A 111469-nucleotide genomic window follows, 5' to 3' on the forward strand; every position below is an offset into this window, starting at 1 on the left:
CGCCCCCAGCAGCCGCCGGGCGTCCTCCGGGCCCACGGCGGCGGCCGAGACCGCGGCCAGGTCGGCGGGTGCGGGCAGCCGGAACCGCACCGCCCACTCGCCCTCCTCGACCCGCAGCCCGCCCTCCGGCACCTGCGGCCGGGCGGCGCCCAGCGCGCCCGCGTCGAGCTCGAACTCCATCGCCGCGCCGCAGTCCGCGTCCGCGCAGTCGGCCCGGACCTCCATCCGGTCGCCGAACAGCGCCCGGCGCAGCGCGAACAGATCGGCCGCCCGCTCCCCGAGCGGCACTGACAGCAGCTCGTCGGTGCCGGCCCCGGGGCGGGCCGCGCGGTGCAGCAGCAGGGCCCGGCCGCTGCCCTGCCGGGCCAGCCCGGCCTCCCAGGTGGCCAGCAGTTCAGCGGGCCCGGTGACCGCCATTCCTCACCTCGTCCGGTGCACGAAGGATGCCGCTGGGTACGGATGCGGGGACCGGCGCGGGGACCGGTTCACGCCGGATGCGTGAACGACGGTTCCTCCGGCTCCGGCACCTCGTAGTCCCGCTCCCAGCCCTCGCACTCCAGCTTCAGGCTCTGGATGGCGACGGCGTTGGCGTTGGCGTCCATCTCGCCCAGGACCTGGTACTCGCTCGGCCAGGACCGGTAGATCTTGTGCGAGACGGCGACCTGCCCGGCCTCGTTGAGGACCTGGATGACGAGGTCCTTGCGGAAGTCGGCCAGCGAGACCTCGGAGCCGAGACCGGCGCCGACCTGCCAGACCTTGTTCGCCCAGCGGTCGAACTCCGGGTCGTGGGTGACCCCGCGCTCCAGGGTGATGCCCTCGAACTCCGAGCGGCCCGGGGACTTGCGCGGCGAGCTGGGGTCCCCGCCGTTGCGGTGCTTGACAACCTCGGTGGTGCGCTTCAGCGGGCTGATCTTGCTGACCCCCGCGACCGTACGGCCGTCCCACAGGACCAGGAACTTGAAGTTCTTGTACGGGTCGAAGCGATGGGCGTTGATCTGGAACTCAGCCATCGGATTCCCTCACCTCTCCTTTCCTGCACGTCATGCCGCTGGTCACCGGAGGTCGAACTGACCGGCCATCTGCTGGATCTTGACGATCACGAACTCCGCCGGCTTGACGGGCGCGATGCCGACCACGACATTCACGATCCCGTTCTCGATGTCCGCCGCGGTCGTGGTGTCCTTGTCGCACTTGACGAAGTACGCCTGGCGCGGAGTGCCGCCCTTGAACGCGCCCTTCTCGAAGAGCGAGTGCAGATAGGCCGAGGCATTGAGGCGGATCTGCTGCCAGAGCTGTTCGTTGTTGGGCTCGAAGACCACCCACTGCAGGCCGCGCAGCAAACTCTCCTCGATGTGCAGAGCCAGGCGCCGGACCGGCACGTACTTCCACTCGCTGTCGAGCGCGTCCGCGCCCTCGAGCGTACGGGCGCCCCAGACCAGGGGGCCGAGCACCGGGAAGGTCCGCAGGCAGTTGATGCCCAGCGGGTTCAGCAGGCCGTTCTCCCGGTCCGTCAGCCGGACGGTGAGCGAGTGCACGCCCGCCAGCCGCGCCTCGGTCCCCGCCGGCGCCTTCCACACGCCCCGCTCGCCGTCCGTACGGGCGATCACCCCTGCCAGGGCGCCGGACGGCGGGAAGGAGCGCAGCCGGCCGGAGAGCGGGTCGGTGAGCTGGAGGTGCGGGAAGTAGAGACCGGAGTGGTTGCTGCGGACCGGATCGAAGGCGGCGATGCCGGCACGGGCGGCGTCCACGCTGCCCCAGGCGGCGGGGGCGTCGACGAGGAGGAAGATCCGGCGCTCCTGGCACAGGCGCCCGGCCGCGGACAGCACCGTGACCGCGTCCTCGACCTTCTCGTACCCGGCCAGCTCGGGCAGGGCGAGGAGGTTGACGTCGTCGACGTCGCGCAGGGCCTGCAGGCCGCTCTTGCGGGACTCGCTGCCGATGAGGTCGCGGGGGCCGGGCGCCTCGCCGTCCTCGCCGCCGCACAGCGGGAAGACGGGCGGGTTGACGGAGGCCTCCAGCCCCAGGTCGTTGGCGCACTCACCGAGGAAGCGGACCGTGTCACCGGGGTCCAGGGAACCGGCCACGACCTGGATGCGGCGGCCGAACGCGGTGACCTCGGCCCCCGCGAAGGCGTGCTTCCCGGGGGCGTCCGGCAGGGAGCGGAGCTTGTGCTCCAGGAGGAGGGCGAGTTCGGTGACGTTGCACGGCGGCTCGCCGTCGCAGTCCGGGTCGTAGAGCGTGAACTCGCGCTCCACCTCGCCGATCTTGACCGTCAGATCGACGTTCAGATCGGGCAGTTCGTGGTGGAAGGCCTTGGAGACGGTGCCGGACGGGTCCGGGCGGCCCTCGCCGACGACCTCGACGCGGATCAGCGCGGAGCCGGCGTTGATCACCGTCTCGGCGTACCGGCCGTGGCAGGAGTCCATGGACAGACCGGAGAAGGACTCGCGGGCGGTGCCGTGCGCGTCGAGGACGTGGAGGTTGAAGGTCTCCTCGGGACACGGACTGTCGTGGTCGACCGCGACCCGCAGACCGTCGCCCCAGACGCCGGGCTCCTTGGCGTGCACCTCCAGCACCGGGCACTGGCTGTGGCCCTCGGTGGACTCCAGGGTGACGTGGGCGGCCTTGCCGCTGCCGGCCCTGGCTACCCGAACGATCACGGCGACCGTGCCGCCGTTGCCGAAGAACTGGTGGACGGCGTACGCGACCGGGCTCTGCGAGGTCAGACCGCCGAAGCGGCGCTCGAAGTCGGCGAAGCTGGTGATCCGTACCGGCTGGTTGAGCGGGCCGCGCCGGGTGTGACCGACGAACGCGGTCACCGATGTCGTAACGGTGGTGATGCTGCGGATGCTGCTGGGAAGCTCTTCGACATAGACGCCGGGATAGGTCGTATGTGTCGGCATTCCCCCTCCAATCCCTTCAGGCACCGAGTGTGAGGACACCAAGAAATCGAGAGAGAAGGGGGAGGGAAGGCGGGAGCGGAAGAGCCCACGGCCACGGCGCAGCGCTCCGCCCGCGGTCGTGCATTCCCCCCACTACCCATCAAGTTCCCCCGTCTGCACCCGGTGCGGAACGATCTGCCGACCGACCAGCACGGGACCAAGCCCGAAACGCACGACAGCGCATGACCGTGCACGACTTCGGCTTGTGACTCCTGATGCGTAAGTGCTCAACTGCTCAACGCATCCTCCGCTGCGGGGAGTTGAGGGGTCAAGAGGGCTTTCCGGACACCGTTTGAGGGGGTGTTGTGCGGGTGCTTTTCCGGGTCCCCGCAAACGGAATCCCGGACCGGCCCCGGAGCACCCCGGTCCGGCGGAGCCACCGGCCGAATCGCCGCCGGAATCGCCAGGGAAGGGGCGCACCGGGGGAAACGGGTCAGTTCCCGGACGGCGTCCGGGTGTCGCCGGGCGTTCGGCCAAACGATCTGTGACCGTTATCTCTGTGACCGTAATCACCGCCGGAGTGTGATCTGTGATTTAGGGAGCCAGGTGCAGCGGCGATAACCTGCGGGACGGACATGCCGCGTATTCGGACACCGTGTACGCCTCCCCTGTGACAGCGCCGTCACGTTGCCCTTCGCGGCACGCCCATCGCAGACAACGAACCGCGATCACTACGGCGATTCTGAGAAGACAAGGGACGGACGCGCGTGGACCTGTTCGAGTACCAGGCGAGGGACCTCTTCGCCAAGCACGGTGTACCGGTGCTGGCCGGTGAAGTCATCGACACGCCTGAGGCGGCCCGCGAGGCGACCGAGCGGCTGGGCGGCAAGTCCGTCGTCAAGGCCCAGGTGAAGGTCGGCGGCCGCGGCAAGGCCGGCGGCGTCAAGCTGGCCGCCACCCCGGACGAGGCCGTCGCCCGCGCGACGGACATCCTCGGCATGGACATCAAGGGCCACACGGTCCACAAGGTGATGATCGCCGAGACCGCTCCGGAGATCGCCGAGGAGTACTACGTCTCGTACCTCCTCGACCGCACCAACCGCACCTTCCTGGCCATGGCCTCGGTCGCCGGCGGCATGGACATCGAGGAGGTCGCCGCGACGACCCCCGAGAAGCTCGCCAAGGTGCCGGTCGACGCCAACGAGGGCGTCTCGATCGAGAAGGCCCGCGAGATCGTCGCCCAGGCGCAGTTCCCGGCCGAGGTCGCCGAGAAGGTGGCCGAGGTCCTGGTCACCCTGTGGAAGACCTTCATCGCCGAGGACGCGCTCCTGGTCGAGGTCAACCCGCTCGCCAAGGTCGCCAGCGGTGACGTCCTCGCCCTCGACGGCAAGGTCTCCCTGGACGCCAACGCCGAGTTCCGCCAGGCCGAGCACGCGGCCCTCGAGGACAAGGACGCAGCCAACCCGCTCGAGGCTGCGGCCAAGGCCAAGGGCCTCAACTACGTCAAGCTCGACGGCCAGGTCGGCATCATCGGCAACGGCGCGGGTCTCGTCATGAGCACCCTGGACGTCGTCGCCTACGCCGGTGAGAACCACGGCGGCGTCAAGCCCGCCAACTTCCTCGACATCGGCGGCGGCGCCTCCGCCGAGGTCATGGCGAACGGCCTGGAGATCATCCTCGGCGACCCGGACGTCAAGTCCGTGTTCGTCAACGTCTTCGGCGGCATCACCGCCTGCGACGAGGTCGCCAAGGGCATCGTCCAGGCCCTGGAGCTGCTCAAGTCCAAGGGCGAGGACGTCACCAAGCCGCTGGTCGTGCGCCTCGACGGCAACAACGCGGAGCTGGGTCGCAAGATCCTCTCGGACGCGAACCACCCGCTGGTGCAGCGCGTGGACACGATGGATGGCGCGGCCGACAAGGCCGCCGAGCTGGCCGCGGCCAAGTAAGGGACGAGGGACTCCAACACCATGGCTATCTTCCTCACCAAGGACAGCAAGGTCATCGTCCAGGGGATGACCGGCGCCACCGGCATGAAGCACACCAAGCTGATGCTCGGTGACGGCACCAACATCGTCGGCGGTGTGAACCCCCGCAAGGCCGGCACGTCCGTCGACTTCGACGGCACCGAGGTCCCGGTCTTCGGCACGGTCGCCGAGGCGATGGAGAAGACGGGCGCCAACGTCTCCGTCCTCTTCGTGCCGCCGGCCTTCGCCAAGGCCGCCGTCGTCGAGGCCATCGACGCCGAGATCCCGCTCGCCGTCGTCATCACCGAGGGCATCGCCGTCCACGACTCCGCCGCCTTCTGGGCGTACGCGAAGTCCAAGGGCAACAAGACCCGCATCATCGGCCCGAACTGCCCCGGCCTGATCACCCCGGGTCAGTCCAACGCCGGCATCATCCCGGGCGACATCACCAAGCCCGGCCGCATCGGCCTGGTCTCGAAGTCCGGCACGCTGACCTACCAGATGATGTACGAGCTTCGTGACATCGGCTTCTCCTCGGCCGTCGGCATCGGTGGCGACCCGGTCATCGGCACCACGCACATCGACGCCCTCGAGGCGTTCCAGGCCGACCCCGACACCGACCTGATCGTGATGATCGGCGAGATCGGCGGCGACGCCGAGGAGCGCGCGGCCGACTACATCAAGGCCAACGTCACCAAGCCGGTCGTCGGCTACGTCGCGGGCTTCACCGCGCCCGAGGGCAAGACCATGGGCCACGCCGGCGCCATCGTCTCCGGCTCCTCCGGCACCGCCCAGGCGAAGAAGGAGGCCCTCGAGGCCGCCGGCGTCAAGGTCGGCAAGACCCCGTCGGAGACCGCGCGGCTGGCCCGCCAGGTCCTCGGCGGCTGACGGCCCGTCCGATCACCCGGCCGATCACCCCGTCGACAGTCAGCCGCTCGCCCGGCTGATCGCGTCGCCCGGCAACGGCCTGCCGTGGGCCCGTACCCCTGTGGGTGCGGGCCCACGGCCGTTCGCGGACACGTGCCGCACACGGCGGATGGCGCCGGACAGGCCCTAACGAAGACCGGGCGTCAGGCGGGCCTCGGCGGGAACGTGGAGGCGGCCACCGCGGCCCTTCCGTACGGACGGCGGCCTGCGTACGCCCTCGCGCTCGGCCTGCACGGCGGGCGTGGCGGACCGCGTGACCGTGGCCGTCGCCGGTCGGGTGGCCGTGGCCGACTGCGCGGCGGGCCGTCGCGGCGGCGGGGCGGAGCGGTCCGGGGCGGTGAGCACCGTCAGTACGGTCGCGGCCGTGATCAGCCCCGTCAGACCGAGCGCCGCGCCGGTGGTCCACCGGACGGTGCGCGCGCTCCCGGTCCGTACGGCGCGCGGGGCGGGCACCGTGACCTCGTGCGCGGCCGCCAGCCGGCTGAGCCGCGCCTGCAGCATCTGGCCCTGCCGGACCGGCGATTGACCGGCCAGCCCCAGCTCCGGCAGCTCCCCGGCGAGCCGCTCCCGCGCATGCATCAGCCGCCCGGCCGCCGCGGCCGTGCTCGCCTCCACCTCGGCCGCCGTCTCGTACAGACCGAGCCCCACCCCGTCGTGCAGCAGCAGCGTGCGCCGGTACGAGGCGGGCAACTCCACGAACGCGCACAGCAGCGCACGGTCCTCGGGCGTCCCGCCCTTCACGGTGACCCGGCGCCGGGGCCGGAACCGGTGCCACGGCGACAGCGCGTACTCGTACGCCGTCGCCCGCACCCACCCCGCCGGGTCCGCGTCCACCGCCACCTCCGGCCACCGCTGCCACGCCCGCTGGAACGCCCGCCGGACGGCCCGCCGCGCGAGCCGGGGCCGTCCGGTGAGCAGATACGCCTGGCGGATCAGGAGGGCGGAGTGCCGCCTGCACAGGTCGTCGAAGGCGGCGGACGGCGTGAGTTCGGCGGAGGGGGAGGACGGGGCGGGCGCGGGGTCGGGGGTCGGCTTCCGCTTGCGCTGGGTCATATCTGCAGTGTGGGAAAAGCGCATAAGCTGACGCAGCGCGACACGTCGGGCATTCCGTCACTACTGGGATGAAACGAGTGGAGTTGGCAGCATGACCATGTGAGCCAGGCGACCCAGCAGACCCCACCACACCCCTCCAGCCCCTCCTCCGCTCCCGCCATGGGCGCGGCCTTCGTGGGCGGAGCGCTCGCCGCAGCCCTCGGCCTCGGCGCACTCACGGTCGCCGTACTGCTCCTCTGGATCGCCTCCCCGTCCCCCGACGGCGCCCTCTCCCCGGCCCTGCACCTGTCCGCCGGCCTCTGGCTCCTCGCCCACGGCGGCGACCTCGTACGGGACACCACCCTCACCGGCACCCCGGCACCGCTCGCCGTGACCCCGCTGCTGCTCGCCGCCCTCCCCGTCTGGCTGCTGCACCGGGCCGCCCGGCACACCCTGGCGACGGCGGCCGGACCACGCGGCCCCTTCGGCGCACTGCTGGCCGGCTATCTGACGGTGGCGGGCGCGGCGGTGCTCTACGCCTCGGCCGGGTCGCTCGGCCCCGCCCCGCTCAGCGCCCTGCTCTGCGTCCCGGCCGCCGCGGTCACCGTCCTCGCCGTCACCGCCTGGCGCACCCTCGGCCGCGCCGCCACCGATCTGCTGCCCACCGCCGCCCGCCGACTGTCCGCCGGCCTGCCGGCCGCCGTACGGCACGCCACCGGCCGGCTCGCCCCCGCCGCCTGCCGGGCCGCCACCGCCGCCGTCCTCACCCTGCTCGCCGCGGGCGCCCTGCTCACCGCCCTCTCCCTCGCCCTGCACGCGGGCGACGCCTACCAGGACCTGTGCCGGCTCGCCCGCGACTGGGCCGGCCGCGGTACGGTGCTGCTGCTCTGCGTGCTGCTGCTGCCGAACGCCGCCGTCTGGGCCGTGGCGTACGGACTGGGCCCGGGCTTCATGGCCGGCCGAGGCGGCGCCATCGCCCCGCTGAGCACCTCCGGCCACCCGGCACTGCCCCACTTCCCGCTGCTCAGCGGCCTCCCCACACCGGGCACCGGCACCCTGCCGACCTGGACCCTGGCGGCAATCCCCCTGGCCGCAGGCGCGCTGCTCGCCCACCACGCGACCCGCCCCACAACCCCCCGCCGTGGCGCGCCCCGTTCGGCTTGGACGATCGCTTCGGACGCTTCGGACGCTTCGGACGCTTCGGACGCGGCACCCGGGGCGCCCGCTTCGGGCGCCTTGGGCGCCGCAGGCGCCGCGGAGAATGCCGCAGATGCCGCGGGCGCACCGACCGCCCCGGCCGTGCCGACCTCGCCGACCGCCCCGACCGCGCCGGACGACCCACCCGGCGCGCCCGGCCCCCTCCGGACCTGGCGCTCGGCCGCCTCCGTGGCCGCCCTGGGCGCCGTCCTCTGCGGCGCGGCGACGGCGGCGCTCGCGGGCCTGTCGGGCGGCGCGCTGGGCAGCGGCGTGCTGGCCGAATTCGGCCCCTGCTGGTGGCTTACGGGCCTGGCCGCGGCGGGCTGGACGCTGGTGACCGGCGTCCCGGGGACCCTGGCGCTGAGGGCGTGGCGACTGCGGGGGCAGGGGCGGGCGGGCTCGGGGGCCGGCGACGCGGATGAGCGTCAGGGTGCGGCGGCGGCTGCCGAGCCGCAGGCCGTGTCGCCGGCCGAGCCGCGCGCCGTATCGCCTGGGGCGGCGGGGGCGGACGGCGCGCCTGCGGCATCCGCCTCGCCTTCCGCGGCGACCGCTGGTCCGGCTGGTGACGTGCCCGGCTCGGAGCCTGTCGTGGCGGCTCGGGAGCGGGAGGCGTCGGGTCCGGCTCGGGAGCTGTCGTGCGGACCGTCCGTGGCTTCCGTGGCCTCCGTGGCGACCGAGGATCAGCCTCGTGCCATTGCCTCGTGACGCCGATGCCTCGTGACGCCGATGTCCGGTGATGCCAGGCGATGTCTGCCTCGCGTGGCTCTGCCTTGCCCGCCTCCTCATCTACCCCGGCAACGATGACGGAGAGTGATTCGTTCCCGAGGGCGGTCACCTTCTGTAGTGCGTAGGTGGCGCGCGCCCCTGCTGCGTTGCGCGCGCCCCTGCCGTCCCTGCTTCGCCGTACCTACTTCTGCGTGCCCAGCAGCGGTCGCAGTTCCTTGGGCAGCAGGCGCTCGCACGACTTGCCCGCCTGCTGGGTCAGGGCGTCGTCGACGCAGGTGAAGTAGTCGCGGTAGACGACCTGGACGGTGAAGGTGGCGGCCACCATCATCAGCGCCAGCGAGCCGGTGATGAGACCGGCGATGGCCGCGGTGGTCTGCGGCCGGGTCGAGACCGGGCCGGCCGGTGCGCCGAGCGGACCGCCGGGGGCCGGTGCGGGGCGGCCCTCCATCGCTGCGGTGGTCGCCGCCGCGGCCTGCTTCGCGGCGCCCGGCTTGGCGCGCAGCGAGCTGACGCCCCAGTAGACCGCCAGCGCGCCCAGCAGCAGGGAGATCTCCGGCAGGCTGAACAGTACGAAGAAGAACGACCACATACCGGAGAGCAGGGCGTAGCGCGCGCGGCGCTGGGCCGGGTCGGTGGGGTCCCAGCGCAGTCCGCCCGGTCCGCCGCCGGGCCCGCCCTGGCCGCCTTGCTGGCCGCGGCCGCCCGGCCGGGAGCCGAAGCCGCCGCTCTGCCGCCCCGGCTGGCGGCTGCTCCACTGGCTGCCCCAGGGCGGCGTCGGCTCGTCCTGCGGCGACTGCTCCTGGCCGCCGTTGCCGCCCTGGCCGTTCGGGTGGCGCGGGCGCCACTCCTGGTCGGGAGCGTCGGCCGGCGGGGGCGCGAAGGGGTTGTCCTTTTCGGGGGTGTGCGCACGACGCCGCTTGCCATCGGAGGGAGCGGAGGGGGAGGAGGGGGCAGAGGCGTCGGACCCACCGGAGGAGCCGGAGGCGCCGGGCGAGCCGGATGTCCCGGATGTGCCAGATGTGTTTGACGAGCCGGATGTGCCGGAAGGGTCAGAGCTGCCGGACGGATCGGAAGCCCCGGCCGCCGCCGCGGGATCCGTGGCACCTGGAGAACCCGCCGAATCGGCGCCCCCCGTCGCCCCCTGGCCCCCCGGCGAAGAGGACGACGGCGTGCGCTCGCGCAGCAGGAACGCCCCCGGGGCGGTGGCGGGCAGCGGGAGCAGGAGGGCCGTGCTGCGGCGTCGGTCCGTCATCTGGAGTGCGTCTTCCCCTTGTCTCGTCCGTACGCGGGCCGGCCGGCCGTGGCGCCCGGTTACCACGACTGCATGCAGTCTCAGGCCTGACGCTACCTCCCGTGCTCGCCCCCGTCCCGCGGGGGCCGCTCGGAGTGCCGGTATCGTTGCTGACGGTCGGCGCCTTCGTAGGGTTCCCCGGATCTGCGGTACCCGCGGCCTTGTACGACCACACAAATGCACGTGGGAGCACGCAGAGCGCGTGGGACCGACGCGCGCGAGTTCCGGAACAAGATCGAGAAAGAGCCCCGCCGTGGCTTCCTCCCCAGCCCCCACTCCGCCCGCCCGCCCGGCCGCCCCCGGCCGCCCGGCGCGCCTCGTCGTGCTCGTCTCCGGTTCCGGTACGAACCTGCAGGCGCTGCTGGACGCCATCGCCGAGCAGGGCCCGGACGCGTACGGCGCCGAGGTCGTGGCGGTCGGTGCCGACCGGGGCGCGATCGCGGGGCTGGAGCGCGCCGAACGGGCCGGTCTGCCGACCTACGTCTGCCGGGTCAAGGACTACGGCAGCCGGGAGGAGTGGGACGCGGCGCTCACCGAGGCGACCGCCGCCCATGAGCCCGATCTCGTCGTCTCGGCCGGTTTCATGAAGATCCTCGGGAAGGAATTCCTCGCCCGTTTCGGCGGCCGGATCCTCAATACCCACCCGGCGCTGCTGCCGAGTTTTCCCGGTGCCCACGGCGTACGCGATGCGCTCGCGTACGGCGCGAAGGTCACCGGATGCACCGTCCACTTCGTCGACGACGGCGTCGACACCGGCCCGATCATCGCCCAGGGTGTGGTCGAGGTCCGGGACGAGGACGACGAATCCGCGCTGCATGAGCGCATCAAGGAAGTCGAGCGATCGCTGCTCGTCGAGGTCGTGGGGCGTCTGGCCCGGCACGGCTACCGCATTGAGGGACGAAAGGTACGTATCTCGTGACCGCCACCGAAGGCACGAAGCGGCCCATCCGCCGCGCGCTGGTCAGCGTCTATGACAAGTCCGGTCTGGAGGAGCTGGCGCAGGGGCTGCACGCGGCGGGCGTCCAGCTCGTCTCGACCGGCTCGACGGCCGGGAAGATCGCCGCTGCCGGGGTGCCGGTCACCAAGGTCGAGGAGCTGACGGGCTTCCCGGAGTGCCTCGACGGCCGGGTCAAGACCCTGCACCCCAAGGTGCACGCCGGCATCCTCGCCGACCTGCGGCTGGCCGACCACCAGAAGCAGCTGGCCGACCTGGGCGTGGAGCCGTTCGACCTCGTCGTCGTGAACCTGTACCCGTTCCGGGAGACGGTCGCCTCCGGTGCCACCCCCGACGAGTGCGTGGAGCAGATCGACATCGGCGGCCCCTCGATGGTCCGTGCCGCCGCCAAGAACCACCCGTCGGTGGCCGTTGTCGTCAACCCGCAGCGGTACGAGGACGTGCTCGCGGCCGTCGCCGCCGGCGGCTTCGACCTGACCGCCCGCAAGCGGCTGGCCGCCGAGGCGTTCCAGCACACCGCGGCGTACGACGTGGCCGTGGCGTCGTGGTTCGCGGAGGACTACGCCGCCGCCGACGACTCGGACTTCCCCGAGTTCCTCGGCGCCACCTACGAGCGCAAGAACGTCCTGCGCTACGGCGAGAACCCGCACCAGGCCGCCGCGCTCTACGTCGACGGCACGGGCGGCCTCGCCGACGCCGAGCAGCTGCACGGCAAGGAGATGTCGTACAACAACTTCACGGACACCGAGGCCGCCCGCCGGGCCGCCTACGACCAGTCCGAGCCGTGTGTGGCGATCATCAAGCACGCCAACCCCTGCGGTATCGCGGTCGGCGCGGACGTCGCCGTGGCGCACCGCAAGGCGCATGAGTGCGACCCGGTGTCCGCGTACGGCGGGGTGATCGCGGTCAACCGTCCGGTGAGCAAGGCGATGGCCGAGCAGGTCGCGGAGATCTTCACCGAGGTCATCGTGGCCCCGGGGTACGAGGACGGTGCGCTCGAGGCGCTGTCCCGCAAGAAGAACATCCGTGTGCTGCGGTGCCCTGACGCCCCGTCGAACCCGGTCGAGGTCAAGGCCATCGACGGCGGTGCGCTGCTCCAGGTCACCGACCGGCTGCAGGCCGAGGGCGACGACCCGGCCACCTGGACGCTGGCCGCGGGCGAGGCGCTGTCCGCCGAGGAGCTGGCCGAGCTGGCCTTCGCCTGGCGGGCGAGCCGTGCGGTGAAGTCCAATGCGATCCTGCTCGCCAAGGACGGTGCCACGGTCGGCGTGGGCATGGGCCAGGTCAACCGCGTGGACTCGGCGAAGCTGGCCGTGCAGCGCGCGGGCGAGGAGCGGGCGCGCGGTGCGTACGCCGCCTCGGACGCGTTCTTCCCGTTCCCCGACGGTTTCGAGGTGCTGGCCGAGGCCGGCGTCAAGGCCGTGGCGCAGCCCGGCGGTTCGATCCGCGACGAGGCCGTCGTGGAGGCCGCGAAGAAGGCGGGCGTGACGATGTACTTCACCGGGACGCGGCACTTCTTCCACTGAGCGGCCGTCAACGGCCGGTAGCGAAAGGGCCGCACCCCGCGTGTGTGGGGTGCGGCCCTTCCGGCGTCGGCACGGCGTCAGTAACGCGGCCGGTTGAACCAGGCCTGGCCTTCGTCCTTCGAGACGAAGACGATGATCAGGATCCCGAGGACGGTGTGCACCAGGCCGAGCGGGAAGACGACGAAGCTGGCCAGCGTGTTGGCGACGCCGAAGATGATGGTCGTGGTGCGGACGCCGGTGCCGCCCTTGCCGAACTGCGAGGCCGCCGTGATGGCGAGCACCGTGAAGACCACGATCAGCACGATCAGGGTGATCAGCAGCCCCTTGCCGACGCTGAACGCGGCCAGGTCGTCATCAGTGGCGTAGGTGGCGTGCTTCGAAGCCTTGCTGACGGCGCTCAGGCCGGCCACGGCGCCTATGAGGCCGAGGAGGTTCATGCCGGCGAGGACGAACAGCATCACGCGGGCGGCCTTCACCCCGCCGGGCATGCCGTTCAGCACCGGCGCGCCCGGCATTCCCATGCCCGGCATTCCGGCGCCCGGGTAGGGAGGCCCGTACGGCGAGGGCTGCGGCGGCTGCTGCTGCGGGTACCCGTATCCGGGCTGCTGGCCCGGCGGCGGACCGTAGGGGTTCTGGTTCGGATAGCTCACGAGCGGTGTCCTTCAGACGTCTGGAACGGTAGAGCGCCGCGAAGGCCCCGGTCGCGGCGATGCGAGGGGGCCTTCAGGGCGTTGGACTCGGGGTCCCTGCGGTGCGGGGTCCGCCTCACTGGGCGCGGACGACCACCGTACTGACGATCTTGTCGGCGAAGGTCTGGTTCTTCTCGTCCCACAGCGGCCACCAGAAGCCGAGGCCGCACATCGGGGCGTCCAGGATGTGGCAGAAGCGGCGGCCGAGCGCCAGGCCGAAGCCGGGGACCTGGCCGTTCATCTCGCGGACGGTCCGGATGCCCACGATCTTCTTGCCCGGGGTCTGGCCCGTGTTGCCTTCCTTGACGAGGAAGATGATCTGGAGGGTGAGGGCGATCAGGTAGCCGATCCCGACCAGGATGAAGTAGCTGGCCGGCGGGCCCGCCGCGTCCGCCTGGCACGTGTAGTCGTTGTAGGCGCACGACGGGGTGTCGGACGAGGCCCAGATGACACCGGCGATGATGGCCAGGACGACCGGAGCGGCCGCGACCATCAGGCCGTCGAGCAGCGAGGCACCCACGCGCGCCCCCCAGCTCGCGAAGGGCATCGGCATACCCGGCATACCGACCTGCCCGGGGTAGCCGTAGCCCGGCGCGGCCTGCTGCGGGTAGCCGTACTGGGCGGGCTGCTGCGGCGCGCCGTACGGCTGCTGCTGCGGGTAGCCGTAGCCCGGCTGGCCGCCCTGCGGGGGCATGCCCGGCTGCGGGGCGCCGTACGGGCCCTGCGGCGGCTGCTGGCCGTAGGGGTTGTTCGGGTCGCCGAAGCTCATTTGCTGTTTTCCTCCGTGTGGGTCAGTGGGGGACGACGCGGCGTGACTCGGAGGAAATACAGGTTTTTTCTGGCCCGCCCCCGACGATGCCTGCGGCACTGAACGACAATCCTTCTAGTTGCGGCTTGGCTCTGTCCAGTCAAGGCGTTAAGGCGTTGTCCAAGTGCAATGATCAATTCCGGCCACCGGTGTTCTGCGTGCCCTGATTGGAACGCGGCCGCCCTCATCCGGGAGGATGGGGGTATGACTGCCCAGATTCTCGATGGCAAGGCCACCGCCGCAGCGATCAAGTCCGAGCTCTCCGCCCGCGTTGAGGCGCTGAAGGCCAAGGGTGTCCAGCCCGGCCTGGGCACTCTCCTGGTCGGCGACGACCCCGGCAGCCGCTGGTACGTCAACGGCAAGCACCGCGACTGCGCCCAGGTCGGCATCGCCTCCATCCAGCGCGAACTGCCTGCGACCGCCACCCAGGAGGAGATCGAGGCGGTCGTCCGGGAGCTCAACGAGGACCCGGCCTGCACCGGCTACATCGTCCAACTCCCGCTCCCCAAGGGCATCGACACCAACCGCGTCCTGGAGCTGATGGACCCGGCCAAGGACGCCGACGGTCTGCACCCGGTGAGCCTGGGCAAGCTGGTGCTGGGTGTCGAGGGCCCGCTGCCGTGCACCCCGTACGGCATCGTCCAGCTGCTGCGCCGGCACGGTGTGGAGATCAAGGGCGCGGATGTGGTCGTGGTCGGCCGCGGTATCACCATCGGCCGCCCGATGCCGCTCGTCCTTACCCGCAAGTCCGAAAATGCCACGGTGACGCAGTGCCACACCGGCACCCGTGACCTGTCCGCGCACCTCAAGCAGGCCGACATCATCGTCGCCGCGGCCGGTGTGCCGCACATCATCAAGCCCGAGGACGTCAAGCCGGGCGCGGCCGTCCTGGACGTCGGCGTCAGCCGTGACGAGGCGGGAAAGATCGTCGGCGATGTGCACCCGGGTGTCGCCGAGGTGGCCGGCTGGGTCGCCCCCAACCCGGGCGGCGTCGGCCCGATGACCCGCGCCCAGCTGCTGGTCAACGTCGTCGAGGCCGCCGAGCGCGCGGCCGGCTGACCCGTACCGACCCGAAGGGAGTGCCCCGCATGGCTGCCGAAGCGCACTCGGAACAGGCGTCCGAGCCCCAGCGCACCTCGCGCCGCTTCCCGCGGTTCACGCGGGACACCGCCCGCCCGGAAGGCGGCGGCCGCGCCGCGCCGGGCGGCCGTCCCGCGCCCGCCCGGCAGTGGCCGCTCCTGGCGGTGATGGGCGGCGTCGCGGCCGGGCTGCTGCTCGTGGCGGTCGACGCGTTCCGCGTCGGCACGCTGCTGATCGGCCTGTCCCTGCTGGCGGGGGCGGCGCTGCGCTGGGCGCTCCCGTCGGTGGGGATGCTGGCCGTACGCTCCCGCTTCACCGATCTGCTCACCTACGGGGTGCTCGGCTTCGTGATCGTGATGCTGTCGATGATGGTGCAGCCCAAGCCGTGGATCCACATCCCGTTCCTGGACGACATCGTGCACTTCACCGTGCGCTAGGACCTGCCCGGGGGTGTCCGCGCCGGGTCGCGCGCCCGGCGTCCGGCTTCCGGGGGTCCGCCGTGAGTACCGTGACGTCATGGCCAAGATCCAGGTAGCCAACCCCGTCGTCGAGCTCGACGGCGACGAGATGACCCGCATCCTGTGGTCCTTCATCAAGGACAAGCTGATCCTCCCCTACCTCGATGTCGACCTGAAGTACTTCGACCTCGGCATCGAGCACCGTGACGCGACCCACGACCAGGTGACCACCGATGCCGCCCGCGCCGTCCAGCGGTACGGCGTCGGCGTGAAATGCGCCACCATCACCCCGGACGAGGCGCGGGTCGAGGAGTTCAACCTCAAGGCGATGTACCCCTCGCCGAACGCCACCCTCCGCAACGCGCTCGGCGGCGTGATCTTCCGCGAGCCGGTCATCATGGCGAATGTGCCGCGGCTGGTCCCGGGCTGGACCCGGCCGATCGTCGTCGGCCGGCACGTCTTCGGCGACCAGTACCGCGCCACCGATCTGCGGGTCCCGGGTCCCGGCACGCTCACCCTGACCTTCACCCCGAAGGACGGTTCCGAGCCGCTCGAGGTGGAGGTCCACGAGTTCCCGGGTTCCGGCGTGGCGCTGGCGATGTACAACCACGACGCGTCCGTCCGCGACTTCGCCCGCGCCGCGTTCCGCTACGGCCTCGCCCGCGGCTACCCCGTCTACCTCTCCACGAAGAACACCGTCCTGAAGAAGTACGACGGCCGCTTCAAGGAGCTCTTCCAGGAGGTCTTCGACGCCGAGTTCGCCGAGGACTTCCGGGCCGGGGGGCTTTCGTACGAGCACCGGCTGATCGGCGACATGGTCGCGATGGCCCTCAGGTCGCCCGGCGGCTATGTCTGGGCGTGCAAGAACTACGACGGCGACGTCCAGTCCGATGTCGTCGCGCAGGGCTTCGGTTCGCTCGGCCTGATGACCTCCGTCCTGATGTCCCCCGACGGCCGCACCACCGTGGCCGAGGCCGCCCATGGCACGGTCACCCGCCACTACCGCCGCCATCAGCAGGGCAAGGCCACCTCGACCAACCCGATCGCCTCCGTCTTCGCCTGGACCCGCGGCCTCGCGCACCGGGGCCGGCTGGACGGCACCCCGGAGGTCACCCGTTTCGCGGAGGCGCTGGAGCGGGTATGCGGGGAGACGGTGGAGGGCGGGCAGATGACCAGGGATCTGGCGCTGCTGATCTCGCCGGACGCGCCGTGGCTGACCACGGAGCAGTTCCTGGATGCCCTCGACGTCAACCTGCGGGCGAAGATGGCCGGTTGAGCACCCCCGGCATCGGGTTTTTCCGGGCATAAGGGCGGCGGCCCGCCCCCGGTGCGGGGAAGGGTCCGCCGCCTGGTCCGCAGGGCTAACGCGCCCAGAACGCTGCCAGCGCCGCGGCCGTCTCCTGCGGCCGGTGGACGTTCGGGGAGTGCCCGCCGCCGTCGATCACCACCCGCTCCGCGCCCAGGCGCCGGGCCATCTCGTCCAGCCACGGCACCGGCCAGGTGCGGTCCGCCGACCCGGACACCACCAGCTTGCGCAGCGGGGCCGCCGCCAGTTCGGTGACGCGGTCCGGTTCGGCGATCAACTGGCGTCCGGTGGCGATGAGTTGCTCCGGTGTGGTGCCCATCCAGCGCCGGTGATGGAAGGCGTCGACCTCGGAGGCGGCCGCCGCCGTTCCCCCGTCCGCGTCCATGGCCTGCATCACCTGCCAGATGTCATCCATGTCCATCCCGCCCAGCGCGTCGATCAGCATGCTCGTACGGACCTGCTGCGCCGTCTCGATCGCGGCCGGGCCGCAGTTCATGAGGGTCAGCGAGGCCCAGGGGAGCGGCGAGGGGGCGGCGTCGAGCACCGCGGCGCGGGCGATCAGACCGCCGAGGGAGTGCCCCAGGAGATGCAGCGGTCCGCCGCCGTCCCGGGTGAGGGCGTCGCTCTGGGCGACGACGTCCAGTGCCAACTCCCGTTGCGCGTACGCCGATTCCTCGCGCGGGCCGGCCGACTCGTACTGTCCGCGCCCGTCGACCGCCACGGCACGGAACCCGGCCTGCGCCAGCGGGGCGAGCAGCGGCAGGAAGTCCTCCTTGCTGCCGGAGAACCCGGGGAGCAGAAGCGCGGTGCCACGACGGGCCGCGAGGGGCGGCGCCGCGTCCAGGACGGCGAAGGATCCGCGGTCGGTGCGCAGCTGGTAGGCGTTGACGCCGGTCGGTACGTCGATGGTCAGCACTCGGCTCATGACGCGGAACCCTATGGGGCGGGTGCTTTTCGGCGGTAACTCCGTTACCCCGCAGGGGTGGTGGGGTCGGCGGAGTGCTGACCATCGGCGGGGATCCCGGCCTCAGCGGGGGTTCCAGCCGCCCATCCGGCCGATCAGCCGCCACACCGTGCGCTCGGCCCGGCGCTCCGCCTGGCGCCGGTCCTCCCAGGACAGCGCCGGGCGCCCGTACAGCTGGGTCGACAGGGTGTTGACCTGCTCCTCGATCATCCGCAGATGGCGGCCCAGGCGCAGGATGCCCTGGTTGCTGTCGCGCCACCACACCAGCGAGAAGGCGACGATCACCAGGGCGATGTAGAGGTTCGGGCGGTTGAAGGTCAGTCCGCCGTTCCCGGCCACCACGGCCGATATCACGCCGGCGAAACCGGCTATCTGTGTACGGGCCCCGATGCGCTGGGTGATCTCGGAGCGTAAGGCGTCGTACTCGCGCATCAGGAGGCCGATGATCGCGGTCTGCTGTTCGGCGGTCCCAGCGGCCGTGGGCGGGGGAGGGGGTGAGGGAGGGGCGGCGACCGGGGGATCTCCGGCAACCGGTGGATTTCCCGCCGCCGGTCCCGTCACCGGTGGATTTCCCGACATGGTCATCCTTGCCTCCTCGCGTCGGCGGAGCCGTCCGCAGCCGTATGGAGCAGTTCGGAACAGTTCGGAGCAGTTCGGACGGAGTGATTTCCCGCCAGGGGGAGGGCCAACCCCGGCCGCCCGGGGGCACGACCGGCGCACGCGGGTGTCGTCGGCGGGCTGCCGTGCCTCTGTGCGCCCTGGCCGGGATTCGGCGTCATCAGGTATGGCCGAAATCAGGGGGGCATGACGGCGGCGTTCCCGGGCAGGCGACCTACACCCCCCCACGGGTTCGGCACAGCCCGGCGGTCGCCCGTGTCCCCCCTCTCAGAGCGGGCGGCCGCCGCCCTGTACCGGGTTCGCGACACCCGGTGAGGTGTCCCACACCGGCCCGCGGCTTGTGCCGCCCGGGGGTCCGATAGCCTGACGGCCGGGTCTCTCGATACCAAGAGACCTCGATGAGACCTCGATAACCGGGCAGGGACACCCACCGCCACCCATGGTGGTCCGGGGGCTTGCCCCCAGAAAACGTCGCGCAGGAGATCGCCATGACCCGCACTCCCGTCAATGTCACCGTGACCGGCGCCGCCGGCCAGATCGGTTACGCCCTCCTCTTCCGTATCGCTTCCGGTCACCTCCTCGGCGCGGATGTCCCGGTCAAGCTGCGCCTTCTGGAGATCCCGCAGGGCCTCAAGGCCGCCGAGGGCACCGCCATGGAGCTGGACGACTGCGCCTTCCCGCTGCTCCGGGGCATCGACATCTCCGACGACCCGAACGTGGCCTTCGACGGCGCGAACGTCGCCCTGCTCGTCGGCGCCCGCCCCCGTACCAAGGGCATGGAGCGCGGCGACCTGCTGGAGGCGAACGGCGGCATCTTCAAGCCGCAGGGCGCCGCCATCAACGCGCACGCCGCGGACGACATCAAGGTCCTGGTCGTCGGCAACCCCGCCAACACCAACGCGCTGATCGCCCAGGCCGCCGCGCCGGACGTACCGGCCGAGCGGTTCACCGCGATGACCCGTCTGGACCACAACCGCGCCATCTCGCAGCTCGCGCAGAAGACCGGCACCCCGGTCTCCGAGATCCGCAAGCTGACGATCTGGGGCAACCACTCCGCGACCCAGTACCCGGACATCTTCCACGCCGAGGTCGCGGGCAAGAACGCCGCCGAGGTCGTGAACGACCAGACCTGGCTGGCCGACACCTTCATCCCGACCGTCGCCAAGCGCGGCGCGGCGATCATCGAGGCCCGTGGCGCGTCGTCCGCCGCCTCCGCCGCGAACGCCGCCATCGACCACGTCCACACCTGGGTCAACGGCACCGCCGACGGCGACTGGACCTCCATGGGTATCCCCTCGGACGGCTCCTACGGCGTCCCGGAGGGCCTGATCTCCTCCTTCCCCGTCACCACCAAGGACGGCAAGTACGAGATCGTCCAGGGCCTGGAGATCAACGACTTCTCCCGTGAGCGCATCGACGCCTCCGTCAAGGAGCTGGCGGAGGAGCGCGAGGCGGTCCGCGGCCTCGGCCTCATCTGACCCCGGCGCACCCGCCGCTCCCGGCAGCGGTACCACGAGCCCGCACGGCCCCAACGGCCGTGCGGGCTCTGCCGTTTCACCGCTCCGCCGCACTCTGGGTAATGGCGCTGACACGGCGCGGCCCGCTCCCTTATGCTGCGCTTCCCCCCCCACACGCCGCGGCCCGTCCGTGGTGGCCCGCTGGTGCTTCAGGGAAGGCAGATGACCCGTATCGATGTGCCTCGACAGCCCGGCGACCCGGAGGGCACCGCGCGATTAACCAAGCAGCCGGCGGGCTCCGATCCGCCCGCACAGCCCCCGCCCCCGCCGCCCGAGCCGCACTCCGTGACCCCGCCGGGCGCCAGCGAGGCCACCCGGCTGCTGTGCGCCGGCACGTACATGGACGAGAGCTACCGCGATGCGGTCATCGACGAGCTGTACGTCCACGAGGAGCGGTTCGCCGCGCCCTCCCTCGGCATCGACGCGGCCCGGGTGCTCGCCCACGCGCTGCGTGCCCGCCGCCTCCAACTGGGCTGGGCGGCGGCGATCCTGCTGGTGTGGATCGTGGCCGTCCCGCTGTCGTCCGGGCTGGCGGTGCTCTACCTCTATCCCATCGCCGTGATGGCGCTCGCCCGCTTCATGAGCGGTCTGACCTTCCTCCCGCCGTGGCTGTCCGTCATCGGCCCGTTCGTGCTGCGCTGGTACGGGCGGATCTCCCTGCTGGTGTTCTTGGTGGTGCTGCTGGTGGCGGCGTTCGGCGGCGGTGACGGCCTCGCCGGGTTCGGGCGTTCGCTGCTGCCGGATCTGCTGAGCCCGGACTCCGGACCGGACTACTCGACGTACTCGGCCATGGACGCCACCAGCGCCTACGACGCCTCCGCCGGCAGCGGGTTCGCCGACGCCCTGGCCGTCTGGTCCACGCTGCTGCTGTTGCCGGCGGTGGCCGTCCTGGTCGCTCTGCAGCGCGGCCAGTTCGCCCGCGCGCTGGCCGACGAGCTGTCCAGGGAGCGCTTCCCCGACGTGATGTCCGACCCCGCCGAGCGCGCCGAGGGCCTCCGCTTCCGGAGGCTGCGGGACCGGGTGCGGACCGAGCAGCACGGGCCGCTGATGATGTACCGGGCCGCCAACCCGTTCTGCGGCGCGGGTGTCCCGTACCGGACCTGGTCCCTGTCGGTGGAGCTCAGCCCCCGGCCGGACCGCACGACCGAGCCGCTGGACAACGCCGCCTTCCTGGAGCGCATCGTCCCCCTGGTGGCCGCGCTGCGGGTGCCGTCACCGCACGGTTCGCCGGAGCGGGCGGCCGCGGTGCGGGACCGGCTGCGTGCGCTCGAGATCGACGAGTGCGTCTTCCTGCCCGCCGAGGGGCTGCCGTCCCGGGCGGCGGCGCCGTACGCACCCGCGGAGTTCGAGGAACACCGTGCCGAGGCGGTCGAGGAAGGCGGCGAGACCCGCCGGCACTTCCTGCGGATCCGGGTCGGCGGCTGGAACGAGGGCGTGGTCACCACGGTCTTCGTACGGGTGCACACGCAGGGCGGCATGCTGATGCTGGAGGTCGCCCCGCATGTGCTGTGGCCGCTGCGGCAGCTCTTCCAGGACGCCGACCGGATCGCCCACCAGTACCGGCACCACCACCGCTTCGGCCGGGCCGTCTGGGCCCTGGCCGCCACGCCGCGCTCGGCCGGACAGGCCCTGCTGACCCTGCTGCGCGGCTTGCTGTCGCTGTGGCGGCTGGGCACCGGAGGGTACGGGGCCGCGCTGCCCGAGGGCCCCGCCGTCTCCGTACGCGAACTGGGCTCCTACAACGAGTCCTCGCTCTTCCAGGACATGGACGTCGCCCGCTATCTGAAGACCATTCAGCAGCGGGTGGCGGCGGGCGTGACCACGGCGCTGCGCGAGGCCGGCTACCGGACCGAGGAGTTCGAGCAGCGGGTCGTCCATGTCGCGGAGGGCGGTACGTACATCGAGTCCGCACAGGGCGCGATCGGCATCGGCGACCACAACACGATCACCCACAACGCCACCACTCCGCGTGGCGCCGCGTCGAAGGGAAGCAAGAAGAGTGGCAACGGCTGACGAACGCGACAACGGCATCCACATCGGCAGCGTCCGGGGCGCCTTCGCCATCGGCAACCACAACACGGTGACCCACAACGAGGGCGCCGCACCGGCCGTGGACCCGGCGCAGGAGGAGCTGCTGCGCGCCGTCCGGGAGCTGCGCGACGATCTGTCCCGGGCGGTGCCCAGCCCCCAGATCGCCGCCCTGAGCAGCGAACTCGCCGGCACGGAGGCGGAGATCACCGATTCCGGCGCGGCCGGTCCCGGCCGGCTGTCGCGGCTGCGGACAGCCCTCACCGACGCCGGCGCCGTCGTCGGCCTGCTGGCATCCGGGACGGCGGTCGGCCAGGCCGTCGCGGCCCTGGCGGGAGGGTGACGGCGCGGGGCGGGGGCGCGGCCCGCTGGAACCGCGAGACCCAGCGCTGGGAGGACGGCACCCCGCCGCCCGCCGCCTATACGGGGCCGATGCCGCCCCGGCCGCACTTCCGGCCGTCGGCGGGCACCGCGCCGGGCGCCCCGGTTCCCGCGCAGGACACGGGCCCGGACCCCGCCCCGTGCCCCGGCCGGGAACCCGTTCCGCCGGCCGGCCCGGACGAGGGCGTCCTCCTCGTCCCCGGGCCGCCCGACGCCGTACCCGGCCCGGCCCGCCGCACCATGGCGCTCGCCGCCGGGACGGCGGTGGCCGTGATCGCGGCCGGTCTCGGCGGCGGCTATCTGCTGTGGCGCGGCGATGACGCCGACCCGGCCGCGGCCCCCGCCAGGAGCTCCGCGAAGCCCACCCCGTCCACCCCGTCCACCGGCCCCTCGGCAGCCACCGCCCCGCCGGTGTCCTCCGGTCCCCCCGAGGGCTTCCGCACCGTCCACGACGAAGAGGGCTTCACCCTCGCGGTGCCCAGCGGCTGGCAGCGCGAGAAGCGCAAGAACGGCGTCTTCTACCTCTCGCCGGACGGGCACGGGCTGGTGCAGGTCTTCCAGAACACCGACGCGCCCGGCACACCGCGCGAGGCGCTGGAGAACACCTCCGACGAGCTGTCCCACTCAGCCCGCAACCCCGGCTACGAGCAGATCGGCCTCGGACCGCTGCCCGGCCCGGCCCCGGACTCGGCCTCGGACGCCTACCAGCTGGTCTACGCCTATGACAGCGAGGACGTGGGCGACCGCGTCAAGGTGGTCGACTGCGCCTTCACGGCCTCCGACGGCCGCCAGTTCGCCGTGCTCGTCCGGGGCACCGAGGCCGAGTGGCCCCAGCAGGAGCAGATCCAGCGGATCGCCCTGCGGTCCTTCGCCCCCGGGACCGCGGGATGACCCGGGACCGCGGGATGACGCGGGACCGCGCGGTGAGAGGCTGTGCGGGACGGCGCCCGGCACACGGTGCGGCGCGCCGTCCGGCACGTCATCCGGAACCCAACCCGGCCCCTACAGCAGCGCGTTCTGCAGCGGAGTGATACGGCATGACCCACGGCACGGGCGCACTCGAGCAGTTGCTGGACCGGGGGCGCGGTCCGATGGGCCCGTCGATCGAGCTGGACTTCGGCGTCCCGGCCGGGCCCCTGGCCGAGCTCGGCCGGACCCTCTCCCGTATCAACGGCTTCTTCCTCTTCGACGCCGGCGTCCAGGTCTTCCGGGCGGGCGACGACGGCCTCGGCCCCGACCTGCTGGCCTGGAACGACGGCGAGACCTGGAAGGACACCTACGACGGCCTGGCCGACGACGTGTTCTGCTTCGGCCAGGACATCTTCGGTACCCAGTTCGCCGTCGTCGGCGGCGAGGAGGTCGTCCGCTTCAACCCGGAGACGGCTGAAACCACCGCGATCGGCCCCGGCCTCGACGCCTGGGCGCAGTGGCTGCTCGACGACCCGGACGTGAACGGCGCAGCGTCCTTCGCCCATGCCTTCCAGAAGCAGCACGGCGCCCTGGACCCGAACGAGCGGCTGGTCCCGCGGCAGTTCTTCGTCACCGGCGGCGGCTACGGCTTCGACAACTTCGCCGTCCACGACGCCGCCACCGCGATGCGCATCCGCGGCCCCCTGGCCCAGCAGATCCACGACCTGCCGGACGGCACCCGGCTCCGCATCGACGTCCGCTGACCCGCGGCCCGGTCCGTCGCGCTACCCGGGCAGCTCCGTCCGCTCCCACCACTCGTACACCGGCAGCGTGCCCTCGGCGGTCGTCTTCGTCCGCCCGGTGGCCCGGAAGTGCTCGTACCCGGCCAGATACGGGATCTTCAGCTCGGTCGTCCCCGGGGGATCGATCGCCACGATCAGCCCCGGGAATTCATCGGGGCCGCCCTCCAGCACCGCCTTCTCCGGCGTCCCGCCCCCGCCATCCGCGCCACCCGTGTCATGAGCCTTGTCCTTAGCCATGTCCGAATTGTCTTGCGGGGGTGGCGGCGCGGGGCGGCGGCTCGCCGACGGACGGTGACGAGGTACCCGCCTCGCCGCCGCCCGTGTCACATCCGCCGGCGCCCGCCCGTCGTACGGAGTGACAGCACCACCCGAGCGAGACAACCCGAGCGAGCACACACTCGTACGAGGAGGCACCTCCATGGCACGAATCTCTCTCACTCCGCCCCGCACCCTCACGCTGCGGCTGGCCGAGTGGTACTCCCGGCGCGCATACGGCAAGGTCATGGAGCCCGCGCTGGTCTACGCGCACCACCCCAAGCTCCTTCGCGCCTACTTCGCCTTCGAGGCGAAGGCGGGCCGGTGGAAGGCGCTGGACCCCACCCTCAAGCACCTGGCGGTGATGATCTCGTCGGCGCGGATCGGCTGCTCGTGGTGCCTGGACTTCGGCCACTGGGAGGCGGACCGGCTCGGGCTGCCGCTGGAGAAGATCAGCAAGGTGCCGGAGTGGCGGGCGCACGAGGAGTCGTTCACCGAGACGGAACGGCTGGTCATGGAGTACGCGGAGGCCGTGACCGACACCCCGCCGACGGTCACCGACGAACTGGCGGAACGCCTGCGCAGCCAGCTGGGCGACAAGGCCTTCGTGGAGCTGACCACCATGGTGGCGCTGGAGAACTTCCGCTCCCGGGTGAACGGCGCGATGGGCCTGCGCAGCCAGGGCTTCTCCGACAGCTGCGCGGTCCCGCCGCGGGGCGGGACGGGTGCGTAGTCCCGCCACCCGGCCCCTTACGCGGCGCCCCCGCCGATCCGCCCGTGCAGGACCAGTGCCCAGACCAGGCACCCCAGCGCGGCGGTACCGGAGACCGCGCGCACCACGTTCCACCGCACCCACCGGGCCTCGAACCGCTCGCGGACGGCGGCCGGACCGCCGTCCGCGTCGGTCTCTCCCGCCGCCTCGAGCCGGTCGTTCAGCGGCACGTTCACCGCGAAGGTCGTGCCGATCAGGACCAGGTACAGCGCCAGCGCCGCCACCACCCACGGCAGTACGGCATGTCCGTCCGCCCGCAGATGCATTCCGGCGGCCACCGCGGTGAACACCAGCGCCCCGAAGAACCCCAGCGCGAACCACCCGTTGAGGATGGCCACATTGATCCGCCGCATCGCGGTCACGAACGTCCGGTCGTCCGACTGCCGCAGGCCGGGCATGACGGCACAGGCAAAGGCGTAGAAGAGGCCGGCGCTGAGGCCTGTGGTGACGGTGGCGGCGATCAGGGCGGCGGTGCGGATGGTGTCGTACATGGCGGTCCCCCCTTGGGTGTTGTGGCGTCAGTTAACTGCCAAGGGGGAGCCGGGGGGTCAGTCCTTGGGGAAATCGTCGGTGGTGAAGGTGAGGCCGACGACCGTGCCAGTGAGGTCGATGGGCTTGCCGTACGCCAGGCGGAGGTCGCTCTTGTACTCGCCGCCCTGAGGGTCGGTGAAGATTCGGCAGCGGCCGATGTACGGGTCGGCGATGACGTAGACAGGGACCTCGGCGAGGGCGTAGGCCGTCTTCTTCGGGCCGTAGTCGTTCACCGCGGTGCCTTTGGAGATGACTTCGGCGACGAATTCGACGTCCTCGTAGCGGTAGCGGCCCTTGGCGTCCCTGGTCCAGCCTTCGGCCAATGCCACCACGTCGCAGGCGAATCCGTTCAGTTGGCCAGGGAAGTCGATGCGCACGTCGGACAGCACGCGCTTCCTCGGATATCGCGTGCGCAGCTGCTCGTAGATGTCAGCGATGGTCTCCCAGTGCGCGGCCCGCTGCGGTGACATGAAGACGGTCCCCTCGACAATCTCGACCTTGTAGCCCTCGGGGACAGGCATCCGCTCCAGCCGCTCGAACAGCGCGTCCAGTGTGTCCGGACTTGGCTCAAGGGGCTGCTCAGTGGGCTCGTCCATCTCGGTCCCGTCGGTCTCGACCGTCATGGTCCGTTCTTCGGTGATGGTCATCGTGCCACTCCCTCCCCGCTGCCCCGCGTATACGGGCAGCCGCACGGTCTAGCGATCGTACGTACGAAGAGTTACCCGTGCAGGACTGCCTACGCTGCCTACGCCGCCTCCGACTCCTGCGTCCCCCGCAGCAGCTCCTCCAGTACCGAGATGTCCACCGTCTTGCCCGGAGGGGGCGTCTTCGACGGGACCGGCTTGTCGTAGTTGCTCAGCAGGACCGTGCCGGTCTCGTGGTCGGCCTCGGCGGTGAGTTTGCGGGGGTAGTGCTTGCCGTCGATGGTCACGTAGAGGGTCTGGGTGACACCGTCGATCTTCTTGACGACCGGCAGCACGCGGGTGCCTTCCTGGACGGTCGGCTTGCCCTTGGCCAGACGGGGCGTGGGGTGGCCGGAGGGGGGCGGACTCGTGGGGCCGGTGGCGGACTGCTGGAAGGCGTTGAGGTCGCAGGCGGCGGAGAGGTTCTGGAGGATGGGGTCGCCGGTGGTGCCGTGCAGATAGCGGCCCGCGTACTTGCGGGCGGCGTCGCTGCCGCCCTTGCCGGGCAGCTGGGCCTTCCAGAAGGCGGCGTCCGGTTTCATCCACACCTTGTTGCCGCGTTTGACGAGGTCGATGCGCCCGTAGGAGCCCTTGCTGATCGTGCCGGTGCAGTTACCGGCCTCGTCGAGGGAGATGTCGAGCTTGCCCGGGTCGGCGGTGGACAGCGTCCGCACCCGCAGGGACTTTGCGGCGGCGAGCTCGTGGAGTGCGGTGTCGGAGATCTGCTGGGCCGACTTTCCGGCGAGATCACCCTCGCCGTCGTCCCGGGTCGCCGCGGCGGCGGCACCCGTCCAGGCGGGCCCGGCGAGCAGGGCTGCACCGCAGGTCAGAGCGGTGATCGCGGTCGCTGGGCGGCGTCTGCTGGCCATCGCGGCACCTCCGGTCCCGAGGGACATAGGGCTGGGCATACGGCTGGGCATACGGCTATCCAGCGTACGTTCTGCATTTTTTCGGCGCACATCGGACGTATGTGGGGTGAAGGGGGGTGAATGGTCACTCGCGGCGTGACTCGGCTCACTTTCCGTTGAGGTTTGGGCATAGGTCGGGGGCTTCCGGAAAGGGGTCCCCGTTGCTGAGTGCGCGAGTGGTTGCACCAGTGGGAACAAATTCGTAAGCGGAAGGCAGAACACACGTGTCGGCAATCGAGACCATTCACGTAGACGGGGTGTGGCTCCCCGCCGCATCCGGCGCCACGCGGGAGGTCCTCGACCCCGCCGACGCGACAGTGCTCCAGGTGGTGGCCGAGGGCGGCGCCGAGGACGCGGACGCGGCGGTCGCGGCCGCCAGGCGGGCCTTCGACGGCGGCGCAGGCGCCTGGCCCCGTACGGCCGTGGCCGAGCGTGCCGCGCTGCTGCGCCGGGTCGCCGATCTGCTCCAGCGCGACCGCGAGGAGATCGGTCTCCTCGAGAGCCGCGACACCGGCAAGACGCTGGAAGAGGGCCGGATCGACGTCGACTGCGTGACCGACGCCTTCCGCTACTTCGCCGACCTGGTGATGAACGAGAGCGGCGGGCGGGTCGTCGACGCCGGGTCGCCCGACATCCACAGCGTGGTCGTGCACGAGCCGGTGGGCGTCTGTGCGCTCATCACGCCCTGGAACTACCCCCTTCTGCAGGCCAGCTGGAAGATCGCCCCGGCGCTCGCGGCCGGCAACACCTTCGTCATCAAGCCCAGCGAGGTCACCCCGCTGTCGACCGTCCACCTGGTCAGGCTGCTGGTGGAGGCCGGGCTGCCGGCCGGTGTCGCCAACATCGTCACCGGCACGGGCCTGCCGGTCGGCCAGCGGCTGGCCGAGCACCCGGACGTGGACCTGTTCTCCTTCACCGGCGGTCTGGTCAGTGGTACGAAGGCGGGCGCGGCCGCGGTCTCCGGCGCCAAGAAGATCGCGCTGGAGCTGGGCGGCAAGAACCCGAACGTGGTCTTCGCGGACGCCTGCGCCACCGAGGAAGGCTTTGACACCGCCGTCGACCAGGCGCTGAACGCGGCCTTCATCCACAGCGGGCAGGTCTGCTCGGCCGGTGCCCGGCTGATCATCGAGGAGCCGGTGCGCGACCGCTTCGTCGCCGAGCTCGCCCGCCGTGCCGAGAAGATCAAGCTGGGGCGGGGCACGGCCGACGGCGTGGAGTGCGGGCCGCTGGTCTCCCAGCAGCAGCTCGACAAGGTCGAGGCGTATGTCGCCTCCGCGCTCGCCGAGGGCGCCCGGCTGCGCTGCGGCGGCGCCCGTCCCGAGCCGTCGGACGTCCGGCCCGCCACCGGCTACTTCTACCTGCCGACCGTGCTGGACGGCTGCCACCGCGAGATGACGGTCGTACGGGAGGAGACCTTCGGGCCGATCCTGACCGTGGAGACGTTCACGACCGAGGACGAGGCCGTCGCGCTCGCCAACGACACCGAGTACGGCCTGGCCGGCGCCGTCTGGTCCGCCGACACCGCCCGCGCCCGCCGGGTCGCCGCCCGGCTGCGGCACGGCACCGTCTGGATCAACGACTTCCACCCCTACCTCCCGCAGGCGGAGTGGGGCGGCTTCGGCAAGTCCGGCATCGGCCGGGAATTGGGCCCCACGGGTCTGGACGAGTACCGCGAGAGCAAGCACGTTTACGAGAACCTGCGGCCGCAGCCGGTGCGGTGGTTCGCGGGCTGACCGCCGAAGGGCACCCGGTCTGATCCCGCAACTCCCAGGCCACGCACGAACTTTGCAGTAAAGGAGCACCCCTCATGCCCGTGTACGACTATGTCGTTGTCGGTGGTGGCACCGCCGGTTCCGTCATCGCCTCCCGCCTCACCGAGGACCCCGGCGTCACCGTCGCCGTCATCGAGGGCGGCCCGTCCGACATCGACCGCCAGGACGTGCTGACCCTGCGCAAATGGCTCGGCCTGCTCGGCGGCGAGCTGGACTACGAGTACACGACCACCGAGCAGCCGCGCGGCAACTCGCACATCCTGCACAGCCGGGCCAAGGTCCTCGGCGGCTGTTCCTCGCACAACACCCTGATCTCCTTCAAGCCGCTGCCGTCCGACTGGGACGAGTGGGAGGAGGCCGGGGCCGCCGGCTGGAACGCGCAGGCGATGGACCCCTACTTCGGCAAGCTGCGCAACAACATCGTGCGGGTGGCGAAGAAGGACCAGAACCAGATCGCCACGGACTGGATCGAGGCCACGAAGACCGCCCTCGGCGTCCCGGAGGTCGTCGGGTTCAACGACCAGCCCTTCGAAGAAGGCGTCGGGTTCTTCGACCTCTCGTACCACCCGGAGAACAACAAGCGGTCGTCGGCGTCCGTCGCCTACCTGCATCCGCACATGGAGGCCGGCGACCGGCCGAACCTCACGCTGATGCTGGAGACCTGGGCGTACAAGCTGGAGCTGGACGGCACCCGGGCGCGCGGCGTCCACGTCCGGACGAAGGACGGCGAGGAGGTCTACGTCGAGGCGGCCCGCGAGGTGCTGGTGTGCGCCGGGGCCGTGGACACCCCGCGGCTGCTGATGCACTCCGGCATCGGCCCGAAGAAGGACCTGGAGGCGCTGGGTCTGCCGTGCGTGCTGGACCTGCCGGGCGTCGGGGAGAACCTGATCGACCACCCGGAGTCGGTGATCGTCTGGGAGACCGACGGGCCGATCCCGGACAACTCCGCGATGGACTCCGACGCGGGTCTGTTCGTCAAGCGGGACCCGGAGCACAAGGGCCCCGACCTGATGTTCCACTTCTACCAGATTCCGTTCACGGACAATCCGGAACGGCTGGGGTACGAGCGGCCCGAGCACGGGGTGTCGATGACCCCGAACATCCCCAAGTCCCGCTCCCGCGGCCGGCTGTACCTCACCTCCGCGGACCCCGAGGCCAAGCCCGCCCTCGACTTCAGGTACTTCGAGGACGAGGACGACTACGACGGCAGAACCCTCGTGGACGGCATCAAGCTGGCCCGCAAGGTCGCGCAGGCCGAGCCGTTCGCCAAGTGGCTCAAGCGCGAGGTCTTCCCCGGCCCGGACGTCACGGACGACGAGGAGATCAGCGAGCTGGTGCGCAAGGCCGCACACACCGTCTACCACCCCGCCGGCACCTGCAAGATGGGCGCCGCCGACGACCGACTCGCCGTCGTCGACCCGCAGTTGAAGATCCGCGGGCTGGACGGCATCCGTATCGCCGACGCCTCGGTCTTCCCGACGATGCCGGCCGTCAACCCGATGCTGGGCGTGCTCATGGTGGGGGAGAAGTGCGCCGAACTGCTCAAGGAAACCCCGACCCAGGGAGGTGATGCGTGATGGCTACCACCTCCGCCGGCGCATCCGAGACACCCAAGTCCGCGTCCGCACCCAGGAGCGCCTCGTCCGCGGCCCGCGAGGTCGTGTTCTCCGTACGCCACCTCTGGAAGGTCTTCGGGCCGAAGGCCGACCGCATCCCCGAGGACACCTCGGTCGCCGGGCTCTCCGCCCAGGAACTGCGGGAGAAGACCGGCTGCACCGCCGCCGTCCGCGATGTCTCCTTCGACGTCCACAAGGGCGAGGTCTTCGTCGTCATGGGCCTGTCCGGCTCCGGCAAGTCCACCCTCGTACGGTGTCTGACCCGGCTGATCGAGCCGACCAGCGGCGGCCTGGAGATGGACGGCGAGGACGTTCGCGCCATGGACCGCAGTTCACTGCGCGAACTGCGCCGTCGCCGCGCCTCGATGGTCTTCCAGCACTTCGGTCTGCTGCCGCACCGCACCGTCGTCGACAATGTCGCCTACGGCCTGGAGATCCAGGGCGTGAGCAAGGCCGAGCGCCGCGAGCGGGCCACCGAGATGGTCGAGAAGGTCGGCCTGGCCGGCCTCGAGAAGCGCCGTCCCGGGCAGCTCTCCGGCGGTCAGCAGCAGCGCGTCGGCCTGGCCCGCGCCCTCGCCGTCGACCCCGAGGTCCTGCTCTTCGACGAGCCGTTCAGCGCCCTGGACCCGCTCATCCGCCGCGATATGCAGGAAGAGGTCGTCCGCCTGCACCGCGAGGAAGGCCGGACGATGGTCTTCATCACCCACGACCTCGCCGAGGCGCTGCGCGTCGGCGACCGGATCGCCCTGATGCGCGACGGCGAGATCGTCCAGCTCGGCACCCCCGAGGAGATCGTCGGCTCGCCGGCCGACGACTACGTCCGCGACTTCGTCCGGGACGTGCCGCGCGAGCAGGTGCTGACCGTGCGCCGCGCGATGCGCCCGGCCGAGGACGGCGAGAGCGACCAGGGCCCCGCGCTGACCCCGGACACCCTGATCTCCGACGCCATCGAGGCGGTCGCCCGCTGCGGCGGCGCCGCCCGCGTCGTCGACGAAGGCCGCTGCCTGGGCATCGTCGACCACGCCTGCCTGCTCAATGTGGTCGCCCGCGTCGATCACCGGCCGGAGGAGGTGGCCGCCTGATGTACGCCGCCACCGCCCACCGTCAAGCGCCCCTGCGCGCGGTCAGCTCCCGCGCCCCCGTGGCCACCCACCGCTCCCGTCTGCGCGCCGCCCTGCTGCGCCGCTGGCGCGAGGCCCAGCGTGCCGCGGCGATGAACGTGCCGGTCGGCACCGTGAAGCGGGGGCGCGCATGAGCATGTTCACTGCGCCCCCGATCGCCGCGGCGCTCAAGGTCGACGCCAAGCCCCGCCCGGTGCAGCAGCTGCTGAACCGCCGCGGCCTGGCCAAGCTCCTGCTGCTCGCCGTCGCCGCGGCCGTCCTCGTCCCGCTGCTGCACGCCAAGTACGGCGCCGCCTGGCCGTCCTCGCTGACCGTCGACGTCTCCGGCCCGCTCGGCAGGACCAGCGACTGGATCATCGACAACCGCGACAGCCACTGGCTGTTCACGTACTTCCTCGGCCACCTCAGCAACGCCGTGGTGCTCTCCGTACGCGGTGTCTACCTGCTGCTGCTCGCCCTGGGCTGGACCGGCGTCACGGCCGGTGTCACGCTCCTGGCCTGGCGCGTGGCGGGTGTCCGCATCGCCGCCACCGCCCTGATCTCCTTCCTGGTCAGCGGCCTGCTCGGCATGTGGGTCCCCACCATGCAGACGCTCGCCCTGATGGTCGTCGCGGTCGTCGCCTCGGTCGTCGTCGGCGCCCTGCTGGGCCTGGCGGCCGGTCTCTCCGGCCGTCTGTTCAAGCTCCTGCGCCCGGTCCTGGACACCATGCAGGTCCTGCCGGCCTTCGCCTACCTGCTGCCCGTCGTGCTGGTCTTCGGCATCGGTGTACCGGCCGCCCTCCTGGCCACCGTCATCTACGCGGCCCCGCCGATGGCCCGCCTGACCGCCCTCGGCCTGCGCGGCGCGGACGCGGGCGTCCTGGAGGCCGTCTCCTCCCTCGGCGCCACCGGACGGCAGCGGCTGCTGACCGCCCGCCTGCCGCTGGCCCGCAAGGAACTCCTCCTCGGCGTCAACCAGTCGATCATGATGGCGCTGTCCATGGTCGTGATCGCCTCGATGATCGGCGCCGCCGGTCTCGGTGACCGCGTCTACCAGGCCCTCGCCTCGGTCGACGTCGGCGCCGCGCTCGCCGCCGCGATCCCGATCGTCCTCCTGGCCATCGTCATGGACCGCACCACCGCGGCCGCCGGCGAACGGCTGGGCGCCGAGCCGGACACCTCCGGTCCGAAGCTGCTCCGCGGTCGGCTCGTCTGGGCGGGCATCGGCGTGCTGACCGCCGTACTGGCCCTCGTCGGCCGCCTGACCGGCTCCCTGGTCTGGCCGACCGGCTGGGTCGTCGCCATCGCCCGCCCGGTCAACGACTTCAAGGAGTGGATGGTCGGCCATCTCTACTCCGGCGTCCCCGTCATCGGCGGCACCGCCGACTGGGCCGCCCACTTCACCAACTGGGTGCTCAACCCGCTGCGCGACGGCCTGACCGCACTGCCCTGGTACGGCACGCTGCTCATCGTCGCCGCGCTGGCCTGGCTCATCGGCACCTGGCGCACCGCCCTGACCGCCGTCCTCGCGATGGCCGCCATCGGTGTGCTGGGCGTCTGGAAGCCGTCCATGAACACCCTCTCCCAGGTCATCGCCGCCCTGGTGGTCACCCTGGTGCTGGGCTTCGGCATCGGCGTCCTGGCGGCGGGCAGCAAGCGCTTCGAAGCGATCCTGCGCCCGGTCCTGGACGTCATGCAGACCATGCCGCAGTTCGTGTACCTGATCCCGGTCGTCGCGCTGTTCGCCGTCGGCCGCGCCCCGGCGGCCGCCGCGGCCGTGGTCTACGCGCTGCCCGCGGTCATCCGCATCACCACCCAGGGCCTGCGCCAGGTGGACGCCGCCGCCATGGAGTCCGCCCGCTCCCTGGGCGCCACCCGCTGGCAGACCCTCCGTCAGGTCCAGCTCCCGCTGGCCCGGCCGGCGTTGCTGCTGGCCGTCAACCAGGGCGTGGTCCTCGTCCTCGCCGTCGTCATCATCGGCGGCCTGGTGGGCGGCGGTGCCCTCGGCTACGACGTCGTCACCGGCCTCGCCACCGGAGACCTGGCCCTCGGCCTGGTCGCGGGCGTCGCCATCGTCTGCCTGGGCCTGATGCTCGACCGGGTGACCCAGCCCACGGAACGCCGCACCACGGGGAAGGGAGCCTGACCATGTCCCGTACTCGTACTCTGACGAAGATCGCCGGCACGTCGGTGGTGACCGGAGCGGTCCTGCTCTCCCTCACCTCCTGCGGCAAGGCCGATATGACCAAGCAGGCCTCGCCGTTCGCCGCGGCCAAGGGGTCCAAGTCGGTCACCCTGTCCGTACAGACCTGGGTCGGCGCCCAGTCCAACGTCGCCGTGGCCAAGTACCTCCTCGAGTCGAAACTCGGCTACCACGTCGACACCGTCCAGGTGGACGAGATCCCCGCCTGGGACGCCCTCAGTCAGGGCCGGGTCGACGCCATCCTGGAGGACTGGGGCCACCCCGACCAGGAACAGCGCTACGTCAAGGACAAGAAGACGATCACGGCGGGCGGCGGCAACGGCGTCACCGGCCATATCGGCTGGTACGTCCCCAAGTACTGGGCCGACAAGCACCCCGAGGTCACGAACTGGAAGAACCTCAACAAGGTCGCCTCGCAGCTCCGCACCTCGGAAAGCGGCAACAAGGGCCAGCTGATGGACGGTTCGCCGTCCTATGTCACCAATGACAAGGCGCTGGTGAAGAACCTCAAGCTGAATTACGAGGTCGTCTTCGCCGGCTCGGAGGCGGCCCAGATCACCCAGATCCAGCAGTTCGCCAAGCAGAAGAAGCCGTTCCTCACCTATTGGTACGAGCCGCAGTGGCTCTTCAACCAGGTGCCGATGGAGGAGGTCAAACTCCCCAAGTACACGGATGCCTGCGCGGAAAAGGGCGTCAAGGACCCCACGTCCATCGACTGCGCCTATCCCACCACCCCCCTCCAGAAGTTCTTCAACACCGATTTCGCCAAGAGCGGCAGCAGCGCCGCGGCGTTCCTGAAGCACTTCAGCTGGTCCAAGGACGACCAGAACGAGGTCTCCGAAATGATCGCCTCGGGCGGCCTGTCCGCGGACGAGGCGGCCAAGCGGTGGGTGGACAAGCACCCCGACGTCTGGAAGAAGTGGCTGCCGAAGCGGTAGCGGATCCGTGTTCCCGGAGGCGGGCGGCCGTACGTGACGACGTGCGGCCGCCCGCCTCGGCCTTCCATGGTCAACTGCCGCCGCCGGAACGGCCGTTGAAGGGCCACTGAAGGCCCGTTGTCAGTGGTCGCGGTTACGGTCGGTGGCATGGACGTACGGGGAATGACGATCGTGCTCATCGGCCGCTTCGACGGCGTGCGGCAGAGCGGGATGAAGCAGCGGCTGGAGGAGCTGGGCGCGCGGGTGACGGGCGCGGTGTCCGGCCGGACGGATCTGGTGTTCGCGCACCGATACGCCGAGGGGAAGAACCTCCAGGAGGCCCGGCGGCTCGGCATCCCGATAGGCGACGACGACGCGCTACGGGCCCTGCTCGCCGATGAGGACGGCTCCGACGACGCCGGCCCCGAGGCCGGGACGGTTTCGGACCTGGTGGCCCTGCGGGCGCGGCTGCTGAGGCTGGAGCGCGAACAGGGCATCACCGAGGAACACCGCGCCGCCACGCGGGAGGTCCGCGCGAAGGAAGGCGTGCGCCTGCGCCATCCGTACGGCCACGAGCTGGAGATCAACGACTACGCGCTCAGCCCCTGCGGCCGCTATCTGGCCACCGGCACCGGCACCGGATTCGGCTGCCACGGCGGCTCCTTGCAGATCTGGGACGTCGCCGCCGGACGCTGCGCCAACGGCATCGGCGGTATCGAGGGCGGTATCGGCCGGCCCGGCCATGCGGGCAGCATCCAGTGGTCGGCCGACGGCCGCCGCATCGGTCTCGCGTACGGCAGCGGCCGGGTCGGTGTCTTCGATCCGTTCAGCCCCGTCGACGGTCCCAGGACCCTCGCCGAGTTCCTGCTCACGGACGAGCCGGTATGGCCGGTGCCCTGGGCACTGGCGCCCGACGGCAGACGGGTCTTCGTGGACTCCGGGTCTCCGTGCGAGGTGGGCGGCTGCCTCGTCCCCATGGACGGCGGCGAGCTGAGCTGGACGCCCGGTGCCGCCAGGCCCGCGCACCCGTACCTGCTGGCCGAGAGGCTCCGGGAGGACTTCCGGGCGGAGGGGACGGACGCGCACGGCGACGGCACACTCCGGGCCGACTGCCGGGTCCGCTGGTCGCGGGACGGCACCCGGTTGCTGGCGCAGGGCGAGAGCCGGGGCCGAGCAGAGGCGTTCGTCATCGACGTCGCTTCCGGGCAGGTGAGCTGGGTGGCCGGGATCGGTGAGCTCGCCGCGTGGAGCCCGGACGACCGGCTGCTGGTGCACTGCGACGAGGGGCTGCGCTTCCTCGACGCGGCGACCGGCAAGCCGTACGGCAAGAAGGCCGGACAGAAGGCGACCGGACAGAAGGCGACCGGACAGAAGCAGGCCGGGAGCGAGGGGGTGTCGGCGCTGCAATGGGGCATGCGCGGCGATCTGCCACGGCTGGCGGCCCTCGTGGGCGAGGACAACGCCTCCGGAGCGGAGCCCGGCGTCCTCATCTACGACGAGGACCGCTTCCGCTACCGCCTCGACGTCACACCCGTGGAGGACGGCCTGGTCTTCGCCGACTCCTGGGCCTGGTCCCCGTCCGGCGAAGCGGGAGCCTGGCTCACGGCCGACGGGCGGGTGGAGGTGTGGTCGCTGGAAGGCGAGGAGCCGCGGCGGCTGCGCACCCTGGACGTACCGTCCGGGACCGGTGTGGTGCTCTGGGGCGCCGACGGTGTCCTGATGGCCATGAGCCCCACCACCCTGCGGTTCCTGCGGGCCGGATCCGGCGAGGTGCTCGGCGACTTCAGCTTCCTGCATGCACCGCAGGTCCCCAAGCCGCTGGGGGAGACCTACTGGTTCTTCGAGGCGCGGCAGTTCGCGCCGGACGACGAGACGTGGTGCGCGGTGTTCGACGAGGGGGTGGTGATCGCTCCCGACGGCAGGGGGCCGGAGTCCGTGGACGACATCCTCGCCTGGACGGTGAGCGAACGCCTGGCCTGGCCGGTGCGCTGGGGCGAGCTCGCCGTCGTACCGGACGCCCGGACCGCGGGACAGGCGCTGGGGGACGCGCCGGACGGGGAGTGGCTGCGCAATTACGCCTACACGATCGAGGAGGAACTCTCCCGGTGGGGCGCGCCCTGACCGAAGCCGGACGGTCGGGTGCGCGCCCGGCGTCGCCGTGCCCGGCCCGCTCGGCCGGTTCGTTGCGGTTCGTCACTCGTCCGGATGGCGGGCGGTGAACCGCCGCACGGCGCGGCGGGAGGCGCAGCAGTGTGGGGGTATGCCGCTGCCGCCGAAGTGCCCCACCCCCGACTGCGACGACTGGTTGTGGAAGGACACCACGACCACCGACACCGACTGGGACAACTGGCGGTGGTGGTGCCGCCGCTGCGACCGGCAGTGGTATCCGACGGCGAAGCAGCTCGCGGAGTTCCGTGAGGGGGCGTCGTCCAGGGGCGGGCCGGGAGGCGGCCGCCATCAGCGGCAGGCCGTGTACCGGGACCCGCGGGTGGCCCGGCGGTAGGACCGTCCCCCCGGCACCGGGCGTCCCGCCGCGGGACGGCATAGTAGAGCGCGTCCCCGAAAGGGGGCATGACAAAGCCGCGCCCTTGCACGGCGCGGCGCGCCGCCGTCCGTACCAGGGGGACCCTGCTCCATGCCATCCATACCGTCCATACCGGCCATCCGCCGCACCACCGCCGCATCCGCCGCACTCGCCGCCGTGCTCGCGTTCACCGTCACCGCCTGCGGCCCCAGTGACGACAAGGCCGGCAGTTCGGCCGCCGCCGACCAGAACGGCGGGGGTATCAAGATCCCCAAGGGCATACCGACCAGCATCGACGACCTGAAGAAGTGGAAGGACGGCGGCTGGGACAACTGGGACAACTGGGCGCGCAAGGCAAAGGACTTCGCCAACCCGATCATCAAGGACCACTGGAAGCCGGAGCGTCTGGCGAGCGCGAAGCCCGCCCCCGATCTCAGCGTGAAGGCCACCGGCGCGGGCAGCGAGTTCGACGCGACCGACCCCGAGCCGCGTCCCGTCACCGCCCGGCAGGTCGGACGGCCCTACCACCAGAACATGGCGCCGGTCGGAAAGATCTTCTTCGACAGCCCCCAGGGCCCGCGGGTCTGCTCCGGCACGATCGTCGGTGACCCGGCGCACCCGGGCAAGTCCAACCTGGTGTGGACCGCGGGCCACTGTGTGCACGCCGGGAAGAAGGGCGGCTGGATGCGCAACATCGTCTTCGTGCCGTCCTTCAACGACAACGGTGTGCCGATGAACCAGGTCAGCCAGACGCCGGCGCAGCAGATCCAGCCCTACGGCCGCTTCTGGGCCGACTGGATCAGCACGTCCGGTGAGTGGATGAACATGGGAAGCCAGGAGGTCGGCAACGGCGGTTCCGCCTATGACTTCGCCGTACTGCATGTGAAGCCGGAGAACGGCAGCGGCAAGTCGCTGGAGGAGACCGTGGGCGCGTCCGTCCCGGTCTGGTTCAACGCCCCCGCCCCCGACCGCATCGGCGCGATGCGGGCCATCGGCTACCCGGCGGGCGCGCCGTACGACGGCGCGCGGATGATGAACTGCATCGACCGTCCCGGCCGCCTCACCATGCAGCAGGGCACGCCCGCCATGGACCGTATCGGCTGCACGATGACCGGCGGTTCGTCGGGCGGCGGCTGGCTGGCCAACCGCGGCGGCAAGTGGGCGCTGGTGTCCAACACGTCCATCGGCTCCAACAACAACACCTGGCTGGCGGGTCCGCGCCTGGGCCCGGAGGCCGAGCGTGTCTTCAGCGGCATGAGCCGGAAGTTCGCCCAGCAGTAGGGCAACGCCCAGCAGCAGCGCGGTGAGCGCGAGAAGGTGCCGGTGGCCACGGCGGCCGGCACCTTCTCGCGGGATCGGGCCCAGGGGATCGGACCCAGGAAATCGGCCCGGCGGGGGCGGACTCAGGGAATGGGGTCCGCCGGCCCGAGCTGACGGCCGAAGGCCCGCTCGAACCGCGACCACCCCTGGGCCCCGATGAACACCGTGGCCCAGGAACCGTCCGCAAATCCGATCTCGTACGTCCCCGGCCTTACATCACGCCGGTTCCGTACCCAGGAGGTCTCCCGCCGGTCCGCGCTCCAGGCCACCGCGACGTGGGGGCCGATGCGCTTGCCGATGAGCGAGTGCTGGACGTGGACGAGCAGGAACCGGTGCCCGGTCACCAGCATCACCTTGGCCACACCGGTCTTCGCGCGTGGGAAGAACGGAAGCGCCATCCGGCCGGCGGCGCTCCGCCACCCGCCGAAGAACGGCTTGTCCTTGGAGCTGTCCCGCTCCAGACGGTCATACAGATCGTCGATCGGGGCGAACCCCTGGACCAGTGCCGTGATCGCCAGCACCGACATCAGCCAGGTCACCGGGCGGTCCCCCGCCATGCGCTGCCCCGGGAAGACGACCGGGCAGAGTTTTCTGCGCGGGCGCGGCATGCTCTCGGCGGCGTCCATCACATGGCTGTCCAGCAGTGTTTCGCCGGGCGGCAGCACACCGGCGGCCTGCTCCTTGAGCCGCTGGTGGAACTCCTCACGACCGGTCATCACCGTCGACCGACCCGCATTACTCACCTGACCCGCATTACTCACCTGACCGGAATCACTCACCTGACCGGGATCACTCACCCGAACGCTTCCCTCATCGACTTCTGAGCGTGGTCCGGCGACTCTTCCATACGCTCGTCGAAGCTCTTGGAGTCCGGCCGCGCCGCATACTCGGCCGCTTCCTCGCCCACCTTCGGGCCGTTCTCCATGAGCCCGCCGGTGATCGCGCCGCCGGGATCCACTCCGATGATTCCCTTGGAAATTCCCTTGATCTGTTTCCAGGCCATGTATTTCGCCAGATCGGTGGGATCGGGCATGTTTCCCCGGATGAGAGCGCCGGCCATCCGGCCCCGTGCACCCTTGAGGTCCTTCTTGATGTCCTTGGCCTTCGTGGTACGCAAATACCTCCGCAGCTTCGCCAGTTTCCGCATGGCCTGCATGCGCTTGGCGAGATCGGAGAGCTTGTCGGCCAGCTTGGCGGTGATCCGTACGCCCTTCGCGACGCGCGTGGCGACACCGGCCGCCGCCACCAGCGGCCCGATCGCGGCGGCTGCTCCCGCCGTGAGGACGGCCAGAATCGCCGTGGTGGCCGCCGAGGCGATGATCGCCTCCACGATCTCCACGATGACCTCGAGCATCATCTCCTCGGCCATCGCGCACGCCTCGGCCGCCATCTCGAGGAGTTCCGCGATGGTGTCCATGTCGTCGGCTTCGCCGCGCAGGGCTTCCTCGAAGTCGGTCATGGTCTTGGTGAAGCCGTCCGCCGCCTCACCCGTCCAGGCCTGTTCGACCGCGCGGCGCTCGGCCACCAGGTCTTCCACCACACCGCGCAGATCGCGGGCGGCGGTCCGCCATTCCTGCGCCACTTCGGTGAGGCGCTCATTGTCGCCGCTGACCTTTTCGAGCAATTCGTCGACGCCGAATTGCTCCAGTGCGCCCTTGATGACCTCATCGAGCACCTTGGCGAGCGGATTGCTCCAGTCCAGGGCGTAGTTGATGCGCTCGAGCGCGCCGCCTGCCGCCTGCCCGACCCCCATCAGTGACCCCCGCCGAAGCTCTGTGCGTTGGCCTCTTCCGTGCCGTCGTAGGCGTCGGCAGATTCCTTCACGCCATCGGCTATGTGCTGAAGCATTTCCGCCGCCTGCTTCAGATCGTCCGCCGAGTCATTGCGCTGCTCGTCGTAATCCGATTTCAGGTTGTCGGCTTCCGGAAGCTTGCCGAAGACACCCTGGGACAGATCGAGTTCCTGGGTGCGTGACCGAATCCTCTCGATTCGGGCCATGCTCTCCTCCGCTGCCCTGGCGAAGCGCCGCAACGCCTCGCTCTGGACATCGGTCATCTGACCGTTGCTCCCCACACTTACCTCCGGTCGTACGGCCTGCAGGCAGGTCTGGCCGCGCACCGCCCCCGATGGACACCGCTCGGCACCTCCGCACAAGTTAAACAAACGTCAAGGGATAGCCAAGAGGGTTCTGGGGATTGCTCTGCATTTGGTAAAGACGACGGGGCTCGCTGCGGCGGCCCCCCGGGCCGAGGGGTGCGCCTAGAACTCCACCGGCAGCGCCCGGCACAACGCGTCCAGCGCACCCGGGAAGGCGTGGTCGGAGGGCGCCGCATAGCCGACGACCAGGCCGTGGCGGGGCGGCATCGTGGCGGCCGGGTGACGGTAACCGGAGAGGCCGTCCAGGGCGAGGCCCTGCCAGCGGGCGGCGCGCAGAGCGGTGCGCTCGTCGGAGTGCGTTGCTCCGTCGGGGAGTTGGAGTACGGCGTGCAGGCCGGCGGCGATGCCGGTGAGGTGCAGATGGGGGGCGTGCGCGGCCACCGCGCCGATCAGCTGGTCACGGCGACGGCGGTAGCGCTGGCGCATCCGGCGGATGTGGCGGTCGTAGGAGCCGGAGGTGATGAAGTCGGCCAGGGTCAGCTGGTCGGTGACACCGGCCCAGGCCTCGCGCTCGCCCTTGGCCTCCAGTACGGGGTCCACCAGGCGCTCGGGAAGGACCATCCAGCCCAGCCGCAGGGCCGGGGACAGGCTCTTGCTGACCGAGCCGAGGTGGATGACGTGCTCGGGGTCGAGGCCCTGGAGCGCGCCCACCGGTTTGCGGTCGTAGCGGAACTCGCCGTCGTAGTCGTCCTCCAGGACGTAACCCCCGGAAGAACGCGCCCAGTTGAGGACCGCGGCCCGGCGGTCGGGGTGCAGGGGGACACCGGTGGGGAACTGGTGGGCGGGGGTGAGGAGGGCGGCCTGCAAACCGGGAAGGGCATCCAACTCGGCGACGTCCGCGCCCTGTTCGTCGAGGGTGAGGGGGTGGGTGCGGATGCCGGCCTTCGTGAGCAGGCCGTGGTGGAAGGCGAGGCCGTACGACTCGACGGCGAGGGGGCCGGGGAGGACGGCGGGGAAGAGCAGGCGCAGGGCGTGGGCGAATCCGGAGCAGATGACGATGCGGCCCGGGGCGGTGCGGACGCCGCGGGTGCGGGCCAGGTAGTCGGTGAGGGCGCGGCGCAGTTCGGGGCGGCCGCGGGGATCGCCGGGGCCGAAGGCGTCGTTGGGGGCGGCGGCCAGGGCGCGGCGGGCGGCGGCCAGCCAGGCGGTGCGCGGGAAGGCCGCGGCGTCCGGCTGACCTTGGAGGAGGTTGTGGGCGGGGCGGTCCGCGGGCGTGCGGGGGGCGGCGGAGCGGGCCGGGCGGAGCGGCTCGGCGCGGTGCGCGACCCGGGTGCCGGAGCCCTGCCGGGCGCTGAGCCAGCCCTCGGCGACGAGTTCGGCGTAGGCGTCGGCGACGGTGTTACGGGCGATGCCGAGGTCGGCGGCGAGGGTGCGGTAGGCCGGCAGACGGGTGCCGGGGGCGAGGCGGCCGGTGCGTACGGCGTCCCGTAGCGCGCGGATGAGGACGGCGCGGCGGCTGCCGGGTCCGGTGAGTTCCAGATGGAGATCGGCACCCGGCTTCCCCGGGCTCCCGACGGCACGGGCCGATGCCTTGCCCCCCGAACTGCCCCCGGAGTTGCCCCCTGAATTGACCCCTGAATCCGGCATGGAAATGCACCCTACAGTCGGTCGCCTGCCCTTCTAGATTCGAGGCATGACGAACAGCGCAGAGATCAACAAGGTCGAGAACAGCCAGGACGCGAGCAGCCAGGGCGCGAGGAACCTGGACGCGAGCAACCACGCCGGGAGCACCGGCATGCAGCGGGTCGACTTCGCCAAGGCGGCCCCCAAGGCCTTCAAAGCACTCATCGGCTTCGACGCCGCGGCCCGCGAGGGCCTGGACCCGGACCTGGTCGAGCTGGTCCAGATCCGGGCCTCACAGATCAACAAGTGCGCGTACTGCCTCCACATGCACACCACCGATGCCCGTAAGGCCGGAGCGAGCGAGGAGCGGCTGCACATGGTCGCCGTATGGGAGGAGGCGGCGCACTTCTTCACGGCGAAGGAGCGGGCCGCGCTGGCGCTCACCGAGGCGGTGACGCGGGTGGCGGACGGCGGAGTCCCGGACGCCGTCTACGAGCGGGCGGCGGAGCACTTCGAGGAGGGGGAGCTGGCGCGGCTGCTGGCGCTGATCTTCACCATCAACACCTGGAACCGGATAGCCATCAGCACACGGAAGGTGCCCGGGACGGACGAGCGGTGAACCGGAGACGGGGGCGCCCCGCGCGCCCCCGGCCGGGCCCGGTCAGCCGTTCCCCTGCAGCTCCTTTTGAAGGTGCTCCGCCATCTCCTGCACGGCCCCCATCGCCCGCCGCTGAAGCCCCGGTCCGAACGTGACGCGGGACGCGCCGAGGGCACCCAGCTCGCGGGGGGAGGGGCCGTCCGGGGTGACCACGGCGTTGACGGGAATGCCGACGGCGGCGGCGATGTCGGACAGCAGCGGGGGCGGGGCAAGGATCGGGTACACGCAGTCGGCGCCCGCCTCGGCGTACAGCCGGCCGCGGCGGATGGCCTCCTCCGCGCCCTCCACGCCCCGCAGGAAGGTGTCGATCCGGGCGTTGATCACCAGGCCGTCGCCGGCCTCGGCCCGCACCCGGGCCAGCCAGTCCGCCTGCGCCTCCGGCTCCCGCAGGACACCGGTGGCGTGGTCGCTGTCCTCCAGGTTGCAGCCCACCGCGCCGGCATCCGCCAGACGGCCCACCAGCTCCTTGGCGGACAGCCCGTACCCGGCCTCCACATCCGCCGACACGGGGATGTCCACGGCCCGCACGATACGGGTGACGGCGGCGAACATCTCCTCCGTCGGGGTGCTCCCGTCCTCGTAGCCCAGGGAGGCCGCGATGCCCGCGCTGGGGGTGGCGAGGGCCGGGAACCCGGCGTCGGCGAACACCTTGGCGCTGCCCGCGTCCCACGGGCCGGGGAGAACCAGGGGCAGGTCGGGGCCGTGGTGTAGGGCGCGGAGGGCGGCTGCGGTCATGTGGTGCCTCCAACTGGCGTGACGGGGGGACCGGCTAGGGGTGTGCGCATTGTGGTCATGCCCGGCCCGGGGCCATGCGGGTCGACACACCGAAGCGGTTCCAGGCGTTGATGGTGGTGATCAGGGCGATCAGCTGGGCGAGCTCGGCCTCGTCGAAGTGGGCGGCAGCGCGCTCATGGACGGCGTCGGGCACGAAGCCGTCGGTCAGGACGGTGATGGCTTCGGTGAGGGCGAGGGCCGCCTGCTCCTTGGGGGAGTAGAAGGCGGCGGCCTCCTCCCAGGCGTTGAGGAGGTAGATGCGCTCCTCGGTCTCCCCGGCCTTGCGTGCGTCGGTGATGTGCATATCGATGCAGAACGCGCAGTGGTTGATCTGCGACGCGCGGATCTTGACCAGCTCCACCAGCACCGGGTCGAGGCCCTTCCTGGCCGCCGCGTCGAGGGCGATCATGGCCTTGTAGACCTCCGGGGCGAGCTTGGCCCAGTGGAGGCGGGGGCCGTGCGCGTGGCCGGCCGGGGAGGCGGTCGGGGACGTGGTGTCTGCCGTGCTCTGTGTCGTGCTGTGTGTCGTGCTGTGGGTCGTCATGGCTACGACGCTACGAGGCCAATGGCACCCCTGTATGGTCCACTTTCATGGAGAATTCCTGGGCCGCTTCCGGGGCCGCCCAAGGGTCCGCCCCCGGATCTGCCTCCAGGTCCGCCTTCGGGCGCGACCTGCATCTGGACCTGCCCGGCTCCGGAGGCATCCGGGCCGCTCTGCTGCGAGCGCTGCGCGACGCCGTACGGTCCGGGCGGCTGGCCCCGGGCACCCGGCTGCCGTCCTCCCGGTCGCTCGCCGCCGACCTCGGGATCGCCCGTAACACCGTCGCCGACGCCTACGCCGAACTCGTCGCCGAGGGCTGGCTCAGCTCCCGGCAGGGCTCCGGCACCCGGGTGGCCGAGCGCGCACCGGCCCGCGATGCCCCCGGCCCGGCCCGGCGCACCCCCAGCCCGGTCGACCGGCCGCGCTTCGACCTCACTCCCGGCCGGCCCGACGTCTCCTCGTTCCCCCGCACCGCCTGGCTGGCCGCCGCCCGCCGTGCCCTGACCGCCGCACCCAGCGACGCCTTCGGATACGGCGACCCGTGCGGCCGCCCCGAACTGCGTACCGTCCTCGCCGACTATCTGGCGCGCGCCCGAGGCGTACGCGCCGACCCGGACCGCATCGTCGTCTGCGCCGGGTTCATGCAGGGACTGGGGCTGCTGAGCCGGGCGCTGAGGGCGGGCGACGGCGGGCCGGACGGCGTCAGCGGCAGCCCCGGACGGATGGCCATCGAGTCGTACGGCCTCTCCTTCCACCGCGATGTCATCACCCGCGCGGGGCTGGGCACCGTACCGCTGCTGGTCGACGAACACGGCGCCCGGACCCAGGAGTTGCCCGCACTCGACGACGTACGGGACATCCGGGCGGCGCTGCTCACCCCTGCCCACCAGTTCCCGACCGGCGTCCCCCTCCACCCCGACCGCCGCGCGGCCGCCGTCAACTGGGCGCGTTCTACCGGGGGTTACATCCTGGAGGACGACTACGACGGCGAGTTCCGCTACGACCGCCAGCCGGTGGGCGCGCTCCAGGGCCTGGACCCCGACCACGTCGTCTACCTGGGGACCGCCAGCAAGAGCCTCGCCCCGGCGCTGCGGCTGGCGTGGATGGTGCTGCCGGACCGCCTCGTGGACCCGGTGCTCGCGCTGAAGCGCACCGGCGAATGGCAGAGCGGCTCCCTGGAGCAGCTCACCCTCGCCGAGTTCCTCGCCTGCGGCGCCTACGACCGCCATCTGCGGGGCATGCGCCTGCGCTATCGCCGCCGCCGCGACCAGCTGGTGGCGGCCCTGGCCGACCGTGCGCCGCACGTCCATGTCTCCGGCATCGCGGCCGGCCTGCACGCCGTACTCGAACTCCCCCCGGGCACCGAACAGTCCATCGTCGAGGCGGCCCGCTGGCAGGGCCTGGCCCTGGAGGGCCTGAACTCCTTCCGGGCCCCGTCGGCGCCGGGCACTGCGCGCGACGGCCTGGTGGTGGCGTACGGAACGCCGCCGGACCATTCGTTCGCGGGCGGGCTGGAAGCGCTGGTGAGGGCGCTGCCGCCGGGGCCTGAGCCGGAGGCGTAGGGCGGGCGGCCCGGTGTCGCGCGGCACGGTGAACTGCGCCAAATGGCGGAGCAGCGATCACCCGCATAGCCTGAAACGCGGGGGGACGGACCATCCCACAACGGCAAGGAGATTCCCCATGCCGGAACTGGACCTCTACGGTCTCCCGAACGAGAACGGCCCGGAGCGCCAGGTGCCTGTCACCGATGAAGGCACGCAGCGGGTGAACCCCCCGGCCAAGGCGGCCAGCGCGCGCAATGACAGCCCGTTCCTCGCCGAGCTCTACACGAACGACCAGGCCAGCGGAAAACCCGAGGCAGTGCTCGTACCGGGCGCCGAGGAGAACATCCGCCCGATCAGCGTCCGCTCGGTGAACTTCATAGCCGGCTGAACCGCGCTCGGCTCTTGTCCGGCCTCGGCCCCTGGCGCGCACAGGGCCGAGGCCGGACGGGCGTACGGACACAGGGGTGCTGAAGCCCGTCAGGGCAGGCACCCCCGCCCACCACCCCCGCCCACCGGCAGCGGCGAAGGGCGGCCCGGCTGCCGGATGCGGTCGGGGCGCCCTTTGTCCTGCGGGTCGATGGCTTGTGGTTCACGGGCGTGGCCTGCCTCTCGCCCTGGCCGTTGGCCGGCCGGAGTGCGATCGGTGCTCTTCACCTGTGGTCGTTGTCGTCTACAACGTCCAGCAGTGGACGTGTCCGTCCGGGGCGGTGTACCTCACGATCTGCTCGGTGACGGTGACCTCGATGGTGAACCACTCGCGACGGGGCCGGTGGAGCTCCCGCCACAGCTGGTGGGCATCTTCGATCGGCTTCCAGAGGTCGCGTGGCCCGATGGACGTGACCATTGGCGGACCCTCGGGCATGTCGTCGATGCGGGTCGCCGAGCCGTCCGCGGGGTCGTACAGATTTGTGACGTGCAGCCCGTCATCGTTCAGCCCATGGACCCGAACGAGGCCGGGCGGCATGTGGAGTTGTGCGAAGAACGAGAACGTCCAGTCGTCCAGCACCCGCGCCGAGAGTTCGGCGTCGCCGCACGGGCCGTCCGGGACGGTGGGCACCTGCGCGGGCGCCTCCGGGCCACTCTTGAGCGGCATGAAAGCGGCAGGGCTGTGAAGGATGCAGCCCACCGCGGCCCCGTCCGGCAGCTTGGTGAGCCGGGCTACCATGCCGCCGGCGAGCGTGCCCTTGAGAGGGACGACCATGATGCCGCCGGTGCGGAGGCGCGCCAGCCACTCGGGCGGGATGCGGCGTACGGACGCGGTGGCGATGATCCGGTCGTACATCGCGTCCTTGCGGATGTCCCGTGCGCCGTCGCCGTGGATGACGAGCGGGTCGAAGCCGACGGCGTTCAGTCGCAGGCGGGCTTTGGCCGTGAGCGATTCGGAGCGGTCCACGGTGGTGACGTGCTTGTCCCCGGCGAGGAAACACAGGGCTCCGGCGTTGTAGCCCGTGCCGGTTCCGGCTTCGTAGACCTCGTCCCCCTCGTTCACGTCGAGGGCGTCGAGCATGTCCGCCATGAGGCTCGGCGCCGTCGAGGACGAGGTAGGGACTCCGGCGAGCCCCTCGGGGGCCGCGTCCTCGGCGTGGACGCCGTCCACTTCGGTGATGAGGGAGTCGTCCGCGTAGACGGCGTCGAGCCACGCCTCCGGGTCGCCGTCCGTGATGCGCCACGGGATGAACCGTTCGCCGTCGCGGCGGTAGAAGACGGGTACGAAGGGATGCCGGGGGACGTTGAGGAAGGCACCGGCCAGGTGCGAGGACAGCACGACACTCCCTCGGTCGATCTGCTGCGTGAGGGCGACACGAGAGGCGACGATGCGCTGTTCGTCTTCGAGGATGCTGGTCACTGGCCGTTTCCTTCCAGGTAGTCACAGATCGCCGCCGTAATCGGCAGTCCGGTCGCCTGCTCGATGAACCCGTACTGCCCGCTCGGATTCACTTCCAGGAATCGCCAGACGCCTTCTGGGGTTACCACGAAGTCGCAGGCTCCGTAGGGCAGTCCGAGCCGATCGAGCATCCGCAGAACTCCGGCCGCCACGTCGGGCGGCGGCTCGCAGACCTTGTACGTGTGGCTGTCGTAATCGCTCCGCCAGTCGATATGGCCCGCGTCCGAATCGACGTGGATCTCGGCCGCGAAGATCCGGCCGCCGACGGCGGTCAGCCGCACCTCGTACGCCTTGGGCACCCACTCCTGGAACAGGTGGGCGGTGGTGGCGATGTCCGGGTGTGGCAGGTCGTCGGGGTTGACGATGCTCGCGTACACGGCCGCGGTCTGTCCGTGCACGGTGCCGCGCACGGGAAAGAACGGCTTGTAGACGAGTGGCCCGTCGATCGAGTCGGCGAAGTCCCGCGCCGCGTGGGGATCGTTGGTGACCAAGGTTCGGGGCACGCGCAGTCCCGCCTCGGCGGCGACGCGGAGTTGCCGCGGCTTGTACTCGGCATCGGCCGCCTTGCCCGGAGGGGGGAGCCACCGGCACGGCAGAGCCGCCAGCAGTCCGCCGAAGCCCCAGCGGGCCTCGGTCTCGGCGACCTTACGCGCCTCGGGAGACATTCTGTCGGGGAACTTCGGGCGGGTGGGGCGGCGGTAGTAGACGGAGCGGACCGACGCCAGGTCGAGCGTGCGGCGGCCGTTGGTCAGCGTGCCGTACCAGCGGTCCCCGCCGAGGCTCGCGGCGAGCGTGAGCCTCAGCGGGAACTCGGCCATATCAGCCCGGAAGACGGGCACGGCACGCCGGTTCAGTTCCTCCACCACCAGATCGCAGGTCGGATCGAAGCGACCCGCCAGGATGAGAACCTGTCCGGCGTCTGCCATCAGTCGTCGCTCGGTCCGGGGTCGTCCGGCGCGTCCATCTGGCCCGAAGGTGCCGTGGGACCGTATGTCTTCGGCGGGTTCTTGGTCATGTAGACGCCAGGCGGCAGGCCCTCGTAGGTGCCCGTCTGCGTGTCCTCGTCGTACTCGACATCGCTCGGCAGGATGCCACCGGTGGCCGACACCGGCGTCAAGAAGCGGAATGCGAACGGCGACGGACCGTCGCCCTCGGAAAGCTCCGGCATGGCTGCGGGGCCGTCGGTGCTCAGCGGTAACCGCAGTTCCGGTACGTCGAGTGCCAGGCCGACGGGGCGGCGCTCTTCAAGCTGTGTGGTGGGCATTGTTTTCCCTTTCGGTGGATGGAAGTGCTCGTACCGCCCCGCCCGCCCTGGGCGAGGAAGCCTTCGCCGGTGGCTACAGCCCGGCTCCGCTCACCGGAATTCACCGGCCTCGATCCGCTCGGCGCGCGTTCGCGTCACCTTCAGTGCGTCCGGGTCCCGCACGGGCCACTCCGGGTACCCGGGGCGCCGCAGGTAGCGGACGCCTTTGCGGATATCCGTCACCACGGCCCGTAGCCCGGGCACGTACTCCACCTCGTCCCCGACCTCCGGCAGCCGGCCGACGCTCATCGGAGCGCTTCCTGATGGGCAGGGATACCGGCCAAGACGGCGCATCCCGTGCACACATGCCGCCCGTCAGGCCCGGTGACCTTCTCCCTGGCCAGGCTGTAGACGCGGTGACAGCCGGGGCATGCGGCGCCGGTGATTTCGTCAACCGTCCACACCTGCTGCGCGGGAACGGGGTCCCACCCGACGGTCATGACGCGCCTCCGAGGCCGAGATAGGAGGCCCATTCACCGGAGTCCCAGCCGACCGGATCCCCGTGTCGGCGGCGGAATGCGTGGGCTTCGGGGGGCAGCGGTTTCGTCTTCGTCGGCACCTCGCATGCCGAACGGGGGCGTGGGGCGGCGTCAATGGGGGTGCGGCGCAGGGATGGTGCGGTGGGCATCTTGGTCGGTCCTCCAGATCGCTGCTGACGCGAGAGCGTCGGGGCGGCTGTTGACCAGCTAACGCCACGCATGTGCACCGCGATTAGGGAGAACGGGCGGCCTCTCGACCTGCCCCCTAGGGCGATTTGGGTGTTCATTTACCTGACGGAATGTGGAGTGCAGGACTACCGTGCGTATATGAATGCCGAGCGGAACACAGTGCTGGATGGATGGATGAAAGAGCACGGCTACAGCTCCAATTCGCTGGCCGAGGCGGTGAATGCAGCAGTCGGCGACCTCACCGGCAGGGTTGGAGGACTGGACGGCTCATCGGTCCGGGACTGGAAAGCGGGCCGGGTACGGTGGCCGAAGTCGGCAACGCGGGTCGCACTGGAGAAGGTCACCGGCCTGCCCGCCACAGCCTTAGGGTTCGTGCCCCGGGGCCGGGTCTCGTCCGCGCCCGCACCACCGGAGGAGGACCCTGTGAAACGCCGCTGCTTTCTCACCGCCGGGTCGGCTGTCGCCGCTGCTGCGGTTGCACCCACGTTCACTGCCCCTCATCGCATCGGGACAAGCGACGTCGAGCGTCTTCAGGGCCGATTCGGCGAGATCATCGCGAGCGACCACCGGTACGGCGGCCGTCTGGGCATCGAGCAGAAGGCCGCAGCCCTTGCCGACGAGGCACTCGCCCTGCAGATCTCCGGGAGTGCCAGTCAGCGGGTCCGCGCCTACTTGTACGGGTGCGCGGCGGCGTTCCGCTCGTCGGCGATGTGGGCGGCGATCGACGGCCGGCGCTACGACGATGCGGTGCGGCATATGCGTGAAGCCCAGGCGCTCGCCGAGCTGGCGGCCGACCCGGCGATCAAGTTCCGCATCTGGTCGCACGCCGGGACGCTCTATCGGCACCTTGGGCACCCTGCTGAAGCCACCGCTGCGAATGACGTCGCCAGGAGTTTGTCTCTCACCCGCCGGGACCCGCTCTTTGCCTCTCTCGGCCTGGCCAGACAAGCCGCCATCCATGGCGAGGCCCGTAACGCGACGGCCACCCGGCGCAGCGTTGAGCAGGCCCAGGACGCGATGGACCGCGCCGACCCCGGTGCATACCGACCCGTATGGATGACCTCGTTCTACGACCAGGCGGAGTTGGACTCCCTCGCGCTCTCCGCCTACCTCGCATTGGGCGAGTACGAGATGGCCGAATCGCACGCGCATCGGTGTCTGGCAGCTCTTCGCCCCCACATGCAGCGGTCGAAGGCGATTGCCACTACTCGCCTCGCGTGCGCTCAACTCGGGCAGGGCGACTTGGAACCGGCCGTTCTCACGGCCATGTCGGTTCCCGCAGCGCACCACCCCCGGGTTGTCGGCATGCTCCGTGACTTCGGCACCGAGATCCACAACATCGCGCCGAACAGCCCGATCAGCCGCACCTGGGACCAGTACGTTCGTGACACCTGGAAGGAATCGGTATGACGTCGGTCATTGAGCTGCGTACGTTCCACACAATCGAACCAGCTCGACAAGACCTGCTGGATGTGTACGCAGATGTCCGCGCAGACCTCCTTCACCTTCCGAATTACGCCCTGTCTGCGTTCGCTGAGCGCCTTGAGCGCCATGCCACTGAACCAGGCTGGGAAGCGGTTCTCGCCTACGACCAGGGCGTGCCCGTCGGCTACGCCTACGCCAACACCATCGAGGCCGACGACCGCTGGTGGAAACGCGTAACGCCCACTCCACCGGCCGCATATACCGACCGCGGCGCCGTGGCCCTGAAAGAAATCGGCGTTCGTATGGCGTGGCGCGGCACGGGGACTGCCCGGCGCATCCATGACACCCTCCTCGCCGACCGCAGCGAGCCGTACATCACGCTCATGGTCAACCCGCTTGCAGGGGACGGAAAGGTACACCGGCTGTACGAGACATGGGGTTACAAGGACATCGGCCGCAGTCAGCCGTCACCCGCTTCACCGGTCCTGATCGCGATGATCAGCTCCGTGCACTCCCCCTCGTAGGGGAGCCCGTATCCCGCCCTCCAGTCGACAACTCCCGCACAAACGAAACCCGGTTCCCTTCACGGATGCCACGTCCCCAGGGCGCGGTGAGGGAAACAGGTCCCGCCCGGCGCGCTTTCCACTTCGGCTTCGGGCGGGACCGCACATCCGACACGGGAGAGGAGGTGGTGAGACTCGTGGGCGGCAACGAGACACCCGAGATGAACGGGTATGACGTGTACGAGCAGGAGGTCATCACGCCTGCCGAACCGGAAACCCAGCCGGACCGGAACGACGAGGTCGGCAACAATGCCTAAGAAAGCTTGGGTTGGTGTCGGCGCCTACATCAAGCGGGACCTGCCCGACCGTGCCCCCGCCTCGTCCTGGTGCGGCAAGCATCCCAGTGAGCGCACCCGGCTCGTAGCACGCGCAGGGTGGGTCTGCCTGGACTGTGTACGTGAGACAAGCCGACCTGCGGCTCAGTAGTCGCACCACCGGCCCCGTTCGCCGACCATGGCGACGGGGGCCGCTTCATGCCTAGGCCTGGTCGAGTTGGTCGGCCAGGCCTGCCAGGTCGTCGGCGTACAGGTCGAACCGGTCCGAGGAGGTGGGCGGGTCGCCGACGGGGCGGGCGACGTAGGCGGTGCGCAGGCCGAGACCCTGTGCTCCGCGCAGGTCCCAGGCGTGGGCGGCGACCATCAGAAGCCGCTCCGGCGGTCGTCCGGAGACGGTGACGGCCAGCTGGTAGACCGCCGGGTCCGGCTTGTAGGTCCGGGCGTCTTCGGCGGACAGGGCCTGGTGCCAGCGCAGTCCGGCGTGGGCGTTGAGTCCCAGCAGTGCCGTCCGGCTCGCGTTGGAGAGCCCGATCAGCGGGAACCGCTCCGCGAGTCGGGCGAGCCCTGCCACGGTGTCGGGCCACGGCGGGAGTCTGCGGCCTGACAAGGCCAGCGCCGCCACGGCGGTCGGGTCGTCCGCTCCGGCGGCGTCGGCGACGAGCCGGGCGGCTTCCAGATCGAGCAGGTCGGTGGTGACGTAGGGCCGCACGCCGTCGAGGACGCGACGTTGCTCGCGGTCGATGTGCTGCTGCCACAGCGCCAAAAACTGCTCGACCCTGGGATCGTCGAGAGACGGGTCGAGTTCACGAATGCCGTTGCGGATACCGGCGGGTTCGTCGACGAGCGTGCCGAGCACGTCGAACACGATGGCATCGATCCCCAGCTGTGACATGGGCGAGGTCTCCTGGACGAAGCAGGGGTGTAAGAGGGGCTGACTGTTAGGCGAACACCGCGGGAAGGCCCTCGGATTCCCGAACCGCACGGCGTGTGCGGCAACCGCATCAACGCCGCCAACCACCGCGCCTGCCAAGCCGCAAGGCACGACCCGGTGCCATGTCGCGCCCCGCTCAGACCTCCCGCACAAACGACACCCGGTCCAGCCCCGCCCCGTCGTAATCCCGGTGCACCGGGACCCCGTTCTCGCTGTGGTCGCCCGGCTCCAGGCGGAAGCCCATCCGGGTGTGGTACGCGATCGAGTGGTGGTTCGTCGGGCTGGTGATGCAGCGGACCTGGGTGCAGCCGCGGTCGCGGGCCAGGTCGAAGAAGCGGTGGTAGAGGGCGCTGCCCAGGCCGCTGCGCTGGGCGGACGGGTGGACGCCGACGAAGTGGATGTAGGCGGTCCCGGGGTCCGTCTGGGAGAGGAAGCCGATGAGGAATGCCTGGAGGGTGACGGCTCCGGTTTCCTCCTGTCGCTCCACGAGGTAGCTGGTGTCGGCGAAGTGCTGGAGGAACAGGCGGGGGACCAGCAGTTGGCGCTGGAGGGCGCCCGCCTCGCCGCCCTGGCCGTCCCACCAGTCGGCCAGGGCGAGCTGGAGGCGTGGGTGGTCGGATGCCACTGGGTGACGCAGGGTCAGGTCGTCGCCGGGGAGCTGCTCCCGTATCGGAGGGGAGTACGGAGGGGAGTGGTGTGCGGTCATGTCCGGTCCTTCGGAGGGTGGTTGGGGGAGTGGGTGCCTGGCGTGGTCACCATAGGGCGCGGTGCGGTGTTACGGGCCTGGTCCTGGGCCGGGGCCTCGCCGAAGCGGGCCAGGGCCAGGGCGCCCGTCACCGCCAGGGCGAAGCCGAGCACCGCCAGAGGTGCCAGGCCCTCGCGGGGGCGGTCGCCCAGCCAGAGGACGCCGGCCAGGGCGGGGCCGACGGTTTCGCCGATCACCATGGCGGCGGTGGCGGTGGTCACCGAGCCGCGCTGGAAGGCGGAGGTCAGCAGGAGGAAGGCGGCGCCGCCCCCGATCAGCAGGGCGTAGACGGCGGGGTTGGTGAGCAGGGCGGACGGCGCGAAGTCGTCGACCAGGCGTACGGCGACCTCCACCACCCCGAAACCGCACCCCGCGCCCAGCCCCAGCACCGCCGCACGGGCGCGGTCCGGGAGCCGGCCGGCCGCCGCGCCCGAGGCGAGCACCGCCAGCGCGAAGACCAGGACCGTGACAGGGAGTCCCGGCGGGCCGGCGGCGTGCCCCTCCGCGCCGGAGGACAGTCCCAGCAGCGCCAGCCCGCCGCAGACCACCCCCACCGCACCCCATTCGGCGCGGCTGAGCCGGGTGTGCAGCACCGGCGCCGCGACCACCGCCGTCACCGCGAGGGTGGCCGCGAGCGCCGCCCCGACCGCGTAGATCGGCAGTGTCCGCAGCGCCACCAGCTCCAGTGCGAAGCCGACGCCGTCCAGGGCGAGGCCGAGCAGATAGCGCCACTGCCCCAGCACCCGCAGCAGCAGGCGGGGGTCCACGCCCGACGCGGAGCCGGGCGCGGTGGTCCGGGCCGCTACGGCCTGGAAGACGGAGGCCGTACCGAAGCACACAGCGGAAGCCGACGCGCAGATCATCCCGAGCAGCATGAACCGACTGTAGGGGGAGGAGTCGGGAACCGGGGGAGGGCCGTTCCCGGCGGGTGGGGGCCGCCCTCTACGCTGGCTCCTCGAGTTGACGGTGACGGGGGAAGGTACGGCATGGCGGAGAAGGCACATCGGCGACTGAGGTCGAGCACGGTGATCCTGGGGAGTATGGGGGCGCTGGCCGCCGCCCTGACCTCCTGCGGCTCGGAGCCCGACAAGCGCTGTGTGGACCGCAACAGTTATGACGCGGTCAACGGTTACCGCGTCGTCGGTGCCCAGAACTGCTCCGGCGGCGGGACGAGCAGCAGCGGCAGCACCGGCAGTGCCAGCGGCGGGTACGGGAAGCGGAAGCAGTCCGTGGACGCCCAGTGGTACTACGGGGCGGACAAGTCGAGCAGCCGGTATGCCGACGACGGGACGTTCAGCAGGAGCACGGCCGTCAACCGCGGCGGCTTCGGCTGCTCGGGCTCCGGCTCGCACTCCCACGGCCGCTACGGCGGCTGAGCCGACACAGGTACGGACACAGGTACGGGCACGGGGACAGGCACCGCCATGAAGCGTCACACCATTGAACCCCGGCCGGGGTGGCAGGAGACCGTCGAGGCGCAGGGGCTGGTCTATCCCCTCACCCGCTATCCCGACGACTCGCTGCGCCCGTACTGGGACGAGAGCGCGTACTACTCCTTCACCCTCCCCGAGGTCGAGGCGCTGGAGGGGGTCGTCGAGGAACTGCACGGGATGTGTCTGGCCGCCGCCGCGCACATCGTGAAGGAGGGGCGCTTCGCGGATCTGGGGATCGAGGATCCGCGGCTGGCCTCGCTCGTCGCCGAGTCGTGGCGGCGGCGTGAGGAACTCCCCTCCGTGTACGGGCGGTTCGATCTGCACTACGACGGCAGCGGGCCGGCCAAGATGCTGGAGTACAACGCCGACACACCGACGTCGCTGGTGGAGGCCGCGAGTCCGCAGTGGTTCTGGATGGAGGAGCGGTTCCCCGGCGCCGACCAGTGGAACTCGCTGCACGAGCGGCTGGTGGCGGCCTGGAAGCGGCAGGCGTCCCTGCTGCCGCCGGGCGCCCCGCTGCACTTCGCGCACTCGGCGGACGATGAGCTCGGCGAGGACCTGATGACCGTCGCCTATCTGGAGGAGACGGCGCAGCAGGCCGGACTGGAGACCGTCGCGATCCCCATGGAGGAGATCGGCTGGGACCGGCTCTCGGGCCGCTTCGTCGATCAGCGGCTGCGGTTCATCCGGGCCTGTTTCAAGCTCTACCCGTGGGAGTGGCTGGCCACCGACGACTTCGGCCCGTACGTCCAGGACACCCTCGACAACGGCGGCGGCACCGGCTCCACCCTCTGGATCGAGCCGGCCTGGAAGATGCTGCTGTCCAACAAGGCGCTGCTGGCGGTGCTCTGGGAGCTGTTCCCCGGGCATCCGAATCTGCTGCCCGCCTACCTGGACGGGCCGCGGGAGCTGGCGCGTACGAAGGGTTATGCGGCCAAGCCGCTGCTGGGGCGGGAGGGGGCGGGGGTCACCCTGCACCAGCCGGGTGCGGAGCCGGTGCTGCGTGCGCCCGACGACCCCTGCTGTTACCAGGAGCTGGCGCCGCTGCCGGACTTCGACGGCAACCGGGTGGTGCTCGGGGCCTGGGTGGTCGAGGGCGAGGCGGCGGGGCTGGGGATCCGGGAGTCGGCGGGGCCGGTGACGGACGAGTACGCGCGGTTCCTGCCGCATGTGATCCTCTGAGGCGCGCCGCCCGATCAAAGGCGCGCCGTCCGATCGGGGCGCGCCGCCCGGCCTGTCGCGGCGCGCCGCCGCCCGGCTACGCACCCAGGACGCCCCGCAGCTGGTCGAGCCCCCAGTCCAGGTCCTCCTTGCTGATCGTCAGCGGCGGGGCTATCCGTATCGTGGCCCCGTGGGTGTCCTTGACCAGCACCCCGCGCGCCATCAGCCGCTCGGCGACCTCCCGCCCGGTGCCGCGCGACGGGTTGATGTCCACCCCGGCCCACAGTCCGCGGCCGCGCACCGCGTCCACCGCGCCGCCGCCCGCCAGCGGCGCCAGTTCGGCGTGCAGATGCTCGCCCAACTCCGTTGCCCGCGCCTGGAATTCACCGGTCCGCAGCATCGCGATGACCTCCAGCGCCACCGCGCAGGCGAGCGGGTTCCCGCCGAAGGTGGAACCGTGCTCGCCGGGTGCGAAGACGCCCAGCACCTCGCGCGAGGACACGACGGCGGACACCGGCACCACGCCGCCGCCCAGCGCCTTGCCGAGCACGTACATGTCCGGGACCACGCCCTCGTGCTCGCAGGCGAAGGTCCGGCCCGTGCGGCCCAGCCCGGACTGGATCTCGTCGGCGATGAACAGCACCTTCCGGGCGCGCGTCAGCTCCCGTACGCCCGCCAGATAGCCCGGCGGCGGCACCAGCACGCCCGCCTCGCCCTGGATCGGCTCCAGGAGGACGGCCACCGTGTCGGCGTCGACGGCCGCCTCCATCGCGGCCAGGTCGCCGTACGGAACGATCTCGAAGCCGGGGGTGTACGGGCCGAAGCCGGCGCGGGCCTCGGCGTCGGTGGAGAAGGAGACGATGGTCGTCGTCCGGCCGTGGAAGTTGTTGTCCGCCACGATGATCTTCGCCCGGCCGTCCGGAACACCCTTGACCTGGTAGCCCCACTTACGGGCCGTCTTCACCGCCGTCTCGATCGCCTCGGCGCCGGTGTTCATCGGCAGGACGAGTTCCATGCCGCACAGCTCGGCCAGCCGGGTGCAGAAGTCCGCAAAACGGTCGTGGTGGAACGCGCGCGAGGTCAGGGTGACCCGCTCCAGCTGGGCGGCGGCCGCATCCAGCAGCCGGCGGTTGGCATGGCCGAAGTTCAGCGCCGAGTACCCGGCGAGCAGATCCAGATAGCGTCGGCCCTCCACATCCGTCATCCAGGCACCCTCGGCGGTGGCCACCACGACCGGCAGCGGGTGGTAGTTGTGCGCGCTGTGGGCATCGGCGGCGGCTATGGCGCGCGCCGTTTCGGTGGACGTCACCGGGGGCTCCGTTCGGTGCGGGGACGGCGGTGCATCGGATGCACCCGGCGCCCCTTTCCAGTGTCACTCTCGATAGGCTGGGCGGTGCACACCGCGACTGGCGTACGGGGAAGCGACCCCGAGGGAGCGGTGGGCGGGCCGCCGCGGCGGCCCCTCACGAGGTGTCGCCCCGCCTGGGCACCCGGGACCACGACCGGACCGACCGATCGCACGCCCCGGAGGAGAACCTCATGCCGCTGCCCCTTTCCCACCCCGCGCTGAGTGCTGCCGACCCTGAACTGGCCGACCTGGTCGGCGCCGAGGAACGGCTCCAGGCCGACACCCTGCGGCTGATCCCCAGCGAGAACTACGTATCGGCCGCGGTGCTCGAGGCCACCGGCACCGTCCTGCAGAACAAGTACAGCGAGGGATACGCGGGCCGTCGCTACTACGAAGGCCAGCAGAACATCGACCGCGTCGAGACCCTGGCCGTCGAGCGCGCCAAGGCCGTCTTCGGCGTCGAGCACGCCAACGTCCAGCCGTACTCCGGCTCGCCCGCCAACCTCGCCGCGTACCTCGCCTTCGCCCGGCCCGGCGACACGGTGCTCGGCATGTCGCTGCCGATGGGCGGCCACCTCACCCACGGCTGGGGCGTCTCGGCGACCGGGACGTGGTTCCACGGCGTGCAGTACGGCGTGCACGCGGACACCGGACTGATCGACTTCGACCAGGTCCGCGACCTGGCCCGCAAGGAACGCCCGAAGATCATTTTCTGTGGCGGTACGGCCGTGCCGCGCACCATCGACTTCGCCGCCTTCGGGGAGATCGCCCGCGAGGTGGATGCGGTCCTCGTCGCGGACATCGCGCATATCGCCGGGCTGATCGCGGGCGGTGCCCACCCGTCCCCCGTACCGCACGCCGACGTCATCTCCACCACCACCCACAAGACCCTGCGCGGCCCGCGCGGCGCGATGCTGATGTCCCGCGCCACGCACGCCAAGGCCCTCGACAAGGCTGTCTTCCCCGGCCTCCAGGGCGGCCCGCACAACCACACCACCGCCGCCATCGCGGTCGCCCTGCACGAGGCCGCCGCGCCCGCCTTCCGGGACTACGCGCACGCCGTCGTCGCCAACGCCAAGGCCCTCGCCGAGGCGCTGCTGGCGCGCGGCTTCGACCTGGTCTCCGGCGGTACCGACAACCACCTGGTGCTGATCGACCTGACCGGCAAGGACGTGCCGGGCAAGGTCGCCGCCAAGGCGCTCGACCGGGCCGGGATCGTCGTCAACTACAACACCGTCCCGTTCGACCCCCGCAAGCCCTTCGACCCGTCGGGCATCCGGATCGGTACCCCGTCGCTCACCTCGCGGGGGCTGGGTACGGATCTGATGCCGCAGGTCGCGGAGTGGATCGAGCGGGGCGTGACGGCCGCGAAGGCGGACGACGAGGCGGCCCTGGCGGCGGTCCGGGGGGAGGTCGCGGAGCTGATGGCCCACTATCCGGCGCCGGGGCTCGCGACGGCCTGACGACCGGCTGGGGGCGGCCGGCCGCGGGTCGGCCGACCACGCGCCGGGGAGCACCCGCGGACCTGAGACAATCAATGCCATGGCTCTCGATCGTCCGCGTGTGCTCTCCGGCATTCAGCCCACCGCCGGCTCCTTCCACCTCGGCAACTACCTCGGCGCCGTCCGCCAGTGGGTGGCGCTGCAGGAGTCCCACGACGCCTTCTACATGGTCGTCGACCTGCATGCGATCACCGTTCCGCAGGACCCCGCGGAGCTGCGGCAGAACACCCGGATCGCCGCTGCCCAGCTGCTGGCCGCCGGGCTCGACCCGGAGCGCTGCACGCTCTTCGTGCAGAGTCATGTGCCCGAGCACGCCCAGCTCGCCTGGGTCATGAACTGCGTCACCGGCTTCGGCGAGGCCTCCCGGATGACCCAGTTCAAGGACAAGTCGGCGAAGCAGGGCGCGGACCGTACGACGGTCGGCCTCTTCACGTACCCGATCCTGCAGGTCGCCGACATCCTCCTGTACCAGGCCGACGCGGTGCCCGTCGGTGAGGACCAGCGCCAGCACATCGAGCTCACCCGCGACATCGCCGAGCGTTTCAACGGCCGCTACGGCGAGACCTACACGCTCCCGGCGCCGTACATCCTCAAGGAGACGGCGAAGATCTACGACCTGCAGGACCCGTCGATCAAGATGAGCAAGTCGGCGTCCTCCCCCAAGGGTCTGATCAACCTCCTGGACGAGCCCAAGGCGACCGCCAAGAAGATCAAGAGCGCGGTGACGGACACCGGGACGGAGATCCGCTTCGACGCGGAGAACAAGCCGGGCGTCTCCAACCTCCTGACCATCTACGCCACCCTCACCGGCACCTCGGTCCCGGATCTGGAGCGGCAGTACGAGGGCAAGATGTACGGCGCGCTCAAGACGGATCTCGCCCAGGTGATGGTCGATTTCGTCACACCGTTCCGGGACCGTACGCAGGCGTATCTGGACGACCCCGAGACGCTGGACGCCGTCCTGGCCAAGGGCGCCGAAAAGGCCCGCGCGGTGGCGGCGGAAACCCTCGCCACCACGTATGACCGGCTCGGATTCCTGCCGGCCAAGCACTGAGCGGACGGCCCGCGAAGGCGGCCGGGGTTCGGCCCCGGCCGGCCTCGCGGGCGGGCCGGGGGGCCGGTCCCCGGCCCGCGGACATTTGTGTCCTCCGGTAAAGGGACCGAGGACACACCGCGCCGGGGGCATGCACCCGGCACACTGATAACCGGCCGTTGGACTCGCCGCTTTTGGACTTCAGGAGGGAGATCGCCGTGGGGCCCGTAACACTGGGCGTTTCGATCGCGGTCCCGGAGCCTTACGGAAGCTTCCTCCAGGGGAAGCGCGCGGGCTTCGGGGATCCCGCCGCACACGGCATTCCCACCCACATCACCCTCCTGCCCCCGACGGAGGTCGGCGCCGAGGACCTGCCCGCCGTCGAGGACCACCTCGCCGAGGTCGCCGCCTCCTTCCGCCCCTTTCCGCTCCGCCTGGAGGGGACCGGCACCTTCCGCCCGCTCTCCCCGGTGGTCTATGTGAAGGTCGCCGAGGGCGAGGCCGGCTGCGCCGCCCTCCAGGCCCGGGTCCGTGCCGCCTCCGGCCCCTGCGCCCGCGAGCTGGCCTTTCCCTACCATCCGCATGTCACGGTCGCGCACGGCATCGCCGAGGAGGCGATGGACCGCGCCCAGGCCGATCTGAAGGACTTCTGCGCCACCTGGACGATCGGCGGCTTCGCGCTCTACCAGCAGGGCGCGGACGCGGTGTGGCGGCTGGAGCGGGAGTACCCGTTCGGGCCGCGGCCGGCCGGGGTCCCGCGGCAGGCGGACCTCTCCCGGCCGTCGGCCCCCGCCTCGTAGCGCCGCCCCCGCCCGTAGCCCCCGGCAGCGGGACGCCATGGCAGCGCTACGGAGCCCCCGGCCGACCGGAGGCTAGGGTCTGACCCATCGGACAGACCCCAGGGTTCCGGGTGACCCGGACACCCGGGCGGACGCGGCGCAGAGGGGGACGGACCCATGGACTGGCTGACCCGGCTGCCGGTGATCGGACCGGCGATCCGGCCGGCCGTGGCCTGGCTGACGGCCACTCATCTCTGGCGCGCATGGACGCGCATGCTGCAAGTGCACTGGACCAGGCTCGCCGCCGCGATCACCTTCACCAGCTTCATCGCGCTGTTCCCGCTGCTCACCGTCGTCGCCGCGATCGGTGCCGCCGTGCTGAACGACAGCCAGCTGCATCAGCTGGAGAGCAAGCTCGCCGAGCAGGTCCCCGGCATCGCCGCACAGCTCGATCTGGCCGGCCTGGTCAACAACGCCGCCACGGTCGGTCTGATCGCCGGCGCGCTGCTGCTCCTCACCGGCATCGGCTGGGTCGAGGCGCTGCGCGACTGTCTGCGCGCGGTGTGGGAGAAGGCCGACGAGGACGTCAACTTCTTCGTCGGCAAGCTCCGCGACGGCGCACTGCTGCTCGGCCTCGGCGGCGTGGCGCTGCTCTCCGTCGCCTGCTCGACCTTCGCGGCCGCCGCGGTGGGCAAGGCCGCCGACGCGATCGGCCTGCCGGAGGGCGGCATCGGCGCCGTACTGCTCTCCGTCGCCGGCTTCTGCATCGCCGTGCTCGCCGACTTCCTGCTGCTGGTGTACGTCCTGACCAAGCTGCCCGGCGCCCGTCCGCCGCGCCGCGCCGTCGTGGTCGCGAGCCTCATCGGCGCGATCGGCTTCGAAGTGCTGAAGCTGCTGCTCAGCGGCTATCTCCGGGGTGTCGCCGCACGCAGCATGTACGGGGCCTTCGGCACCCCGGTCGCGCTGCTGCTGTGGATCAATTTCACGGCGAAGCTGCTGGTGTTCTGCGCGGCGTGGACGGCCACGCAGGGCGCGGAGCCGGAGCAGGAGACGGTGGCGGGGGCGGAGCCGGATGCCGCCGGGCCCCGCCCCCGTACCTGAGCGCCGCTACCTCACGAGCGGCCCCGCCGGCGGCGCAGCACCATCGCGCCCAGCCCCAGCACCAGGAGCACGCCCCCGGCGATCCCGACCCCGGTCAGGACGCCCCCGGAATCGCCCGCGGACCCGGCCGCCCGGCCTCCCTGCCCGTTCTTGCCGGCCGCGCCCTGCGCCTTGGCGTGCTCCGCGCGGTCCTCCTCGTCCTTGGGCCCGACGAGCCGGCCGACCGGCTCCACCTTCCCGGCGGCCTGGAAGCCCCAGTCGAGGAGCCGGGCGGCCTCCCGGTACGCCTCGTTGTGCTCCTTCTTCTGCGGGTTCATGACCGTGACCAGCAGCGTGCGGCCACCGCGCACGGCGACGCCGGTGAACGTCGACCCGGCATTCGTGGTGGAACCGTTCTTCACCCCCGCGATGCCCGGATACGGCTTGATGTCGTAGTCGCCGCTGAGCAGCCGGTTGGTGTTCTGGATCCCGAACGTCTTGCGTTTTCCGTTCTTTGCCGCCTCGCCCGGAAATTGCGCGCTCGCCGTCGAGCAGTACTCGCGGAAGTCGGCGTTCTTCAGCCCGGCGCGGGCGAACAGGGTCAGGTCGTACGCGCTGGACACCTGACCCGGCGCGTCATAGCCGTCGGGCGTGACGACATGCGTATCGGTGGCGTTCAGCTCCTTCGCGCGCTTCTGCATCTCGGCGACGGTGGCCGCCGTGCCGCCGTTCATCGCCGACAGCGCATGCACCGCGTCGTTGCCGGACCGCAGGAACACCCCGAGCCACAGGTCGTGCACGCTGTAGGTCAGGTTCTCCTTTATCCCCACGAGGCTGCTGCCGATGCCCATCCCCTCGAGGTCGGCGGCCCTGACCTTGCGCTTCTCGTCCTTGGGGAACTTCGGCAGCACGGTGTCGGCGAACAGCATCTTCAGCGTGCTGGCGGGCGCGAGCCGCCAGTGCGGATTCTTGGCGGCCAGCACCTGGCCGGACGCGGCGTCCGAGATGATCCACGACCGGGCGGTGAGCGCGTCCGGCCCCGGCAGCTTCGGCGCCCCGGGCGCCAGGCTGCCCACCTGGACGCCGGGCAGCCCCAGCCGGTCGCCGCCGGTCCGGGACATCTTGGCGGGCGGCGCCGGAGCCTTGGGCTCCTTGCCGTCCTGCGGCTCGGCGTACGCGGTGCCGGCCAGCAGCGGGGACGCCAGCAGCGTGGCGGTGGCCAGCACGGCCGCGGCGCGCACGGGGCGGCGCCGGGCTCCGGTGCTGCCGGGGGTGGTCGAAGGGACGGAAGCCGTGGGGTCAGCGAAGATCGTCGGCACGTCGCAGAACGTACCCGGCCCGTCGCCCGCCCCGGACATCACCCCACGGAAGAGTGCCCCACCCGACCGCCGGATGGAGCCCCCGCCCATACTGGTGCTCATGAAGCTCTCACGCCCTGTGTCCTGGTTCCTGCTCGCCTTCGGGGCGTGGAGCTGGTGCATATGGTTCACCTTCGTCAAGAATTTGATCAAGGACGCCAGCGGCCTGGCCTTCAACGACGCAGGCGACCCGACCGCCTACTTCTGGGTGCACCTGGTGCTTGCCGTGACGTCCTTTCTCTTGGGGACGGCGATCGGCATCATCGGGTTCCGCGGAGTGCGTGCCTTGCGGCGGGAGGCGGCGCGAGCCGAATCGCCGTCGGCAACGGACGAGTGACCGGGGTCACACTTCCGAGCAGCTCTCGCACGTCTCCCAGGTGACCTCGTACTCCCAGAGGGGGGACGCGCGCGTCGCGCCGGGCGGCGGCCCGGGTTCCTCGTCCGTCTCGTAGACGCGGACGTCGGCACCCGGGAACGCCGTGGCCAGCAGGTCCTCCGCGTCCTGCATGCCGTCCTCGCTGACGAACGGGCAGCCGCAGTTCTCCACCAGCAGGTCGATGTCCTCGAGACCGGCCAGCGAGCACTGCGCGTCGGCCCCGGCGAGCAATCGCCCTTCGGCGGTCCGCCCCCGGACCGTGAGGGCGAGACCGTTCGTGCCGTCCCCGCTCCACTGCTCCTGGCAGAACTCGATCAGGGCCCCGTCGAACCTCGTCATGGCACGTCATTATGCAGGCGCCGCGGCCGTGTGGTGCACCAACTCTCCGGTCGTACCGGGTGGTTGGATGCGGAGCGGCAGCGGTGGCCGGCGCGGCCATAGGCGTACGGCCTGACGGGGCGTGTCCCGCTCGGCAGGAGGCGGCTGCGGTCGGCGCAGCCCGCCACCCACCCCCGCCACCGTGCCGACCCCGCGAAACGGCCGCGGCCGCCCGCGTTGGAGCAGCGGGCGGCCGGGGAAGACGACGGCAGATCACGGCAACGGCGAGAACAGCAACGATGCGGAATCACGTACGTGTGACCGAGGGGCGTATGGACTGAGCTTTCACAGCCGGCCCAGGTGCTGCTCTACCCGCCGTGAACGAGGGCGAGCCAAAGCCCTCCGCCTGATCGCCTCGGTGAGTGCACGGCACTTCCGTATGGCCGACCATTGACAGAAAGACGACGGGCCTGGGGCTGGTGGGAGGAGTACACAGACCTCGGTGACCTGCTGGAGTACATCCAGCTTGAGGCCGGGGCATCCAGGATTCGGACGTTCCAGAACCAGTTGGTCCCTGGCCTGCTGCAGACGCCCGAGTACGCCCGTGCGGTAGCCGTAGCGGATGATGTATGGGAGGACCCGGACGAAGTCGATCAGTTCGTGGCGGCACGGATCGGCAGACAGGCCAGGCTGATCGGTGACGAGCCCCTGGAACTCTGGGCGGTGCTGTCTGAGGCCGTACTACGGCAGCAGGTTGGTGGATCGACGGTGATGCAGGCGCAACTGGAACGACTGCTTGAGGCATCCACCATGTCGAACGTCAAGCTCCAGGTGTGGCCGTTCGAGGCCGCGGCGCATGCGTCGATGAGCGGACCGTTTGTGATTGTGGGGTTCGAGGAACCTGCCTCGCTGGATGTGATCTACGTCGAAACCGCTGGCTCCAGGTTGTGGCTGGAGAGCGAGGAGGATGCAAACCGGCACCGTGGGCTGTTCGATAGCGTTCGCAGGAAGGCGCTGTCTCCCCAGGACACTCGCGCCCGGCTGTCCAGCCTGATCAAGGAGAACCGGTGACCGCATTCGAGTTCTACAAGTCCAGCTACAGCGGTTCCCAGCGGAAGCTTGGCCGTTCCAGGACGCGCAGCCTTACGCCGCCGGCTCAGCGCAGCGCCTCCAGCGCCTTCAGCGTCAGCGCCCGTGCCTCCGCGCCGTACAAAGCCATGCTGCTCAGTTGCTCGAATGTCTTGAGGTACAGGGCGATCTCGGACGGTTGATTGACGTTCACGCTTGCTGACACCAGCTCTATCGACGCGAGCTTGTCGTCGTACATGTGGAATGTCTCGCGCGGCCACTGCGCCCGCTCGGGCGTAGCTGCCGGGATGATCCCGAGCGATACGGACGGCAGGTCGCCGACCGTGAGCAGGTAGCTCAACTGGGCGGCCATCGTGTCTGTATCCCCGATCTGGTGGTACAGCACTGATTCCTCGATGAGCAGCACGAATTGGCGACCTGGTTCATGGACGACCTGGGAGCGCTCGACCCGCGCTCGCGCGGCCTCCGCACTGTCGTCGTAGGGAAGTTCACGAAAGTCGGCTACCACTTTCAGTACCGCGGACGCGTAGCCCTCGGTCTGCAGCAGACCGGGTACGAGGGTGGAGGAGTAGACGCGGAACAGCTGGGTCTCGCGGAATAGCGGGACCAGAGCTTTCTGGAGTGGTTTCAGTCCGTTGCGAACTTGGTGTCGCCATTCGGTGTACGTCGGTCCGGTGTTCGGTGACTGCGTTTCCAGGTCGGAGGTCTGCAGTTCATTGCGCTGCCTCATGTGTACATCCCTGTGCATACGGTAGGTGCGTCATTCGGAACAGAGCGACCTTCTGGCCCTGTTGATCACGTTCTGCGCTTCGGTGCCGTAGACGGCGGACTCCCGGAGCGTGTTCCAGACCTTCATGTACGTGGCGATGTTGTGTGCGTCGTCCAGCCATAGCTCGGCATGCCAGCCCTCGGTGATCGCCAGCCGGTCATCGAGGATGCAGAAGCCGTTGGCAGGCGCCAGCTTCAGCGATGCATTGAGGGGGACGATGCCCAGCGAGACGGTGTCCATGCCGATTACCCCGGCGAGCCGGTCGAGCTGGGCAGCGAGCACCGAGGGCGGGCAGAGCCGGGCATGAAGGGCCGCTTCCCACATGAGCACATGGAGCTTCTTTCCGGATTCGTAAAGCCATTCCTGTCGCTTCAGCCTTGCGCGTGCCGCTTCGTCTGCATCTGGCTTGGTCTGCTGGAACTCCGCGTAATGGATGAATACGTGGCGCGCATAGTCAGCGGTCTGCAGCATGCCTGCGACGACGGCCTCCTCCCATATGTAAATGACCTTGGACCGTGCGACTTCTGCATTCCATGTCTGCTGCACCGGAAGGTGCCCGGAAGCCAGTTGTCTGCGCCATGACCGGATGTGGGATTCGAAACCCGCCAGGCGAGCGAGTAGTTCGGCTGTTGCCTCGGGGTGGCCGGTCGCCTCTGCCCACGCACGCAAGTCGTCGGCCGTGGCTGTCTGATTTCCGTTCTCCAGCTTGTAAATCTTGGAGTGGGTGCAGCCGAGGCGACCGGCCAGCTGTGGACCGGTGAGCTTGCCCATAGGGCCGGATTCTCGCAATTCGCGAAGTCTCTTCCCAAGGGCGATCCGGGCCTGCTGATAGTCGGTGCTCACCGGTTCACACTCACTACTCTGCGGCAGACACCTCCGCCGCGAACGTCTCGTACGGGATAGCGTGATGCCATGCGGCGTCACGCACCTGGCAGTACCGGACGACTTCAGCTGGTTCGGTGATCAACTCGACATTCAGAAGAATGTCGGCGTCATCGAACTTCAGCAGGGCTACCAGCCGGGAGTCAAAGATCCAGAAGTCTTCGGCGGGCAGGTGGAGCCGGTCTGCGTCGGCGCGCCACAGGTTACGCACGTCCTCGCCCGTAGCTGCGTTGCACCTCGCGTAGCCAAGGAGGAAGAGCTGACCGCTGGTTGGGGGATCGTCGACGATGCGTACCCGGCCGACCTGCTTACCGTCCGCAGTCTGCGCGAGCATGTTCGTGCACCATGCGCTATCCAGGTCCCATGCCACGGTGCCTGTGTCGAGGAATTCCTGGTAGCTCTCGTCCTCCCGGTCGGAGGCGTAGCCGCGGCGGGTTTCGAGATGTCATGCCGAATGCTCAAACTCGTCGAAGAGCTTGAGGAATTCATCCGGATCGATTAGTTCAGGCACGCGATCCATCTCCTTCGGCCCCCAGTTCACGAGCAGTTCGCGAGGAACAACGACAGCTGATTCCCCCGGACTGAAGTGCTGGAGCCGATTGAGGTCTGCGGTGTCGGTGAGCGGTGCTCCCTGCACGACGATCTCACCCGTGTCCAGATCTTCGTGCAGTGCGGGACAGCCCCCGTTCTTGCTGTCTGTGCCCGTGAAACGCAGTCGTCGAGCCCCGTTTGTCTCCCTCGGTGCGGAGGTGGTGTTCGTCCAGCATCACGGGTTGTGGGGACCGGGACCACAGGGTTGAGGCTCTCTTGTGAGAACAAACAAGAACATCCAGCCATATGTCGAGAACATTGAAGAACATTGCGTAGTGGGCTGCCCGCCTCGACCCCTAACGTCCGACTCAGGCCGCACGTCTAGGCCGGTCCACCTCATCGGAGGCGCCGCATGACCACTCCCGTACCCCCGAACGCCGCCAAGACAGAGGGGTGTCGTGAGTGCAAAGACCTGGAGTGCGGCCGGGAACATGCTGCGGCGGAGCGGGATCTCAGCAGGGTGACCGACTTCAACGTGCTGATCTGTCGCCATCAGAGAGCGCACGCGAACGGGTCGTGAACCGGCACGTCGGCTCGCGATAGCCGTGAAGACTCCCGCCCCGGCCGTCATTCCCTGGCAGGACACGGCCGGAGCGGGTGGGCCCACAAGGGGCCCTCGTATGTGCACGACGACGCGCGGACCGGCCGTGCGCCGACACAGCACCGAGGAGATCACCATGCGATACCGCCTCGACCCGGTCAAGGACGGCGGGGATGAGGACGACGGCCAGGACGGCAACCCCAATGGCGGGTGCGGAGACGGGCAGGGCTGCGGGCGTCGTTGACCGGCTGGCAGCGGTAGTCGGTCACCCGTGAATCGGGCGGTCCGTGTCTCTGCCAGGGGTGCGGGCCGTCTTTACCCATGAGGGAGTGAAATGGCGCGACACCACCACCACGCCTACGTCTGGCTCGGTCACGGTGACGTCCTGGTCAAGCCGGGTGATGCTCATCGGCGGCCGGGGCACCCGGAGTTCCGGTCCGCGCAGGTGATGCCTCTGGAGTGCGCGGACTGGTTGCTGAAGCCGGCTTCGCGGATCGAGGGGACGTTCTACGAGCCGGCGGAGGGGGCCGGGTGGTACTGCGGCCGGTTGGTGGAATACGCGGAATTGTTTGCCGGCTCGTCGTACGTGGTGGTTCCTTCGGCCGAACGGTGTGAGGGGAGCGGGCAGTACGTGGAGACCGTACGGATTCTGTCGGCGGGTGAGGACCGGGTCGGTGGTTGGTGGGTGAGCGGTGATCGTTTTCTCTCGCTCAATCTGATCGCCTGCAGCCCGCATCGGGTGCGTCCGCAGTACCAGTGTCCGTTGCGGTAGTTGCGTGGGGTGGGTCCATACGATGTCTCCGGCGGTGCGTTCGGCGCTGCGTCGTGGCTCCACACCTGGCAGGACCGTCGGACGCTTCCAGGCCGGCCGGCTCCCTTACCGTGGGGCGCCACAGCGTGCCGGCCGGCGGACGCTCGAGCATCCGGGAGTCGGCGTGATCTTCGCCTTGATCGTGGTCGCGGTGCTCGGGCTGTTCTTCGCGGTGCACCGGTATCTGTGGTGCCGGCTGATCCGCGACACCACCAGGGCAGGCGGCCGGGTCCGCCGTACGGGTGCGGTCGCGGCCTTCGTTCTTCCGGTCCTCGTGCTCGCGGCGCTGCTGGCCGAGCGGCTCGGCGCGCCGTTCGTGCTTCAGCAGGTGCTGGCCTGGCCCGGGTATCTGTGGCTGGCGCTGGTGCTCTATCTCGTGCTCGCCCTGCTGGTGGGGGAGGTGGTACGGGTGGTGTGGCTGCGGGTGATCCCGGCGCGGACCGCGTCGCCCGCCCCGCTGCCGCTCCCCGCCCCGGCGTCACCCCCCGCCCAGTCGCCGTCACCCGCCCCGTCGCCGCTCCCCGCCCCGTCCCGCCGGGTCTTCGTCGCGCGGGCGGTCGCGTCCGGCGCCACCCTCGCCTCCGCGGCCACCGTCGGCTACGGCACCGCGACGGCCCTGCGCGGCCCGCGCCTGAAGCGGGTCACCGTTCCCCTGGCCAAACTGCCGCGCGCCGCGCACGGCTTCCGTATCGCCCTCGTCAGCGATGTCCATCTGAGCCCGGTCCTCGGCCGCACCCACACCCGGCGCGTCGTCGAGACCGTCAACCGGACCGGCGCCGATCTGGTGGCCATCGTCGGCGATCTGGTGGACGGCAGCGTCCCCGACCTCGGCCCGGCCGCCGAGCCGCTGCGCGCGCTGGAATCCCGGTACGGGTCGTACTTCGTCACCGGAAATCACGAGTATTACTCGGGAGCGGCCCAATGGGTCGATTACGTAGAGGAATTGGGTATTACCCCGCTGGAAAATGCGCGCATCGAACTCCCCGGTTTCGATCTCGCCGGGATCAATGACCTGGCGGGGGAGAGGGAGCACGCCGGACCGGACTACGCCCGGGCCCTCGGCGGACGCGATACCGCCCGCGCCGTCGTCCTCCTGGCGCACCAGCCGGTCACCGTCCACGACAGCGCCCGGTACGGCGTGGATCTGCAGCTTTCCGGTCACACCCACGGTGGCCAGATGTGGCCGGTCACCTATCTCGCCGCGGCCACCAATCCCACCGTCGCGGGACTGGCGCATTACGGCGGTACCCAGCTGTATGTCACCCGCGGCGCAGGGGCCTGGGGGCCGCCGGTGCGGGTGGGGGCGCCGCCGGATGTGACGGTGGTCGAACTGGCATCGATGCGGGCCTAGTTCATGGGCGCCGGAGGGGTAAAGGCGCGCTGCCCGGGTACTTCATAACGGACTGCCGACAACTGCGTTCGCATTACGCCCGAACCGGACAGATCGCAACGTACGATCTTGCTGTTCCGGCCATCAACTCCGTATTCTTTTTCTTGTCTTTACGCTGCCCCTGTCGCATGCCCGCCTCTCGCCGTGGCGGCCGGACCGGGCGGCGTGACGGGGGCGAGCGCGGTGCGCGGGTTACGGGGAGAGTGGTCATGGGCAAGCATTTCAAGGTCGATCTCGACGAGCTGGACAGCGTGGTGCGTCAGCTCCGGAGCCTTCAGGGCGATATGGATCAGACCAGCCAGAAGGTGAAGTACAGCACGAACATTCCGAAGTCGGCATTCGGCGTCGATTTCGGCGAGGCGGAACACCTCTCCAAGGCCCATGACCGTATGCAGGGGTATTTGCAGGACGTCACCCAGGCGCTCCAGGACCTCATCCACAAATTCAGCGAGAAGACAGAGGTCAGCCGCGGTGCCTACGAGGACCAGGACCACCAGACCAAGGTCTCGATGAACGGCTGACCCTTCCGCGGCGAGCAGTGATGAGGACGAGAGGATGACGATGAAGGGGGGCCGGCGTGGTTGACGCCAAGCAGGAGTACGACAGTGCCAAGCAGATGGAGAAGCAGCGCAAGGAGCAGGAGCGGACGGAGCGGCTGAAGTCGTTCAAGGGTGAGCGCCTCACCCCCCACTCTCCTTCCGACTTCCATCACAAGGGCATCGACACGCTCCGGCGGATGATCGAGAACGCCCGCCCCGAAGTGCTCGAGACCGCGGGTGAGCACTGGCGCGCCTCCGCGGACCTGCTCGGCGGACACGACGGGCACAGCGGCGTCCGCAAGAAGTTCATGGACGCCGTCGATCACGCCTCGGCGCACTGGGAGGGCGCGGCGGCCGAGGCCTTCCGCCGCGAGGCCATCAAGGTGCTCGGCAAGCTCGACCGGACGTATCAGCACGCCCGGAACATGGAGTCGTCGCTGATCGGTTCGCGCGAGTCGGGTCCGGAGGTCGGCACCGCGCACAACCTCCGCGAGGCCATGAAGGCCATGTCGAAGATCCACGACCCGGGCACCGTGGACAAGGCGATGGACTCGAGCGGCGACGACAGCCAGTTCCACCGGGACATGGCCAACCCGAACATGGACGCCCGCCAGGCGCTGGAGCTCAACCGGGACAATCTGTCCCTGAGCAAGGAGCGCCAGGTCGAGGCCGTCATCGTGATGGATGAGCTGGCGGACCACTACAACCGCCAGGCCGAGGTCTACCCTGACCCGGGCGACGGCGGCCTCCACGGCGACTGGCCGCAGGCACCGTCCCACCACCGCCCGCCGCCGCCCGTGCGGATGCCCGATCCGGCCGACAGGTACCACCCGGACCCGTCCTCGATCACCCCGCACCACCCCCACAACGTGGGCGGCGGGGCCGTTCCGCCCGGTTTCGACGGGCCCAAGGTCAACCGGCCGGAGCTGCCGGTGGCCACCGGACTCGACGGTGTGCAGGGCGGCACCATGACCCCGCCGCCGACCGCCGGCGGCTACGGCGGCGGTGCGCTGAGCGGCGGCCACGGCGTGACCGGCGGCACGGGAGGCGGCCCCGGCGGTGCGTTTCCGCCGGGTGTCCTCGCCATGCCCGGCCGCATGGGCGGCGGTGGCGCACGGCCCCCGGCCGGTGCCGGCGGGATGCGCGGCGGCATGCCGGGCGCGGGCGGCGCCACGGGCGGAAAGGCGGGCGCCGGTGCGGCCGGACGCGGTGGTGCGCTGGCGCGTACCCGCGGCGGTACGGCCGGCAAGCCGGGCGGTCCCGCGGGCGGCGCCAAGCAGGGCGGTTCGGGGCTGCACCGCAGCCGCGGCGGCAAGCAGGCGGGCATGGGCGCCGCCGGAGCCAAGGGCAAGGACAACCGGGAGAAGGAGCGCGGCGGCAAGCAGCGTCCCGACTATCTGGTGGAGGACGAGGAGACCTGGACCCCGCAGCGCAATGTGGCGCCGCGCGTCATCGAGTAGGCGGATGGCGGCGTCGTACGGCGGCGGGTAAGGACTGGCCCCGCACCCGAGGGTGCGGGGCCTCTCGTCGAAATGGAACACTGCCGCCCGGACAGCACAGCGAGAAGGAGCCAAGGATGAGGGTCACCCGAACACTGCGCGCGACGGCGGGCGCTGCGCTGACCGGCGCACTGCTGCTCACGGCGAGCGGTACCGCCTCCGCAGACCCCACGCGCAAGGATCTGTGGCCGCTGCAGGCGTTCGGGGCCGAGCAGCTGTGGACGGAGGCCACCGGGAAGGGTGTGACGGTGGCCGTGCTCGACAGCGGATTCCGGGAGACCCATCAGGACCTGAAGGGACAGTTCCTCCCCGGGCCGGACTTCGGGAAGCAGGTGCAGGCCGAGCGGGCCAAGAACACCACGTCGGGCGGCGACATCCGCGACCACGGCACCAGCATGGCCGCGATCATCGCAGGCCATGGGCACGGTCCGGGCGGCTCCGAGGGCGTCAAGGGGCTGGCGCCCGATGCCAGGATCCTTCCCGTACCGCAGTACAAGAACAGCGGGCAGGCCACCCGCTGGGCTGTGGACCACGGCGCCGATGTCATCAACATGTCCTATGGCGGTGGCCGGACCAGCGACGACTGCGAATCCATCCACTACGCCCTGTCCAAGGGCGTGGTGGTCGTGGCCGGCGTGGGCAACGACGCCGCGACCGAAAAGAGCTATCCGGTGGCCTGCCCGGGGGCGATCGGCGTCGGAGCGGTCGACCAGTACGGCGTGGCGTCCGACGCCAACAACTACAACGCCGACACGGACCTGCTCGCCCCCGGTGTGAAGGTCCCGGTCGCAACGGCCAAGAGCGATGCGGCCTATGCCACCGTGGAAGAGGGCAGCTCGATCGCCACCGCCTACGTCTCCGGCGCAGCGGCCCTCCTCAAGCAGAAGTTCCCCGACCTCACCCCCGGCCAGATCGCCAACCGCCTGGTGAAGACGGCCGGACTGCCTCAGAGCAAGAAGGGCCTCAAGGTCCCGGACGCCCACTACGGCTACGGCTTCATCCAGCCCGGCCCGGCCCTGCGGAAGGACATCCCCGCGGGACCGAAGGAGGGTCCGCTGCCGATGCCGAAGGGCAAGGTGACGCAGGCCGGGGCGGTCCCCGGGGCGGACGAGGGCGATGGCGCCGATGCGTCCGGCGCGTCGGCGAGCGGTACGAACAAGGCCCTGCTCTACGGCGGCATCGGCGCAGGCGCCCTTCTCGTCATCGGCATCGTCGTGGCCGTGGTCGTCTCGGCCCGCCGCCGCAAGAGCGCGAACGGCCAGGGCTGGGGCTGAGCGCCCGGCCGCCGGCTGCCGCCCGTGTCCGCTACGGGCGGCAGCGCTGCGTTCCTTTCCCCGCGCTCCGTTCCGTGGGTCAGGGCGAGTTGAAGGTGACCTCGGGGTTGGCGGCGGTCGGTCCGTCCAGCACGGGCCGGTGGATGCCGCGCAGGTGCTGGTCGAAGAAGGCGCCGACGTAATCCCGGGTGATCTCGCCCGACCGCTTCCCGGACAGCGGCGCCGACGGGTCGCTCACCCCCACCTGCGCGGCCAGGACCGGCAGGTCGATGAAGGTGAAGTGGCCGGCGTCGGCCACGGTCAGCCAGCGTTTCCAGCCGTCCAGCTTCCGCCAGTCCTCCGGCCAGCTGGTGTCCTCGGAGCCGGGGGAATGGCCCGCCTTGCTGCCGAGCATCAGGAAGGGCCGCCCGTCGAGTCCGGAGCGGGGGACGCGGGAGAAGAACGTGCCGTCCATGTTCACACCGGCACGGATGCGCCGGTCGCCCGCCATGGCGGCGGCCGCGCTGTTGCCGCCTATGGAATGCCCGGCCATGCCGATCCGGCGGGCGTCGATGAGCCGGGAGAACTTCCGGGCGGGGGAGGCCGTACCGGCCGTACCCGCTCTGCCGGCATCCCGGCGGTGGCCCGTCAGTTCGTCGATGACGAAGGAGACATCGGCCGCACGGCCATCGGCCACCTTGGCCATCACCTTCCGCGCATCCTCCTCCGTCGGAGCGCTCTCCGCCACGTCACAGGCGACGCAGGTCAGCGTGCGGCCGCCCGGGAAGGCCGTACCGAAGGATTCATAGGCATGGTCCACCAGGGCTACGACATAGCCGCGCGAGGCCAGCTCCTCCGAGAGGAGGGAGAGGGTGGCGCGGTTCAGGGAGAAGCCCGGCGAGAGGACCACCAGGGGATGCTTGCCGGCAAGGGGGCGGGCGGCGGTGCGGGCGTGGGTGCGGGTCCCGGAGAGGAGCTCGGGCGGGAAGGTCCTGCCCAGTTTCTGCTTTTCGAGGAGGAGCCGTGCCTCTTTGGTGGTCATATAGGGTGCCGGTGCGCTGTCACCGCTGCCGGCGTGGGCCGGGTAGTACATCGACACCATCAGCTCGCGTGCCCCGGCGGACGGCACCCAGGGGTCCCGGCGCGAGGTGTCGGCCAGATGCAGGGTGCTGCGCCCGATCGCGTACGGACCGGTGGGGCGGGAGAGTTCGAGCCGTACGGCGGCATGGGCGGGGGCCGCGGCAACGGCGGCGGGCGGCGTCGCGGCGACGGCTGTGCCCGCTGCGGCGACCGGCAGCGGAAGGGCCAGCGCAAGAGCGGCTAAGACGGCTGCACTGCGGCGAATTCTCTTCATGATCCGAGCGTATGTGCGGTCCGGTCGCGTCCGGTACCGACGAAAGTCATGGATTACCGGTGACATTCTCAGGGTCGGCCCCGGTGACATTCCCGGGCCCGGCCGGCGAGGGACGGCGCCCCGGCGCGGTGCGGTCACCGGCCGGAAGGAGGAACTCGCCCAGGACATCGGTCACTTCACGCACCAGAGGGCGCAGTACGCGAAAGCGCGAGGCGGCGATGGCGCGGGCGACCAGGGGAGAGGTGCGTTCCACCAGGGCGCGGCTGCGGGCGCAGTTCTCCGAGCGGTCGTGGACCCAGTACAGGACCAGGCCCATCTGCTGCAGCCAGAGCAACCGGGGTAGCTGGACGGCGAGTTCGGGGTCCGCTTTGATGTCGGCGCCGGCCAGGAGGCGGCGGTGCAGCTCGATGACGGCCTCGCGGGGCCCCTCGGACTCGTCGGAGAAGGGGCTGAGCGGGCTGGCCGGGTCGGCGGCGTTCTTGAAGAACTGGGCGGCGAACTCGTGGTACGGCTCGGCCACGTCCAGCCAGGCCAGCAGTACCCCGCGCAGCCGCCGCGCCAGTCCGGTCTCCTTGGCGAGAACGTCCTGGGCGGCGGCCGTGTGCTCCTCGGCCATCTGGTCGTAGAAGCCCTGGACCAGGTGTTCCTTGGAGGCGAAGTAGTAGTAGGCGTTGCCGACGGAGACCCCGGCCTCCTGGGCGATGGCCCGCATGGTGGTCCTGTCGTAACCGCGCTCCCGGAAGAGACGCAGCGCGGTGTCGAGGATCAGCCGCCGGGTCTGCTCGCTCTTGGCGCCGGGGCCGCCCGTCCGGGCCCCGGCCCTCGGCGCCTTCGTCCTGCTCGTCGTCGCGTCGTCCACGCCGACGACCCTAATCGGGGGCCGGACCGGACGTCACAGCCGGTGCCGGGCGAGGAACTCCGCGATCAGCCCCTGCCACTCCTCGGGGCGCTCGAGCATCGGCAGATGCCCGGTGGCGATCTCGGCGTACTCGGCGCCGGGGATGTGGTCGGCCAGGTGACGGGACAGGGAGGGGTGGACGAGGGGATCCCGGGTGGTGGTGATGACCAGGGTGGGGACGGTGATGCCGGGGAGATCGGCGGTGGTGTCCAGAGTGCGGACCAGCGCGGCCTGTTCGGCGGAGCCGCGGGGCGGGAGCGCCGGGTCCGGGTCCAGTGCGGCCTGCAGCGCCTCCGGCGACAGACCGTTGAGGTACTCCGGGGCCAGGCCGCAGAGCGTCCGCGCCTGCGCGAAACCGGCGTAGTCACCGCGCTCCAGGAGGCGCAGCCACAGATCGATCCAGAGGGACGCGCGGGTGTCGGCCTTGGCGAGTCCGGCCGTCAGGACGAGACCGCGCACCCGCTCGGGGTGCCGGGCGGCGGCCCGGACGGACACCGCCGTACCCATCGAGAAGCCGATCAGGGTGAAGGTCTCCAGCCCGTTGGCGGTGGCCTCGGCGACCAGGGCGTCGGCCAGGCCGTCCAGGGACAGCGGGCCGGTGGCGCGCGGCGTGTCGCCCGAGCCCGGGTAGTCGGGGGCCACGACACGGTGGCCGGAGGCGGCCAGTACGGGGATGAGCTGCCCGTAGTTCGAGGCGATGCTGCCGGTCGCGCCGTGGGCCAGGAGGATGCCGGGGCCGGTGGGCGCGCCGGTGACGGTGGTGGACAGGGGCGGGAGGGGAGCGGCCTCAGACGCCGGAGCGGGAATCTGGGGTGCCGTGGACGTGTTGGTCATGACGAAGAGGGTGCCGCTTGACACCGGTGTCAAGGTCAAGTCGGCCCAGGGAGAGCTGAGTCACAGCGGGAGCTGGGGGAAACATGGAGGACCGGAACGGGGACCGGATGCGGATCGGCGAGCTGGCGCGGCACGTCGGCGTCAGCGCCCGCTCGCTGCGCTATTACGAGCAGCGGGGGCTGCTCCACTCCCGGCGCGACGCCAACGGCTACCGCCGTTACGACGCCGAGTCGGCCGAGAGGGTGGGCCGGATACGGGAGCTCCTCGCCATGGGCCTCGGCACGGACGACATCCGTGAGCTGCTGCCCTGCGCCCAGGGCGGGCCGGGCCTGATCCCGTGCACGCTCTCCACCGGCGCGCTGGAGCGGCAGATGGCCCAACTGGACGCGGAAATGGCCGAGTTGGCCGGGCGTCGGGCCGCGCTCACCGCGTATGCGCAGGTCATGCAGCGGCGGCGGGCACAGGACGAGGCGCTGGCCACGATGGCGCTCCGGTCGGCCTGACCGGCCGCCCCGGAAACCTCGTCCCAACAACCCCACGCCACCCGCGTGTCTCGCTTGCGACAGCCGTCCCGCGGTCGGATCCTCGTGTGCACGCCGCTCGGGGGGAGCGGCGGCCCCGGAACGCCGGGGATCGCGAACACCAGGAGACGATGTGCTCCGAGTGCACTTCACCGCGCAGGATCTGGCACGTACGAGAGTGGCCGACGGCGCCGATCCGCTGTGGGAGACGGTCCTGAGCCTGCACGCGCTGCGCGAGAGCCGGGCCGAACCGGCGCTGACCGCCTGGCGGCGCCATGCCGTGCGGCACGGCCCGGGACCGCTGCGCACCCTGTTCCCGCTCGTCCCGCCGCACGGCTACTTCCCGGACTTCCTCACCCCGTCCGCCGCTTCGGACGGCGTCGAACCGGGCCTGGAGGCCGTGATGCGCACGCCGCGCACCCGGCTCCGCGCCGAACTGGCAGTACTGGGCGGGCAGCGGGCGCTGCCGGGCTGGACGCGGGACATCGCCGCGGGGGAGCCGGCCGCGCTGCGCCAGCTGGCCCGCAGCCTGCGCACCTACCACCACCACGCCATCGCACCGGGCTGGCCGCTGATCGCCGAACGGGTCGGTACGGACCGGGCGTTACGCCGGCATGCGCTGGACGAGGCGGGCGCGGAGGCGATGCTGCGGACGTTCGGACCGGCGATGCGGTGGCGGCCGCCGGTGCTGGAGGTCGACTATCCGGTGGAGCGCGAACTGCGCCTGGAGGGCCGGGGACTGGTCTTCGTCCCCTCGTACTTCTGCCGGGACGATCCGGTGGCGCTGGCGGACGATGCGCTGCGGCCGGTGCTGGTCTATCCGGCGGCGGGGGCGGAGGCGGCGGCTCCCGGGAACGCCGAAGGGCCCCGCCTCCGTACGTACGGAAGCGGGGCCCTCAGGGACTTACCAGTCCTGGCGGGTCATCAGAAGCGCCGGGTGATGAGTGCGCGCTTCACTTCCTGAATCGCCTTGGTGACCTCGATACCGCGCGGGCAGGCGTCCGTGCAGTTGAAGGTCGTCCGGCAGCGCCAGACACCGTCCTTGTCGTTCAGGATCTCCAGCCGCTGCTCGCCCGCCTCGTCGCGCGAGTCGAAGATGAAGCGGTGCGCGTTGACGATCGCCGCCGGGCCGAAGTACTGGCCGTCGTTCCAGAACACCGGGCACGAGCTGGTGCACGCGGCGCACAGGATGCACTTGGTGGTGTCGTCGAAGCGCTCGCGGTCCTCGGCGGACTGCCGGCGCTCGCGGGTGGGCTCGTTCCCCTTGGTGACCAGGAACGGCATCACATCGCGGTACGCCTGGAAGAACGGCTCCATGTCCACGACCAGGTCCTTGAGGACCGTCAGGCCCTTGATGGCCTCGACCGTGATCGGCTTCTCAGGGTTGATGTCCTTGATCAGCGTCTTGCAGGCCAGCCGGTTCTTGCCGTTGATCCGCATGGCGTCGGAGCCGCAGATGCCGTGCGCGCAGGAGCGGCGGAAGGTCAGCGTGCCGTCCTGGTCCCACTTGATCTTGTGGAGGCCGTCGAGCACCCGCTCCTTCGGGTCCAGCTCCAGCTGGAAGTCCTGCCAGGTCGCCTCCTCCGAGACCTCCGGGTTGAACCGGCGGATCCGGAAGGTGACGGTGATGTTCTCCGAAGCGGTGTTCTCCGCCGCGTCCAGCGCCGCGGAGTGCTTCTCAAGCGTGGGGCTGCTCATCAGTACTTACGCTCCATCGGCTGGTAGCGGGTCTGCACGACCGGCTTGTAGTCGAGGCGGATCGACTCGGCGCCGTCTGCACCCACCTCGCGGTACGCCATGGTGTGCCGCATGAAGTTGACGTCGTCGCGGTTGGGGTAGTCCTCGCGGTAGTGACCGCCGCGGGACTCCTTGCGGGCCAGCGCGGAGACGGCCATGACCTCGGCCAGGTCGAGCAGGTTGCCCAGCTCGATGGCCTCCAGCAGGTCGGTGTTGAACCGCTTTCCCTTGTCCTGCACCGAGACGTTCTTGTACCGCGCGCGGAGCTCGCCGATCTTCTCGACGGCCTCCTTGATGGTCTGCTCGGTACGGAAGACCATGACGTTCTTGTCCATGGTCTCCTGCAGCTCCTTGCGGATCTCGGTGACCCGCTCGCTGCCGGTGGCGTTGCGCAGCCGCTCGACCTGCTCCTCGACCAGCTTCGCCGGGTCCTCGGGGAGCTCGACGAAGTCGGCCGTCGCGGAGTACTCGGCCGCGGCGATGCCGGCCCGGCGCCCGAACACATTGATGTCCAGCAGCGAGTTGGTGCCCAGACGGTTGGCGCCGTGCACGGACACACAGGCGACCTCGCCGGCCGCGTACAGGCCCGGGACGACGGTGGTGTTGTCCGCCAGGACCTCACCCTCGACGTTGGTCGGGATACCGCCCATCGCGTAGTGCGCGGTCGGCTGGATCGGGATCGGGTCGGTGTACGGCTCGATGCCCAGGTACGTCCGCGCGAACTCGGTGATGTCGGGCAGCTTGGCGTCCAGCTGCTCCGGCGGCAGGTGCGTCAGGTCGAGGTAGACGTGGTCGCCCTCGGGACCGCAGCCGCGGCCCTCGCGGATCTCCGTGTAGATGGAGCGCGAGACGACGTCACGCGAGGCGAGGTCCTTCATGACCGGCGCGTACTTCTCCATGAAGCGCTCGCCGTCCTTGTTGCGGAGGATGCCGCCCTCACCGCGGGCGCCCTCCGTCAGCAGGATGCCCATCCGCCAGATGCCGGTCGGGTGGAACTGGAAGAACTCCATGTCCTCCAGCGGCAGCCCGCGCCGGTAGCAGGCCGCCTGGCCGTCACCGGTGAGGGTGTGCGCGTTGGAGGTCACCTTGAAGAACTTGCCGTTGCCGCCGGAGGCGTAGATGACGGCCTTCGCCTGGAAGATGTGGATCTCGCCGGTGGCCAGCTCGTAGGCGACCACACCGGCGGACTTCTTGACCCCGTCGACCTCGGTGATCAGCTGGTCGAGGACGTAGAACTCGTTGAAGAACTCCACGCCCTCCTTGACGCAGTTCTGGTACAGCGTCTGGAGGATCATGTGGCCGGTGCGGTCCGCGGCGTAGCAGGACCGGCGGACCGGGGCCTCGCCGTGGTTGCGGGAGTGACCGCCGAAGCGGCGCTGGTCGATGGTGCCGTCCGGGGTGCGGTTGAACGGCAGGCCCATCTTCTCGAGGTCGAGGACCGCGTCGATGGCCTCCTTCGCCAGGATCTCGGCGGCGTCCTGGTCGACCAGGTAGTCGCCGCCCTTGATCGTGTCGAAGGTGTGCCACTCCCAGTTGTCCTCCTCGACGTTCGCGAGGGCGGCGGCCATACCGCCCTGGGCGGCGCCGGTGTGGGAGCGGGTCGGGTAGAGCTTCGTCAGGACCGCGGTCCGGCTGCGCTTCGTCGCCTCGATGGCGGCGCGCATGCCCGCGCCGCCGGCGCCGACGATGACGGTGTCGTACTTGTGGATCTTCATGGGTTACCTCAGCCCCGGGGCCTAGCGGATGTTCGGGTCGAAGGTGAAGATCACCAGCGTGCCCAGAAGGACGGTGAACACCGTGGCGGTGTACAGCAGCATCTTCAGCCAGAAGCGGGTGTTGTCCCGCTGCGCGTAGTCGTTGATGACCGTGCGCAGACCGTTGGCGCCGTGCAGCATCGCGAGCCACAGCATGATCAGATCCCAGGCCTGCCAGAACGGCGAGGCCCAGCGGCCGGCCACGAACGCGAAGCCGATCTTGGAGACACCGCCGTCCAGCATCAGCTGGATCAGCAGGTGGCCCAGGACCAGGACGACCAGGACGATGCCGGACAGCCGCATGAACAGCCAGCCGTACAGCTCGAAGTTGGTGCGGGTCGTCTTGGGGGTCTTGCCGGTGCGCTTGCGCGGCGCCTCGATGACCGGGGCAGGGTTGTCCACGTCGTAGAGCGACACCGGGTCGCTCGCAGGAGTCGTCTCAGCAGACATCTCGCGTCATCAGCTCCCGAACAGCGTGCGCAGGGTGTGCTGCAGCACGGGGTAGAAGGCACCGGCCATCAGCACGACCCAGACGCCCATAACGGTCCACAGCATCTGCTTCTGGTACTTCGGGCCCTTGGCCCAGAAGTCCACCGCGATGACCCGCAGGCCGTTGAGTGCGTGGAAGAGGATGGCGGCCACCAGGCCGTACTCCATCACGTTGACGATGGGTGTCTTGTAAGTCGCGACGACGTCGTCGTAGGCCTCGGGAGAGACCCGGACGAGAGCGGTGTCGAGGACGTGTACGAACAGGAAGAAGAAGATGAGGACGCCAGTGACTCGGTGAGCCACCCAGGACCACATGCCTTCCCGGCCGCGGTACAGCGTTCCAGCCGGCACGGAAAAACCCTCCGGGAGCGGGGATTGGGGCCGCGCCGGCTTCTCTGTCGGTTCGGCCCGGCCGGGTACGGTCCACCGGCCTTCGACATCGTAACGACGCGCTGTCGGTTCCTCGCGCCGGGGTCCTTAGGTGTGATCAAACAGCCACCAACGGGCTATCACACAAGCCTCAACCGGGACGTTACGGGAGACACGCCGCAATTCACCGGTGCGAGGCGGCGAGCCGCGCCAGTCTGCCGCGGGTCAGGCGGCGCAGTTCATCGGCGGTGACGACCCGCTCCTCGTCCACGTCGTTGCCCAGCCGGGTGCGGATGGCGGACAGCACCTGGTCCAGCTGCTCGTCCTCGCGGTAGCCGTCCAGGCAGATGACGAAGACATGACGGAAGCGCCGCTCGTACTCGGCGTGGGCGGCCCGCAGGGCGGTGTGCGCGGCGAGTGTGCCGGGCCCGCGGGCGCCGGCGAGCGGGCGCGGCGAGACCGATTCCCGGGCCAGCGCCTCGTCCACCTCGGACGGGGTGAGGTCGTAGCAGGCCTCGTCGGAGGCGGCCAGCAGCGACTCGAGATCGGGGTACGGGCGGTGCGCGGCGATCCGCTGGGCCCAGCGCTCGCAGCCGCAGCAGGTCAGCAGCGCCGCCTCGGCGTCATCGCGCGGCACGGTGTTGAAACGGTCGAGCCCGACGCCGGCCGTCCGGCCCTGCGGCAGCACGTCCCGGCTCTGCGGGCGTATGCCGCACGGCGCGGTGAACGGGTGCAGCGTCGTCGGCCGGGCGGCCGATGGATGGTCACCGGACAGCGTGGGCTCCTCGGGCGGATGGGCGGATAGGGGTGGACGGATGGGGACTGATGCCGATGGATGGGGAGGGATCGGCAGTCGGACGAACGGGCGAAATACGGACAGGGTCTGGACGGCGGGGGACCTGGCGGATCGGATGGCCCGGACAGATCTTTTTCGGCGGGTGCGGGACGGACGGCTGACGGAAGCTGGAGAGGAACCTACGAACTTCGGACGCGTTCGCACTGAAGAAGGAAGAGGTGGGTGTGGTGGCGGCGCGGTATGCGACACGGCACCCCGGCGGACGGCCGACGATCCGGGACCCCTGGGACGCGGGTGACGGATGGAGTAGTCGCCACGCTAACGACGCTTGTCGACCGCTGTCCGATGGATGCGCGAATTTCACCCGGATGAGAGAGCTTTCGCGCACTTAGTGGACGGCGACCCCGCACACCTGGCAATGCCTTCGCCCAGAAAAGTGAGGATTGCACGATGTCGAACCCGACCCACCCGAGGTCACGCACCTGCCCCGTGGCCCGGCCGGCCGGGCTGCTGGCCCCGGCGCTCGTCGCGGCGCTGGTGCTCACCGGCTGCTCCGGCGGGGCGGACTCCCGGCCGCCGGGCAGCAAGGGCACCCAGGCGGCCCCCGCACCCACCCCCACCTGGGCCGCGGTCACCGGCAAGCCGCGCGTCATCCCGGCCGTACGGGACTTCTCACCGGCCGACGGACGCGGCTGGCGCCCCTCCGGGGGAGCCCGGATCGTGGTGCCGGCCGGGAAGAAGAGCACCCTCGCCGACGAGGCGCAACTCATGGCCCAAGATCTGGGCGGGCTGACGGTGGTGTGGGGTGCCAAGACCGTGCGTCCGGGTGATATCGAGGTGAAGCTGACGGGAAAGGCCGGGGCGGAGCGGCCGGACAACGCGGCCGCCCGCAGCACCGCCGACGAGTCCTACACCCTCACCGCCCGCGGCAGCCGGCTCACTCTGACGGCCCCCACGGACGCCGGAATCTTCTACGGCACCCGCACCGTCAAACAGGCCGTGCACGCCGCCGGGGGGCTGCCCGAGGGCACGATCAAGGACCGGCCGGACCGCCCGCAGCGCGGTATGTCGCTGGACAACGCCCGCAAGCCGTTCAGCGCGGACTGGATCGAGAACCGCATCAAGGAGATCGGCGACCTCAAGCTGAACCAGTTCCAGCTGCACTTCTCCGACGACCAGGGATTCCGCATCCAGAGCGACACCCACCCCGAGATCGTCTCCGCGGACCATCTGACCAAGGACCAGGTACGCCGCCTGATCAAGGTCGCACGGAGCCGGCACATCTCGGTCGTCCCGGAGATCGACTCGCCGGGCCATCTGGGCGCCGTCCTCGAGCACTATCCCGACCTCGTGCTGCGCAATGCCCAGGGCCGTCCGGTCAGGGGTGCGATCGACATCTCCAATCCGAAGTCCGCGCAGCTCATCGACTCGCTGCTGCGCGAGTACGCAGCCCTGTTCACCAACCCCAAGGGCGCCGATGCCTACTGGCACCTGGGCGGCGACGAGTACCAGGCGCTGATGTCGAGCGACCCGGAGGCCGCCTTCCCGCAGCTGGCACGGGCCGCGCGGGAGAAGTACGGGTCCGGGGCCACCATCGAGGACCTGGCGACCGGCTGGCTCAACGACCGGGAGAAGACCGTGAAGGCGGCGGGCAAGAACCGCATCGAGGCCTGGAACGACGGATTCTTCTCCGACGGGAAGGTCACCGCCGACAAGGACCGGACGGTCGACTACTGGACCGGCAAGGAGATCGGCAAGCGCGATCCCGCGGCGTTCCTGCGCGAGGGCCGCAACGTCATGAACTTCAACGACGAGTACCTCTACTACGTCCTCGGCGAGCCCAACCAGTTCACCTATCCGACCGGTGAGCGGATCTACCGCAGCTGGACCCCGCGGGTGCTCCGCGGCACCTCCCCGGTGGACGCGCCCGCCGGCCAGACGGGGCCGGACCGGATCCCCGGTGCCCGCTTCGCGATCTGGTGCGATCTGTCACATGCCCAGACGCCGCAGCAGGTCGCGGCCGGGATCCGGCTGCCGCTGGCGGCGCTCTCACAGAAGACCTGGAACCCGGGGACGCCGACGATGTCCTGGCAGGCCTTCAAGGCGCTCGCCGATCAGGTGTGATTCGGGTGTGAATCCCGCGGAACCGGGTGGGAATCCGGTGTGAATCGAGGACGGCCGGGGCCGCCACCCCCCACAGGAGAGGCCCCGGCCGTCGTTCGCGAGAGGCCCTTCGCGGGCCTCTAATCGTTACAGCGCCAAGCGGCGCGAAAGCGTCACACGAGCGTGAGCGCGGGGCTGCGGGCAGCGACCACGAGCGGTCTGGACGCGGGCGGGGGAAGGCCCGTAACGTGCGGGTTCGCGCCGGAAGGCGCACTGGTCGGGCGTGTGCCGCGGCCGGCGGACAGCCGTGATTCCCGGGAGTTCCAGATGGATCGGTGCGCGCCTCATACGGCGGCAACGGCGGCGCACGCGCGCCCTTCCGGGCGCCGGGGCGCCCCTCCGGCGCCCTCCGCTTCCGTCGCTGAATGCACCGGCCCGGGTTCGGAGAGTGCGTTCACACGCGTTACGGTCTCCAGGAACAGCCGGGTTACCGGGGGTCTGCGCGGTGCCGAGCGGACCGCCGGCGGCTGAGTAAACCGACAAAGCAGCAAGGACCGGGCGGCGGACATTCCGCGTGCGACAGGATGGACCCGTGCGAGGGGACGACATTCAGCCGGACGACAGTCGGCTGACGGTTGCCGTGCAGGCGGCGCAGGACGGCGACGAGGCGGCCTTCCGTACCGTTTACCGTGCCGTACATCCCCGACTTCTCGGGTATGTACGGACCTTGGTGGGCGAACCGGACGCCGAAGATGTCGCCTCCGAGGCCTGGCTCCAGATAACCCGCGACCTCGCCCGCTTCAGCGGCGACGCGGACCGCTTCCGCGGCTGGGCCGCCCGGATCGCGCGTAACCGCGCCCTGGACCACATACGGATGCGCGGCCGCCGCCCGGTCGTCGGCGGGGACGAGAGCGAACTGGCCGACACCCCCGCGCTGTCCGACACCGCGGGCGAGGCGATGGAGGCCCTGGGCACCGGCCGCACCATGCGCCTGATAGCCCGGCTGCCGCAGGACCAGGCCGAGGCCGTGGTGCTGCGGGTGGTGGTCGGACTCGACGCCAAGAGCGCCGCGCAGGTGCTCGGCAAGCGGCCCGGAGCGGTGCGCACCGCGGCCCACCGGGGGCTGCGCAAGCTCGCCGAACTGATCGGGGACGAGCCGCCCGACGGCGCCGGGCCGGAACCGGGCGAGCCCGCCGGCGAGGCCGCCGGCCAGGGCGAAGACGCCCCCGCCGGCCCGTCCGCACAGGGCCCGGGCAAGGGCGGTGGCACGGTGGACGGGGTGCCCGTCCAGGGCCGAGGACGCCGCGACGGAGTGGCGGAATCGTACGTACCAGGTGTGACGGAAACGGCCGCACGAACGCAGAAGGACATGTGATGGCCGACGACCCGTACGACTGGCTCGACAAGGACGCCGCGGAGCGACTGCTGCGTGGCGACCCGGTCGGTGTCACCGGCGACGGCGACGGCGCACGCGAACTCCAGCAGCTGCTCGACGCCGCCGCGGCGCTCGGCGCGGCCCCGGCCGCGAGCGCCGAGCTGCCCGGCGAGGCGGCCGCGGTGGCCGCGTTCCAGCGGGCCCAGCAGGGTTCCGGGGCACGGCCGGGGCGCCGCACCACCATCGGCCAGGCCTCGGCCCGCCCCACCGGCTCCGCCGACGTCGCCGAACGCACCCGCCTCGCTCGTCCCTTCCGGCGCGGCTTCGCCGTCGCCCTCGCGGTCTGCGCGATCGGCGGCGTGGCGGTCGCGGCCGGTACGGGTGTGCTGCCTTTCCAGGGCGGCGGCGCCGAGCCGTCGCCCACGCCCAGCGTCTCCGGCGCGCCGGACATCTTCGAGTCCCGGGGGCCCGGTGACGAGACCGACGGCGGGGCCACCCAGTCCCCCAGCGGCACCCCCGGCGCCGGCACGACCCGTCCCGGCGCCACCCCGTCACCGAGCGGCGGCCCGGACGGCAGCAGGCACCCGGGCAACGGCCATGACGGCAAGGACGGCCACGGCCGGGGTGACGACGGGAAGACCCCGCCGGGAAAGACCGACCCCAGGACGGTCGTCCTCGCGCTTTGCCGCGACTACGAGGCCGACGAGGGAGGCATGGACGACGGCGCCCGGCGCCGCCTGGAGCGCGCGGCCGGCGGCGCGGCAAAGGTCCACACCTTCTGCCGTAAATTCCTGGCCGGCAAGGGCGGCGGCCAGGGTGACAACGATGGCGAGGGCGGCCGCAACAGCGGCGGTCAGAGCAGCGGTGGCCAGAACAGCGGCGGCAGCCAGGGCGACGAGGACGGCGACTCGCTGTCGTCGGTCACCCCGAGTGTCACTCGGTCCTCCACCGCCTCAACGCCCGCTCCGAGCCCCTCCCTCACCACGCCCGCCCCCACCGAGAGCACCCCGAGTCCGGCTTCCGTCGGCCAGGTGTGACGTTTTTTGAGCCAGTGACGCAGTACTGATTGAAGCCGACTGGTCATCGGCTGCGCGCGAGCCGGGGTCCCCCCCGTACCCACGGCTTCCGCGCCCACGGCGCGGGCGGGGCACGTTCCCCCGGCCCTGCCCGCGCCCTCCCCCCCTTTGCGCCTAAGCCGGCGCCGCTCTCGCGTAGGTGGTTGCTCGGGGTGGGGGTTGCTCAATTTTCGCTTCGGTTACCGATTCAGGGTGGCCGGGGGAATTGCTGCGGCTCAGTGGTGGACGACGACTTTCGTGCCCTTCCGCACCGCCGCGAACAGGGCGGCGATCCGCCGCTTGTCCCGGACGTTGACGCAGCCGTGTGAGGCACCCCGGTAGCCGCGCGCCGCGAAGTCCGCCGAATAGTGCACCGCCTGGCCCCCGCTGAAGAACATCGCGTACGGCATCGCCGTGTGATAGATCGTCGAGACATGCCGCGGGCTCTTGAAGGTGATGCGGAAGGTGCCCTCCCGGGTCGGGGTGAACTGCGACCCGAAGCGGACGTCCATGGCCGAGGCGACCTTGCCGTCGACCACCCACGCCAGGGTCCTGCTCTTCTTGCTGAGGCAGATCACCCGCCCCGACAGACAGCGCCGGTCGAGGGTGCCGACCGGCCTGCTGGTGGGCGGGTACAGCTCGTCATGTGACGGCCGGTGCGTATGGGACCGGAGCGCTTTCCAGGTGGCGGTCCGGGCCGCTCCCGAACGGGTCAGCCGCTGCCGCTTCTGGAAGGCGCGGACCGAGGTGAGGGTGACCGGGCCGTAGTAGCCCGTCGGCGACCGGGGGAAGAGGCCCAGCTGGGTGAGGCGCGCCTGGAGTTCACGGACCTGGGCGCCGTGCGAGCCGGGCTCCGTCCCTGGCCGGCGGGTACGGCCGTGGTGGCCGGGGGAGGGCGGCGCGGTATGCGCACGGGACGGGGCGGCCGGCGCCGCGGGCAGCCGCCCGCCGCTCCCCGGCACCTCGGTGCCCGCGCCGGTGACCGTCACCGGCCGGCACCCCACCCCGGCCACGAGCACCACGGCCGCCAGCAGCACCGCGCCCGCCACAGGTCTTCCGCTCTTCCGCCGCATGCCCACTCCCGGATGCCACCGGCCGCACCGACCGCCGTCGGTGCCGGCCGACCACCGCTGATGCTTGATGCTTCCCAATGCTGCGATGCGGCGAACCCGCGGGCATGCTGTCCACACGGCGTAAATCCGGATGTAGTTCACCTATTGGGAGGTATACGGCCATGGCGAGCGATTCGGGCGGTGTCCGATACAACGAGAGCGGTCTGCCCATCGAGCCCGTGTACGGTCCGGAGGCGCTCGCCGGCTGGGAACCGGACCGGCGGCTCGGCGCGCCCGGCGAGTATCCGTACACCCGTGGTGTGTACCCGTCGATGTACACCGGGCGCCCCTGGACGATGCGCCAGTACGCCGGCTTCGGCACGGCCCGCGAGTCCAACGCCCGCTACCGGCAGCTGATCGCCCACGGCACGACCGGTCTGTCGGTCGCCTTCGATCTGCCGACCCAGATGGGCCATGACTCCGACACGCCGATCGCCGCCGGAGAGGTCGGCAAGGTCGGGGTGGCCGTCGACTCCGCCGAGGACATGCGGGTGCTGTTCGGCGGCATCCCGCTCGACCGGGTCTCGACGTCGATGACCATCAACGCGCCCGCCGCCCTGCTGCTCCTCCTCTACCAACTCGTCGGCGAGGAGCAAGGGGTGAAGCCGCACCAGCTGACCGGCACCGTCCAGAACGACATCCTGAAGGAGTACATCGCGCGGGGCACGTACATCTTCCCCCCGAAACCCTCCCTCCGGCTGGTGGCGGACACCTTCCGCTACTGCCGGGCCGAGATCCCCAAGTGGAACACCATCTCCATCTCCGGCTACCACATGGCCGAGGCCGGCGCCTCGCCCGCGCAGGAGATCGCCTTCACCCTCGCCAACGGCATCGCCTACGTCCGGACCGCCCTCGCCGCCGGCATGGACGTCGACGACTTCGCGCCCCGCCTGTCCTTCTTCTTCGTCTCCCGCACGACACTCCTCGAGGAGGTCGCCAAGTTCCGCGCCGCGCGCAGGATGTGGGCCCGCATCATGCGCGACGAGTTCGGCGCCCGGAACCCCAGATCCCACATGCTGCGCTTCCACACCCAGACCGCGGGGGTACAGCTCACTGCCCAGCAGCCGGAGGTGAACCTGGCCCGGGTCACCCTCCAGGGCCTGGCCGCGGTACTCGGCGGCACCCAGTCCCTGCACACCAATTCCTTCGACGAGGCCATCGCACTGCCCACCGACAAGGCGGCCCGGCTCGCCCTTCGTACGCAGCAGGTGCTGGCGTACGAGACCGATGTCACCGCCACCGTCGATCCGTTCGCCGGCTCCTACGCCGTCGAGTCGATGACCGACGAGGTGGAGGCCGCGGCCGGGGAACTCATGCGGCGCATCGAGGACCTGGGCGGTGCGGTGGCCGCCATCGAACGGGGCTTCCAGAAGGACGAGATCGAGCGCAACGCGTACCGGATCGCCCGGGAGACCGAGGAGGGCGAGCGGGTGGTGGTCGGCGTCAACCGCTTCCGGCTGGACGAGGAGGAGCCGTATGTGCCGCTGCGCCTCGATCCGGCCATCGAGGCGCAGCAGATCGAGCGGCTGGCGGCGCTGCGGGACCGCCGTAACCCGCGCGAGGCGTCGGCCGCCCTCGACGCGCTGCGGAAGGCGGCCGAGGGGTCGGAGAACGTGCTGTATCCGATGCGGGATGCGCTGCGGGCGAGGGCGACGGTGGGGGAGGTGTGTGATGCGTTGCGGGGGGTCTGGGGGACGTATGTGCCGACGGATGCGTTCTGAGGTTTCGCCGTACGGTGTGGGGTGCGGGGGATGCGATCCGCGCGAGAAACGGGGGCCACGGTGGCGGAAGGGGGCTACGACTACTTCCTGGTCGGGAAATGGGAGGCCGGGGAGCTGCTGCCCGCGCTCGCCGAGGGCTTCCGGGTGCGGCCCGATGAGGTGGACATCGCGTACGGCGAGGACGGCGTGGCTGCCGAGGACCGTAACTGGGCGGCCCCGGTGCAGTGCGAGGCGTATCCCGTGCACGGCGACTGCTCCTGGATCCTGCAGCTCTACGCCCACGGCCTCGCCGAGGTGCCCGACAGCCGGACGCTGGGGCTGCGGCTCGCGCGGTGGGCGGGGCGGGTGGTGCTGTACTCGGCGCCGCTGATCCGCCCCAGCGCGTACTGGATGGCCACGCCGGACGGCAGGGTGGGGCGGGTGCGGATGTACGACCCGGACGACGACCGGCCCGACGGTACCTGGCGGCTCGAGACCATGGAGCTGACGGTGCCTCAACTACCGTGCGTCACCGTTGATGTCGTCTACGAGATGATCGGCGACGAGATCGAGGACCACCGCCCCGTCCACGCCCTGCGCGCCCTCGTCGCCGCCCTGCGCGAGTGCTGTCCCGAGGGCGGGCTGGAGCTGCGCGGCTCGCTCGCCACCGGGACCCATGACCGCTTCAGCGACTTCGACCTGCGCTGGACCGTGCCGGGCGAGCGGTTCGCGGAGGCCGTGGCGGGGGCCGGTGCGTATCTCGGCCGGAGTCTTCCGCTGCTGGCCGCCCGCAGCGACCCGGAGTGCCACGACACCCCCGGCCGCCGGCTGCTGACGTACTTCTTCCGCGATGTTCCGCTGTTTTGGCGGCTGGATCTGGAGGTACGGGCCGCGACGCCGCCCGCGGGGCCGGTGCCCGCCGGCGGGGAGTGGCCCCTGCCGCTGAGCGCGCTGGCGAATGCGGTGGGTGCGGTCAAGGCGGTGGCGCGGGGGCGTTCCGAGGAGGAGATCCGGGGGCTGCTGGACCGGGGGTTCGCGCGGGCGGGTTCGCGGGAGCGGCCCACCGGCCGGTGGGCGGCGGACGTCGTACGGCTGGCGGACGCGGCGGAACGGGCGGCGGGGGACGGGGATCCGGCGGCGGGGGAGCTGGCGGCCCGGGTGCGGGAGCTGGTGCGGGACGAGCTGGTGGAGGGCGTGCCGGGCTAGGGCCTTTCCGACCCTGACCCATCGGACAGGCCCGGGTCCGTCACACTGGTTGCCATGTCGTCACCCCGCCGCGCGTGCCCCGTCTGCACTCGAGAGATCGCCGTAGTCGGCGGCCGCTTCTCCCGTCATGACCCTCCCGGGCGCCGTACGGGCATCGAGCTGATCTCCTGTCCCGGCTCGCGGCGGATGGCGCCGATGATGGCGCCCGCGGAGAAGCTGTTCGACCCGGAGGAGCCGCCGATGCCGGGGCAGCAGCCGCTCTTCTGAGGCGGCCGCTGCGGACTACGGGGCCAGGACGTCCAGTTCGGCCATGGCCCCGGTCGTGATCTGACGGGTCAGCGACTCGGCCCGCGCCGCGTCGCCGACCCGTACCGCCTCGGCCACCTGGACGTGCAGGGTCACGGCCGCCGGGTCGGGGTCGGCGAACATGACCTGGTGCTGGGTGCGGCCGGTCAGGACGGCGGCGACGACATCGGCGAGCCGGGCGAACATCTCGTTGCCGGAGGCGGTCAGGATCACCCGGTGGAAGGCCATGTCGTGGACGAGGTAGGCGTCGAGCTGCTGGCCGCGTGAGGTGGCGACCATGCCCATGGCGTGCTCGGTGAGTTCGGCGCACTGCCCGGGGGTGGCGTGGGCGGCGGCGAGGCCCGCGGCGACCGGTTCGACGGCGGAGCGCAGTACGGTCAGCGAGCGCAGCTGCCGGGGGCGGTCGCGGCCGGCCAGCCGCCAGCCGATGACCCGGGGATCGTAGACGTTCCACTCCTCGGTGGGCCGGACGGTCACCCCGACCCGGCGCCGGGAGGCCACCAGCTGCATGGATTCGAGCACCCGGATCACCTCGCGGATCACGGTGCGGGAGACGTCGAAGCGCTGCGCGAGTTCGTCGGTGCGCAGGACCGTCCCCGGTGGGACGTCGCCCGCGGTGATCTCGGGCCCGAGGGTCTCCAGTACGCGGGCGTGCAGCCCCTTCCCCTGCCCCTCGTTTTCCATGGGCCAAGCCTACGTTCCCCCTCGGCGACCCCCTCCGCAGCCAATTAAGTATGACTTTTACATCACAGACTCTTGAATACGTCGTACCTCATGGGTTTCAGTGGGGCCGGTCAACGAGGACGGCGCGAGGGCCGCGCGAGCACGGCGCACCCAGCGCGACAGCGGGAACAGCGAGGTAAGCGGCATGAGCACCCCCCACGTGATCGTCGTGATGGGCGTGGCCGGCACCGGCAAGACGACGATCGGGCCGCTGGTGGCCGCCGCACTCGGCGTCCCGTATGCCGAGGGCGACGACTTCCACCCGCCGACCAACATCGCCAAGATGTCGGCCGGTGTCCCGCTGGACGACAGCGACCGCCGGCCCTGGCTGGACGCCATCGGGGCCTGGGCCCACGACCGGTCCGGGCGCGGCGGCGTCGTCAGCAGCTCCGCCCTCAAACGCGCCTACCGCGACCGGCTGCGGGCCGCCTCCCCCGGCGTCGTCTTCCTGCACCTCACCGGGGACCGCGCGCTGATCGAGGGGCGGATGGCCGAGCGCACCGGCCACTTCATGCCCACCGCGCTGCTGGACTCCCAGTTCGCCACGCTCGAACCGCTCGGCGCGGACGAGGCGGGTGTCGCGGTCGATGTCTCCGGTACGCCGCAGCAGATCGCCGACCGCGCCGTGGCCGCCCTCCGCCCCCGCGAACCGGCCGCCTGACCCCCGCGGCCGTCAGCCACCCCCAGAACAAAGGGATCCCCCCCAGAACAAAGGGATCCGCCAGCACAAAGGGATCCCCCCCCGCACAGAGGGATCTCCCCCGAACCAAGGGACCGCCCCCGACCCAAGGGAACAGCCGTGACACATCTCAGCGTCGAGATGCTCGCAGCGGACGTGACCGAGCCCATCACCTCGGCCGGTCACGCACAGCTGGGCATCGCCGTCCTGGCCGGCATAGCCGTCATCGTTCTGCTCATCACCCGGTTCAAGCTGCATGCCTTTCTGTCGCTGATCATCGGCTCGCTGGTGCTCGGTGCGGTGGCCGGTGCGCCGCTCGACAAGGCCATCGCCAGCTTCTCGACGGGGCTGGGCACCACGGTCGCGGGCACCGGCGTCCTGATCGCGCTCGGCGCCGTGCTCGGCAAGCTGCTCGCCGACTCCGGCGGCGCGGACCGGATCGTCGACACCATCCTGGCCAAGGCGGGAGGCCGGGCCATGCCCTGGGCGATGGTGCTGATCGCCGGGATCATCGGCCTGCCGATCTTCTTCGAGGTCGGCATCGTCCTGCTCATCCCCGTGGTGCTGCTGGTCGCCAAGCGCGGCAACTTCTCCCTGATGCGCATCGGCATCCCCGCGCTGGCCGGCCTCTCCGTCATGCACGGCCTGATCCCGCCGCACCCCGGCCCGTTGGCCGCGATCGACGCGGTCGGCGCGAACCTCGGCGTCACGCTCGCGCTCGGCGTCGTCGTGGCCATCCCCACCGCGGTCATCGCCGGTCCGGTCTTCTCCCGTTACGCGGCCCGGTGGGTGGACATCCGCCCGCCCGAGACGATGGTCCCGGAGCGTGCATCCGACGACCTGGACCGCCGCCCCGGCTTCGCCGTCACCGTGGCCACCGTTCTGCTCCCTGTCGTGATGATGCTGGCCAAGGCCCTGGTGGATGTCGTCGTCGACAACCCCGAGCACACCGTCCAGAGGGCGTTCGACGTCATCGGCTCCCCGCTGATCGCCCTGCTCACCGCCGTCATCGTCGCGATGTTCACGCTGGGGCGCGCGGCCGGATTCACCAAGGGCCGGATCGCCGCCACCGTCGAGAGGTCGCTCGGCCCGATCGCGGGCGTCCTGCTGATCGTCGGCGCGGGCGGCGGCTTCAAGCAGACGCTGATCGACGCGGGCGTCGGCCGGATGATCCTGGAGATCTCCCAGGGCTGGCACATCTCGGCCCTGCTGCTGGCCTGGCTGATCGCCGTCACCATCCGCCTCGCGACCGGCTCCGCCACCGTGGCCACCATCTCCGCCGCCGGCCTGGTCGCCCCGCTGGCCGCGGACATGTCCACCACCCACGGCGCCCTGCTGGTCCTGGCCATCGGCTGTGGCTCGCTGTTCTTCAGCCATGTCAACGACGCCGGGTTCTGGATGGTCAAGGAGTACTTCGGGATGAGCGTCGGCCAGACCCTCAAGACGTGGTCGGTGATGGAGACGCTGATCTCCGTGGTGGGGATGGTGTGCGTGCTGGTGCTTTCGTTGGTCGTCTAGGCCCTGACTCCTGACCCCTGTTCCTCCTGGGCGACTTCCGCCCCGGGCGCCCCACCCCCCTCCGGCGCCCGTCCCCGCCACGAGGCCGCACGGCCGGACATCCGCCGTGCGGCCTCGTGGCCCATCTGCCGCACCTCGCCCTGGTGTGAGACGACCGGTCAGAACGGAAGGACGTCCCCGTGGAACACGAGGGCCGGGACGCCGACGACGGCGTAGGCCACCGGCAGCAGTGCGGCGGTGGGCATGTGCGGCTTCTTCCGCGCCACCAGGGACCACAGCCCCATCAGGACGGTCGGCACCCATGCGAGGCCGTAGACGAGCCACGCCCGCTCCTCGTCGGCTGTGTTCTTCGAGGTCAGAAACAACCCCATCGCCACGAAGAGGAACAGCCCGGGCGAGCCCCAGAGGAATTCGTAGACTGCCTTCCCCTTGTTCGTCTTCGCGGGGTCCGCGGTGGCCTCGTCGCTCATGTTCTGCATCCTCACCGTCCGGTCCGGGGGTTCACTGCCGCTGCGCGGGGCGACAGGGCTGCCCGGTGCAGCAGGGGAAAGGACGTGTGACGGGCCGTCAGGGTTGCCTTCTTGCGCGGGCCGGAGCCCCTACAGGGCGGGCTCCAGGAGCGACAGTTCTGCCAAGTACCCCGCGAGGGACGCAGCCGCTTCCTCGGGCGGTGTCGCGACGGCCAGGTAGCCGTCCGGGCGGATGAGGAAGACGGCGGGGTCGGGGCCGTATGCGTCGCGGATGTGGCCGTTTGTGTCGAGCAGGTCGGGGGTCGGGCCGTCCACGCGGACGAGGTGCAGCAGGCCTGGGGCGGTGGGCAGTGCGGCGGGATCGAGGCCGGTGTCGCCCACGGCGAGGACGGTGAACTGCGGTCCGCGGAGGGCCTCGAAGAGGCGGGTGGCGGTTCCGTCGGCCGTGGTGCACGGGGCGTCCGGGGCCCGGCCGCCGGCGCGCAGGGCGTCCTCGGGGACACCGGGGCGCAGCTCCTGCGTCAGGGGGCTGTCCGGGTAGCCGATGTCGAGCTGGTGGAGGTCGCGGCCGCGGCGCATCGAGCCGGAGCGGTGCAGCCGGGTGCTGGTGTCCAGGATCCGGGCGGCGATCGGGCGGCGCTCGGTTTCGTAGGTGTCCAGGAGGGCGTCGGGCGCGCCGTGGCGGAGCACCTGGCCGAGCTTCCAGCCGAGGTTGTAGGCGTCCTGGACGCTGGTGTTCAGGCCCTGGCCGCCGGCCGGGGAGTGGATATGGGCCGCGTCGCCGGCCAGGAAGATCCGGCCGATGCGGAAGCGGTCGGCCATACCGGCCTTGGGACGGAAGACGGAGGACCAGAGGACCTCACGGATCTGCTCGGGCGCGAGGTGGGTGGTGGCGGCGAGGAGGGCGCGGATGGCCTCGGGTGAGGTGTCCGGGTCGTCCGAGGGTGCCGCGATCATGCACTGGAAGATGTCGGTGCGGGCCAGCGGGAGCATGCCGGCGAACCTGCCGGCCAGCGGGCGCTGGGCGGCGGAGCTCTCGCTCTGGGTGGTCCAGAAGTGCCAGTGGTCGCGGTCGAGGCCGTCCACCCGGACGTCGGCGAGGACCGCGGCGCCCTGCTCCAGCTCCGGGCCGCTCATGCCGACGCCGAGCCCCTTGCGTACGGTGCTGCGCCCGCCGTCCGCGGCGACGAGATAGCGGGAGGTGACGGTGCGTTCGCTGCCGTCGGAGAGGGTGAGGCGGGTCCGTACGGCGTCCGGGTCCTGGTCGAACGAGGTCAGTTCGGCGCCGAAGAGGACGCTGCCGCCCAGCTCGTGCAGGCGCTCGAGGAGCAGTTCCAGGTTGCGCCACTGGGGGACCATCAGGGTGTTGGAGTGCGGCGCGGACGGGGTCGGGTCGACGCGCTCGATCATCCGCTGGGTCGACACGATCCGGCCGTCCTGCCACTGGGCCATGTCCGGGTACGGACCGCCGGCCGCCTGGACGGCCTCCAGTATCCCGAGGTCCTCGAAGACCTCCTGGGTGCGCGGCTGGAGACCGGTGCCGCGGGCGCCGCGGGAGAGGCCGTCCTGGCGCTCGACGACCAGGGCGCGGACGCCCCGCCGGGCGAGGTCGATGCCGAGGGCGACGCCGGTGGGGCCTGCGCCGGCTATCAGGACATCGACGTCCGTAACAGCAGAACCTTCACGAGCTTCCTTAACGTTGTTAAGTTCCATGGCTCCAGATCATGCGCTTAACGGTGTTAAGTTGTCAACATGGCATCGCGAATCGACCGCAAACAGGTGGCGGAGACCGCCCTTCGTCTGCTGAACGAGGTGGGCCTCGAAGGGCTCACCCTGCGCAAGATCGCGAAGGAGCTGAACGTCCAGGCGCCCGCGCTCTACTGGCACTTCAAGAACAAGCAGGAACTGCTCGACGAGATGGCCACCGAGATGTTCCGGCGGATGGCGGTGCACTGGACGGCGGAGATCGGCCCGGAGGGGAGCGGCGAGGGCCACGCCTGGCAGGACGAGATGCTCACCACCTGCCGCCGGCTGCGCCGCGGCCTGCTCGCCTACCGCGACGGCGGCAAGGTCTTCAGCGGTACGCGGATGACGGACGAGAGCCATGCCGCGCCGATGGAGGCGTTTCTGCGCCGGCTCACCGCGGCGGGCTTCGCCCCGCGCGAGGCGATGCTGGCCTGGTGGACCGCGTACAACTTCACCATCGGTCTGGTGATCGAGGAGCAGTCGGTCCATCCGGACCCCGAAAATCCGGACGAGCGCGATCCGGCCTACGACCTCGAAAGCCGCGAGCGGCTGCTCGGGGAGAGCCATCCGCTCGCGGCCCAGGCGGGGCGCGAGATGTTCGGGGACATCGAGGCGGGGTTCGAGGCGGGGCTGCGGATCATCATCGCCGGGATCGAGGCCACCCACCGCCGGGGCCCGGGGAGCTGATCACCGCCGGGGCTGATCACGGCCGGGGGTCGATCCCCCGCTTCAGCAGGGGCGTCAACGGCCGCTCCACCCACCGGTGCAGCACCCACGCCAGCACCAGCATCAGCCCCACCGTCAGTATCAGCGTCGCGTACGACGGCAGCCCGAGGGTGCGGTGCAGGGCGCGGACGACGACCCAGCCCAGGTGTTCGTGCACCAGATAGAAGGGGTACGTCAGCGCGCCCGCCACGGTGAGCCAGCGCCAGTTGGCCCAGCGGAATCCGCCCAGGGCAACGGCCGCGACCAGGACGAAGCCGAGGGTGACGACGGCGATGATGCCGGCCGTGGAGCGGTACGAGAAGGCGTGCACGGAGGGGGCGTGCCAGAGGCCGGCGACCGCGAAATGCTGCCCTATCAGCCAGCTGACCAGGACTATCGACCAGGCTATGGGGTCGCGCCAGCCGTAGCGGTGCAGGAGGTACAGGCCGATGCCGCCGATGAAGAAGGGGGCGTAGGACGGCATCAGGACGGTGTCGAGGAGCGGCTGGTGGGCCGCCTGGGCGACCGCCGCGGCCAGCGTCCAGCCCGCGCAGAAGAGGACGACCCGGCTGCGGGTGGCGCCGGGGAGGACGACGCAGAGCGCGAAGAGGGCGTAGAAGCGCATCTCGGCCCACAGGGTCCAGCAGACGCCGAGCACCCGGTGCGCCCCGAGCGGCTGCTGAAGCATCGTCAGGTTGGTGAGGACATCGCTCGGCGGAAGGGCCTTGTAGGCGACCCAGGGGAGGGCGAAGACCGCGGTGACGAGGAGGATCGCGGCCCAGTAGGCCGGATAGAGGCGGGAGATGCGCGAGGCGATGAAGGCCCGCAGGGTCCGGCCCCAGCCGCTGAGGCAGATGACGAAGCCGCTGATGATGAAGAAGATCTGGACGCCGAGGCAGCCGTACGCGAAGTAGGGCGCGGCGGTGGGGAACTGGTGCGCGGGCGAGCCGCCCCAGGCCCCGGCTATCTCGCCGCCGCGGCCCCCGTAGTGATAGGCGGCGACCATCAGCGCGGCGAGCAGCCGCAGTCCGTCGAGGGCGCGCAGCCGGGAGGAGCCTGACTCCCGGCTGCGCGCGCGTATGGAGGGGGCGGGGGCCGGCGCCGCGGCCCGCGCCCCCGGCGTCAGCTCGGTGGCGGTCATCCGAACACGGCCCGCTTCTTGATCCGCCGCTGCACGGCCCGCGCCCGTCGCGCGACCTTGCGCACGGTGGCATTGCGCGGGATGAACGCCAGCTGGGACGGGATCGCCCCGGGCAGCGCCAGCGCGGTCAGCCGGCGGCGCTTGAAGTAGCGCCAGGTGTGCTGGTCGAGATGGGTCGTGAGGTAGCGCTCGGCGGCCGGGCGCAGCGTCGGGTAGATCTGGTGCTGCATGGCGTAGCCGACGGCGGCGACCAGGGCGCCGATGTCGCCGTAGGGCTTGTGCGGTTTGGCGTCCCCGAGGTCGTCCACCAGCGCGTCCACGATCGTCACCGGGATGCGGTTGCTGTTCTGGTACGGGGTGAGCCGCTCCAGCAGCAGGCCGGTGCCGGTCCGGGCGGTCGGCAGGTCGTAGAAGGTGGCCGCGGTCAGCAGGGCGGTGGAGAAGCAGCCGACGACGAGCGCCGGGCGCACCCGCTGGTAGAGGACCTCGGCGAGAACCGGGCTGTCCAGCACGGTCAGCTCGATGTCCAGCTTCTCGGCCTCCCGCTCCAGCAGCCGCGACCAGCGGGCCGGTGCGGACGGATGCGGTTTGAAGACGATCTCCCGGTGGCCGCGCGCGACGGTGCCCTGCAGCATCCGCACATGCAGCTCTTCCTCCTCCTCGGGGGTGAGGATGCCGAGTGCGGAGAGGTACTGGCCGAGGAGGAGTGCGGCGCCGTGCGGGACATCCAACGCGTCGCCCACATCGGCCAGTTCGGAGAGCACCTTCAAGAAGGCGTCGGTCGGCACGGTCTCCGCCGGGACCCCGAACTCGGTGAGCAGCAGCGGCGTCAGGCCGGGCACCAGGTCCAGGTGCAGCAGCCGCCCGATCCGGGTGCCGATCAGCGGGTCGAGCTTGTTGCGGGTGGGGCCGTAGCTCATCAGGCCGTCGGCGTAGACGTTGAGGGGCGCGCCCGGGAACACCTGGGCCAGCGCGAGCGCCGGGTTGACCTGGATGGATTCGACGACCAGCTCCACATGCGAGTCACCCAGGCCCCACAGCAGCCGCAGATACCGCTCCCACAGCGGGGCGTCGTCCGGGCGCGGGGACCAGCCGCCGGGGTGGAACGGGCTGATCGTCTCGTTCCACGACAGCACCCGGTCGAAGCGGCCGCGCAGCCGGTCGAAGCCCGGCATGGTGTCCAGCGACGCGGTGGTCTCCGGAGTGGCGGCGTTGTTGCTGAGGAGCAGCAGACGGCGGTCGGCCGGCTCGAAGCGGTCGGCGTCCAGGGCGGCGGCCAGGGTCGCCGCGCCGTAGAGCGTGGACGCCATGAAGATCTGGGTACGGGGCCGGTTCGGCATCAGGCGGCGACCTCCGCCGGGACGGGGCGGCGGCGCAGCCGCCGCAGCCGGGACGCACGCTGCACATCCATCGAATCCAGGGCTTCCTTCAGTACGTCCTGCGGCATGCGTTTCATCGCCGCGGCACTCATCGAACGCAATTTACGGGCGACCTGCGGTTCGAATCGTTCGATCGAACCGAGGTGGTGGGAAATGATCGCGCAATAGGTGCGCACCGCTTTGGGAAGCAGTACCTCCGCATCGCGATCCTGCGCGGTTTCTTCGATCACCTGGTCGAAGGCGCGAATGAAATCCAATTGCCGTACGTCACCGATCTGGGTCAGCGAGGACGCCACCCCGCGCCGGTAGAAGACACCGAGCAGACCGACCACGGCCATGGATTTCGCCTCGCGGTGCAGCCGCCAGATCCAGGGGCGGTCCTCCGCGGTGCGCAGTCCGTGGCGGAAGTGCAGCACCCCGTCGTCCAGCAGCCTGCGGTGATAGATCCCGGCCCAGGCGTAGGCGTAGTCGACGGAGGTGGAGCGGTCGGCGGGCAGGATCAGCTCGCGCGGGTCCATGACCACCCCGCGCCGGCCGTGCGGGACACGGTGGACGGTGCGGGCGCGGTTGGTGCACTGGACGTGGTCGGTGCGCACGAAGTCGCATCCCAACTCCTCGATCGCGGAGAGGAGTTCGGTGTAGTACCCGGGAGCCAGCCAGTCGTCGCCGTCGAGGAAGGTGACGTATTCCCCGCGGGCCTCGTCCAGGCCGGTGTTACGGGCGGTCGCCAGGCCGCCGTTCTGTTCGTGCCGCAGCAGTCTGGCGCCCGGGAGCTCGCGCTCGGCGCGCGCAAGGATCTCCGGGGTCTCGTCGCGTGAACAGTCGTCGACGAGCAGGAATTCGAAGTCCTCGCGGGCGTTGGCCGCCAGGCTTTTCAGGGTGTCGGGCGCGTATGTCTGCACGTTGTAGAACGGCACGATGACGGAGAGCTTAACCACCCGGGTGACGTTAGGTGCGGAGCCGGCATTCGTCTTTACGCGGTCCGGGCGTCAAGGTGAACGAAGAATGTCGGGATGGTTAACCAGGCTGATAAACGACCGGGTTCGCTATTCGTCGACCCGCTGTTAACCCTTTGTTGCGGCCCAGTTGGCCCGCCAAACGGAATGCCTTCCTAGCGTCATCGACGTGCCATCACGTACCGCTTCCACGCCGCGCGTCGCCGTACTCGCCGACTCGGACACCCGGTGGAAATGGGGCGCTTTGACAGCGTACCGAATCCAACCGGACATCCGGCTCGACGGATATCTGCTCCGCGGCCGCGCCACGCCCACGGTCCGCCAGCTCGACGAGGTCGGCGCCCGTGCGGACTCGCTGCGCGAAATCCGTGCGGTCGACTTCGTGCGGAAGATCGACCGTGGGTCCGACGGTAGTGGATACGACGTGGTGGTGCTCGCCTGTGTAGGCGGCGCGGTGCAAGCGATGCTGCACGGCCTCGCCCGCGCCTGGCAGACCGGGACATCGGCGGCTGCCGCCGCGGGCTCCCGCCGCCCCGTCGTCGTCACCGGCTATGTCGGCGTGGTCTACGAGAAGCTCGCCGACGGGCTGCTGCTGCGGCACGGCGCGGATGTCGTCCTCGCCAACTCCCGGCACGACGCGGACCGGTTCCGCGAGGTGTACCGAGGAGTGGGGGCCGACGACGGCAGCGTCGTCGAATGCGCCCTGCCGTTCCTCGGCGGCGAGCGCTACACCGGCCACTGCGACACCCGAAGCCGTGACCCCTACACCGTGGTGTTCGCCGCCCAGCCCTCCGTACCGGAGAGCCGCACCGACCGAACGTACCTGCTGCGCCGGGCCGTTGAGCACGCCCGCAGGCACCCCGACCGCGAGGTGCTGATCAAGCTCCGCAGCAAGCCCGGCGAGCACACCACCCATATCGAGGAACTCCCGTACCAGAAGCTCGCCGCCAAGGCCCCCGGCGGACTGCCTGCCAACTGCCGCCTGGTGTACGGGAACATGGGCGAGGTCCTGGACCGCACCGACCTGCTGGTCACCGTCAGCTCCACCGCCGCCCTGGAGTCGCTGCACCGCGGCATCCCCACCGCCGTCCTCACCGACCTGGGCGTACGGGAAGTCCTCGGCAACCACCACTTCCTCGGCTCCGGCTGCCTGGCCTCCTGGGACGAGCTGGACGCCGGCCACCGGCCGGAGCCGGACGCGCAGTGGCTGGCCCGGCAGGGCGTGGCCGCCGACGGCCCGTACGAGAAGGCCTTCGACGCCGCCCGCGCCCGGGTCACCGAGCTGCGCGAGGCCGACCGCCTCCCGCCGGTCACCCCCTACTACACACCCCGCACCGCCCCCGGCTACCTCCCCGGCATCCTCGCCCGGCACGGCCTGGACCCGCACGGCGAACCGCTCGCCGGCTACACGGACGCCCCCGAGGAGACCGGCGGACTGCGCCGCGTCGCCCGCGAAACCGTCCGGGAGGCCGCCCGCGGTGCCTACCGCCACGGCGTCCAGCGCGTCGCCCCCGCCATCCGCCGCTGGGGGCAGCTGTGACGACCCCCGATGCCCCCAGCCCTACCAAGGAGCCCGCCATGCCATCCACAGTCGTGGCCGTCATCCCCGCCCGCGGTGGATCCAAGGGCGTACCCGCCAAGAACCTCGCCGCCGTCGGAGGCGTGCCCCTCGTGGCCCGCGCGATCCGCGAGGCCCGGGCCGCCCGCCTGGTCACCGATGTCGTGGTCTCCACCGACGACGCCGGGATCGCGGCCGCCGCACGGGCCGCCGGGGCCGTGGTCGTCCGCCGCCCCGGCGATATCGCGGGCGACACCGCCACCAGCGAGGCCGCCGTCCTGCACGCCATGGACGCGTACGAGGAAGAGCAGGGCACGACGGTCGACGCGGTGCTGCTGGTCCAGTGCACCAGCCCGTTCCTCGTCCGCGAGGACATCGACGGGGTCGCCGCCGCGGTCGTCGAGGGCGGCGCCGACAGCGCGCTGACCGTCGCCCCCTTCCACGGCTTCGTCTGGCGGGACGCGGAGGCAGCAGTTGCCGACACAGCCGGCGCCACCGACGGCGGCCACGGCGTCAACCACGACAAGTCCTTCCGGCCGCGCCGCCAGGACCGCCCCCAGGACCTGCTGGAGACCGGCGCCGCCTACGCCATGGACGCGGCCGGCTTCCGCATCAGCGGCCACCGCTTCTTCGGCCGTACGGAACTCGTCCGCACCGACCCCGCCCGGGTGCTGGAGATCGACGATCCGCACGATCTCGCCCGCGCCCGCGCGCTCGCACCGCTGCTCGACGCCCCGCGCCCTGGATCCCTCCCCACCAGCGACGACATCGACGCGGTGGTCCTCGACTTCGACGGCACCCAGACCGACGACCGGGTGCTGATCGACGCGGACGGGCGGGAGATCGTCGCCGTGCACCGCGGCGACGGCCTCGGCATCGCCGCGCTGCGCAAGGCGGAGCTGAAGCTGCTGATCCTCTCGACCGAGCAGAACCCGGTCGTCGCCGCCCGGGCCCGCAAGCTCCAGGTGCCTGTCCTGCACGGCATCGACCGCAAGGACCTCGCCCTCAAGCAGTGGTGCGAGGAGACCGGCACCGACCCCGAGCGGGTGCTCTACGTCGGCAACGACGTCAACGACCTGCCGTGCTTCGACCTCGTCGGCTGGCCGGTCGCGGTCGCCTCCGCCCACGACGTGGTGCGCGGCGCGGCCCGCGCGGTCACCGCGACCCCCGGAGGCAGCGGCGCGATCCGCGAGATCGCCGCCTGGCTCCTGGGCCCCTCCCTGTAACTCCGTTACAGACCTTCCCGGCCCCGATACACCACCCCCTCACCACCCTTCCCGATCCACCGCGATCCCCCGATATCGAAGGAACCTCCCCATGAGCAGCAACTCCCGCATCCGCAACCTCGGCAACCGCGAGGCCGGCCCCGGCCGCCCCGTCTACGTCACCGGCGAGATCGGCATCAACCACAACGGCGACCTGGAGAACGCGTTCGCGCTGATCGACGCCGCCGCCGACGCCGGCTGCGACGCGGTCAAGTTCCAGAAGCGGACCCCGGAGATCTGCACCCCGCGCGACCAGTGGGACATCGAGCGCGACACCCCCTGGGGCCGGATGACCTACATCGACTACCGCCACCGTGTGGAGTTCGACGAGGACGGCTACCGCGCCATCGACGAGTACTGCAAGAAGCGCGGCATCGCCTGGTTCGCCTCCCCGTGGGACGTCGAGTCCGTCGCCTTCCTCGAGAAGTTCGACGTGCCCTGCTACAAGGTCGCCTCCGCCTCGCTCACCGACGACGAGCTGCTGCGCGCCATGCGCGCCACCGGCCGTACGGTGATCCTCTCCACCGGCATGTCGACCCCCAAGCAGATCCGCCACGCGGTCGAGGTCCTGGGCAGCGACAACATCCTCCTCTGCCACGCCACCAGCACCTACCCGGCCAAGGCCGAGGAGCTCAACCTCCGCATGATCAACACCCTGCAGGAGGAGTACCCCAACGTCCCGATCGGCTACAGCGGCCACGAGACCGGCCTGCAGACCACCCTCGCCGCGGTCGCCCTCGGCGCCACCTTCATCGAGCGCCACATCACCCTCGACCGCGCCATGTGGGGCTCCGACCAGGCCGCCTCCGTCGAGCCGCAGGGCCTGTCCCGCCTGGTCCGCGACATCCGCACCATCGAGGAGTCCCTCGGTGACGGCGTCAAGAAGGTCTACGAGAGCGAGCTCGGCCCGATGAAGAAGCTGCGCCGCGTCACCGGTGTGGTGGCCGAGGCCGAGGCCGCCGACCGCGAGCCGGCCGCCGTCTGACCGCCTGGCAGACAGGAGTTCCGCACGTGAGCTCACCAGAAGGGACCCACGCCGCCTTCGCGCCCGGCGTCGAGGTCCCGCCCCGGGAGACGACGGGCATCACCGCCCGTCGTCTCCTCGGGGTACCCCGGCAGCGCACCCGGACCGACCCCACCGGTGACGACATGACCCCCGCCCCCGCGGACAGCGGCACCCTCGCCTTCGTCGAGAGCCCGGTCCAGCTGCTGAACGTCCTCGAATGGGCGCACACCGCCCAGGCCACCGCCCTCACCGTCGTCGTGCTCTCCCCGCACGACCCGATGACCCGCGGCCAGCTGCGCCGGATGGCCGAACTCGCCCGCGACGAGGGCCACACGGTCCGCTGGGAAGAGGCCCGCGGCGGCCCCACCGCCCCGCTCCGCACCATCGGCGGCCTCACCCCGCTCCTCCGCCGCGCCTGCCGCATCGTCCTCGGCGACCCGTTCTCCCGCTACGTCCAGCTCCTGCTGACCCTCACCCGGGCCCGCGAGCTGGTGGTGGTCGACGACGGCACCGCCACCATGGAGTTCATCGGCCAACTGGCCCGCGGCGAACGGCTGGTGCGCTGGCACCGCCACGGCACCGGACGCGGCGCCCGGGACCTGCTCTTCGCCCCGTTCGCGAACACGGCCCGCCGCCGGCTCACCCCGGCACCCGAGGGCCGCCGGCGCCGCCGCACCATCGGCCTCTTCAGCTCCATGCCCGTCGACGTGCCCCCCGGCGTCCAGGTCACCGCCAACGACTTCGCCTGGACCCGCGCCCGCTTCGGCCCGCCCCGCCTCACCCGCGGCACCGACCTCGTCGGCACCTCCCTCGTCGAGACCGGCGTGGTCGACGCCGACCGCTATCTGGAGGCCGTACGCACCCTGGCCCGTACCCACGGCGCCACCCGCTACTTCGCCCACCGCCGCGAAAGCACCGACAAACTCCGCCGGCTCGCCACGGAGACGGGCCTGGAGGTCGTACGCCCCGACCTCCCCCTCGAACTGATCGCCCGCCGCGGCCCCATCGGCCGGCTGATCCTCAGCTTCCCCTCGACCGTCGTCCACACCCTGCCGCTCGCGCTCCTGGGCACCGAGGTCAGGGTCGCCGTCTGCGACATCGACCCGGCCTGGCTGACGGCCGGCGCCTCTCCGCGCGCACAGGGCTTTCTGGACGGCGTCACCGGCACAGCCCGTGACGTACAACGGCTCCATTTCACAGGGGAGCCGGCCGCCGGGTGACGCCGGGAGCGGCCGGTGGGCGGCCCTCGGACGGCCGCCGGAGGAAACTCAATTGCATACCCTCCCCGCGAACCATCCATGCCCCACCCGGGCTGATTTTCGTCCCCTAACGGGCTGAACTTTTGTTGATCGAGGGACAGTTGCCCCCTCGGGGCCCGTAACCTTCAACGGGTGAACGAACTGATGTCGCTCCCCGGTACCCTCCCCGAGACCCTGTTCGCCGAACTCATCGTCTTCCGCCGCGACTTGCACATGCACCCCGAGCTCGGCAACCAGGAGCTCCGCACCACCGCGGCGATCAAGGACCGTCTCGAGCGGGCCGGCCTGCACCCGCAGGTCCTGGCCACCGGTACCGGCCTCATCTGTGACATCGGTACGGAGGAGGGCGCCGCCGAAGGAGGCCTGCTGGCCCTCCGGGCGGACATCGACGCCCTCCCCATCCCCGACACCAAGACCGTCCCCTACGCCTCCTCGGTCCCCGGCCGCGCCCATGCCTGCGGCCACGACGTGCACACCACCGCCGTCCTCGGCGCGGGCCTGGTCCTGGCGGAACTGGCCCGCGAGGGACGGCTGCCCCGCCCCGTGCGCCTGCTCTTCCAGCCCGCGGAGGAGGTCCTCCCCGGCGGCGCCACCGACGCCCTCGAATCCGGCGTCCTGGAGAACGTCGGCCGCATCCTCGCCGTCCACTGCGACCCGCGCGTCGACGCCGGCCGGATCGGACTCCGCACGGGAGCGATCACCTCGGCCTGCGACCGTCTGGAGGTCGGGCTCGAGGGCCCCGGCGGCCATACCGCCCGCCCCCACCTGACCACCGACATGGTCACCGCCGCAGCCCGGATCGCCCTCGACGTGCCGGCCCTGATCGCCCGCCGCGTGGACGCCCGCGCCGGCCTCGCCATCACCTGGGGCCGCCTGGAATCCGGCCACGCCTGCAACGTCATCCCCCAGCAGGCCGAGCTCTCCGGCACGGTCCGCTGCCTCGACCTCGACGCCTGGCACCAGGCCCCCGACCTCGTCCACGCCGCCATCGACGAGGTCGCCGCGCTGTACGGCGCCAAGTCCCAGATCACCTATGTCCGCGGCGTGCCCCCGGTCGTGAACGAGGCGGTGAGCGCCCAGCTCCTCAACGACGCCATGGCGGCCCGCCGGGGCCTCCACTCCATCGAGACCACCGAGCAGTCCCTCGGCGGCGAGGACTTCTCCTGGTACCTCGAGCACGTCCCGGGCGCCATGGCCCGCCTCGGTGTCCGCCACCCCGGCGCCCGGCACCAGTACGACCTGCACCGCGGCGACTTCGACGTGGACGAAGAGGCGATCCGGGTGGGGGTCGAACTGTTCACGGCGGCGTCGCTGCTCGACGCGGGCCTCGCGGACTGACCCGCGCGCCGGGGCGATCGGAATCGGCCAGGTGCGGGGGACCCGCCGGATGCGATCTTGCCTGCGGGCCCGGGGGGCATCCCGCCCCCGACCTGCCCTCCGCCGCCCCGTGACCCATGGTCGCGGCCCCGTTACGGAGGGCCCCTTCGCGACGAATCGATAACGTCCACACAGTGGAGGGTTTTGCGCCAGGTCTACGCGCGTTAATCTCCCGACAGTCAGCGCCAAAGGTGGCGCTACGAGTCGAAGGGGCCCTCGTGCACCGGGTATCCAAGATCGTTGCCGCGGGCATTGCCACCGCGGCCCTCACGCTCTCGCTGAGCGCCTGCGGCGAGTCGTCCACCGAGTCCGGTGGCAAGGACAAGGGCGTCGGGCTCGCCTTCGACGTCGGCGGCCGGGACGACCACTCGTTCAACGAGGCGGCGGCTCGTGGCGTGGACAAGGCCGAGAAGGACCTCGGCGTGAAGTCCAAGATGATGACCGCCAAGAACGGCGAGACCGAGGCGGACCGCGAGCAGCGGCTGTCCTCGCTGGCCGAGGCGGGCTTCAACCCCGTCATCGGGGTCGGCTTCAACTACGGCAAGTCCGTCAACAAGGTCGCCAAGCAGTTCCCGAAGACCACCTTCGGCGTCGTCGACTCCCCCTCCCAGGCCAAGAACGTCTACGGCATGGTCTTCGCCGAGCACGAGGGCTCCTACCTCGCCGGTGTCGCCGCCGCGCTGAAGAGCAAGACCCACAAGGTCGGCTTCATCGGCGGTGTGAACAACGCGCTGATCCAGAAGTTCCAGGCCGGCTTCGAGCAGGGCGTCAAGGACACCGACTCCAAGGCGAAGGTCACCTCCGAGTACCTCTACGCCAACGACGACAAGGGCTTCAACGACCCGGCGGCCGCGAAGGGCAAGGCCAAGGGCATGCTCGACGCCGGTATCGACGTGATCTACACCGCGGCCGGACAGTCCGGCAACGGCTCGATCGAGACCGTCGCCGGCAAGAAGGGCACCTGGGCGATCGGCGTCGACTCCGACCAGTACCTGCAGCCGGGTCTGGCCAAGTACAAGAGCTCGATCCTCACGTCGGTGATGAAGAACGTCGACGTGGCGGTGTACGACCTGGTCAAGAGCGTGCATGACAAGAAGCCGCTGACCGGCAACAAGGCCTACACCCTCAAGGACGACGGCGTGCGGCTGTCCACCTCGGGCGGCTTCATCGACGACATCCAGGCCAAGATCGACGCGGCGAAGAAGAAGATCGCGTCGGGCCAGGTGAAGGTCAACGACACCCCCGGCAAGCAGTAAGGTCTTTCCGGCCCGGCCCGGCGGCAGCACGCCGCCGCGCCGGGCCGTTCGCCGGTCCAGACCGGCAGCTTTTCCGGCTTTTTTTCGGCGTCAACACTACGCGCGTAGCGTGGAGTTGGCGCGATATCTTCGCCTCCCCGCTCCTCAGTACCACTCCCTGTCCCCCAAGGAGAGTGCGCCATCAAAGCGTCCAGCAGCCCCCAGGCAGACAGCGCCCCCGCCGCGGCACCGGCGGTGGAACTCCGCGGGATCACCAAGCGGTTCCCGGGAGTCGTCGCCAACCACGACATCGACATCACCATCCGCCGCGGCACCGTGCATGCGCTGGTCGGTGAGAACGGCGCCGGCAAGTCCACGCTGATGAAGATCCTCTACGGCATGCAGAAGCCGGACGAGGGCACCATCAGCATCGACGGCGACCAGGTCAGCTTCCACAGCCCGGCCGACGCCATCGCCCGCGGCATCGGCATGGTGCACCAGCACTTCATGCTCGCCGACAACCTCACCGTCCTGGAGAACGTCGTTCTCGGCGGGGAGAAGCTGCACGGCATCAGCGGCAAGGCCCGCGCCGAGATCCTCAAGATCTCCGACCGCTACGGCCTCGGCGTCCGCCCCGACGTCCTCGTCGAGGACCTCGGCGTCGCCGACCGCCAGCGGGTGGAGATCCTCAAGGTCCTCTACCGCGGTGCCCGTACGCTCATCCTCGACGAGCCGACCGCGGTCCTGGTCCCGCAGGAGGTCGACGCGCTCTTCGACAACCTGCGCGAGCTCAAGGCCGAGGGCCTGACCGTCATCTTCATCTCCCACAAGCTGGGCGAGGTGCTCTCGGTCGCCGACGACATCACCGTCATCCGGCGCGGCACCACCGTCGCCTCCGTCGTCCCCAGCGAGACCACGCCCAAGCAGCTCGCCGAGCTGATGGTCGGCGCCGAGCTGCCCTCGCCGGAGACCCGCGAGTCCACCGTCACGGACGTGGAGATGCTGAAGGTCGAAGGGCTGCGGCTGAGCACCGCCGACGCGGAGGGCGTGGAGCGCACCGTCCTGGACGATGTGTCGCTGACCATCCACAAGGGCGAGGTCCTGGGCATCGCGGGTGTGGAGGGCAACGGCCAGGCCGAACTGGTCGAGGCCATCATGGGCATGCACGACCCCGACGCCGGCACCATCAGCCTGGACGGCATCGACATCAGCCATCTGCCCACCCGCACCCGGCGCGAGGACGGCATCGGCTACATCCCCGAGGACCGCCACCGGCACGGCCTGCTGCTGGAGGCCCCCCTGTGGGAGAACCGCATCCTGGGCCATGTCACCGAGAAGCCCAACGCCAAGGGCCGGCTGCTGGACCTGAAGGCCGCCCGTGCCGACACCGAGCGGATCGTCCGCGAGTACGACGTCCGCACCCCCGGCATCGAGGTCACCGCGGCCTCGCTCTCCGGCGGCAACCAGCAGAAGCTGATCGTCGGCCGTGAGATGAGCCATCACCCCAAGCTGCTGATCGCCGCGCACCCCACCCGGGGCGTGGACGTCGGCGCCCAGGCCCAGATCTGGGACCAGATCCGCGAGGCGCGCCGCGAAGGCCTGGCCGTCCTGCTGATCTCCGCCGACCTGGACGAGCTCATCGGGCTGTCCGACAACCTGCGGGTCATGTACCGCGGCCGCCTGGTCGCGGACGCGGACCCCGCCACCATCACCCCGGAGGAGCTGGGCTCGGCCATGACCGGCGCCGCCAGCGGCCATCTCGTCCATTCCGACGGCGACACCGCCGCGGAGCGGGAGCCGCGCTCGTCCCAGGAGGGAGAGTCCGAGTGAAGAAGCTCGACAAGAACAAGCTGATCCTGGGCATCGCCGCGCCCGTCCTGGCGATCGTCGCGGCGCTGGCCATCACCTCGGTGATCATCCTGGCCACCGGCAAGGACCCGGTCCACGCCTACCTGGTGATGGCCGACTTCGGTTCCAAGAGCGACAGCCAGGTCTGGATCATCAACAAGGCGGTCCCGTACTACCTGTCCGCGCTGGCCGTCGCCATCGGCTTCCGGATGAACCTCTTCAACATCGGGGTCGACGGCCAGTACCGCATCGCGGCGTTCTTCGCCGCGGTGGTCGGCGGTGCGCTGACCCTCCCCGGCTTCCTGCAGATCCCGCTGATCATCATCGTCGCGATGCTGGTCGGCTCGGTCTGGGCGGGCATCGCGGGCCTGCTGAAGACCACCCGCGGCGTCAGCGAGGTGATCACCACGATCATGCTGAACGCCATCGCGGCCGCGGTCATCGGCTACTTCCTCCAGGACGGCCGGCTCGCGGTCAAGGACGGCAACCTCTTCCACACGCCGAACCTCCCGGCCTCCAGCCACTTCTTCACCATCCCGACCCAGCCCGCTCCCCTCGACGGCTTCCTCGTCATCGCGGTCGTCGTCGGCTTCGTGTACTGGTTCATGCTCAACCGCACCCGCTTCGGCTTCGACCTGCGCACGGTCGGCCAGTCCGAGTCCGCGGCCGAGGCGGGCGGCGTCAACGTCAAGCGCATGATCGTCACCTCCATGCTGCTGTCCGGCGCCGCGGCCGGCCTGATCGGCATGCCGACGCTGCTCGGCGTCTCGTACAACTACGGCACCGACTTCCCCATCGGCATCGGCTTCACCGGCATCGCCATCGCGCTGCTGGGCCGTAACCACCCGGTCGGGATGGCCGCCGGCGCGCTGCTGTGGGGCTTCCTCGAGCGCACCGGCACCCAGCTCGAATTCGAGGACTACGAGCAGGAGATCGTCGGCGTGATGCAGGGCGTCATCGTGCTGTGCGTCGTCATCGCCTACGAACTCGTGCGCCGCTACGGCCTCAGACTCCAGCAGCGGCAGGTCGGCGAGCAGCTCGCCGCCCAGGCCCGTAAGACCGAGAAGGCGGAGGTGTCCTCGTGAGCACGAACCTCACGGCTCCGGTCGACCAGAGCCCCCATCATCACAAGCCCAAGATCCCCCGGGCCAGGCTCAGCTACCCCAAGGTCCTGCTGATCATTTCGGGCAGCCTGATCCTGCTGTCCCTGCTGCGTGTCGTCACCGGCGCCACCAACCTGACCGGATCCGGCCAGTACACCGCCGCGCTCAATGCCGCGGTGCCGATCGGCCTGGCCGGCCTGGGCGGTCTGTGGGCCGAGCGCTCCGGCGTCATCAACATCGGCCTCGAAGGCATGATGATGCTCGGCGCGTTCTCCGCGGGCGCGGTCGGCTGGCAGCACGGCCCCTGGGCCGCGGCGGCGGCCGGCATCGTCGGCGGTGCGCTCGGCGGACTGCTGCACGCGCTCGCCACCGTCACCTTCGGCGTCGACCACATCATCTCCGGTGTCGCCATCAACATCATGGCGCTCGGGCTGACCCAGTTCCTC

109 protein-coding genes and 1 pseudogene (2 of these 110 only partly in view) are annotated in these 111469 nt (G+C 70.9%); 63 read left to right on the forward strand and 47 right to left on the reverse strand.

What is annotated here, in order from left to right; genetic code table 11:
• From ADL29_RS34905 to ADL29_RS34915, 3 genes are all read right to left on the reverse strand, one after another.
• Positions 1–417, reverse strand: the 5' portion of a protein-coding gene (locus tag ADL29_RS34905) for a T4 family baseplate hub assembly chaperone (protein ID WP_053927532.1). The gene continues 339 nt to the left of window position 1, outside the view; only the first 417 of its 756 coding nucleotides appear in the window; its start codon is at positions 415–417; its stop codon lies beyond the left edge, outside the window.
• 68 nt (positions 418–485) lie between these two features.
• Positions 486–1010, reverse strand: coding sequence for a phage tail protein (locus ADL29_RS34910; RefSeq protein WP_053927533.1), 525 nt, complete (start codon positions 1008–1010; stop codon positions 486–488).
• A 42-nt stretch (positions 1011–1052) separates the two neighbouring features.
• Positions 1053–2903, reverse strand: a complete 1851-nt coding sequence (locus tag ADL29_RS34915) for a phage tail sheath family protein (RefSeq protein ID WP_053927534.1) — start codon at positions 2901–2903, stop codon at positions 1053–1055.
• A 746-nt stretch (positions 2904–3649) separates the two neighbouring features.
• On the opposite strand from ADL29_RS34915, the gene sucC reads away from it, so the two are divergent.
• Entirely contained in the window at positions 3650–4828 is a 1179-nt protein-coding gene (gene sucC / locus ADL29_RS34920) for an ADP-forming succinate--CoA ligase subunit beta (protein ID WP_053927535.1), read from the forward strand.
• Positions 4829–4849: 21 nt separating this feature from the next.
• Positions 4850–5734: a succinate--CoA ligase subunit alpha gene (gene sucD, locus ADL29_RS34925; RefSeq protein ID WP_046926412.1), complete on the forward strand. Its 885-nt coding sequence runs from the start codon at positions 4850–4852 to the stop codon at positions 5732–5734.
• A 165-nt stretch (positions 5735–5899) separates the two neighbouring features.
• Here sucD and ADL29_RS34930 read toward each other — a convergent pair whose 3' ends face one another.
• Positions 5900–6826, reverse strand: coding sequence for a SigE family RNA polymerase sigma factor (locus tag ADL29_RS34930; RefSeq protein ID WP_107095163.1), 927 nt, complete (start codon positions 6824–6826; stop codon positions 5900–5902).
• A 99-nt stretch (positions 6827–6925) separates the two neighbouring features.
• Here ADL29_RS34930 and ADL29_RS34935 point away from each other — a divergent pair, with 99 nt between their 5' ends.
• Positions 6926–8707: a cell division protein PerM gene (locus ADL29_RS34935; protein WP_053927536.1), complete on the forward strand. Its 1782-nt coding sequence runs from the start codon at positions 6926–6928 to the stop codon at positions 8705–8707.
• A gap of 202 nt (positions 8708–8909) precedes the next feature.
• Here the strand turns inward: ADL29_RS34935 and ADL29_RS34940 are convergent, their stop codons facing one another.
• The gene (locus ADL29_RS34940) at positions 8910–9980 is read right to left on the reverse strand and encodes a hypothetical protein (RefSeq protein ID WP_053927537.1); all 1071 of its coding nucleotides are present in this window, start codon (positions 9978–9980) and stop codon (positions 8910–8912) included.
• A 292-nt stretch (positions 9981–10272) separates the two neighbouring features.
• Between ADL29_RS34940 and purN the strand changes: the two genes are divergently transcribed.
• Together purN and purH are read left to right on the forward strand one after the other, a co-directional pair.
• Positions 10273–10938 (forward strand): phosphoribosylglycinamide formyltransferase, encoded by a 666-nt coding sequence (gene purN / locus ADL29_RS34945; RefSeq protein WP_053927538.1) that lies wholly within the window; start codon positions 10273–10275, stop codon positions 10936–10938.
• Positions 10935–12500, forward strand: coding sequence for a bifunctional phosphoribosylaminoimidazolecarboxamide formyltransferase/IMP cyclohydrolase (purH, locus tag ADL29_RS34950; protein ID WP_053927539.1), 1566 nt, complete (start codon positions 10935–10937; stop codon positions 12498–12500). Before purN ends, purH begins: the two co-directional genes overlap by 4 nt.
• Before the next feature lie 77 nt (positions 12501–12577).
• Here the strand turns inward: purH and ADL29_RS34955 are convergent, their stop codons facing one another.
• The gene (locus ADL29_RS34955) at positions 12578–13150 is read right to left on the reverse strand and encodes a hypothetical protein (RefSeq protein ID WP_053927540.1); all 573 of its coding nucleotides are present in this window, start codon (positions 13148–13150) and stop codon (positions 12578–12580) included.
• Between the two features lie 115 nt (positions 13151–13265).
• Complete coding sequence (locus tag ADL29_RS34960; RefSeq protein ID WP_053927541.1) at positions 13266–13958, reverse strand: RDD family protein; 693 nt, start codon at positions 13956–13958, stop codon at positions 13266–13268.
• Positions 13959–14201: 243 nt separating this feature from the next.
• Between ADL29_RS34960 and ADL29_RS34965 the strand changes: the two genes are divergently transcribed.
• From ADL29_RS34965 to ADL29_RS34975, 3 genes are all read left to right on the forward strand, one after another.
• Complete coding sequence (locus tag ADL29_RS34965) at positions 14202–15056, forward strand: bifunctional methylenetetrahydrofolate dehydrogenase/methenyltetrahydrofolate cyclohydrolase (protein WP_046926406.1); 855 nt, start codon at positions 14202–14204, stop codon at positions 15054–15056.
• Between the two features lie 29 nt (positions 15057–15085).
• Complete coding sequence (locus ADL29_RS34970) at positions 15086–15514, forward strand: DUF3017 domain-containing protein (protein WP_053927542.1); 429 nt, start codon at positions 15086–15088, stop codon at positions 15512–15514.
• Between the two features lie 79 nt (positions 15515–15593).
• Positions 15594–16811 (forward strand): NADP-dependent isocitrate dehydrogenase, encoded by a 1218-nt coding sequence (locus tag ADL29_RS34975; protein ID WP_053927543.1) that lies wholly within the window; start codon positions 15594–15596, stop codon positions 16809–16811.
• A gap of 85 nt (positions 16812–16896) precedes the next feature.
• Here ADL29_RS34975 and ADL29_RS34980 read toward each other — a convergent pair whose 3' ends face one another.
• A complete protein-coding gene (locus ADL29_RS34980) occupies positions 16897–17766 on the reverse strand; it encodes an alpha/beta fold hydrolase (RefSeq protein ID WP_053927544.1) in 870 nt (289 codons plus the stop codon).
• Positions 17767–17868: 102 nt separating this feature from the next.
• On the reverse strand, positions 17869–18390 hold the full coding sequence (locus ADL29_RS34985) for a hypothetical protein (protein WP_053927545.1): 522 nt from the start codon (positions 18388–18390) through the stop codon (positions 17869–17871).
• 521 nt (positions 18391–18911) lie between these two features.
• Between ADL29_RS34985 and ADL29_RS34990 the strand changes: the two genes are divergently transcribed.
• The 5 genes from ADL29_RS34990 (at position 18912) to ADL29_RS35010 (ending at position 24022) form a co-directional block, all read left to right on the forward strand.
• Positions 18912–19901 carry a malate dehydrogenase gene (locus ADL29_RS34990; protein ID WP_053927546.1) on the forward strand — a complete coding sequence of 330 codons (990 nt, stop codon included), beginning with the start codon at positions 18912–18914 and terminating at the stop codon, positions 19899–19901.
• A gap of 201 nt (positions 19902–20102) precedes the next feature.
• Complete coding sequence (locus ADL29_RS34995; protein ID WP_053927547.1) at positions 20103–21953, forward strand: hypothetical protein; 1851 nt, start codon at positions 20103–20105, stop codon at positions 21951–21953.
• Positions 21940–22311, forward strand: a complete 372-nt coding sequence (locus ADL29_RS35000; RefSeq protein WP_053927548.1) for a hypothetical protein — start codon at positions 21940–21942, stop codon at positions 22309–22311. The genes ADL29_RS34995 and ADL29_RS35000 overlap by 14 nt, the downstream gene beginning before the upstream one ends.
• Complete coding sequence (locus tag ADL29_RS43135) at positions 22308–23240, forward strand: hypothetical protein (protein WP_053927549.1); 933 nt, start codon at positions 22308–22310, stop codon at positions 23238–23240. The genes ADL29_RS35000 and ADL29_RS43135 overlap by 4 nt, the downstream gene beginning before the upstream one ends.
• A 146-nt stretch (positions 23241–23386) precedes the next feature.
• Positions 23387–24022 (forward strand): hypothetical protein, encoded by a 636-nt coding sequence (locus ADL29_RS35010; RefSeq protein ID WP_053927550.1) that lies wholly within the window; start codon positions 23387–23389, stop codon positions 24020–24022.
• A gap of 21 nt (positions 24023–24043) precedes the next feature.
• On the opposite strand, the gene ADL29_RS46170 is transcribed toward ADL29_RS35010, so the two are convergent.
• Entirely contained in the window at positions 24044–24232 is a 189-nt protein-coding gene (locus tag ADL29_RS46170) for a DUF5988 family protein (protein WP_046926398.1), read from the reverse strand.
• Positions 24233–24479: 247 nt separating this feature from the next.
• Between ADL29_RS46170 and ADL29_RS35020 the strand changes: the two genes are divergently transcribed.
• A complete protein-coding gene (locus tag ADL29_RS35020; protein WP_053927551.1) occupies positions 24480–25049 on the forward strand; it encodes a carboxymuconolactone decarboxylase family protein in 570 nt (189 codons plus the stop codon).
• 17 nt (positions 25050–25066) lie between these two features.
• On the opposite strand, the gene ADL29_RS35025 is transcribed toward ADL29_RS35020, so the two are convergent.
• From ADL29_RS35025 to ADL29_RS35035, 3 genes are all read right to left on the reverse strand, one after another.
• Entirely contained in the window at positions 25067–25579 is a 513-nt protein-coding gene (locus ADL29_RS35025; protein ID WP_053927552.1) for an anthrone oxygenase family protein, read from the reverse strand.
• Positions 25580–25636: 57 nt separating this feature from the next.
• The gene (locus ADL29_RS35030) at positions 25637–26266 is read right to left on the reverse strand and encodes a Uma2 family endonuclease (protein ID WP_078971517.1); all 630 of its coding nucleotides are present in this window, start codon (positions 26264–26266) and stop codon (positions 25637–25639) included.
• Between the two features lie 98 nt (positions 26267–26364).
• Positions 26365–27171 (reverse strand): hypothetical protein, encoded by an 807-nt coding sequence (locus ADL29_RS35035; protein ID WP_053927553.1) that lies wholly within the window; start codon positions 27169–27171, stop codon positions 26365–26367.
• Between the two features lie 263 nt (positions 27172–27434).
• Between ADL29_RS35035 and ADL29_RS35040 the strand changes: the two genes are divergently transcribed.
• From ADL29_RS35040 to ADL29_RS35075, 9 genes are all read left to right on the forward strand, one after another.
• Entirely contained in the window at positions 27435–28943 is a 1509-nt protein-coding gene (locus tag ADL29_RS35040; protein ID WP_053927554.1) for an aldehyde dehydrogenase family protein, read from the forward strand.
• A gap of 74 nt (positions 28944–29017) precedes the next feature.
• Entirely contained in the window at positions 29018–30559 is a 1542-nt protein-coding gene (locus ADL29_RS35045) for a GMC family oxidoreductase (protein ID WP_053927555.1), read from the forward strand.
• Complete coding sequence (locus ADL29_RS35050; RefSeq protein ID WP_053927556.1) at positions 30559–31680, forward strand: quaternary amine ABC transporter ATP-binding protein; 1122 nt, start codon at positions 30559–30561, stop codon at positions 31678–31680. Before ADL29_RS35045 ends, ADL29_RS35050 begins: the two co-directional genes overlap by 1 nt.
• Complete coding sequence (locus tag ADL29_RS44310) at positions 31680–31853, forward strand: hypothetical protein (RefSeq protein WP_159031557.1); 174 nt, start codon at positions 31680–31682, stop codon at positions 31851–31853. Before ADL29_RS35050 ends, ADL29_RS44310 begins: the two co-directional genes overlap by 1 nt.
• Positions 31850–33844, forward strand: a complete 1995-nt coding sequence (locus tag ADL29_RS35055; protein ID WP_053927557.1) for an ABC transporter permease — start codon at positions 31850–31852, stop codon at positions 33842–33844. Before ADL29_RS44310 ends, ADL29_RS35055 begins: the two co-directional genes overlap by 4 nt.
• Before the next feature lie 2 nt (positions 33845–33846).
• Positions 33847–34839, forward strand: a complete 993-nt coding sequence (locus ADL29_RS35060; protein WP_053927558.1) for an ABC transporter substrate-binding protein — start codon at positions 33847–33849, stop codon at positions 34837–34839.
• A gap of 147 nt (positions 34840–34986) precedes the next feature.
• Complete coding sequence (locus ADL29_RS35065) at positions 34987–36939, forward strand: WD40 repeat domain-containing protein (RefSeq protein ID WP_078971518.1); 1953 nt, start codon at positions 34987–34989, stop codon at positions 36937–36939.
• A 139-nt stretch (positions 36940–37078) separates the two neighbouring features.
• The gene (locus tag ADL29_RS35070; RefSeq protein WP_046926387.1) at positions 37079–37321 is read left to right on the forward strand and encodes a hypothetical protein; all 243 of its coding nucleotides are present in this window, start codon (positions 37079–37081) and stop codon (positions 37319–37321) included.
• 132 nt (positions 37322–37453) lie between these two features.
• Positions 37454–38623: a trypsin-like serine peptidase gene (locus tag ADL29_RS35075; protein ID WP_245689759.1), complete on the forward strand. Its 1170-nt coding sequence runs from the start codon at positions 37454–37456 to the stop codon at positions 38621–38623.
• Between the two features lie 122 nt (positions 38624–38745).
• Here ADL29_RS35075 and ADL29_RS35080 read toward each other — a convergent pair whose 3' ends face one another.
• The 4 genes from ADL29_RS35080 to pdxR (ADL29_RS35095) form a co-directional block, all read right to left on the reverse strand.
• Complete coding sequence (locus tag ADL29_RS35080) at positions 38746–39378, reverse strand: hypothetical protein (protein WP_053927560.1); 633 nt, start codon at positions 39376–39378, stop codon at positions 38746–38748.
• 77 nt (positions 39379–39455) lie between these two features.
• Positions 39456–40415, reverse strand: a complete 960-nt coding sequence (locus ADL29_RS35085) for a WXG100 family type VII secretion target (RefSeq protein ID WP_053927561.1) — start codon at positions 40413–40415, stop codon at positions 39456–39458.
• The gene (locus tag ADL29_RS35090; RefSeq protein WP_053927562.1) at positions 40415–40717 is read right to left on the reverse strand and encodes a type VII secretion target; all 303 of its coding nucleotides are present in this window, start codon (positions 40715–40717) and stop codon (positions 40415–40417) included. The genes ADL29_RS35085 and ADL29_RS35090 overlap by 1 nt, the downstream gene beginning before the upstream one ends.
• Positions 40718–40921: 204 nt before the next feature.
• Complete coding sequence (gene pdxR, locus ADL29_RS35095) at positions 40922–42406, reverse strand: MocR-like pyridoxine biosynthesis transcription factor PdxR (protein ID WP_078971519.1); 1485 nt, start codon at positions 42404–42406, stop codon at positions 40922–40924.
• 148 nt (positions 42407–42554) lie between these two features.
• On the opposite strand from pdxR (ADL29_RS35095), the gene ADL29_RS35100 reads away from it, so the two are divergent.
• Entirely contained in the window at positions 42555–43001 is a 447-nt protein-coding gene (locus ADL29_RS35100) for a carboxymuconolactone decarboxylase family protein (protein WP_053927641.1), read from the forward strand.
• Between the two features lie 42 nt (positions 43002–43043).
• Here the strand turns inward: ADL29_RS35100 and ADL29_RS35105 are convergent, their stop codons facing one another.
• Both ADL29_RS35105 and ADL29_RS35110 read right to left on the reverse strand, forming a co-directional pair.
• On the reverse strand, positions 43044–43775 hold the full coding sequence (locus ADL29_RS35105) for an isocitrate lyase/PEP mutase family protein (RefSeq protein WP_053927563.1): 732 nt from the start codon (positions 43773–43775) through the stop codon (positions 43044–43046).
• Positions 43776–43830: 55 nt separating this feature from the next.
• Entirely contained in the window at positions 43831–44358 is a 528-nt protein-coding gene (locus ADL29_RS35110; protein ID WP_053927564.1) for a carboxymuconolactone decarboxylase family protein, read from the reverse strand.
• 47 nt (positions 44359–44405) lie between these two features.
• On the opposite strand from ADL29_RS35110, the gene pdxR (ADL29_RS35115) reads away from it, so the two are divergent.
• Together pdxR (ADL29_RS35115) and ADL29_RS35120 are read left to right on the forward strand one after the other, a co-directional pair.
• Positions 44406–45917, forward strand: coding sequence for a MocR-like pyridoxine biosynthesis transcription factor PdxR (gene pdxR, locus ADL29_RS35115; protein ID WP_053927565.1), 1512 nt, complete (start codon positions 44406–44408; stop codon positions 45915–45917).
• Between the two features lie 118 nt (positions 45918–46035).
• Positions 46036–46287 (forward strand): hypothetical protein, encoded by a 252-nt coding sequence (locus ADL29_RS35120; RefSeq protein ID WP_046926379.1) that lies wholly within the window; start codon positions 46036–46038, stop codon positions 46285–46287.
• Positions 46288–46569: 282 nt separating this feature from the next.
• On the opposite strand, the gene ADL29_RS35125 is transcribed toward ADL29_RS35120, so the two are convergent.
• The 4 genes from ADL29_RS35125 to ADL29_RS35140 all read right to left on the reverse strand — a co-directional run bounded on the left by ADL29_RS35125 (position 46570) and on the right by ADL29_RS35140 (position 49336).
• Positions 46570–47745, reverse strand: a complete 1176-nt coding sequence (locus tag ADL29_RS35125; RefSeq protein WP_245689760.1) for a methyltransferase domain-containing protein — start codon at positions 47743–47745, stop codon at positions 46570–46572.
• Positions 47742–48710, reverse strand: a complete 969-nt coding sequence (gene tgmB, locus ADL29_RS35130) for an ATP-grasp ribosomal peptide maturase (RefSeq protein WP_053927566.1) — start codon at positions 48708–48710, stop codon at positions 47742–47744. Before tgmB ends, ADL29_RS35125 begins: the two co-directional genes overlap by 4 nt.
• The gene (locus tag ADL29_RS35135) at positions 48710–49048 is read right to left on the reverse strand and encodes a hypothetical protein (RefSeq protein WP_245689761.1); all 339 of its coding nucleotides are present in this window, start codon (positions 49046–49048) and stop codon (positions 48710–48712) included. Before ADL29_RS35135 ends, tgmB begins: the two co-directional genes overlap by 1 nt.
• A gap of 90 nt (positions 49049–49138) precedes the next feature.
• Positions 49139–49336 carry a hypothetical protein gene (locus tag ADL29_RS35140; RefSeq protein WP_053927567.1) on the reverse strand — a complete coding sequence of 66 codons (198 nt, stop codon included), beginning with the start codon at positions 49334–49336 and terminating at the stop codon, positions 49139–49141.
• Positions 49337–49893: 557 nt separating this feature from the next.
• Here ADL29_RS35140 and ADL29_RS35145 point away from each other — a divergent pair.
• The 3 genes from ADL29_RS35145 (at position 49894) to ADL29_RS46175 (ending at position 52000) form a co-directional block, all read left to right on the forward strand.
• Entirely contained in the window at positions 49894–51165 is a 1272-nt protein-coding gene (locus ADL29_RS35145; protein ID WP_078971533.1) for an NsdA family TPR-like regulatory protein, read from the forward strand.
• The gene (locus ADL29_RS35150; protein WP_053927569.1) at positions 51162–51704 is read left to right on the forward strand and encodes a GNAT family N-acetyltransferase; all 543 of its coding nucleotides are present in this window, start codon (positions 51162–51164) and stop codon (positions 51702–51704) included. The genes ADL29_RS35145 and ADL29_RS35150 overlap by 4 nt, the downstream gene beginning before the upstream one ends.
• 164 nt (positions 51705–51868) lie before the next feature.
• Positions 51869–52000, forward strand: coding sequence for a hypothetical protein (locus ADL29_RS46175; protein WP_281182011.1), 132 nt, complete (start codon positions 51869–51871; stop codon positions 51998–52000).
• 220 nt (positions 52001–52220) lie between these two features.
• Here the strand turns inward: ADL29_RS46175 and ADL29_RS35155 are convergent, their stop codons facing one another.
• From ADL29_RS35155 to ADL29_RS35165, 3 genes are all read right to left on the reverse strand, one after another.
• Positions 52221–52910, reverse strand: a complete 690-nt coding sequence (locus tag ADL29_RS35155; protein ID WP_053927570.1) for a haloacid dehalogenase type II — start codon at positions 52908–52910, stop codon at positions 52221–52223.
• A gap of 175 nt (positions 52911–53085) precedes the next feature.
• Positions 53086–53655, reverse strand: a complete 570-nt coding sequence (locus ADL29_RS35160) for a GNAT family N-acetyltransferase (RefSeq protein ID WP_053927571.1) — start codon at positions 53653–53655, stop codon at positions 53086–53088.
• Positions 53652–54569 carry a DMT family protein gene (locus ADL29_RS35165; RefSeq protein ID WP_245689762.1) on the reverse strand — a complete coding sequence of 306 codons (918 nt, stop codon included), beginning with the start codon at positions 54567–54569 and terminating at the stop codon, positions 53652–53654. The genes ADL29_RS35160 and ADL29_RS35165 overlap by 4 nt, the downstream gene beginning before the upstream one ends.
• Before the next feature lie 111 nt (positions 54570–54680).
• Between ADL29_RS35165 and ADL29_RS35170 the strand changes: the two genes are divergently transcribed.
• Together ADL29_RS35170 and ADL29_RS35175 are read left to right on the forward strand one after the other, a co-directional pair.
• Positions 54681–55070: a hypothetical protein gene (locus ADL29_RS35170; protein WP_053927572.1), complete on the forward strand. Its 390-nt coding sequence runs from the start codon at positions 54681–54683 to the stop codon at positions 55068–55070.
• 48 nt (positions 55071–55118) lie between these two features.
• Complete coding sequence (locus ADL29_RS35175; protein ID WP_053927573.1) at positions 55119–56309, forward strand: glutathionylspermidine synthase family protein; 1191 nt, start codon at positions 55119–55121, stop codon at positions 56307–56309.
• Between the two features lie 76 nt (positions 56310–56385).
• On the opposite strand, the gene rocD is transcribed toward ADL29_RS35175, so the two are convergent.
• Complete coding sequence (gene rocD / locus ADL29_RS35180; protein WP_053927574.1) at positions 56386–57597, reverse strand: ornithine--oxo-acid transaminase; 1212 nt, start codon at positions 57595–57597, stop codon at positions 56386–56388.
• Positions 57598–57827: 230 nt separating this feature from the next.
• Here rocD and ADL29_RS35185 point away from each other — a divergent pair, with 230 nt between their 5' ends.
• The 4 genes from ADL29_RS35185 to ADL29_RS35200 all read left to right on the forward strand — a co-directional run bounded on the left by ADL29_RS35185 (position 57828) and on the right by ADL29_RS35200 (position 62051).
• Entirely contained in the window at positions 57828–59099 is a 1272-nt protein-coding gene (locus ADL29_RS35185; RefSeq protein WP_053927644.1) for a serine hydroxymethyltransferase, read from the forward strand.
• 79 nt (positions 59100–59178) lie between these two features.
• Positions 59179–60192, forward strand: a complete 1014-nt coding sequence (trpS, locus tag ADL29_RS35190) for a tryptophan--tRNA ligase (RefSeq protein WP_053927575.1) — start codon at positions 59179–59181, stop codon at positions 60190–60192.
• A gap of 197 nt (positions 60193–60389) precedes the next feature.
• Complete coding sequence (locus ADL29_RS35195) at positions 60390–60971, forward strand: 2'-5' RNA ligase family protein (RefSeq protein ID WP_053927576.1); 582 nt, start codon at positions 60390–60392, stop codon at positions 60969–60971.
• A gap of 156 nt (positions 60972–61127) precedes the next feature.
• Positions 61128–62051 (forward strand): YihY/virulence factor BrkB family protein, encoded by a 924-nt coding sequence (locus ADL29_RS35200; RefSeq protein ID WP_053927577.1) that lies wholly within the window; start codon positions 61128–61130, stop codon positions 62049–62051.
• An 11-nt stretch (positions 62052–62062) separates the two neighbouring features.
• Here ADL29_RS35200 and ADL29_RS35205 read toward each other — a convergent pair whose 3' ends face one another.
• Positions 62063–63451, reverse strand: coding sequence for a D-alanyl-D-alanine carboxypeptidase family protein (locus ADL29_RS35205; protein ID WP_245689763.1), 1389 nt, complete (start codon positions 63449–63451; stop codon positions 62063–62065).
• Here ADL29_RS35205 and ADL29_RS35210 point away from each other — a divergent pair.
• Entirely contained in the window at positions 63450–63725 is a 276-nt protein-coding gene (locus ADL29_RS35210) for an SCO4848 family membrane protein (RefSeq protein ID WP_053927646.1), read from the forward strand. The two genes, ADL29_RS35205 and ADL29_RS35210, sit on opposite strands and share 2 nt — an antisense overlap.
• A gap of 6 nt (positions 63726–63731) precedes the next feature.
• Here ADL29_RS35210 and ADL29_RS35215 read toward each other — a convergent pair whose 3' ends face one another.
• Positions 63732–64103: a hypothetical protein gene (locus tag ADL29_RS35215; protein WP_053927578.1), complete on the reverse strand. Its 372-nt coding sequence runs from the start codon at positions 64101–64103 to the stop codon at positions 63732–63734.
• 429 nt (positions 64104–64532) lie between these two features.
• Here ADL29_RS35215 and ADL29_RS35220 point away from each other — a divergent pair, with 429 nt between their 5' ends.
• Positions 64533–65153: a DUF5753 domain-containing protein gene (locus ADL29_RS35220; protein WP_053927579.1), complete on the forward strand. Its 621-nt coding sequence runs from the start codon at positions 64533–64535 to the stop codon at positions 65151–65153.
• 85 nt (positions 65154–65238) lie between these two features.
• Here ADL29_RS35220 and ADL29_RS35225 read toward each other — a convergent pair whose 3' ends face one another.
• The 3 genes and pseudogenes from ADL29_RS35225 to ADL29_RS35235 all read right to left on the reverse strand — a co-directional run bounded on the left by ADL29_RS35225 (position 65239) and on the right by ADL29_RS35235 (position 67537).
• Positions 65239–65901, reverse strand: coding sequence for a DUF5753 domain-containing protein (locus ADL29_RS35225; protein WP_078971521.1), 663 nt, complete (start codon positions 65899–65901; stop codon positions 65239–65241).
• Positions 65902–65931: 30 nt separating this feature from the next.
• Complete coding sequence (locus ADL29_RS35230) at positions 65932–66783, reverse strand: helix-turn-helix domain-containing protein (protein WP_053927580.1); 852 nt, start codon at positions 66781–66783, stop codon at positions 65932–65934.
• Between the two features lie 13 nt (positions 66784–66796).
• A pseudogene (locus tag ADL29_RS35235) lies at positions 66797–67537 on the reverse strand (DUF6879 family protein).
• A gap of 496 nt (positions 67538–68033) precedes the next feature.
• On the opposite strand from ADL29_RS35235, the gene ADL29_RS43855 reads away from it, so the two are divergent.
• The 6 genes from ADL29_RS43855 (at position 68034) to ADL29_RS35260 (ending at position 73467) form a co-directional block, all read left to right on the forward strand.
• Entirely contained in the window at positions 68034–68198 is a 165-nt protein-coding gene (locus ADL29_RS43855) for a hypothetical protein (protein ID WP_157878655.1), read from the forward strand.
• A gap of 90 nt (positions 68199–68288) precedes the next feature.
• Positions 68289–68726: a hypothetical protein gene (locus ADL29_RS35240; RefSeq protein ID WP_053927581.1), complete on the forward strand. Its 438-nt coding sequence runs from the start codon at positions 68289–68291 to the stop codon at positions 68724–68726.
• Between the two features lie 163 nt (positions 68727–68889).
• Entirely contained in the window at positions 68890–70116 is a 1227-nt protein-coding gene (locus ADL29_RS35245; protein WP_053927582.1) for a metallophosphoesterase, read from the forward strand.
• 248 nt (positions 70117–70364) lie between these two features.
• The gene (locus ADL29_RS35250; protein WP_046926352.1) at positions 70365–70676 is read left to right on the forward strand and encodes a hypothetical protein; all 312 of its coding nucleotides are present in this window, start codon (positions 70365–70367) and stop codon (positions 70674–70676) included.
• A 56-nt stretch (positions 70677–70732) separates the two neighbouring features.
• Positions 70733–72154 (forward strand): hypothetical protein, encoded by a 1422-nt coding sequence (locus ADL29_RS35255; protein WP_053927583.1) that lies wholly within the window; start codon positions 70733–70735, stop codon positions 72152–72154.
• Between the two features lie 116 nt (positions 72155–72270).
• The gene (locus tag ADL29_RS35260) at positions 72271–73467 is read left to right on the forward strand and encodes a S8 family serine peptidase (protein ID WP_053927584.1); all 1197 of its coding nucleotides are present in this window, start codon (positions 72271–72273) and stop codon (positions 73465–73467) included.
• Between the two features lie 79 nt (positions 73468–73546).
• Here ADL29_RS35260 and ADL29_RS35265 read toward each other — a convergent pair whose 3' ends face one another.
• From ADL29_RS35265 to ADL29_RS35275, 3 genes are read right to left on the reverse strand one after another with little or no spacing between them, the layout of a single operon-like run.
• Positions 73547–74800, reverse strand: a complete 1254-nt coding sequence (locus ADL29_RS35265; RefSeq protein WP_053927585.1) for an alpha/beta hydrolase family protein — start codon at positions 74798–74800, stop codon at positions 73547–73549.
• Between the two features lie 46 nt (positions 74801–74846).
• Positions 74847–75659, reverse strand: coding sequence for a TetR/AcrR family transcriptional regulator (locus ADL29_RS35270; protein ID WP_078971523.1), 813 nt, complete (start codon positions 75657–75659; stop codon positions 74847–74849).
• Positions 75660–75692: 33 nt separating this feature from the next.
• On the reverse strand, positions 75693–76532 hold the full coding sequence (locus ADL29_RS35275) for an alpha/beta fold hydrolase (protein WP_053927648.1): 840 nt from the start codon (positions 76530–76532) through the stop codon (positions 75693–75695).
• Positions 76533–76615: 83 nt separating this feature from the next.
• Here ADL29_RS35275 and ADL29_RS35280 point away from each other — a divergent pair, with 83 nt between their 5' ends.
• Positions 76616–77035, forward strand: a complete 420-nt coding sequence (locus ADL29_RS35280; protein WP_063788594.1) for a MerR family transcriptional regulator — start codon at positions 76616–76618, stop codon at positions 77033–77035.
• A gap of 151 nt (positions 77036–77186) precedes the next feature.
• Positions 77187–78017 carry a hypothetical protein gene (locus ADL29_RS35285; RefSeq protein WP_245689764.1) on the forward strand — a complete coding sequence of 277 codons (831 nt, stop codon included), beginning with the start codon at positions 77187–77189 and terminating at the stop codon, positions 78015–78017.
• Here ADL29_RS35285 and ADL29_RS35290 read toward each other — a convergent pair.
• The 5 genes from ADL29_RS35290 to ADL29_RS35310 all read right to left on the reverse strand — a co-directional run bounded on the left by ADL29_RS35290 (position 77978) and on the right by ADL29_RS35310 (position 82090).
• Positions 77978–78751 (reverse strand): succinate dehydrogenase iron-sulfur subunit, encoded by a 774-nt coding sequence (locus tag ADL29_RS35290; RefSeq protein ID WP_053927587.1) that lies wholly within the window; start codon positions 78749–78751, stop codon positions 77978–77980. The two genes, ADL29_RS35285 and ADL29_RS35290, sit on opposite strands and share 40 nt — an antisense overlap.
• Positions 78751–80505, reverse strand: a complete 1755-nt coding sequence (gene sdhA / locus ADL29_RS35295; protein WP_046926346.1) for a succinate dehydrogenase flavoprotein subunit — start codon at positions 80503–80505, stop codon at positions 78751–78753. Before sdhA ends, ADL29_RS35290 begins: the two co-directional genes overlap by 1 nt.
• Before the next feature lie 21 nt (positions 80506–80526).
• Positions 80527–80994: a succinate dehydrogenase hydrophobic membrane anchor subunit gene (locus tag ADL29_RS35300; RefSeq protein ID WP_046926345.1), complete on the reverse strand. Its 468-nt coding sequence runs from the start codon at positions 80992–80994 to the stop codon at positions 80527–80529.
• 9 nt (positions 80995–81003) lie between these two features.
• Complete coding sequence (gene sdhC, locus ADL29_RS35305; protein ID WP_078971524.1) at positions 81004–81384, reverse strand: succinate dehydrogenase, cytochrome b556 subunit; 381 nt, start codon at positions 81382–81384, stop codon at positions 81004–81006.
• Between the two features lie 202 nt (positions 81385–81586).
• Positions 81587–82090 (reverse strand): 2-oxo-4-hydroxy-4-carboxy-5-ureidoimidazoline decarboxylase, encoded by a 504-nt coding sequence (locus tag ADL29_RS35310; RefSeq protein WP_169795283.1) that lies wholly within the window; start codon positions 82088–82090, stop codon positions 81587–81589.
• A 558-nt stretch (positions 82091–82648) separates the two neighbouring features.
• Between ADL29_RS35310 and ADL29_RS35315 the strand changes: the two genes are divergently transcribed.
• The 3 genes from ADL29_RS35315 (at position 82649) to ADL29_RS35325 (ending at position 86713) form a co-directional block, all read left to right on the forward strand.
• Complete coding sequence (locus ADL29_RS35315) at positions 82649–84322, forward strand: beta-N-acetylhexosaminidase (RefSeq protein WP_053927588.1); 1674 nt, start codon at positions 82649–82651, stop codon at positions 84320–84322.
• Positions 84323–84893: 571 nt separating this feature from the next.
• The gene (locus tag ADL29_RS35320; RefSeq protein ID WP_053927589.1) at positions 84894–85676 is read left to right on the forward strand and encodes a sigma-70 family RNA polymerase sigma factor; all 783 of its coding nucleotides are present in this window, start codon (positions 84894–84896) and stop codon (positions 85674–85676) included.
• Positions 85676–86713, forward strand: a complete 1038-nt coding sequence (locus ADL29_RS35325; RefSeq protein WP_053927590.1) for a hypothetical protein — start codon at positions 85676–85678, stop codon at positions 86711–86713. The genes ADL29_RS35320 and ADL29_RS35325 overlap by 1 nt, the downstream gene beginning before the upstream one ends.
• A gap of 254 nt (positions 86714–86967) precedes the next feature.
• Here the strand turns inward: ADL29_RS35325 and ADL29_RS35330 are convergent, their stop codons facing one another.
• Complete coding sequence (locus ADL29_RS35330; protein WP_053927591.1) at positions 86968–87804, reverse strand: L,D-transpeptidase family protein; 837 nt, start codon at positions 87802–87804, stop codon at positions 86968–86970.
• 161 nt (positions 87805–87965) lie between these two features.
• On the opposite strand from ADL29_RS35330, the gene ADL29_RS35335 reads away from it, so the two are divergent.
• The 3 genes from ADL29_RS35335 to ADL29_RS42080 are packed head-to-tail and all read left to right on the forward strand — an operon-like array spanning position 87966 to position 91016.
• A complete protein-coding gene (locus ADL29_RS35335; protein ID WP_053927592.1) occupies positions 87966–89564 on the forward strand; it encodes an acyl-CoA mutase large subunit family protein in 1599 nt (532 codons plus the stop codon).
• A gap of 30 nt (positions 89565–89594) precedes the next feature.
• The gene (locus ADL29_RS45770; protein WP_245689765.1) at positions 89595–90749 is read left to right on the forward strand and encodes a hypothetical protein; all 1155 of its coding nucleotides are present in this window, start codon (positions 89595–89597) and stop codon (positions 90747–90749) included.
• A 54-nt stretch (positions 90750–90803) separates the two neighbouring features.
• A complete protein-coding gene (locus tag ADL29_RS42080; protein ID WP_078971525.1) occupies positions 90804–91016 on the forward strand; it encodes a hypothetical protein in 213 nt (70 codons plus the stop codon).
• Between the two features lie 15 nt (positions 91017–91031).
• On the opposite strand, the gene ADL29_RS35345 is transcribed toward ADL29_RS42080, so the two are convergent.
• Positions 91032–91739, reverse strand: coding sequence for a FadR/GntR family transcriptional regulator (locus ADL29_RS35345; protein ID WP_053927593.1), 708 nt, complete (start codon positions 91737–91739; stop codon positions 91032–91034).
• 184 nt (positions 91740–91923) lie between these two features.
• On the opposite strand from ADL29_RS35345, the gene ADL29_RS35350 reads away from it, so the two are divergent.
• Entirely contained in the window at positions 91924–92439 is a 516-nt protein-coding gene (locus ADL29_RS35350; RefSeq protein WP_053927594.1) for a gluconokinase, read from the forward strand.
• 138 nt (positions 92440–92577) lie between these two features.
• Entirely contained in the window at positions 92578–93975 is a 1398-nt protein-coding gene (locus ADL29_RS35355; RefSeq protein ID WP_053927595.1) for a GntT/GntP/DsdX family permease, read from the forward strand.
• 158 nt (positions 93976–94133) lie between these two features.
• Here ADL29_RS35355 and ADL29_RS35360 read toward each other — a convergent pair whose 3' ends face one another.
• Together ADL29_RS35360 and ADL29_RS35365 are read right to left on the reverse strand one after the other, a co-directional pair.
• Entirely contained in the window at positions 94134–94445 is a 312-nt protein-coding gene (locus ADL29_RS35360; RefSeq protein WP_053927596.1) for a hypothetical protein, read from the reverse strand.
• 129 nt (positions 94446–94574) lie between these two features.
• Complete coding sequence (locus ADL29_RS35365) at positions 94575–96158, reverse strand: FAD-dependent monooxygenase (RefSeq protein WP_053927597.1); 1584 nt, start codon at positions 96156–96158, stop codon at positions 94575–94577.
• Positions 96159–96197: 39 nt separating this feature from the next.
• Here ADL29_RS35365 and ADL29_RS35370 point away from each other — a divergent pair, with 39 nt between their 5' ends.
• Positions 96198–96878 (forward strand): TetR/AcrR family transcriptional regulator C-terminal domain-containing protein, encoded by a 681-nt coding sequence (locus ADL29_RS35370; RefSeq protein ID WP_053927598.1) that lies wholly within the window; start codon positions 96198–96200, stop codon positions 96876–96878.
• A gap of 16 nt (positions 96879–96894) precedes the next feature.
• Here ADL29_RS35370 and ADL29_RS35375 read toward each other — a convergent pair whose 3' ends face one another.
• Genes ADL29_RS35375 through ADL29_RS35385 form a run of 3 tightly spaced genes read right to left on the reverse strand, consistent with a single transcriptional unit; the run spans position 96895 to position 100354 of the window.
• Positions 96895–98037 carry an acyltransferase family protein gene (locus tag ADL29_RS35375; protein WP_053927599.1) on the reverse strand — a complete coding sequence of 381 codons (1143 nt, stop codon included), beginning with the start codon at positions 98035–98037 and terminating at the stop codon, positions 96895–96897.
• Positions 98034–99377, reverse strand: coding sequence for an alpha-2,8-polysialyltransferase family protein (locus tag ADL29_RS35380; RefSeq protein ID WP_053927600.1), 1344 nt, complete (start codon positions 99375–99377; stop codon positions 98034–98036). Before ADL29_RS35380 ends, ADL29_RS35375 begins: the two co-directional genes overlap by 4 nt.
• A complete protein-coding gene (locus ADL29_RS35385; protein WP_053927601.1) occupies positions 99377–100354 on the reverse strand; it encodes a glycosyltransferase family 2 protein in 978 nt (325 codons plus the stop codon). Before ADL29_RS35385 ends, ADL29_RS35380 begins: the two co-directional genes overlap by 1 nt.
• A 187-nt stretch (positions 100355–100541) precedes the next feature.
• On the opposite strand from ADL29_RS35385, the gene ADL29_RS35390 reads away from it, so the two are divergent.
• The 9 genes from ADL29_RS35390 to ADL29_RS35430 all read left to right on the forward strand — a co-directional run.
• Complete coding sequence (locus ADL29_RS35390) at positions 100542–101912, forward strand: DUF6716 putative glycosyltransferase (RefSeq protein WP_078971526.1); 1371 nt, start codon at positions 100542–100544, stop codon at positions 101910–101912.
• Positions 101913–101950: 38 nt separating this feature from the next.
• Complete coding sequence (locus tag ADL29_RS35395; protein WP_053927603.1) at positions 101951–103156, forward strand: acylneuraminate cytidylyltransferase; 1206 nt, start codon at positions 101951–101953, stop codon at positions 103154–103156.
• 91 nt (positions 103157–103247) lie between these two features.
• Positions 103248–104180, forward strand: coding sequence for an N-acetylneuraminate synthase family protein (locus ADL29_RS35400; protein WP_053927604.1), 933 nt, complete (start codon positions 103248–103250; stop codon positions 104178–104180).
• Between the two features lie 164 nt (positions 104181–104344).
• Entirely contained in the window at positions 104345–105421 is a 1077-nt protein-coding gene (locus tag ADL29_RS35405; protein WP_053927652.1) for a hypothetical protein, read from the forward strand.
• 183 nt (positions 105422–105604) lie between these two features.
• Entirely contained in the window at positions 105605–106798 is a 1194-nt protein-coding gene (locus ADL29_RS35410; RefSeq protein WP_053927653.1) for an amidohydrolase, read from the forward strand.
• Positions 106799–107055: 257 nt separating this feature from the next.
• Positions 107056–108093 (forward strand): BMP family lipoprotein, encoded by a 1038-nt coding sequence (locus ADL29_RS35415; RefSeq protein ID WP_053927605.1) that lies wholly within the window; start codon positions 107056–107058, stop codon positions 108091–108093.
• A gap of 180 nt (positions 108094–108273) precedes the next feature.
• Positions 108274–109902, forward strand: coding sequence for an ABC transporter ATP-binding protein (locus tag ADL29_RS35420; RefSeq protein ID WP_107095166.1), 1629 nt, complete (start codon positions 108274–108276; stop codon positions 109900–109902).
• The gene (locus tag ADL29_RS35425) at positions 109899–111005 is read left to right on the forward strand and encodes an ABC transporter permease (protein ID WP_053927607.1); all 1107 of its coding nucleotides are present in this window, start codon (positions 109899–109901) and stop codon (positions 111003–111005) included. The genes ADL29_RS35420 and ADL29_RS35425 overlap by 4 nt, the downstream gene beginning before the upstream one ends.
• On the forward strand, positions 111002–111469 hold the 5' portion of the coding sequence (locus ADL29_RS35430; RefSeq protein WP_053927608.1) for an ABC transporter permease. The gene runs 822 nt beyond the window's last position; the window shows 468 of its 1290 coding nt (coding positions 1–468); the start codon lies at positions 111002–111004; the stop codon falls past the right edge of the window. The genes ADL29_RS35425 and ADL29_RS35430 overlap by 4 nt, the downstream gene beginning before the upstream one ends.

Source organism: Streptomyces chattanoogensis (genome assembly GCF_001294335.1).
GTDB lineage: Bacteria > Actinomycetota > Actinomycetes > Streptomycetales > Streptomycetaceae > Streptomyces > Streptomyces chattanoogensis.

Bases quoted from the DNA above. Each gene is read 5' to 3' on its own strand.
- ADL29_RS34910 (WP_053927533.1), bottom strand. From the start codon at position 1,010: ATGGCTGAGTTCCAGATCAACGCCCATCGCTTCGACCCGTACAAGAAC.
- ADL29_RS34915 (WP_053927534.1), bottom strand. From the start codon at position 2,903: ATGCCGACACATACGACCTATCCCGGCGTCTATGTCGAAGAGCTTCCC.
- sucD (WP_046926412.1), top strand. From the start codon at position 4,850: ATGGCTATCTTCCTCACCAAGGACAGCAAGGTCATCGTCCAGGGGATG.
- ADL29_RS34930 (WP_107095163.1), bottom strand. From the start codon at position 6,826: ATGACCCAGCGCAAGCGGAAGCCGACCCCCGACCCCGCGCCCGCCCCG.
- ADL29_RS34940 (WP_053927537.1), bottom strand. From the start codon at position 9,980: ATGACGGACCGACGCCGCAGCACGGCCCTCCTGCTCCCGCTGCCCGCC.
- ADL29_RS34960 (WP_053927541.1), bottom strand. From the start codon at position 13,958: ATGAGCTTCGGCGACCCGAACAACCCCTACGGCCAGCAGCCGCCGCAG.
- ADL29_RS34965 (WP_046926406.1), top strand. From the start codon at position 14,202: ATGACTGCCCAGATTCTCGATGGCAAGGCCACCGCCGCAGCGATCAAG.
- ADL29_RS34970 (WP_053927542.1), top strand. From the start codon at position 15,086: ATGGCTGCCGAAGCGCACTCGGAACAGGCGTCCGAGCCCCAGCGCACC.
- ADL29_RS34975 (WP_053927543.1), top strand. From the start codon at position 15,594: ATGGCCAAGATCCAGGTAGCCAACCCCGTCGTCGAGCTCGACGGCGAC.
- ADL29_RS34980 (WP_053927544.1), bottom strand. From the start codon at position 17,766: ATGAGCCGAGTGCTGACCATCGACGTACCGACCGGCGTCAACGCCTAC.
- ADL29_RS34985 (WP_053927545.1), bottom strand. From the start codon at position 18,390: ATGACCATGTCGGGAAATCCACCGGTGACGGGACCGGCGGCGGGAAAT.
- ADL29_RS34990 (WP_053927546.1), top strand. From the start codon at position 18,912: ATGACCCGCACTCCCGTCAATGTCACCGTGACCGGCGCCGCCGGCCAG.
- ADL29_RS34995 (WP_053927547.1), top strand. From the start codon at position 20,103: ATGACCCGTATCGATGTGCCTCGACAGCCCGGCGACCCGGAGGGCACC.
- ADL29_RS35010 (WP_053927550.1), top strand. From the start codon at position 23,387: ATGACCCACGGCACGGGCGCACTCGAGCAGTTGCTGGACCGGGGGCGC.
- ADL29_RS35020 (WP_053927551.1), top strand. From the start codon at position 24,480: ATGGCACGAATCTCTCTCACTCCGCCCCGCACCCTCACGCTGCGGCTG.
- ADL29_RS35025 (WP_053927552.1), bottom strand. From the start codon at position 25,579: ATGTACGACACCATCCGCACCGCCGCCCTGATCGCCGCCACCGTCACC.
- ADL29_RS35030 (WP_078971517.1), bottom strand. From the start codon at position 26,266: ATGACCATCACCGAAGAACGGACCATGACGGTCGAGACCGACGGGACC.
- ADL29_RS35035 (WP_053927553.1), bottom strand. From the start codon at position 27,171: ATGGCCAGCAGACGCCGCCCAGCGACCGCGATCACCGCTCTGACCTGC.
- ADL29_RS35045 (WP_053927555.1), top strand. From the start codon at position 29,018: ATGCCCGTGTACGACTATGTCGTTGTCGGTGGTGGCACCGCCGGTTCC.
- ADL29_RS35050 (WP_053927556.1), top strand. From the start codon at position 30,559: ATGGCTACCACCTCCGCCGGCGCATCCGAGACACCCAAGTCCGCGTCC.
- ADL29_RS44310 (WP_159031557.1), top strand. From the start codon at position 31,680: ATGTACGCCGCCACCGCCCACCGTCAAGCGCCCCTGCGCGCGGTCAGC.
- ADL29_RS35055 (WP_053927557.1), top strand. From the start codon at position 31,850: ATGAGCATGTTCACTGCGCCCCCGATCGCCGCGGCGCTCAAGGTCGAC.
- ADL29_RS35060 (WP_053927558.1), top strand. From the start codon at position 33,847: ATGTCCCGTACTCGTACTCTGACGAAGATCGCCGGCACGTCGGTGGTG.
- ADL29_RS35065 (WP_078971518.1), top strand. From the start codon at position 34,987: ATGGACGTACGGGGAATGACGATCGTGCTCATCGGCCGCTTCGACGGC.
- ADL29_RS35070 (WP_046926387.1), top strand. From the start codon at position 37,079: ATGCCGCTGCCGCCGAAGTGCCCCACCCCCGACTGCGACGACTGGTTG.
- ADL29_RS35075 (WP_245689759.1), top strand. From the start codon at position 37,454: ATGCCATCCATACCGTCCATACCGGCCATCCGCCGCACCACCGCCGCA.
- ADL29_RS35080 (WP_053927560.1), bottom strand. From the start codon at position 39,378: ATGACCGGTCGTGAGGAGTTCCACCAGCGGCTCAAGGAGCAGGCCGCC.
- ADL29_RS35085 (WP_053927561.1), bottom strand. From the start codon at position 40,415: ATGGGGGTCGGGCAGGCGGCAGGCGGCGCGCTCGAGCGCATCAACTAC.
- ADL29_RS35090 (WP_053927562.1), bottom strand. From the start codon at position 40,717: ATGACCGATGTCCAGAGCGAGGCGTTGCGGCGCTTCGCCAGGGCAGCG.
- pdxR (WP_078971519.1), bottom strand. From the start codon at position 42,406: ATGCCGGATTCAGGGGTCAATTCAGGGGGCAACTCCGGGGGCAGTTCG.
- ADL29_RS35100 (WP_053927641.1), top strand. From the start codon at position 42,555: ATGCAGCGGGTCGACTTCGCCAAGGCGGCCCCCAAGGCCTTCAAAGCA.
- ADL29_RS35105 (WP_053927563.1), bottom strand. From the start codon at position 43,775: ATGACCGCAGCCGCCCTCCGCGCCCTACACCACGGCCCCGACCTGCCC.
- ADL29_RS35110 (WP_053927564.1), bottom strand. From the start codon at position 44,358: ATGACGACCCACAGCACGACACACAGCACGACACAGAGCACGGCAGAC.
- pdxR (WP_053927565.1), top strand. From the start codon at position 44,406: ATGGAGAATTCCTGGGCCGCTTCCGGGGCCGCCCAAGGGTCCGCCCCC.
- ADL29_RS35120 (WP_046926379.1), top strand. From the start codon at position 46,036: ATGCCGGAACTGGACCTCTACGGTCTCCCGAACGAGAACGGCCCGGAG.
- tgmB (WP_053927566.1), bottom strand. From the start codon at position 48,710: ATGGCAGACGCCGGACAGGTTCTCATCCTGGCGGGTCGCTTCGATCCG.
- ADL29_RS35135 (WP_245689761.1), bottom strand. From the start codon at position 49,048: ATGCCCACCACACAGCTTGAAGAGCGCCGCCCCGTCGGCCTGGCACTC.
- ADL29_RS35140 (WP_053927567.1), bottom strand. From the start codon at position 49,336: ATGAGCGTCGGCCGGCTGCCGGAGGTCGGGGACGAGGTGGAGTACGTG.
- ADL29_RS35145 (WP_078971533.1), top strand. From the start codon at position 49,894: ATGAATGCCGAGCGGAACACAGTGCTGGATGGATGGATGAAAGAGCAC.
- ADL29_RS35150 (WP_053927569.1), top strand. From the start codon at position 51,162: ATGACGTCGGTCATTGAGCTGCGTACGTTCCACACAATCGAACCAGCT.
- ADL29_RS35155 (WP_053927570.1), bottom strand. From the start codon at position 52,910: ATGTCACAGCTGGGGATCGATGCCATCGTGTTCGACGTGCTCGGCACG.
- ADL29_RS35160 (WP_053927571.1), bottom strand. From the start codon at position 53,655: ATGACCGCACACCACTCCCCTCCGTACTCCCCTCCGATACGGGAGCAG.
- ADL29_RS35165 (WP_245689762.1), bottom strand. From the start codon at position 54,569: ATGCTGCTCGGGATGATCTGCGCGTCGGCTTCCGCTGTGTGCTTCGGT.
- ADL29_RS35170 (WP_053927572.1), top strand. From the start codon at position 54,681: ATGGCGGAGAAGGCACATCGGCGACTGAGGTCGAGCACGGTGATCCTG.
- ADL29_RS35175 (WP_053927573.1), top strand. From the start codon at position 55,119: ATGAAGCGTCACACCATTGAACCCCGGCCGGGGTGGCAGGAGACCGTC.
- ADL29_RS35185 (WP_053927644.1), top strand. From the start codon at position 57,828: ATGCCGCTGCCCCTTTCCCACCCCGCGCTGAGTGCTGCCGACCCTGAA.
- trpS (WP_053927575.1), top strand. From the start codon at position 59,179: ATGGCTCTCGATCGTCCGCGTGTGCTCTCCGGCATTCAGCCCACCGCC.
- ADL29_RS35200 (WP_053927577.1), top strand. From the start codon at position 61,128: ATGGACTGGCTGACCCGGCTGCCGGTGATCGGACCGGCGATCCGGCCG.
- ADL29_RS35210 (WP_053927646.1), top strand. From the start codon at position 63,450: ATGAAGCTCTCACGCCCTGTGTCCTGGTTCCTGCTCGCCTTCGGGGCG.
- ADL29_RS35205 (WP_245689763.1), bottom strand. From the start codon at position 63,451: ATGAGCACCAGTATGGGCGGGGGCTCCATCCGGCGGTCGGGTGGGGCA.
- ADL29_RS35215 (WP_053927578.1), bottom strand. From the start codon at position 64,103: ATGACGAGGTTCGACGGGGCCCTGATCGAGTTCTGCCAGGAGCAGTGG.
- ADL29_RS35225 (WP_078971521.1), bottom strand. From the start codon at position 65,901: ATGAGGCAGCGCAATGAACTGCAGACCTCCGACCTGGAAACGCAGTCA.
- ADL29_RS43855 (WP_157878655.1), top strand. From the start codon at position 68,034: ATGTGCACGACGACGCGCGGACCGGCCGTGCGCCGACACAGCACCGAG.
- ADL29_RS35240 (WP_053927581.1), top strand. From the start codon at position 68,289: ATGGCGCGACACCACCACCACGCCTACGTCTGGCTCGGTCACGGTGAC.
- ADL29_RS35250 (WP_046926352.1), top strand. From the start codon at position 70,365: ATGGGCAAGCATTTCAAGGTCGATCTCGACGAGCTGGACAGCGTGGTG.
- ADL29_RS35260 (WP_053927584.1), top strand. From the start codon at position 72,271: ATGAGGGTCACCCGAACACTGCGCGCGACGGCGGGCGCTGCGCTGACC.
- ADL29_RS35265 (WP_053927585.1), bottom strand. From the start codon at position 74,800: ATGAAGAGAATTCGCCGCAGTGCAGCCGTCTTAGCCGCTCTTGCGCTG.
- ADL29_RS35275 (WP_053927648.1), bottom strand. From the start codon at position 76,532: ATGACCAACACGTCCACGGCACCCCAGATTCCCGCTCCGGCGTCTGAG.
- ADL29_RS35280 (WP_063788594.1), top strand. From the start codon at position 76,616: ATGGAGGACCGGAACGGGGACCGGATGCGGATCGGCGAGCTGGCGCGG.
- ADL29_RS35290 (WP_053927587.1), bottom strand. From the start codon at position 78,751: ATGAGCAGCCCCACGCTTGAGAAGCACTCCGCGGCGCTGGACGCGGCG.
- sdhA (WP_046926346.1), bottom strand. From the start codon at position 80,505: ATGAAGATCCACAAGTACGACACCGTCATCGTCGGCGCCGGCGGCGCG.
- ADL29_RS35300 (WP_046926345.1), bottom strand. From the start codon at position 80,994: ATGTCTGCTGAGACGACTCCTGCGAGCGACCCGGTGTCGCTCTACGAC.
- ADL29_RS35315 (WP_053927588.1), top strand. From the start codon at position 82,649: ATGTCGAACCCGACCCACCCGAGGTCACGCACCTGCCCCGTGGCCCGG.
- ADL29_RS35325 (WP_053927590.1), top strand. From the start codon at position 85,676: ATGGCCGACGACCCGTACGACTGGCTCGACAAGGACGCCGCGGAGCGA.
- ADL29_RS35330 (WP_053927591.1), bottom strand. From the start codon at position 87,804: ATGCGGCGGAAGAGCGGAAGACCTGTGGCGGGCGCGGTGCTGCTGGCG.
- ADL29_RS35335 (WP_053927592.1), top strand. From the start codon at position 87,966: ATGGCGAGCGATTCGGGCGGTGTCCGATACAACGAGAGCGGTCTGCCC.
- ADL29_RS45770 (WP_245689765.1), top strand. From the start codon at position 89,595: ATGCGATCCGCGCGAGAAACGGGGGCCACGGTGGCGGAAGGGGGCTAC.
- ADL29_RS42080 (WP_078971525.1), top strand. From the start codon at position 90,804: ATGTCGTCACCCCGCCGCGCGTGCCCCGTCTGCACTCGAGAGATCGCC.
- ADL29_RS35345 (WP_053927593.1), bottom strand. From the start codon at position 91,739: ATGGAAAACGAGGGGCAGGGGAAGGGGCTGCACGCCCGCGTACTGGAG.
- ADL29_RS35350 (WP_053927594.1), top strand. From the start codon at position 91,924: ATGAGCACCCCCCACGTGATCGTCGTGATGGGCGTGGCCGGCACCGGC.
- ADL29_RS35360 (WP_053927596.1), bottom strand. From the start codon at position 94,445: ATGAGCGACGAGGCCACCGCGGACCCCGCGAAGACGAACAAGGGGAAG.
- ADL29_RS35365 (WP_053927597.1), bottom strand. From the start codon at position 96,158: ATGGAACTTAACAACGTTAAGGAAGCTCGTGAAGGTTCTGCTGTTACG.
- ADL29_RS35370 (WP_053927598.1), top strand. From the start codon at position 96,198: ATGGCATCGCGAATCGACCGCAAACAGGTGGCGGAGACCGCCCTTCGT.
- ADL29_RS35375 (WP_053927599.1), bottom strand. From the start codon at position 98,037: ATGACCGCCACCGAGCTGACGCCGGGGGCGCGGGCCGCGGCGCCGGCC.
- ADL29_RS35380 (WP_053927600.1), bottom strand. From the start codon at position 99,377: ATGCCGAACCGGCCCCGTACCCAGATCTTCATGGCGTCCACGCTCTAC.
- ADL29_RS35395 (WP_053927603.1), top strand. From the start codon at position 101,951: ATGCCATCCACAGTCGTGGCCGTCATCCCCGCCCGCGGTGGATCCAAG.
- ADL29_RS35400 (WP_053927604.1), top strand. From the start codon at position 103,248: ATGAGCAGCAACTCCCGCATCCGCAACCTCGGCAACCGCGAGGCCGGC.
- ADL29_RS35405 (WP_053927652.1), top strand. From the start codon at position 104,345: ATGACCCCCGCCCCCGCGGACAGCGGCACCCTCGCCTTCGTCGAGAGC.
- ADL29_RS35410 (WP_053927653.1), top strand. From the start codon at position 105,605: ATGTCGCTCCCCGGTACCCTCCCCGAGACCCTGTTCGCCGAACTCATC.